The organism is Flammeovirgaceae bacterium SG7u.111, from assembly GCA_034044135.1.
Taxonomy (GTDB): domain Bacteria; phylum Bacteroidota; class Bacteroidia; order Cytophagales; family Flammeovirgaceae.
The window spans coordinates 2,631,684-2,747,026 of sequence record CP139021.1; the positions used below are offsets into that span (position 1 = coordinate 2,631,684).

At 41.7% G+C, this 115,343-nt stretch carries 82 protein-coding genes and 1 tRNA gene (2 of these 83 cut by a window edge); 47 read left to right on the forward strand and 36 right to left on the reverse strand.

The window, feature by feature from the left end; genetic code table 11:
* Nucleotides 1-2,096 carry the 5' portion of a glycoside hydrolase family 3 C-terminal domain-containing protein gene (locus R9C00_10210; protein WPO37825.1) on the reverse strand. It extends 478 nt beyond the left edge of the window, so only the first 2,096 of its 2,574 coding nucleotides appear in the window; it begins with the start codon at nt 2,094-2,096; its stop codon lies beyond the left edge, outside the window.
* A gap of 468 nt (nt 2,097-2,564) precedes the next feature.
* Here R9C00_10210 and R9C00_10215 point away from each other — a divergent pair, with 468 nt between their 5' ends.
* Nucleotides 2,565-3,737, forward strand: coding sequence for a helix-turn-helix domain-containing protein (locus R9C00_10215; GenBank protein WPO37826.1), 1,173 nt, complete (start codon nt 2,565-2,567; stop codon nt 3,735-3,737).
* A gap of 141 nt (nt 3,738-3,878) precedes the next feature.
* Here the strand turns inward: R9C00_10215 and R9C00_10220 are convergent, their stop codons facing one another.
* From R9C00_10220 to R9C00_10230, 3 genes are all read right to left on the reverse strand, one after another.
* Nucleotides 3,879-5,837 carry a hypothetical protein gene (locus tag R9C00_10220; protein ID WPO37827.1) on the reverse strand — a complete coding sequence of 653 codons (1,959 nt, stop codon included), beginning with the start codon at nt 5,835-5,837 and terminating at the stop codon, nt 3,879-3,881.
* A gap of 121 nt (nt 5,838-5,958) precedes the next feature.
* Nucleotides 5,959-6,660 carry a LytTR family DNA-binding domain-containing protein gene (locus R9C00_10225; GenBank protein WPO37828.1) on the reverse strand — a complete coding sequence of 234 codons (702 nt, stop codon included), beginning with the start codon at nt 6,658-6,660 and terminating at the stop codon, nt 5,959-5,961.
* Nucleotides 6,657-7,832, reverse strand: coding sequence for a sensor histidine kinase (locus tag R9C00_10230; GenBank protein WPO37829.1), 1,176 nt, complete (start codon nt 7,830-7,832; stop codon nt 6,657-6,659). Before R9C00_10230 ends, R9C00_10225 begins: the two co-directional genes overlap by 4 nt.
* A 151-nt stretch (nt 7,833-7,983) precedes the next feature.
* Between R9C00_10230 and R9C00_10235 the strand changes: the two genes are divergently transcribed.
* On the forward strand, nt 7,984-8,883 hold the full coding sequence (locus R9C00_10235; GenBank protein WPO37830.1) for an ABC transporter ATP-binding protein: 900 nt from the start codon (nt 7,984-7,986) through the stop codon (nt 8,881-8,883).
* Entirely contained in the window at nt 8,876-12,430 is a 3,555-nt protein-coding gene (locus tag R9C00_10240; protein ID WPO37831.1) for a M1 family aminopeptidase, read from the forward strand. The genes R9C00_10235 and R9C00_10240 overlap by 8 nt, the downstream gene beginning before the upstream one ends.
* A gap of 85 nt (nt 12,431-12,515) precedes the next feature.
* Here R9C00_10240 and R9C00_10245 read toward each other — a convergent pair whose 3' ends face one another.
* Nucleotides 12,516-12,995, reverse strand: coding sequence for a hypothetical protein (locus R9C00_10245; protein ID WPO37832.1), 480 nt, complete (start codon nt 12,993-12,995; stop codon nt 12,516-12,518).
* A gap of 219 nt (nt 12,996-13,214) precedes the next feature.
* Here R9C00_10245 and R9C00_10250 point away from each other — a divergent pair, with 219 nt between their 5' ends.
* The 9 genes from R9C00_10250 (at nt 13,215) to R9C00_10290 (ending at nt 26,151) form a co-directional block, all read left to right on the forward strand.
* A complete protein-coding gene (locus R9C00_10250) occupies nt 13,215-13,877 on the forward strand; it encodes a hypothetical protein (protein ID WPO37833.1) in 663 nt (220 codons plus the stop codon).
* 240 nt (nt 13,878-14,117) lie between these two features.
* A complete protein-coding gene (locus R9C00_10255; GenBank protein ID WPO37834.1) occupies nt 14,118-15,179 on the forward strand; it encodes a hypothetical protein in 1,062 nt (353 codons plus the stop codon).
* Between the two features lie 156 nt (nt 15,180-15,335).
* On the forward strand, nt 15,336-17,102 hold the full coding sequence (locus R9C00_10260) for a helix-turn-helix domain-containing protein (GenBank protein WPO37835.1): 1,767 nt from the start codon (nt 15,336-15,338) through the stop codon (nt 17,100-17,102).
* A 167-nt stretch (nt 17,103-17,269) separates the two neighbouring features.
* A complete protein-coding gene (locus R9C00_10265; GenBank protein ID WPO37836.1) occupies nt 17,270-17,830 on the forward strand; it encodes a hypothetical protein in 561 nt (186 codons plus the stop codon).
* A gap of 29 nt (nt 17,831-17,859) precedes the next feature.
* Nucleotides 17,860-18,732 carry an SDR family oxidoreductase gene (locus R9C00_10270; protein ID WPO37837.1) on the forward strand — a complete coding sequence of 291 codons (873 nt, stop codon included), beginning with the start codon at nt 17,860-17,862 and terminating at the stop codon, nt 18,730-18,732.
* Nucleotides 18,733-19,338: 606 nt separating this feature from the next.
* Nucleotides 19,339-22,209 carry a glycosyl hydrolase 115 family protein gene (locus R9C00_10275; protein ID WPO37838.1) on the forward strand — a complete coding sequence of 957 codons (2,871 nt, stop codon included), beginning with the start codon at nt 19,339-19,341 and terminating at the stop codon, nt 22,207-22,209.
* Nucleotides 22,210-22,394: 185 nt separating this feature from the next.
* Nucleotides 22,395-23,879 carry a carboxypeptidase gene (locus tag R9C00_10280; protein ID WPO37839.1) on the forward strand — a complete coding sequence of 495 codons (1,485 nt, stop codon included), beginning with the start codon at nt 22,395-22,397 and terminating at the stop codon, nt 23,877-23,879.
* A 390-nt stretch (nt 23,880-24,269) separates the two neighbouring features.
* Nucleotides 24,270-25,181 carry a response regulator transcription factor gene (locus R9C00_10285; GenBank protein WPO37840.1) on the forward strand — a complete coding sequence of 304 codons (912 nt, stop codon included), beginning with the start codon at nt 24,270-24,272 and terminating at the stop codon, nt 25,179-25,181.
* A 136-nt stretch (nt 25,182-25,317) separates the two neighbouring features.
* Nucleotides 25,318-26,151 (forward strand): TonB family protein, encoded by an 834-nt coding sequence (locus R9C00_10290; protein WPO37841.1) that lies wholly within the window; start codon nt 25,318-25,320, stop codon nt 26,149-26,151.
* Between the two features lie 25 nt (nt 26,152-26,176).
* Here R9C00_10290 and R9C00_10295 read toward each other — a convergent pair whose 3' ends face one another.
* The 5 genes from R9C00_10295 to rapA all read right to left on the reverse strand — a co-directional run bounded on the left by R9C00_10295 (nt 26,177) and on the right by rapA (nt 33,636).
* Entirely contained in the window at nt 26,177-26,857 is a 681-nt protein-coding gene (locus R9C00_10295) for a LytTR family DNA-binding domain-containing protein (protein ID WPO37842.1), read from the reverse strand.
* Between the two features lie 44 nt (nt 26,858-26,901).
* Nucleotides 26,902-28,395, reverse strand: a complete 1,494-nt coding sequence (locus R9C00_10300) for a histidine kinase (GenBank protein WPO37843.1) — start codon at nt 28,393-28,395, stop codon at nt 26,902-26,904.
* Between the two features lie 10 nt (nt 28,396-28,405).
* A complete protein-coding gene (locus tag R9C00_10305) occupies nt 28,406-29,071 on the reverse strand; it encodes a hypothetical protein (protein WPO37844.1) in 666 nt (221 codons plus the stop codon).
* 71 nt (nt 29,072-29,142) lie between these two features.
* Nucleotides 29,143-30,588 (reverse strand): TlpA disulfide reductase family protein, encoded by a 1,446-nt coding sequence (locus tag R9C00_10310; GenBank protein WPO37845.1) that lies wholly within the window; start codon nt 30,586-30,588, stop codon nt 29,143-29,145.
* A 219-nt stretch (nt 30,589-30,807) separates the two neighbouring features.
* Nucleotides 30,808-33,636 carry an RNA polymerase-associated protein RapA gene (gene rapA / locus R9C00_10315; protein ID WPO37846.1) on the reverse strand — a complete coding sequence of 943 codons (2,829 nt, stop codon included), beginning with the start codon at nt 33,634-33,636 and terminating at the stop codon, nt 30,808-30,810.
* A 534-nt stretch (nt 33,637-34,170) separates the two neighbouring features.
* Between rapA and R9C00_10320 the strand changes: the two genes are divergently transcribed.
* Nucleotides 34,171-35,460 carry a hypothetical protein gene (locus R9C00_10320; protein ID WPO37847.1) on the forward strand — a complete coding sequence of 430 codons (1,290 nt, stop codon included), beginning with the start codon at nt 34,171-34,173 and terminating at the stop codon, nt 35,458-35,460.
* A 246-nt stretch (nt 35,461-35,706) separates the two neighbouring features.
* Here R9C00_10320 and R9C00_10325 read toward each other — a convergent pair whose 3' ends face one another.
* On the reverse strand, nt 35,707-35,871 hold the full coding sequence (locus R9C00_10325) for a hypothetical protein (protein ID WPO37848.1): 165 nt from the start codon (nt 35,869-35,871) through the stop codon (nt 35,707-35,709).
* Between the two features lie 302 nt (nt 35,872-36,173).
* Here R9C00_10325 and R9C00_10330 point away from each other — a divergent pair, with 302 nt between their 5' ends.
* The gene (locus tag R9C00_10330) at nt 36,174-36,596 is read left to right on the forward strand and encodes an NUDIX domain-containing protein (protein WPO37849.1); all 423 of its coding nucleotides are present in this window, start codon (nt 36,174-36,176) and stop codon (nt 36,594-36,596) included.
* Nucleotides 36,597-37,530: 934 nt separating this feature from the next.
* Complete coding sequence (locus tag R9C00_10335; protein WPO37850.1) at nt 37,531-38,388, forward strand: mechanosensitive ion channel; 858 nt, start codon at nt 37,531-37,533, stop codon at nt 38,386-38,388.
* A 504-nt stretch (nt 38,389-38,892) separates the two neighbouring features.
* Here R9C00_10335 and R9C00_10340 read toward each other — a convergent pair.
* The gene (locus tag R9C00_10340; GenBank protein WPO37851.1) at nt 38,893-39,063 is read right to left on the reverse strand and encodes a hypothetical protein; all 171 of its coding nucleotides are present in this window, start codon (nt 39,061-39,063) and stop codon (nt 38,893-38,895) included.
* Nucleotides 39,064-39,273: 210 nt separating this feature from the next.
* Between R9C00_10340 and R9C00_10345 the strand changes: the two genes are divergently transcribed.
* The 11 genes from R9C00_10345 to R9C00_10395 all read left to right on the forward strand — a co-directional run bounded on the left by R9C00_10345 (nt 39,274) and on the right by R9C00_10395 (nt 52,429).
* Nucleotides 39,274-41,142, forward strand: a complete 1,869-nt coding sequence (locus R9C00_10345; GenBank protein WPO37852.1) for a 2-oxoacid:acceptor oxidoreductase subunit alpha — start codon at nt 39,274-39,276, stop codon at nt 41,140-41,142.
* A 154-nt stretch (nt 41,143-41,296) separates the two neighbouring features.
* A complete protein-coding gene (locus R9C00_10350; GenBank protein WPO37853.1) occupies nt 41,297-42,325 on the forward strand; it encodes a 2-oxoacid:ferredoxin oxidoreductase subunit beta in 1,029 nt (342 codons plus the stop codon).
* A gap of 475 nt (nt 42,326-42,800) precedes the next feature.
* The gene (locus R9C00_10355) at nt 42,801-43,169 is read left to right on the forward strand and encodes an SMEK domain-containing protein (protein ID WPO37854.1); all 369 of its coding nucleotides are present in this window, start codon (nt 42,801-42,803) and stop codon (nt 43,167-43,169) included.
* A gap of 29 nt (nt 43,170-43,198) precedes the next feature.
* A complete protein-coding gene (locus R9C00_10360; protein ID WPO37855.1) occupies nt 43,199-43,981 on the forward strand; it encodes an IS5 family transposase in 783 nt (260 codons plus the stop codon).
* Nucleotides 43,982-44,159: 178 nt separating this feature from the next.
* Nucleotides 44,160-45,062 (forward strand): hypothetical protein, encoded by a 903-nt coding sequence (locus tag R9C00_10365; protein ID WPO37856.1) that lies wholly within the window; start codon nt 44,160-44,162, stop codon nt 45,060-45,062.
* Entirely contained in the window at nt 45,052-46,446 is a 1,395-nt protein-coding gene (locus R9C00_10370; GenBank protein WPO37857.1) for a hypothetical protein, read from the forward strand. The genes R9C00_10365 and R9C00_10370 overlap by 11 nt, the downstream gene beginning before the upstream one ends.
* 303 nt (nt 46,447-46,749) lie before the next feature.
* Nucleotides 46,750-47,466, forward strand: coding sequence for a tRNA pseudouridine(38-40) synthase TruA (locus R9C00_10375; GenBank protein WPO37858.1), 717 nt, complete (start codon nt 46,750-46,752; stop codon nt 47,464-47,466).
* The gene (locus R9C00_10380; GenBank protein ID WPO37859.1) at nt 47,444-48,523 is read left to right on the forward strand and encodes a transposase; all 1,080 of its coding nucleotides are present in this window, start codon (nt 47,444-47,446) and stop codon (nt 48,521-48,523) included. Before R9C00_10375 ends, R9C00_10380 begins: the two co-directional genes overlap by 23 nt.
* A gap of 429 nt (nt 48,524-48,952) precedes the next feature.
* Nucleotides 48,953-50,092, forward strand: coding sequence for an extracellular solute-binding protein (locus R9C00_10385; protein WPO37860.1), 1,140 nt, complete (start codon nt 48,953-48,955; stop codon nt 50,090-50,092).
* 30 nt (nt 50,093-50,122) lie between these two features.
* Nucleotides 50,123-51,265, forward strand: coding sequence for a CaiB/BaiF CoA-transferase family protein (locus R9C00_10390; GenBank protein WPO37861.1), 1,143 nt, complete (start codon nt 50,123-50,125; stop codon nt 51,263-51,265).
* Between the two features lie 18 nt (nt 51,266-51,283).
* The gene (locus tag R9C00_10395; GenBank protein ID WPO37862.1) at nt 51,284-52,429 is read left to right on the forward strand and encodes a CaiB/BaiF CoA-transferase family protein; all 1,146 of its coding nucleotides are present in this window, start codon (nt 51,284-51,286) and stop codon (nt 52,427-52,429) included.
* A gap of 165 nt (nt 52,430-52,594) precedes the next feature.
* Here the strand turns inward: R9C00_10395 and R9C00_10400 are convergent, their stop codons facing one another.
* The 3 genes from R9C00_10400 to R9C00_10410 form a co-directional block, all read right to left on the reverse strand.
* The gene (locus tag R9C00_10400; protein ID WPO37863.1) at nt 52,595-53,512 is read right to left on the reverse strand and encodes a VWA domain-containing protein; all 918 of its coding nucleotides are present in this window, start codon (nt 53,510-53,512) and stop codon (nt 52,595-52,597) included.
* Complete coding sequence (locus R9C00_10405) at nt 53,506-53,937, reverse strand: VWA domain-containing protein (protein WPO37864.1); 432 nt, start codon at nt 53,935-53,937, stop codon at nt 53,506-53,508. The genes R9C00_10400 and R9C00_10405 overlap by 7 nt, the downstream gene beginning before the upstream one ends.
* Before the next feature lie 219 nt (nt 53,938-54,156).
* A complete protein-coding gene (locus R9C00_10410; protein WPO37865.1) occupies nt 54,157-54,939 on the reverse strand; it encodes an IclR family transcriptional regulator in 783 nt (260 codons plus the stop codon).
* Between the two features lie 249 nt (nt 54,940-55,188).
* Between R9C00_10410 and R9C00_10415 the strand changes: the two genes are divergently transcribed.
* From R9C00_10415 to R9C00_10435, 5 genes are all read left to right on the forward strand, one after another.
* Nucleotides 55,189-57,705: a hypothetical protein gene (locus tag R9C00_10415; GenBank protein ID WPO37866.1), complete on the forward strand. Its 2,517-nt coding sequence runs from the start codon at nt 55,189-55,191 to the stop codon at nt 57,703-57,705.
* 57 nt (nt 57,706-57,762) lie between these two features.
* Entirely contained in the window at nt 57,763-58,542 is a 780-nt protein-coding gene (locus R9C00_10420; protein WPO37867.1) for an enoyl-CoA hydratase-related protein, read from the forward strand.
* Between the two features lie 29 nt (nt 58,543-58,571).
* Nucleotides 58,572-60,020, forward strand: a complete 1,449-nt coding sequence (gene aldA, locus R9C00_10425; protein ID WPO37868.1) for an aldehyde dehydrogenase — start codon at nt 58,572-58,574, stop codon at nt 60,018-60,020.
* Between the two features lie 248 nt (nt 60,021-60,268).
* Nucleotides 60,269-61,300 (forward strand): L-rhamnose/proton symporter RhaT, encoded by a 1,032-nt coding sequence (locus R9C00_10430; GenBank protein ID WPO37869.1) that lies wholly within the window; start codon nt 60,269-60,271, stop codon nt 61,298-61,300.
* Between the two features lie 425 nt (nt 61,301-61,725).
* Complete coding sequence (locus R9C00_10435; GenBank protein WPO37870.1) at nt 61,726-63,870, forward strand: mechanosensitive ion channel family protein; 2,145 nt, start codon at nt 61,726-61,728, stop codon at nt 63,868-63,870.
* On the opposite strand, the gene R9C00_10440 is transcribed toward R9C00_10435, so the two are convergent.
* Together R9C00_10440 and R9C00_10445 are read right to left on the reverse strand one after the other, a co-directional pair.
* A complete protein-coding gene (locus R9C00_10440; protein WPO37871.1) occupies nt 63,867-66,746 on the reverse strand; it encodes a PD-(D/E)XK nuclease family protein in 2,880 nt (959 codons plus the stop codon). The two genes, R9C00_10435 and R9C00_10440, sit on opposite strands and share 4 nt — an antisense overlap.
* A 174-nt stretch (nt 66,747-66,920) precedes the next feature.
* The gene (locus R9C00_10445; GenBank protein WPO37872.1) at nt 66,921-67,706 is read right to left on the reverse strand and encodes a hypothetical protein; all 786 of its coding nucleotides are present in this window, start codon (nt 67,704-67,706) and stop codon (nt 66,921-66,923) included.
* 1,311 nt (nt 67,707-69,017) lie between these two features.
* Between R9C00_10445 and R9C00_10450 the strand changes: the two genes are divergently transcribed.
* Nucleotides 69,018-69,593 carry a hypothetical protein gene (locus R9C00_10450; GenBank protein WPO37873.1) on the forward strand — a complete coding sequence of 192 codons (576 nt, stop codon included), beginning with the start codon at nt 69,018-69,020 and terminating at the stop codon, nt 69,591-69,593.
* 487 nt (nt 69,594-70,080) lie between these two features.
* On the opposite strand, the gene R9C00_10455 is transcribed toward R9C00_10450, so the two are convergent.
* Nucleotides 70,081-71,073: a M48 family metallopeptidase gene (locus R9C00_10455; protein ID WPO37874.1), complete on the reverse strand. Its 993-nt coding sequence runs from the start codon at nt 71,071-71,073 to the stop codon at nt 70,081-70,083.
* 421 nt (nt 71,074-71,494) lie between these two features.
* Between R9C00_10455 and R9C00_10460 the strand changes: the two genes are divergently transcribed.
* On the forward strand, nt 71,495-73,015 hold the full coding sequence (locus tag R9C00_10460) for a bifunctional GNAT family N-acetyltransferase/carbon-nitrogen hydrolase family protein (protein ID WPO37875.1): 1,521 nt from the start codon (nt 71,495-71,497) through the stop codon (nt 73,013-73,015).
* Between the two features lie 583 nt (nt 73,016-73,598).
* Nucleotides 73,599-75,578, forward strand: a complete 1,980-nt coding sequence (locus R9C00_10465) for a family 16 glycosylhydrolase (protein WPO37876.1) — start codon at nt 73,599-73,601, stop codon at nt 75,576-75,578.
* Nucleotides 75,579-75,824: 246 nt separating this feature from the next.
* Here the strand turns inward: R9C00_10465 and R9C00_10470 are convergent, their stop codons facing one another.
* Both R9C00_10470 and R9C00_10475 read right to left on the reverse strand, forming a co-directional pair.
* Nucleotides 75,825-76,298 (reverse strand): hypothetical protein, encoded by a 474-nt coding sequence (locus R9C00_10470; protein WPO37877.1) that lies wholly within the window; start codon nt 76,296-76,298, stop codon nt 75,825-75,827.
* Nucleotides 76,299-76,596: 298 nt separating this feature from the next.
* A complete protein-coding gene (locus R9C00_10475; GenBank protein ID WPO37878.1) occupies nt 76,597-78,342 on the reverse strand; it encodes an amidohydrolase in 1,746 nt (581 codons plus the stop codon).
* A 369-nt stretch (nt 78,343-78,711) separates the two neighbouring features.
* On the opposite strand from R9C00_10475, the gene recN reads away from it, so the two are divergent.
* On the forward strand, nt 78,712-80,361 hold the full coding sequence (gene recN, locus R9C00_10480; protein ID WPO37879.1) for a DNA repair protein RecN: 1,650 nt from the start codon (nt 78,712-78,714) through the stop codon (nt 80,359-80,361).
* 732 nt (nt 80,362-81,093) lie between these two features.
* Nucleotides 81,094-82,416: an SPFH domain-containing protein gene (locus R9C00_10485; GenBank protein ID WPO37880.1), complete on the forward strand. Its 1,323-nt coding sequence runs from the start codon at nt 81,094-81,096 to the stop codon at nt 82,414-82,416.
* Between the two features lie 98 nt (nt 82,417-82,514).
* On the opposite strand, the gene rimO is transcribed toward R9C00_10485, so the two are convergent.
* Nucleotides 82,515-83,828: a 30S ribosomal protein S12 methylthiotransferase RimO gene (gene rimO / locus R9C00_10490; GenBank protein ID WPO37881.1), complete on the reverse strand. Its 1,314-nt coding sequence runs from the start codon at nt 83,826-83,828 to the stop codon at nt 82,515-82,517.
* A gap of 138 nt (nt 83,829-83,966) precedes the next feature.
* On the opposite strand from rimO, the gene R9C00_10495 reads away from it, so the two are divergent.
* The gene (locus R9C00_10495) at nt 83,967-84,581 is read left to right on the forward strand and encodes a hypothetical protein (protein WPO37882.1); all 615 of its coding nucleotides are present in this window, start codon (nt 83,967-83,969) and stop codon (nt 84,579-84,581) included.
* Nucleotides 84,582-84,704: 123 nt separating this feature from the next.
* Here the strand turns inward: R9C00_10495 and R9C00_10500 are convergent, their stop codons facing one another.
* Entirely contained in the window at nt 84,705-84,908 is a 204-nt protein-coding gene (locus R9C00_10500) for a hypothetical protein (GenBank protein ID WPO37883.1), read from the reverse strand.
* Between the two features lie 26 nt (nt 84,909-84,934).
* Nucleotides 84,935-85,330 (reverse strand): hypothetical protein, encoded by a 396-nt coding sequence (locus R9C00_10505; GenBank protein WPO37884.1) that lies wholly within the window; start codon nt 85,328-85,330, stop codon nt 84,935-84,937.
* Between the two features lie 449 nt (nt 85,331-85,779).
* On the opposite strand from R9C00_10505, the gene R9C00_10510 reads away from it, so the two are divergent.
* Nucleotides 85,780-86,793, forward strand: coding sequence for a zinc-binding alcohol dehydrogenase family protein (locus R9C00_10510; GenBank protein WPO37885.1), 1,014 nt, complete (start codon nt 85,780-85,782; stop codon nt 86,791-86,793).
* A 52-nt stretch (nt 86,794-86,845) separates the two neighbouring features.
* Entirely contained in the window at nt 86,846-87,142 is a 297-nt protein-coding gene (locus R9C00_10515) for a putative quinol monooxygenase (protein ID WPO37886.1), read from the forward strand.
* Nucleotides 87,143-87,218: 76 nt separating this feature from the next.
* Here R9C00_10515 and R9C00_10520 read toward each other — a convergent pair whose 3' ends face one another.
* Complete coding sequence (locus R9C00_10520) at nt 87,219-89,729, reverse strand: POTRA domain-containing protein (GenBank protein ID WPO37887.1); 2,511 nt, start codon at nt 89,727-89,729, stop codon at nt 87,219-87,221.
* Between the two features lie 335 nt (nt 89,730-90,064).
* Between R9C00_10520 and R9C00_10525 the strand changes: the two genes are divergently transcribed.
* The 3 genes from R9C00_10525 (at nt 90,065) to R9C00_10535 (ending at nt 92,220) form a co-directional block, all read left to right on the forward strand.
* Entirely contained in the window at nt 90,065-90,817 is a 753-nt protein-coding gene (locus R9C00_10525; GenBank protein ID WPO37888.1) for an RNA methyltransferase, read from the forward strand.
* 200 nt (nt 90,818-91,017) lie between these two features.
* Nucleotides 91,018-91,641, forward strand: a complete 624-nt coding sequence (locus R9C00_10530; protein ID WPO37889.1) for a transcription elongation protein SprT — start codon at nt 91,018-91,020, stop codon at nt 91,639-91,641.
* A gap of 39 nt (nt 91,642-91,680) precedes the next feature.
* The gene (locus R9C00_10535) at nt 91,681-92,220 is read left to right on the forward strand and encodes an NAD(P)H-dependent oxidoreductase (GenBank protein ID WPO37890.1); all 540 of its coding nucleotides are present in this window, start codon (nt 91,681-91,683) and stop codon (nt 92,218-92,220) included.
* 62 nt (nt 92,221-92,282) lie between these two features.
* Here the strand turns inward: R9C00_10535 and R9C00_10540 are convergent, their stop codons facing one another.
* On the reverse strand, nt 92,283-93,620 hold the full coding sequence (locus R9C00_10540; protein WPO37891.1) for an AarF/ABC1/UbiB kinase family protein: 1,338 nt from the start codon (nt 93,618-93,620) through the stop codon (nt 92,283-92,285).
* A 142-nt stretch (nt 93,621-93,762) separates the two neighbouring features.
* Nucleotides 93,763-94,401, reverse strand: a complete 639-nt coding sequence (locus R9C00_10545; protein ID WPO37892.1) for a TetR family transcriptional regulator C-terminal domain-containing protein — start codon at nt 94,399-94,401, stop codon at nt 93,763-93,765.
* 343 nt (nt 94,402-94,744) lie between these two features.
* On the opposite strand from R9C00_10545, the gene hemL reads away from it, so the two are divergent.
* From hemL to R9C00_10570, 5 genes are all read left to right on the forward strand, one after another.
* Complete coding sequence (hemL, locus tag R9C00_10550) at nt 94,745-96,040, forward strand: glutamate-1-semialdehyde 2,1-aminomutase (protein WPO37893.1); 1,296 nt, start codon at nt 94,745-94,747, stop codon at nt 96,038-96,040.
* Nucleotides 96,041-96,240: 200 nt separating this feature from the next.
* Nucleotides 96,241-96,480, forward strand: coding sequence for a GlsB/YeaQ/YmgE family stress response membrane protein (locus R9C00_10555; GenBank protein WPO37894.1), 240 nt, complete (start codon nt 96,241-96,243; stop codon nt 96,478-96,480).
* Between the two features lie 607 nt (nt 96,481-97,087).
* Nucleotides 97,088-97,161, forward strand: a tRNA-Met gene (locus R9C00_10560).
* A gap of 207 nt (nt 97,162-97,368) precedes the next feature.
* The gene (locus tag R9C00_10565) at nt 97,369-98,529 is read left to right on the forward strand and encodes a THUMP domain-containing protein (GenBank protein ID WPO37895.1); all 1,161 of its coding nucleotides are present in this window, start codon (nt 97,369-97,371) and stop codon (nt 98,527-98,529) included.
* Between the two features lie 203 nt (nt 98,530-98,732).
* The gene (locus tag R9C00_10570) at nt 98,733-100,118 is read left to right on the forward strand and encodes a sulfatase-like hydrolase/transferase (protein WPO37896.1); all 1,386 of its coding nucleotides are present in this window, start codon (nt 98,733-98,735) and stop codon (nt 100,116-100,118) included.
* 78 nt (nt 100,119-100,196) lie between these two features.
* Here R9C00_10570 and R9C00_10575 read toward each other — a convergent pair whose 3' ends face one another.
* The 10 genes from R9C00_10575 to R9C00_10620 form a co-directional block, all read right to left on the reverse strand.
* On the reverse strand, nt 100,197-101,327 hold the full coding sequence (locus R9C00_10575; protein ID WPO37897.1) for a DUF2911 domain-containing protein: 1,131 nt from the start codon (nt 101,325-101,327) through the stop codon (nt 100,197-100,199).
* 195 nt (nt 101,328-101,522) lie between these two features.
* Nucleotides 101,523-102,074 (reverse strand): peptide-methionine (S)-S-oxide reductase MsrA, encoded by a 552-nt coding sequence (gene msrA / locus R9C00_10580; GenBank protein ID WPO37898.1) that lies wholly within the window; start codon nt 102,072-102,074, stop codon nt 101,523-101,525.
* 322 nt (nt 102,075-102,396) lie between these two features.
* Nucleotides 102,397-104,850, reverse strand: coding sequence for a glycoside hydrolase family 2 TIM barrel-domain containing protein (locus R9C00_10585; GenBank protein ID WPO37899.1), 2,454 nt, complete (start codon nt 104,848-104,850; stop codon nt 102,397-102,399).
* A 21-nt stretch (nt 104,851-104,871) separates the two neighbouring features.
* Nucleotides 104,872-107,013 carry a hypothetical protein gene (locus R9C00_10590; protein WPO37900.1) on the reverse strand — a complete coding sequence of 714 codons (2,142 nt, stop codon included), beginning with the start codon at nt 107,011-107,013 and terminating at the stop codon, nt 104,872-104,874.
* 47 nt (nt 107,014-107,060) lie between these two features.
* Entirely contained in the window at nt 107,061-108,230 is a 1,170-nt protein-coding gene (locus R9C00_10595; GenBank protein WPO37901.1) for a glycoside hydrolase family 88 protein, read from the reverse strand.
* Nucleotides 108,231-108,394: 164 nt separating this feature from the next.
* Nucleotides 108,395-109,870, reverse strand: coding sequence for a glycoside hydrolase family 28 protein (locus R9C00_10600; GenBank protein ID WPO37902.1), 1,476 nt, complete (start codon nt 109,868-109,870; stop codon nt 108,395-108,397).
* Between the two features lie 34 nt (nt 109,871-109,904).
* The gene (locus tag R9C00_10605) at nt 109,905-111,212 is read right to left on the reverse strand and encodes a rhamnogalacturonan acetylesterase (protein ID WPO37903.1); all 1,308 of its coding nucleotides are present in this window, start codon (nt 111,210-111,212) and stop codon (nt 109,905-109,907) included.
* A gap of 100 nt (nt 111,213-111,312) precedes the next feature.
* The gene (locus tag R9C00_10610; GenBank protein WPO38769.1) at nt 111,313-112,692 is read right to left on the reverse strand and encodes a glycoside hydrolase family 88 protein; all 1,380 of its coding nucleotides are present in this window, start codon (nt 112,690-112,692) and stop codon (nt 111,313-111,315) included.
* Between the two features lie 323 nt (nt 112,693-113,015).
* On the reverse strand, nt 113,016-114,593 hold the full coding sequence (locus R9C00_10615; GenBank protein ID WPO37904.1) for a sialate O-acetylesterase: 1,578 nt from the start codon (nt 114,591-114,593) through the stop codon (nt 113,016-113,018).
* Between the two features lie 76 nt (nt 114,594-114,669).
* On the reverse strand, nt 114,670-115,343 hold the 3' end of the coding sequence (locus tag R9C00_10620) for a DUF4450 domain-containing protein (protein WPO37905.1). 3,043 nt of this gene lie beyond the right edge of the window; the window shows 674 of its 3,717 coding nt (coding positions 3,044-3,717); its start codon lies beyond the right edge, outside the window; it ends in the stop codon at nt 114,670-114,672.

The window sequence follows — 115,343 nt, forward strand, 5'->3', positions numbered from 1 at the left end:
CTTGTTGTTGCAGCGATATTTTCACTTGAGTTGCCTACCAAAATCTCAAACTTGCCTTCTTCCACCTTAAATCCATTGGTGGTGGTGTCGTAATAGGCAAAGGCTTCGTAAGGTAGGGAAATTTCAACAGTCTCAGTTTCTCCTGCCGATACGCTCACTCGTTTAAATCCTTTCAATGCCTTGGCTGCTGTTTTTTGGGAGGCTTCCACATCACGGATATAAACCTGAACAACCTCGTCACCATCTGTTTTCCCTATATTTTTTATCGTTGCCGATACCACGATATTTCCTTGCGGATCCAACTTCTCACTACTCACTTTCACATCATCAATTTCAAAGTTGGTGTAGCTCAAGCCATACCCAAAAGGGTACAAAGGCTTTCCTTTAAAATACATATAGGTGCGGCCTGTTTGAATATTGTAGTCATGGAAATCAGGCAAGTCATTGTCCGACTTAAACCATGTAGAGTTCAGTTTACCACCAGGGTTCACCTCACCAAAGAGTACCTTTGCCAATGCCGTTCCTTGCTCTTGCCCATTGGGCCATGCACAAACAATCCCTGGAATGTTTTCTTGTTCCCACGTCACGGCAGTTGGTCCGCTTGGCACTAACACCAGCACGATATTTTTGTTGACCGCTTGCACCGCTTTGATTAATTTATGCTGATTGCCGGGCAGCTTTAGCGACTTGCGGTCCACATTTTCGGTAGAAGTGGTTTCATCGTTTCCTACAACCAAAACCACATATTCCGATTTTTTTGCTACCTCTACTGCTTCGGCTATTTTTTGCTCGTCAAGTGAGTCTGCGTTAACAGCACAGCCTTCGGCGAAGCTGATCTTTGCATCTGTATATTTTTTGATTCCATCTAGCGGACTAATCTTGCTTTTTGGGAAACCTGAGTAGATGCCCATCCAGCACCTGTTGGCAAATGGTCCGATAACAGCAAGGCTTTCTATGTCTTTTTTCAAAGGCAATGCATCGTCGTTCTTTAAAAGTACAATGGCTTGTTCGGCTGCTTTTAGCGCTAAGTCTTTGTGCGCGTCGCACTCCATTACAGTTGCAGGGATTTTTGAATACGGATTAAGGGAAGGATCATCAAAGTCGCCCGTCATAAAGCGAAGGCGAAGCAGCCTGCGTACGGAAACATCTAATTCTGCTTCTGTAATCAGTCCTTTTTCGATGGCAGGTTTCAATGCATTGACCATAGGAGCTTGTCTTGTTTTATTGCGGAAACACTCTTGGTCTACGCCTGCCTTAATAGCCATTGCGGCAGCTTCAGGTTGGGATGTTGCATATTTCATGTTTTTTTCAATTCCCTGTACCGCTGCCCAATCGGCAATTACATACCCTTCAAATCCCCATTCTTTGCGCAATACATCGTTTACTGCCCATTCGTGGGCTGAACATGGTATGCCGTTTAGGCCATTCAAAGCAGTCATAATTCCAGTTGCTTCTTCATCTACAATACAGGTTTTATAAGCAGGGAAATAGTATTCATACAAATCCTTTTTATTGATATTTGAATGGATATACTCCCTTCCTTTGTCTACATTGTTGGCTACATAATGCTTTACTGTAGTTACCGTTTTGGTGTACTTTGAGTCATTTCCTTGCATTCCTCTCACATACATCCGCGCCATTTCCGACATCAAAAATGGGTCTTCGCTATAGCACTCCCCATTTCTCCCCCATCGCGGGTCACGCGCCATGTTTACGGTAGGGGAAAACATCATGACTTCTTTTGAGCCCGTATTCTTCAATGCTCTGGCCTCGTTCGAAATAGCGGTGGCTACATCAAACATCAACCCTGGATTCCATGTACTCCCCATGGCTATATTTTGAGGGAACTGGGTGCAGTTCCAGCCTATTATGCCATGCAGGGCTTCACCGTACCATTCAAAGTATGGGATATCTAGTCGGTCAATGGCGGGTATTCTTGACCCACAATAGCTGATTTTTTCCTCAAGCGTCATTTGAGACAGTAAATCCTCTACACGCTTATCAATTGGTGTATTTGGATCCTTCCAAACTTGGGCATTAACTCCAAGGGTGTGGATTAGAAATAACAATAAAGTGTAAATGCTTTTTTTTATCATTTTTATACCTGTTTTAAAATATTTATTATCTCTCAAGCCAGTTCGTAGTTCTTATGATTGGCTCTTTATGAATTTCTTGATACCCCAGAAATCATAGTTTATAAGTGATGATTTAGGGTTTAAGAGAAGACCAGAGGCTGGTGGCTAGAACAATTTTCTTTTGCTGTTTTATTTTCCTCTAACCGCTAATTGAACTGGCAGGCTAACTTCAGGTCAATTCAAGTACTGCTCTTTCCGCTTAAAACATTAGTATTCATTCATTTTGTTAAATCTTTTAGCAATTCACAATGGTAAGGCTATACAGGTATTAAATACTAAAAAATACCCTAGTTTTGTGTTGTAAAACGGTTGTGGCAACAGTGATTTAACGGTTAAAGTCATTGGTGTAAAAGGTTGGATATCAATCATAAAAAATAGGTTTGTTATGAATAGGTGTTTGATTGGGAATCCAGGTAATTATTGCGAAATATGATGAATGAGAATGAAAAAAAAGTGGTAAAAGAAGCATTAGATCGTATATGCTCGCACAGGCTATTTGCTAATTCGCCCACCCATACCGACTTGTTGAAATATCTTGTTGAAAAGGAATTTAACAAGGAAGAAGTGAATGAGGTAATTGTTGGTATTGACCTTTATGGCATTGATTATTCTGAAAATAGAAGCAATAGTACGGTTCGCTCTTATATGTATAAGTTACGCCAAAAATTAGCGAAGTACTACGATGAAGAGGGGAGGAATGAGCCAATAGTTTTTACAATAGACAAAGGACAATATCACTTAAGCTTTTTGTCTGCTGATGAATATCTTAAGCCTAACTCTAAGAAGGAATCGGTAACTATTCCGGTTAGGTACCTTAAGCTAGCAGGGGGAGTGGTATGCCTTGCCATTCTCATTATTTATGCGGGCAGAACAACTGGTATGAAACCAAGCTTTATTTGGGAGGACTACTTTGAAACTCAAGCTCAAAATTTACTGATTATTTCAGATCAGTTTATGGTGTATGGGAAATTGGGGGATGGCAAACGATATGGAATTTCCTATCCAGAAATCAATAGTCAAGGTGAATACATAAAATACACTCAGGATCATCCAGACGACGTATTAAGCCCCACAGATTATACGCTTATGTCCAAGATGGCACCATATACTGTGAAATCGCTTAGCCAATGGTTTCAATCCAATAACAACGATTTCGATCTTGAATTGGAAAGTAAACTCAAGTATGATGACATTCAGAACCATAATATTATGTTTGTCGGACAGTACAAAACCATGAGTCTGTCAAAATCTTTGTTTTTGCAAGACAGCAAAGTGTTTACCACTTTTGGGGATGGGTTCAAGTATAAAAAAGAAGGGACTGAGAAAGTATATGATACAAAGCATGGTGACCCTAAAAAGGTCGAATATGCGATGGTTTCTTATACCTCGCTAACTGCTAGCAAAAGTGCTTTATATTTTGTTTCGAATAACGACATTGGTGTAATGGCAACGGTAAGAAGGTTTACGGATGAAACATGGCTTGCTGACTTTCAAAGTCAATTGAAGGGTCAATCAAAGCACTTCAATGCATTATTTGAGGTAAGCGGAATGCAACGAACCGATGTTAGCTGTAAGTTAGTGGAGCTGGAGATATTAAAATGAAGTTTGTAGCTGGAATATAGCCTTTCAAAGATGCTCCATTTCTTTTTTAGGTTATGTGAAAGGGTGCACCAAACTTGGACGAAATAACATTTGACGAGCGGTGTGTTTATTTGAAATATTTATGCTTAAAATAACGAATACCTACTTAGCCTCATACCGATGCTCGGAAACAATATTTCTAGTAGTAGTTTTGTCATTCAACACAAATACAGAGTAACTTCCAGAAGGATAGACCCGAACGACGATGTGTCCAGAAAGGGATTGGTAGGCTTTATCTACATTTCCCCCAATTACCAAATGGTTGGCTTTGAGCATAGCGGTGGCAAATACATCACGCTTGCCGGGGTAGAGTTGGGTGGAAGTGATTCGGCGGAGTACGTCATCTCCCGGATGGTCAGAAGACCAGCTTTGCTGTATCCATACTCGTGGCTTTAGGGTGCTTACATAGCTTTTGCATTGGGAATCTCGGTTGCCGTGGTGGTTCAAGGTTGCCACATCTACTTCTCCAATGATCGGTGCATAGACAAACTCGGTACTCTGCTCGTTTTCCTCTCCATTCTGATCGACTCCCCTGATATCCCCACCAGTAAAATACTCAAAGTTGCCGTAGCTAATCTTGATTCCCGTACTCAGCGGATTTTCCCCCGGATATTCCCCTTCTTCAAAAAGAGAGAGCAACTTGCCTTGTTTGTCCATGATCTGACCGTTGGAAAAGAGGCTGAGCACTTTGAAGTTGGTAAAGTTTTCGGGCTTATTCTGTAGTGCAATTTGAGTTTCCGATCCAACTTTAAGAGGTTCATGTACCAAACCATTTTGTTGGCTTTGATAGGCTATAAACTTCCAATATTCTTCTAGCGTACCCATCATGGAATAGGCATCTTTATCCAAACCAAATTTCTTCACCGTTTCGGCATCCTTTAGGTCAATGGGGTAGGAGAAGCCTCTGTCTATCATTGTGGAAATAGGGATAATCGAGCCTAAATCAGTGATGCCTGTAAGCAAATAGTTTCCTGCTTTGTGTTTCCTACGGTTCATATCTATTTCCCCAAAGTGGTCGTCGTGGTAGTGGGTGAGGAGGGTGTAATCAAGTGTCGCATCTTTCTTTTTAGGATGAAACTGTTGGATGTAATCTGCCACCCACTGCCCAGCAGTTTTGGAATGGTTGGGGCGGGCAGGGCTATTTCTGTGCGAAAGGATACGAGGATGCATTTCCGACATATCGCCCATGTCCACTAGTAGGGTAGTGCCATCGGGGAAGATGGTAAAAGCTGCATCGCCTCTGCCTGTGCTTATATGGTGGATATCCAAATACCCCTCTTGCCACTCGGGCAAGGGTTTTTCTGTATCCAAGGTATCCAAAAACTGAGCTAGCTCAAAAGGATGATCCGTGTTGAGATAATCAACTTGGAGGCTCATCAGCGTTTTATGGACTTGCTTCAGGTCTGGTGTATTCCAAAAGCGGACTAGGCTGTTGAGTTTGTGGCATTTTGTAACAAACTCGACCAAGCTTAGCGAATCCTTTTCAGGTAGTGTTCCTTCTCCTCTCCACTTGGTAAAGTCGGAGAAGTTTCGGCTGATCAAGGGTACTTTTTCTCCACCAATACCTTCTTTGTCTGAAGGTGTTCTTCCATCAAATAAGATGTAAGTAGGATAGTCGGCATACCTTTCTGGCGCTGGTCGGTTTCCCGATACTATCAGCGATATTCCATGTGGTTGGTCATTAAAAAGAGTAGGGTACTTCGCCGTGATGTCGACCAATGCTTCGATGGTTGGTTCGGCTGCTGTTTTGAAATCTACCAAAAGGGAAATGTGCTGGACGTATTCTCCTTGGGCAAGGAGCTGGAGCAAAGGCTTCATGTACAAGCTTTCAAAAGTACGCTCACTTCGTATATCTTCTTTGTCATGGGCTACGAATAGCTGCCCATCTCGCTCAAACACATCTACTTCAATGGACGAAGCTCCTGCCTGATATGCAGTGAAAAAAGGAGCTTGCTGATGGTAATCGTTATGCGAATGGATTTTTATTGAATGCTGCGGAGCTTGGGCAAATGTAGTATGTATAAAGAAAAAGCTAAGTAAAAAAAGTACTGATCGGATCATTGCTTTATGTTCGGTTGAAATAAAGCAGCCAAATTAATGGCTTTTAAAATGCTACAGAAGGACTTCGCAAATCCTTAATGGTTTTGTAATCCTTTGGTTTCATTCAGAATTTTCAAAAAAACTAATTCTGATAAAGCTTGTTCACCATGCTTTTGTAGGTCTGCCCAATGGGGATTTCTTTGTCCTTGATGAGGATACGGTTTCCCTCAATTAGCTTGATTTTATCTAAGGCGACTATGAAAGATTTGTGCACCCTTAAAAAGTCCGATGCGGGGAGAAGGGATTCGTAATAGGAGATACTTTCGTGGCTGACTATCAGTTCGTCGCTCAGAAAAAGTTTTGTGTAATTTCCAAACGCTTCTATGTGCAAAATATCTTCGGATGCCACCTGGTGGTACTTTTTATCTCCTTTCACAAAGAATCGAGTTTTTTCTTTTGTAGAAGAAGCAGGGTTGTTTGACTGCTGTTTATCAGGTTCGCCAATCGCTTTGTTGATGGCTTTTACCATACGCTCAAAGCTGAATGGCTTCAATAAATAATCGGCAACATTCAATTCATAACCTTCTAGGGCAAATTCTTTATAGGCTGTGGTTACAATTACCTTTGGAGGATTGGTCAGCGTCCTCAAAAAGTCAAAGCCTTTTAGCTTGGGCATGTTCAAGTCGAGGAACATAATATCGACCGTGGTCTTGTTCAAAAACTGCATGGCTTCCAAGGCATTATAGCAGTGCTGTTCCAGCTTCAAATGTGGAAGCATGCTGCAAAATTCTTCTATGAGTTCATGGGCCAAAGGCTCATCGTCAACTATTATATAACTAATCATATCGTGTCTATTTTCAATGCTACTTTATACCTGTTATCACTTTGGCTGATGGATAATGTATGTGTTTTGGGATACACAAGTTTCAACCGCTTTTTCAAGTTTTCCAACCCTATTCCAGCTTCTTCACCAACCTCTTTCTCATCAAAATTATTTTCAATGCTAAAATAAATACCGTCTTCTAGGCTGGAAAGCTGCATGTGGATATACGCATTATCCGATAGGGATTCCACCCCATGTTTGAACGCATTTTCAAGCAAGATGATGAACAATAAAGGCGTGACAGAAGCATCGTTTGCTATCTCATGCTCAAACCGAATATCTACGCTTTTGTGGTACCTGATTTTGTGCAATTCAATGTAATTGTTCAAATACGCAACCTCTTCTTTAAGAGGGACGAATTCCTTTTGCCCCTCATAAATGGTGTAGCGCATCATCTCGGAAAGTTTCAAGATTACCTCTGGAGCTTTTTCAGACTGCTTTACCGTGAGGGAATATAAGTTGTTTAACGTATTGAAGAAAAAATGAGGGTTGATTTGTGTTTTTAACAAGGCTAATTCCGCATTGGCTTTATCGGTTTTCAGTGTTTTCAACCATTTCCATTGCTCGTATATCCATAGTAGTATAAATATAGGGACGGGCAGTACGAGGAAAGACATTGCCATCCTTTTTTCATTTTCATAATAAAAATCTAGGTCGCCAGAAAAGAGCCTGACATAGGTGAAATAAAGCATTGAAAACCCATAGACGAGTAAGATCGGGTGCTTATATTTTTTAACAAAAGAGGGGGAGATTATATAGAAAAGTCCAAGCCAAAAGAAGAATAGCAATAAAATAGTGAGGGGATTGTCCGGCATGCTCCAATTCGAATCCATCACTAGGGTACAAATGAAAAGAGCTGCTAAGGCTAGCAGTTGATAAACCTTTTTGCGGTTTTGCTTGAGATAAGAGAATTTGTAAATGGGCAGTGAAATGGCAAGCCACCAAAAAGTAAAAACAAGAGTAATTTCCAAAGGAGAATCGTAGGGGATTTTGATGATATCATTCAGTTGCAAAAGCAACAAAATGATAAGTAGAATTACAAATCCAATGCCGAAGGAATAGTACTTTTTTACATAATGAATCATGTGCCAAAAGTACCTGTGCGAGGCTACAGAAGCAAAAGAGTTTGACAAACATGGCAATTATCGACTCCAACATACACTTTTTTTGTACCAACAATATTTGGTGATTTTTGCCTAGTGTCTATAGCCGAAGCTACCCCGTTCATCATTCTTATTAGTAGGTTGTTTAGTCCTCAACTAGCTTAGCCGAAAACCTAGAAACATGAATAGACTGACTATTAAAAACCTTTCGAAAACGTATCCTAACGGGGTAAAAGCCTTGGATAATATCAATTTAGAAATTTCCAACGGGATGTTTGGGCTGCTTGGCGCAAATGGTGCGGGCAAATCCTCGCTAATGCGCACTATTGCCACGTTGCAAGAACCCAGTGAGGGGAGCATCTCATTTAATGGAACAGACATTCTTTCCAATCCGCAAGAAGTGCGGGCGCAATTGGGCTATTTGCCTCAGGAGTTTGGGGTGTACCCAAAGGTTTCTGCTGAAAAGCTGCTCGACCACATGGCTGTGCTGAAGGGCATTGTGGATAAGAAAGAGCGCAAAACACAAGTAGATGCCTTGCTGCACCAAACCAATTTGACTTCCCATCGGAAAAAGGCGGTCTTCACTTTTTCGGGGGGAATGCGCCAGCGTTTCGGCATAGCTCAGGCACTTTTAGCGAACCCCCAATTGATCATAGTGGATGAGCCTACGGCTGGCTTAGACCCTGAGGAACGTAACCGGTTTTTGAATCTTTTGAGCGAAATAGGGGAAAATGTGATTGTGATCCTCTCCACACATATAGTGGAAGATATCCGCGACTTATGCAAGAATATGGCCATTCTGGCCAATGGGAAAATTGTCACTCAAGGAAACCCGTCCGACTTGGTGAAGACACTTGAAGGGAAAGTGTGGAGTAAGCTTATAAGAAAGGAAAACTTAGAAGCGCATAAGCATACTTTTGATGTGATTTCCACTAAGCTGATTGCTGGGGAAACGCAGATCAGGGTGGTATCGGATGATTTGCCCGAGCAAGGTTTTGAGGAGGTAACCCCAACTCTCGAAGATTTGTATTTCGTCACATTATTCAATCAACAAACACAAAATACGCCTACTTATGTTTAGCCAATTAGTACGTTTTGAGGCGTCTTACCAGCTTAGGCAAAAAGCATTGCCCATTTTTGCACTGATCTTTTTCCTGTATGGCGCACTAGCGGGTAGCCAAGGGGCTGCTCCAGCAAAAGTCAATTTTAATTCAAACTATCAGATCAATTTTTATACGGGTTTATTCTCGTTAGGTGTGGTTTTTATTGTCATTTTCTTTTCCATAAGTGGCATTTTGCGTGACAAACGCTACCGAATGGATAGCTTAATCTATAGCACTGCGGTCAAGAAATACCAGTTCTTTTGGAGTAGGTTTCTGGGGGTGTATGTATTCAGCTTGCTGGCTTTTACGCCCATGATGCTTGGGCTACTTGCAGGTTTTTTGTTGGGCAATTTAGACCCAGAGCGTGTGAGTTCTTTCCAAGTGTTATCGTACCTGAAGCCATGGCTATTCACCATCGTACCAAATGTTTTTATCTGTACCACACTCATATTTGCTGTAAGCGCGCTTACCAAAAGTAACTTGGCCACGTATATGAGTTCCATTTTTATTTACATGCTGTACATGATCAGCAGCATTTTCCTAAACTCGCCTCTTATGGCGCAGTCTGTTCCTGCTTCGCCTGAGGCAATGCAACTCGCAGCCTTGGCAGATCCTTTCGGCATTTCAGCTTTCTATGAACAAACCCAGTTTTGGACGCCTTTTCAGAAGAACACCCAAATGCTTTCTTTTTCGGGGCTTTATCGGTGGAATAGGATTTTGTGGATGGGGGTTTCTCTAGTGATTTTATTGGTAACGTATCGCCTGTTTTCTTTCAGAAAAGTGAGCCAGAAAGTCAAAAAAACAATTAAACTCAAAGAGGAAACTACCCAAGTTGCTGCCTACGAGCCCGTCCAACCCAGCCAGAAGGCTCAGTCGCAACTTGCTGCGCTTTTCTCTTTACTCAAGGTAGAATTGAACGGTATTTTCAAAAGCCTACCCTTCGTCGGGATTATGGTTGTTTGGCTGTTTATAGTATTTATGGAAATAAATGCGCGGGTAAATGGGGGAGGAGCTTACGGCGATAGTTGGTATCCATTTACCAATTTGTTGATCGAGCTTTTGGTCGATCCTCTGACAATATTGACCACTCTTCCCATCCTTTTCTACAGCGGGGAAATAGTCTGGAGGGAATGCAGCCTGAATTTCAGCGGAATTATAGATGCTACCCCTGTTGCCAACTGGGCATTCTTTCTTTCAAAACTCTTTGCACTGCTTATCATTCCAGTGTTGTTTATCACTTCGGGGATTCTAATAGCCATGCTTTTTCAGGTTGCCTGCGGATATTTCAATTTTGAAATTGGGCAATACTTAAGCATTTTCTATCACTACGGCATCCAGCTTTTCTTCTTTTGCATCATCGCTATGTTTGTTCAAAGTACGGTTCGCAACAAATACTTAGGGATGGGCATTGCTGGTATGCTCATATTGGTCTGCTTTTTTACTCCTTACATAGGCATTGAGCATCCAATGTTGCGCCTTGGCTATTTTCCAAGGCCTACTTACACCAACATGACTGGGTTTTCAGGCGGTACACCGATATTCGACCATTTGGTGATTTACTGGATGGGCTTGGGCGGAATCTTGTCTCTCTTCTCCTTCAAGCTTTGGCAGCGAGGAATAAACCAAAGCTTAAGTTCTCACTTAGTGACCTTGTTTTCAAATTGGAAAAAGTGGGAATCTGGCGTTTTGGTGATATTTGTAATGCTGTTTGTCGGGGCGGGAGCTACCATTTTTTATTCGTCCAATGTGGTGAATGAATACAGCACTGCTGCGGAAGACCTTGCTTATAGGGAAGCGTATGAGCGTAAATTCAAACAATATGAAAACTTGGATAAGCTATTTGCAACGACCATGAAAACAGAAGTGGATTTGTTTCCAGATGAACAGTCATATCACATAAAGGCAGCGTATACCTTGATGAACAAAGGGGAAAAGCCTATTTCCACTGTTTTTATCACAGAAAAAATCCCACTGAGTTCTATCAAACTGGAAGGAGCTAAGCTGCTTGAGTATAACAGCGAATTTGGTACATATTTGTATGAGTTTGAGCAACCCATCCAGCCCCAGCAAGAAGTCTGGTTCAGCTATGAATTGACCAAAACGCTCACGGGATATGAGACTAGCCGAACAATTGTGCCCAACGGAAGCTATCTGACAGACCGAGAGTTTGCCCCTATCCTTTCCTACAGAGAAAGCGTTGAGATAGCGGATAATAGGGAGCGAGAGAAAAGGGGCTTGCCAAGGAAAGAAAAAGAAACGCTGGCAGACAAGCATTTTGAAACAGGAAATTCCCCTGGAAGAATATCCTATGAAACCATTATTTCTACACAAGCCGATGAAATAGCCATAGGGTCGGGGAGTTTGGTTAGGCAATGGACTGAAAACGGTAGGAATTATTTCCACTTTAAGCCCACACATAAAATCATACCTACCATGGGATATTTTTCTTCTGCATATGCTGTGCAAAAAGAGGAACACAACGGTGTCAGTATTGAGCAGTATTTCCATCCTGAGCATGCTTTTAATACCGCAATAATTGCTACAAGTGCCAAAGCATCTCTAGATTATTGCATTGAAAACTTTGGTCCTTACAGAAATGACCATATCCGAATTGCCGAAGTACCAAGCCATTGGCCAATGGGTGGGTTTGCGCATCCGGGTGTAATCAGTATGGTAGAAGACAATCTTTATTTGATTGATACCCGAAATGAGGAAAAATTCAATTTGGTTGCCAAGAGAACCATTCATGAAGTATCCCACCAGTGGTGGGGGCATTTGTTGACTCCCAAGCTGACAGATGGTGGTTCTGTTTTGGTAGAAGGGTTTGCCAAGTACACGGAAGCGGTGGTGATGGAAAAAATGTATGGAAAGCGGGCTTTGTGGCAGCTAAGCCTTACGGCTAACCAGAGGTATTTCCAAGGTCGAGCTTTTGCTTCTGAAAAAGAGCCTCCTTTGTATTTGGTGTATGGGCAAGGGTATTTGTCGTATGGAAAAAGCTATACCGTGATGCTTGCGCTTAGGGAATTGCTGGGTGAAGAACAGCTGAATAAAGTACTACGAACCTTGGCGGACAGGTACCGCGATCAAACCGAATTTGGTGTAGATTCATCGGAGCTTTTGGACGAACTTTACAAAGTAGCTTCTCCAGCGCAGCATGTGTTGATAGACGATTGGTTTAAGCGAGTGATCACGTACGATTTATCAGCGGAAAAACCCTCGGTTAAAGAGCTTGGTGATGGAAGATACGAGGTGACGGTAAAGTTAAATGCAAAGCGGTTTGAGACGAATGAAGAAGGCGAAGAAGTACAAATTGCTATCAACGAGCCAATTTCCATAGGTCTGTTTGTAAAACACCCAAGCCAAGTAAGCGAGCCAAGTGATATTATATATTTGCAGCCTCATCAGATAACCAAAGAGTATTCAGAAATTAAAATAATTGTAGATGATTCCCCCAAATTTGTGGCAATTGATCCTTTCGGCACTCGTTCGGATCCAGATTTGAATAATAATGTGAAGTCATTATAAGAAGAAGTTGGGTAGGCTGGATAAAAAACAGTCGCCAAGTGTAACTTGGCGACTGTTTTTAAGAGTCGAATCTGAATGTATTTGACTAATATGCTACAAAATCAACCCAATCAGAATCAGGGTCGTTACCTCTAGCATCTAATCCAGCAAATATTTCCCATTCGTGTGCTGCATTGAAACCTCTGTACGATGGCAGTGCTCCTTGAGGCAGGGTGATTTCCGCTTCCCAAACATACTCTTGGTTAGCTTCTAGTTCTTGTGGTCCATTAATGTTTTGCTCAAACTCGTTTGTAACTGCAGATCTGTGTAGGTCAGTTCCTACTATCTCAAAGTCACCATCAAAATCTACATCGGCTGGTACTCTAACGTTGGGAACTGTTACTTTTTCCATGCCTCTTACTTTTAGGTACACGCCGTTGATGCTTAGGTCTTGGTCTTTCACATTAGCTTTTACCACTACTTTGAAAGGCTCTCCAAGTTTAGCTTCTTGTACTTCTACATACACAGTAGCCGCACCACCCGTAACCATGTTTTTAACCGCTTTTACTTTATCCCAAAATCCCATAAAATTGTTGTTTAAAAAGTTTTTAAAGTGTTAAGATATTTTCAGTGAAAACGATGTTGTTACCTGTTAGTGTATTATCACATTAAATTTTTTATGGAAGCCATATTTACTCTTATAATTGTATGTTTGTACATTAATCATGGGTATTTCCTCATATGTTTATATGAGCTTTTAAAAAAAATGTTTTATGTGAGCTGGGTTTGGTGAAAACATAAAAATATGATAGGAAATAGAATAGTGATTGGAAGTGTTGTAGTGTATTTGATTTTGGTTGTTTACATGTACATCTCTTATTCAAATACAAAATTCACAGGTAGTGATGCGGCTGGAAATGGCATGGCCAAAGGGCTGACATTTTTTTATGGGCTAGGATTACTTTTTATCATTGCTGTTGTGATCACTATTATAAATGGTTTCTTTTTCAATCAACTCACAAATGGCTGGTTAAAAGCTTTAGTCGCAGTTCCAATACTTACACCTCTTGCTATTTTCGCATTTGTAGCCTTAGAAATAGGTCGTCCGAGACCAGTAAGCATAGAGAAGCAGGCGCACAGATTAAGTATAGAAATCAGGAGTAAAACGAATATTGACGGGGCGAGGTCGAGTTTCAGGACTTCAGGAGGCGGTTCTGGAAGCAAGCTAACTATCCAAGGAAAAGAGGACGATTATTTTATGTACACAAGCAGTAAAGCTATTTTTCATGAAACTGGCAGAAAGTTGTCGATAAAGTCCGATTCTTTTTCCACTCCCGAATATTTGTTTGATATTCCCTTCGTGCCTCAAATCGCACCCTTTACCAATTGGGAACCTATTTTGGCAGAATCAAATGAATCAGCCGACACATTTCAGCTGGAGATTAGGTATAAGGTTACCAAAAAGTAAGTCACTTTGGGTAGTAATAATAAAAACTCCAAAAACCACCCCCTTCTGCACAAAAATTGCCCAGAGGTTACTTGAGCATTAGCAAAAAAAACCTTCCTTTCCAGTAGCACAAAATATTCAGTGTTAATTCACTTTATATGAGCGAGCCAAAAAACTTTTATCTAATCAAATAACAAACATACAATGACAACAGGTTTAAGATTTTTATGCGTAATATCTTTTTTCATTTTTACTATAACGATGTCTTCATGCCTAGAAGGAGATGTTGAAAAGGAGGAAGGGTTTGAAAACTTATTAGAAAATCCTGAAGACGGCCCTGCGGCTGGTTATGCCGAGGGGAATTTCCCAGTTCCTGCCGATGCTCGCCCAGAAGATGTTTCCATTCCCGATCAGGTTGTAGGAGACGGCACGCCGGAAAGTTGCACCGCCGAGGCATTTATCGCTGCGGTAGCCAAAGGAGGGATAATCACGTTTAACAGTGGGGGAAAGCCTGTGACCATTACCCTGAGTGAACCTGCAAAAGTATTCAACGATGCTAATGACGAAGTGGTAATAGATGGAGGAGGACTTATAACGCTAAGTGGTGGTGGAAAAACGAGGATTCTGTATATGAATACCTGTGACCAGGCTCAGAATTGGACAACCTCCCATTGTCAAGATCAAGACCATCCGAAGCTGACGGTGCAGAACATTACTTTCATCAATGGAAATTCGACTGGAGAAACAGAATACACTGGAGGAGGAGCAATTTGGGCAAGAGGAGGGAAGCTGAAAGTGGTCAACTGTCGCTTTTTCAATAACAAATGCGCAACCACAGGGCCTGATGTTGGCGGTGGAGCTATCCGTGTATTCGATCAATTCCAAGACCAACCTGTCTATATTGTAAACAGCACCTTTGGTGGGGCAGAAGGCTACGGCAACTCTGGGTCAAATGGAGGCGCGCTGAGCAGTATTGGTGTTTCTTGGTCAATTTACAACTCTCTCTTCACACATAACACTGCCGTTGGCAATGGAGGCAACCCCGCCGAGAGCGGAACGCCAGGCGGAGGTAGTGGCGGAGCAATCTACAACGATGGCAATGAGATGACCCTTCGGGTATATGGTTCGAAAATAGAAGACAACGAAGTGAATGCTTATGGCGCAGCTATCTTTTTTGTATCTAATAATCATACGGGCAACATCGTGATAGACCAGTCGGTGATCCAGAATAACCCGGGAGGTTCTTGGTATCCAAAATTCCCCGGTATTTCCATGCATTCCGATACGAAGATTGAAGTCACTAATTCGACTGTGAAGGAGTAGGGGAGTGAAGACTCATATTAAGAATTATATAGCCCGCCATTTGGTGGGCTTTTTTCATGTTGTACAAGTTGCGTAACTTATTTCTGTTGAATATTATTTATAAATTCGAATCTTAGAACTGGAATCTGAAAACTTGAAACAACTAATACCTAATTTGTGAATCAAAAATCTATAGCAGTCCTTCCTTTTAAAAATATAAGTTCAGATGTTGAAAATGAATACTTTGCCGATGGAATGACTGAAGAGTTGATCAATGCGATTAGTAAAATAGACGGCCTAAAAGTAACGGCAAGAACATCTTCTTTTGCCTACAAAAACAAACAAGTAGATGTGAGGCATGTCGGAAATGATTTAGGTGTTTCTATGGTGCTTGAGGGAAGTGTGCGAAAAGCCAAAGACTCGGTACGTATTGGTGCTCAGCTTATTCGGACAGACAATGGTTTTCATATTTGGTCTGAAAGTTTTGACCGTAAGCTTGAAAATATATTTGAACTTCAAGATGAAATAAGCTTACTCATAGCCGATAAAATTCGAGAAAACTTTGGGCATATTGAGATTGAGGAGCATTTGGTTCAATCCCAAACTAAAAACATCGAGGCCTACCAGCTATACCTAAAAGGAAGGTTTTATCAGCTCAATTGGAAACTGGAAGATTTTCCCAGAGCCATAGAGCTTTATAAGCAAAGCATTCAGCTAGACTCCAGTTACTACCAGCCATATTTTGGGATAGTCCAATGCCTTGGAATTCTTGCTTCATGGACTTTTATAGACAAAAAACAAGCAGCTGTAGATGCTGAGAAATATCTTGCCCAAGGAATGGCGATTAAAGCTAATAGCCCCGAAGGTGCACTTGCACTAGCAACCCATAGTTTTTGGGTAAATTGGGATGTGCAAGCGGGGTTGTCCCATCTGAAAAAAGCATTAGGGTTCTCGCCCAACGATACCGAAGCCCTTGAAGCAACTGCCGAATGTTATACCGCAATTGGAGAATTTGAGAAAGCACTTTTGCATATAAACAAAGGGCTTGAGTACAATCCATTGTCGGCTAACCATTGCTATACTAAGGGGAATGTATATTACTTGGACGGGCAACTGGATAAGGCTATTTTCTGGATGGATAAATCCCTTGATATTGACCCCCAGTGGGATTTGGCACTTCAAATAAAAGCTTGTTGTTTTGTCCTTACCAAAGACAAAACTTCCCTTGTAGAATTAACCGACCACTATCCCACGCTTCCAAACAAAAAAGATTTCATCTTGCTGTATGAGGTGATTAACGAGTATAAAGAAGTCAAGGAAGACGATTTTTCCAAAGACCATACAGGTTATTTACCTTGGGAAATTTATGTCCCTCTGTACTTAGGCGATACGCAAAAAGCCATAGAAGCACTTAAATTTGGTATTGCCAATCGTTTGGGTCAATACATCAACTTTTTGAACGATCCGTTTCTGATTCCTCTGAGGGAGATTCCTGCTTACCAGCACTTGGCAAGCAAAACTTTTATTGGTAAAGAAACCCATCTGCCTCTTACTAAGAAGTTAGCCAAAGAACCGCCTGTTTTATCAGCTTCAGAATTAGAAGTATTTAAAGTCGCCTTATTGGAGGTAATGGAGGAAAAACAGCCCTATTTGAGCCCTGAGCTTAGCTTAAGGTCACTTGCCGAAACAATCCAACTCCACCCTAATAAGCTTTCAAGGTTGTTGAATGAAGAAATTGGCAAGAACTTTAACGATTTTATCAACGATTATCGTTTGAAAGCTTTTCAAGCAAAAGCGATAAACCCCACTAATAACCACCTCACCTTATTAGGGCTTGCGTTCGAAAGCGGCTTTAACTCAAAATCAGTTTTCAATGATTTTTTTAAGAAAACAACTGGGCTGACCCCAAAAGCTTGGGTAAAAGAAAACAGGAAAAAATATTGATCCTCCCTAATGCCATGCTTCTAAAAGTCCTGAATTATCAGGACTTTTTTTGTGCCCCCATTTAAAAAGTACGAAAATCCACCAAAACGTCCCAATGAATAATTCAAGACGATTGGGAGAGCCTAACCTGCCAATTTTGAACTATCAATCATTTAAAACTTTAAAACATGAAACAATTCGTAATTTCAATTGCATTGCTTTTACTTTCTTTGAACACCATAGCCCAAAGTGAGTCCCCAATCAGAAAAGGGTTTACCATTGGCGCATCGGTAGGAGCAGGCGCGCTTCATTTCACCAAGGGAATAGAAACATCGGAAACACAAGGCGGCATTTCCTTGCCTAACCTGAAGATAGGGTGGTTTGTAAACGACAAGCTAGCCATTTACTTAAATACCCCTGGCCAGATTTATGAGCTAAACAACAAAGACCGAAGCTTTGAAGGATATATACCTTCCGTTCAATACTGGGCTGCGGATAGGTGGTGGGTTACGGGAGGAGTTGGCGCTGCGCTAGACACACCGGCACTCTACGAAAAAAAGAGTGACTCGGATGAGAAAAACAACTGGGGGAAAGGGGTGTTGCTGGGCACAGGCTACGAACTCAGGCAGCATAAAAAATGGGCGGTAGATTTACAAGCCCGGTTATATATGGCTAGTGTAAAATTAGAAAATGGGCAAAGAAGAGAAGGCAGTTCTTTTACGCTAGGCCTCGGATTTACTTTCTTTTAAAATTCTTTGGGTATCTTAAACCAACACCTATGAAAAATATACTCGTAGCCGGGTCCACTGGGTACCTAGGCAGTAACATTGTTAAAGAGCTATTAGCTAAGAATATCGGATTCAAAGCGATTGCTCGAAACCAAAAGAAACTAGAACAGCTTGGTGTGCAAAAAGAGCAGATGATAATAGCAGAAGTTATCAAGCCGAGTTCTTTGGAAGGTTCGTGCAAAGGGATAGACGTAGTAATATCGACAGTTGGGATTACCAGGCAAAAAGACGGGCTCACTTATATGGACGTCGATTACCAAGCCAATATGAACTTGCTCAATGAAGCAAAAAAAGCCGGGGTCAAACTGTTTGTGTATGTGTCGGCAATCAACGGTGACAAAATGAGGCATCTTAAAATTATGGAAGCTAAGGAAAAGTTTGTGGATAAGCTAAAGGAGTCTGGGATGGATTATAGCATTATCCGACCCAATGGGTTCTTCTCCGACATGAAAGACTTTTTGGAGATGGCTAAAAAAGGAAAGGTCTATTTGTTTGGGCATGGAGAATTCAAGCTAAATCCTATTCACGGAATAGACTTGGCAGATTTTATCTTAGATACGATCGATGCAGGAGCTATTAATAGTGAACAACCTGTGGGTGGTCCTGATATTTTGACGCAAAATGAAATAGGCGAACTTTCTTTGCAAGCATGGAAAAGACCTGTAAAAATCATCCATTTACCAGATTGGGTTCGTAGGTTTCTTATCAAAGCAATGAGAAGTTTCACTTCATCTAAAACGTATGGTCCCATTGAGTTTTTTCTTACCATGATGGCCACGGATAATATTGCTCCAAGGCATGGGACACGTAGGCTGAATTCCTATTTTAGTTGGGAAGTAGATAAGATAAATCGTGAAGCTTAAAGGGGCAGCTGGAAAACCAATTAAACCACTCTGTTCTCAAAGTACAGAGTGGTTTAGTTTAAAAAATGCATCTTCGGAAATCATACATCTTCATTCGTTAATCGAAAGTAAATTTTTTTTGTGGAAATTTTACGGATCACTATTAAAGGTAGTATTGGAAGAGGTGGTTTTTCAAAAGTTGAAAATATGCACCAAACAACTTGAACATATTGTTTGGTGCATATTTTGATTATTCCCAATATGATTAATAGGAGAGTTCAAATTTGTTCAATTGGACTTATCTGGGTATTAAGTCAAGTGGATACTTGTTGACAGTTGTATATTCTTTTCATAAGAATAGGGTCTGTTTAGGAATTATTTTTTAAAATTACTCATCGCTTATTTCGACTTCCTAAGAATGTATTTATCAAAAAGCTTCTCACTTCTCTAAATATTTTAGTGAAGTAGAATCTGAATATTTAAACATTCCATTCTTGATTATACTAACCAAGCCCCAAATAGGTCATGTTTTTTGGTTTAGTTTCCCACAAATCAACGTTTTTTTTACGCTCTGGCTTATGGTGGGCTGATGTTATTCAATTTGATTATTAGACTTTTTTTATGATTATGAAAAAAATTATACTTGGAGCCTTACTGCTTCCACAAGTTTTACTTGCACAAATTAAATTAACGGATCACGTACAAAGAAACGATACTAGCTTTCCAATAGCTGATTCTAAAACTGCTTCAACAATTTATTACGATCCAACAGATTTTAAACTTATTGATAAAGTATCGCACTTGTTTGCTTCAGATATTGAATTGGTTTCAAGAAAGCAACCACTTATTATTTCTACCGATAACAAATTAAAGGGCAACTTGATAATTGTGGGGACAATCGGAAAAAACCGATTGATCGATAAATTGATTGCCGAAAAAAAATTAAGTGTAGATAGTGTAAAAAATGAATGGGAACGCTTCACTATCCAAACCATAGACAAGCCGTTTAAGGGGGTACAAAAGGCATTGATAATAGCTGGTAGTGATAAACGAGGTGTTGCTTATGGAGTATTCACTCTTTCAGAATTGATGGGGGTCTCGCCGTGGAGTTATTGGGCGGATGTGCCAGTCAAAAAAAGCGAAGAGTTGTATATCGAAGACATTAGTTTTACCTCAAAAGCCCCTTCGGTAAAATACCGGGGAATTTTCCTTAATGACGAAGACTGGGGACTTCATCCGTGGGCAGCAAAAAATATTGATCCTGAAGTAGATGACATTGGTCCCAAGACTTATGAAAAGGTATTTGAGTTATTGCTACGCCTGAAAGGAAATATGGTAGCTCCGGCTATGCATGAATGCACAAAAGCTTTTTATACAGTACCCGGCAATATGGAAATGGCCGATGACTATGGGGTAATGGTTACAACTGCTCATTGCGAGCCACTTTTATATAATAATGCGAGTGAGTGGGATAGAAAAAAACAAGGAGAGTGGGATTATGTAAATAATAAAAAAGAGATTATAAAAGTACTTGATAACCGTGTAAAGCAAGCCTATAAGAATGATAATATTTACACAATTGCCCTGCGTGGGATGCACGATGAGGGAATGAAAGGAGGTTCAGATGAACAGAAATTTAAAACTCTGGACGAAGCAATTAAAGACCAAAGAGGTATTTTATCAAAATACATTGATAAACCGCTCAATGAAGTCCCCCAAATTTTTGTGCCTTACAAAGAAGTATTAGACATATATGAAAAAGGCCTAGAAGTACCAGAAGATATCACCCTTGTGTGGCCTGACGATAACTATGGTTACATCAAAAAACTGAGCAATAAAACTGAGCAGAATAGGAATGGCGGTGCAGGTGTATATTATCATATCTCCTATTTAGGTTGGCCCAATGACTATTTATGGCTAAATACAACGCCACCGGCATTAATGTATGCCGAAATGCATAAAGCTTATTCATTAGGAGCCGATAGGTATTGGTTGTTAAATGTGGGAGATATCAAGCCTGGTGAAATGGGCATGCAACTTTTTCTTGATATGGCATGGGATTTCGATAAATTCAGCTTCGAAAACGTGAACCAATATCATGTTAAGCAACTATCATCAATTTTTGGGGAAGAATATGAAAAAGATATTTCATATATTCTGGATCGGTTCTATTATCATGGTTTTACACGCAAACCAGAATATATGACTTGGGACTGGCGATGGAATAGCCTCTTTCATGTTGAGGATGTGAAAGATACAGAATTTTCATTCATCCATTACAATGAAGCAGAAAACAGGTTGAGCGAATACGTAGAAATAGCTAAAAAAGCCGAATCCATTCTAAATGAGCTGCCAGAAGAGTTCAAAGCGTCGTTTTTCGAATTGGTTTATTATCCTGTGAAAGGAGCTTCACTGTACAATCACGAAATGTTGATTGGGCAAAAGAATAGGTGGTATGCCCGACAAAACAGGGCAATGACAAACTCATTGGCAGAAATGGTTCAGGCATATCACGACAGCCTTTCGGTCATTACCTCTCAATACAACAGCTTGCAAGATGGGAAATGGGCTGGTATGATGACTGCCCCTGGTTTTCTGCCCCAGGTTCAATTATCGCCTACTCAATTACTGGATTTGCCTGAAGTTTCGGAAATGGCAGTTTTTGTGGAAGGGCAAGAGTCTGACACGGTACAGGGCGATTTGAAATTACCCGAATTTAATAGCTTTTTTAATGAAAGCCACTTTTTTGAGATTTACAATAAAGGAAAGGTCTCATTCAAATGGAATGCATCTGCAACAGAACCGTGGATTAAATTGGATTCAAGCGAAGGTGAGGTTAAAATGCAAAGCCGGATCTATGTGACAATTGATTGGGGGCTAGTGCCTGCAGGCTCTCCCGCAAAAGGAGAAGTTATCGTTTCAGATGGAAGTAACGAAAAGCACATTCAGGTTATAGCTACTCGCACTACTGTTGAAGAAAACAATCTTTATATTGAAAATAAGGGAGTGATATCTATTAACCCGTCAGCGTTTCACAGAAAAACAGAAAAAGGAGATGTTCAATTTCAGGTAATCGATGGATTAGGATATGCCAATTCCTCATTACAACTTGGAAATGCAAAATACGACTCTGGAGAAGGTTCTTTTGTTGAATATGATTTCTATGTATCAAAAGCATGTAAGGCAACTATATATACCTATATGTTGCCCCTGTTTGCAAAAGACAAGGAACATGGCACTTCTTATGGGGTACAAGTTGACAATTTGGAATACAAAATTCAATCTAACGATGTAAAGGAGTACTCGAATGAATGGGGAGCAAATGTGCTTCGAAATGCTGCTATAAATAAAACCGAAGTAGCTATTGATGAGCCAGGGAAACATACGTTGAAGTTGTTTTCAGTAGATCCGGGTATGGTTGTTCAGAAAGTAGTGATCGATTTGGGCGGATTGAAAGACTCTTACTCAGGGCCTGGCTATCAGCAGTTAGACAAATAGATTAAAAGACATGTAGTGGATAATACAAAGCTCGCCAAATAGGTGGGCTTTTTTCATATTGAGCCAGTTTGTAAACCAGCTTTTCTCCATTAACTTTAAGCAAATATAATGATGGGAACAAAGCTCCTATTGCTAGCTTTCCATCATGAAAAGACAACCACAACTCTATTGAACTAAAATCACTTATGAAAAAAACAATCCTTTTGCTCTTTGTGCTAAGTATTTCCTTTATGGCAAATGCGCAAAGTAGAACCATTCCCGTAGACACCACAGTGGTGACCAGCCATACCACCACCATCAACGGTGCAAAACTTTCTTACACTGCAACCACGGGCATGCAGCCTGTGTGGGACGAACTGGGGAAACCCGTTGCCACCCTTTTTTATACCTATTACAAGAAAACTGGTGCTGAAAATGCAAACCGTCCTTTGGTCATTTCCTTTAACGGCGGGCCGGGCTCGGCTTCTGCTTGGATGCATATTGCCTACACGGGCCCACAAGTCCTGAACATCGACGAGGAAGGCTATCCCGTGCAGCCCTATGGCATGCAGGAGAACCCATATTCTATTTTGGATGTGGCGGATATTGTGTTTGTAAACCCCGTAAACACTGCCTATTCTAGGACGATCCCTACCACAGGAAAAGAAGTGGACAGAAAGAAGTTTTTTGGGGTAAATGCCGATATAAAATACTTGGCAGAATGGCTCAATACCTTTGTGACCCGACATGAACGATGGACTTCGCCCAAGTACCTGATAGGGGAGAGCTACGGCGGCACGCGGGTTTCGGGGTTGGCACTTGCCTTGCAAGAAAGCCAGTGGATGTACCTCAACGGGGTCATCTTGGTTTCCCCTGCCGATTACAAAGCCTTCGATTCCGATACGCCCATTTCTTCTTCTTTGAACTTTCCTTACTTTACCGCAGCGGCTTGGTACCACAAAATGCTGCCCGACGAGCTACAGCAAAAGGATTTGCTAGAAATCTTGCCAGAGTCTGAAGAGTTTGCGCTGAATACGCTCATGCCTGCGCTGGCAAGAGGAGGCTCTTTAACTACTGAAGAGAAACAAGAAATAGCCAAGAAAATGGCGCATTATTCAGGGCTTTCTGAAAAGTCTATTTTGCAGAACAACTTAGATGTTTCCACTAGGTTTTTCTGGAAAGACCTCTTGAGGGACAAAACAGGATATACCATTGGAAGGCTAGATTCACGGTATTTGGGCATAGACAAAATGGAAGCTGGAACCAGACCCGATTACAGTGCCGAACTTACCTCTTGGCTGCACTCGTTCACCCCCGCTATCAACTATTACATCCGTGAGCACTTGAGGTTTAAGACCGACATCAAATACAACCTTTTTGGTCCAGTACATCCTTGGGACGACTCGAACAACAACACCCGCGACCAGCTCAGAAAAGCCATGGCGGAAAATCCTTACCTAAAAGTAATGTTCCAAGTGGGCTATTACGATGGCGCTTGTACCTATTTCAATTCCAAATACACCATGTGGCAAATTGATCCGAGCGGGAAAATGAAAGATCGCTTCAGCTTCAAAGGTTACCGGAGCGGGCACATGATGTACCTCCGCAGCGAAGACCTCAAAACTGCCAACAACGATATTCGGGAGTTTATTAAAGCAAGCCTTGCCGGCGGGAAGCCTGCGAAGTATTAGGGTTTGATAGCTGGAAGTAACGCCATTACTTTTTTAGTAATGGCGTTACTATTTCCTACCTTTTATGTCATGCTCTTCTGAGAGTTAGCAAAGCGTTCTCTCAGAAGTTTTTTTAGGGCAAATCTCCCGATTTGCGAAACCCCGTTGGCAAGATGTAGCCTTTTCTGCCGCTCGGCTGTAGCCGAGTGGTAACTATTTCTGTAGCCTCTGGCTATCTTGGGTGAGGACGCCCGCGCATAGCACATATTCCTCACTCGGCTACAACCGAGCGAGATTCCCATCTCAACAGTCCCCCTCAACCTATAATCTAAGAAGCGTAAACCAGTGTAAAATAATGTAAATCGAGTCCAGAACTGTGGAAAAGGCTGCGCAATCAGGTAGATTTGGAGAATGGTCTCTAAGTATTATACAATCGGTTTAGGTGTTTTTGTTAGCTTTCTGCTTTTAGCCAGCTCAAGTGCCGCCCAAAACTACCCATACAAAGGGCACATTGAGGTAGCCATGCGGATGATAGGGCACGAGGTTCTCCTCCATTCGGGGGATAGTACTTCTCGGGTCTTGCCTATTGAGCAAGAAGCGGGCAAATACAAGATCCAGTTCGAAAAGGAATTTGCCTTCAACCCCGAAGAGCTTGTAGCCATCATCGACCAAGTGGTTGTTCAAACAAAAATAGCAGATCATTACCTAGTAGAAGTAAAAGAATGTGGAACTGGTCAGGTTGTTTATAGCTACGAAATTGGAAATTCGAACCTTGCCAACCTAGTCCCTTGCCTAGGAAGGATTCAGTCCGTAGCTCATTATTCTATTTTAATCACAATTTTAACACCCAGCAAGTCAAGTGCAGCGCTGCAAACAGCTAGTCAATCTCTTCCCAATAACCTTGCTTCTAAGGAAGGCTCAATAACTCCTTTTAGTCTCGGTTTACTTGGTATCCCACTTATGTTCCTGATTGGGCTAGTTATTTATTTGCGAAAAAAGAGGAGGAATACCGAGAGTGACCCTCATTTGATTTCGATTGGTACATACCAGTTCGATAGTAGGAATATGGAGCTTGTAGTTGACGAGCAAAAAATAGAGTTGACGGGGAAAGAAACAGCATTGCTTCAGCTATTGTACGGCAATGTAAATGCGACGATCCAACGAGAGGTGCTCTTGAAAGAGGTATGGGGAGATGAAGGTGACTATGTGGGAAGAACCTTGGATGTGTATATATCGAAACTTCGGAAGAAGCTAGAGACCGATTCGAGAATCAAAATCGTGAATATCAGAGGTATAGGCTATAAGCTTGTGATGGATGTATAATGCTGATAATTAGTATGATATATTGTATATGATGTTGTTTTACATTGCGTTTACATCATTTTACAGTCCATTGTCTTGCTTCATATAGTTGGATGTTAGGTTTGCCTAAACCTATTTTCTACACAAAAAACTCATTATGAAAAAGACTTTATTGATTGTAAGCGTATGCATAATATCTTTTGCCTTTATGGCATTTGGATTTACCAATAGGAGTGAAGTTGGGGATGTAAGCAATAAGGATGTACTTCTATATCTTTCTAAAGAAATAGGGGACAAGCTCACTTTTGATCCCAGCGCAAAGTCGGTTACCATGCCCAATGAGCCAGGTGAAAAGGTATTCTCCTACCAAGTACAAGGGAGATATGCACGGGCAATTACAAAAGCTGTGTTGAAAGATGCCAAATCGCTCAAGGATATCATTCCCTATTATCCATCAAGTTGGATTTCCAATTATCAATCTGTGGTTATTTCTACCTCCCGAGGCGGAAAAGACATAGCGGCTACCAGCCTCAATGAAGTGTTAAGTGTAGAGCAAATAGCATTGCTTCAATCACTAGGCTTGGAAGATGACTTGCAGATTAAGGTGAATTATAAAAATAAGAATGAAATAACGGGTGAGTTGCGTGATCAACTCATGGAAGTTGCCATGACAGTGGTTCCTGAGAAAGAAGCTGAGTTTGCCAGCGGGTACGACCAGATGATTAATTACCTGAAAGAAAATAGCAAGGATAAGATTTCTGTGAAGATGCTCGAAAATCTTCAAACTACCTTTGTGCTTTTTACGGTCAACGAGCAGGGAAATACAGAGGGTGTGCATTTGTCCGAATCAACTGGAGATGCTGAAATTGATAAAGCTTTGGTTGAATTGGTTGAGCAAATGCCAAAATGGAAACCTGCCGAAAACTCAAAAGGAGTAAAAGTTAAGCAGAAGTTCCAGTTTACTTTCCGAGCCCCCAGTGATAATTGCTAGGTCGGTAGGAAGACAACAAACAGGTTTACTTTAAGTCAAGGCGCTTAAAAAGCATGTCTCTGTAGCTATTACTAATTGGCAGTTTTTGAGCGCCTATATACACTTGATTATTTTCAATTTTTTGTATACGGCCAATATTTATGATAAAAGATTGATGAATTCTTATAAACTCGTTTGAGGGTAGTTTTTCTGTTAATTCTGAAAAAGTCATTCGTGGGCAAAAGTTTTTACTTGTAGTATAAATATCCAAATAGTTGCCAGACCCTTTTATATAAATTATATCTTCAAATCCTATCTTGATGCTTTTCACGCCATCTTTTATAAAAAAGAAATTGTTGTCTTTTTTGGAGGCATCGAGTTTCTTCTCGACCTTATCCATTGCAATCTGAAATCGTTCAAAATCAAAGGGTTTGAGCAGGTAATCGACCGCGTTGTAGTTATAGCTGTCAACGGCATAATCGGCATAGGCAGTAGTGAAAATCACCTGTGGTTTTCGTTGCATCTTATTCAAAAGTTCAATGCCTGACATATTTGGCATGTTGATATCCAAAAAAATCAAGTCAACTGGATTTTGCTTTAAAAATGCAAGGGCATCTTTTGCATTGTAAAAGTGGGCTAGGAGTGTGGTTCCGACAATTTTTGAAATGTGGTGCTGTATTACTTCTATGGCTTTGGGTTCATCATCAATGGCTATGGCTGCTATCATTCATTCAATGTTTTTGTCATACAAATACCTTCCCTTCGGAGCTATCAATTCTTCGGAAGGTCAGGAATTGTTATTTTTACTGAAAACTGATTGTCTTTTTTATTTATTTCAAAAGTATGTTTTTTAGGGTAAACTAGTTCCAAACGTTGTTTGGCATTTTTAATCCCAATCCCTAGTCCTTGTTCTTTGTGAAAGGGTTTAAACCCATCGTCATAGTTATTTATACATGAAAAATGGATATGCCCGTTCCGGCAAATAACTGACAGGGTAAGTGTTGAGACCTTAGAAGGGTCTATTCCATATTTAAAAGCATTTTCCACAAAAGGAATCAAAAGCCCAGGGCTAATTATTTGGTCATCAATATTGACGAATTCAGCATTTATCTGCGGCTCTACTGCACAACGCAACTTTTGGATAGCGATGTAATCTTGTACATACTTCACCTCGTTAGCAAGTGGTATGAATTCGATATTTATGTCTTTTTGCATATACCTAAGCAGGTTAGCTAGTTTGGCAATGCTTTCTCCTGTTTTTTCAGCCTTTTCCGTCAGTGCAGTGGCATATAAAGTGTTCAGGGCATTAAATAGGAAATGGGGGTTTACCTGTGATTTCAAAAGCTTGAGTTCGGATTCTTTTTTCCCTAATTTAATAGTTAAAAATGCCTCTTTTGCCCTCGACTTTATGCGGGCATTGCTATAAATAAACGATAGAGAAAATGTGATGAGCAAGGCGATAATGCTCGGGATGTCAAAAACAGTCTCTTTTAAAGCTGTAAAATGATCGTATCGATCTCCAGTTTCTGGATTAAAAATTGGCAACCCTATGTTTATCAACAAGCCTGCCTGCAAAATGAAATAGCCTATCACAAAAACCGATAACCATAGTAAGTAATCCTTTTTCTTTTTATCTCTTAATAAGATTGGGGCTGTTGCAAAGGTGTTTGTGTAGAACAAAAGTATTGATGGAAAAACTAAGCTCGAAGCTCGTTTCTCTATTTCTGGTACATTTATAATCAATACAAAAAGCATTGTTAGCCCCACTAGGTGGACAAACGCTTCCAAAAAGGGAGAAATCACTTTGAAACCATAAACAATCAAACTATAAACTAGAGACAAAGCGGCAATTATCAAAAGAAGAACTGATAAAGGAGCAACCATCCTCATCAGTGTAAATGCAGTGAACATTTGACCTGGGCTAATGCCAACTATATTTTCGTAGTAGGAATCGTCCCACCTTTTTATCACATTAAAAAAGAAGTGTATTTCAACCCATACAAAAGCTAACAAACAAATTAGGCCTAATAATAGGTATTTCTTGTTATTCTTCCCTTCTAATTTGGTTGGAATCAATACCAACGTATGGATATAGAAAAAAGCGATACCAGCCAAATACATGAAAGTAGTATTCCTCACCGTAAGTTCATGATAGGAATGAAAATTTGGTGTGACTAAAAGCAACACCCACCCAAACACTATAAAAAAAAGTAGGCTAGTAATGCTTTTTTTACTTGACCAACTAACAGTCGATAATTGAGTCATTTCTATAAACTTAGTTTGCCAAAAGTATATTTATCGCTGGATACAGTAAAGAAGTATCTTGTGGCCAAGGAGCTTGGTAATTTACAATTTGACCTTCTTTATCTACAAGTAAATGAAAGGGTAAAGGACCTTCTATTGTACTATCTCTCCTTATGCTTTTATTGAGTTCAGGGTTTGTCACTAAATGGTACCCTTGAATCTCATATTTTTTAATCGCAATTTTCCACTTTCTGAAATCATCTTCCCTGTTTGGAAAATCATTGTCCGGCATGGTAATGTAAACTATGGCAGCAGGTTGATTTTTATATTTTTGATAAACAGAGTCAAATGCCGCCAGCTGTTTTTCAAGAGGAACGGTTCTCACTACACGCCCTTGTGCTCTCAACAAAATGGACTCATCCGGATCTAATTCATATTTGCTATGGAAAGCTGCTAGTTCTTTAGAATTATATGGTTTAATCTCGTTATCAAAAGGTTCCCAAATCCGTATATACAGTACTTTTCCATCAAATTCTTTTCTGTTTACCAACTCTTCCATTGAGGCACATTCATACGAATCTTCCAATAAGATAATCGTTTCATTCCCTTGGTAAGACAGCTCGTATGGATAAGTGAGGAAATAGCCGATAAGGAAAAAGAATAAGGCAATGCCCAATATTTGAAAAATGCTTTTCATTATGTTCCTTTTTTGTAAGGTTTGGAAACTGTATGGTAGGATGTCCCTACCATACAGCCAAAGGGGGGATTTTACATCTCTGCTAATTTCAACAATTCCGTTTTTAAAGACTCGATATACGGTCCTTTTGCTTTTTGATCAACTATCTTCCCTTTTTTATCGATCATTACATATCTGGGGATGCCATATACATTTAATTTTTCAGACAGGATAATAGACTGGTCTCTTGTCAAGAGATAATTTCTGCCTTGCATGTTATATTTATCGACAATTTTTTGCCAATCTCCTTTTTCAGAACTTATACACAAATAGATAAACTCAATTTTATCTTTATCCAACTCCTCGTATAATTTGTTTGAATAAGGAAAGGCTCTTATGCAACTGCCACAGGTTGGTCCCCAAATATCTATGTAAAGTACCTTATCTGGAAAATCATTTTGGATTTCCTGAAAAATTTCACCTATAAACTCTAGGCTACTCAAGTCATCCAAATCATTCACTAAAGGGACATACGTTTTTTTGCTTTCAATCCTTTGAAGAATGAAGTTTTGGCAAGTAACATCACTTACAAAGGTTGAGTAAGTGCTAAAAGCGGAGTCAACGATAGTATAGTTAGACTCAATATATGCATTACAAAACTGCGTAATGGCAAAGTTTTTAACTTTGTTGTCTTTTATATGCTCATCAACAAATCTAAACGTTGATGTTAGCCCTTCGTAAGATTGTTCCCTGTACTTGGAAATAACTTCCGTGAATCCTTCAAATTGACTCAATTTGTATCCTAAATGATACTTTCCGATAAAGTCATCATAATATTGAGAACATTGCCAATCAAATTTACCTGTTTGCAGAAAGTCACTTTCAAAACTATAGTAATCTGCGGTCAAACTGTCTTTATGGTGCAAGCCATACTCTATGAGGTCTTCAGCTAGTCTGTATTTTACATAGTTCCTCATCCATGCAGTTACATTCTCTTTGGGGTTGGTAATTGTGATAATCGAATCGATTTTGGTTTCCATGATCCCAAAAAAATCTGAGGCAAATGACTTGAACTCGTTCGGAGGCAAATCACGTTTCTTGACAAAAAACTCTTTCGACTCAAGCAGTTCGCCAAATTCCTCAGAAAACAATTTCAAGCTTTGGTTGAAGTTTGCATTAGCTCCTGAAAAGGTAATAGTTTTTTCAAAATCAGAATCATCAGCAGTTACCATGAGTGTATCACCCGGCGCGGTAAATAGTGTTGCTATCTTACCATTATAGATTAGGTAGTTGTCGTGGGGACTCAAAATATTAAACTTAAATTCAAAATTCCCTAAACTATCTAATTTTGCTGCGTGCTGAACTCTTCCAGTGAGCTCAAGATTGGTTAATAGAATTGTTTTAATTTGAGCATTAGAAATTTGCCCTTTTACCACAACTAGCCCTTCGTCAAAAAGGTAGTTGCTTTGGCAGTGAGATTCATTTGCCCAACCAAAAAAAGTGAGTAGGCCTAGGGCAAAGGTGTTAAGTAGTTTCATGACTTTCATGTTTTGTTTGAGTTACATAAACAGCATAATGTGTTTTGTCATTTACTTTCAAACAAACCTACTTTTGGTCCAACTAATAAAAAAAACAATGTTACCGTTTTGGCTTTTAGTGTTACAGATATTCAGTTTTTTGAGATAATTGGAAATAGTACACAGAACGACGTGGGCGGTCTGAAACGACCACGACGTAAATCATCCATCATCAAAAAATCACCCCTCCTTCACCAGCAGCAGCGCATCCATCCTGATTTTAGCATGTTGGATGAGGGAGGAAAGTGTTGCCTTCTCTTCTACGGCAAGTTGGATTTCCTCTGCTCGGATATTTTTGTTTTTATCGTGGAGGGCAATCAGCCTACCAATTTCATGGTCTAGGCTAAGGTTCACTTGTTCCTGCCCTTTGGCTATTTCTTTTTCCCTCAGTTCTTCTGCCAATTGGCTTGCCGCTCTGAGCATATTCGGAAAGATGGTATCTACCAAGGTCTCATTTTCCAGCAAGTCGTCTATCTGTCCGGGTCTCAGTTGTTGTTCCAATAGTTCCACCGGATACTCTTCTGTAACATCCTCTCCGCTATGGTCTATCACTACCCTTAGTGGAGTAGCCGGAAGGAAACGATCCACATCTATATTTTGCCCGCCCGATGTTTCTAACACAAAAAGCGCCTCCAAAAGAATAGAAGAATTTCCCGTTCCTCGAAGCACGGCATAACTAGCCGCTCCAGTTCCCGTGCTCAGTACCATATCCAGCGCCCCGGTTACCATTGGGTGGTCCCAACTAATGAAACTCACATCTTCCCTCGCCAAGGCACGTTTTCGCTCAAAAGTAACCGAAATGCCTTTGTCTGGGATAGAAGGGAACGTGTCCCTATTTGTCCGTGCAGGATGCAGCAGAAATGTTCTGGCAGCGAGGTCTTCCATGTCAATACCAAACTGCTCAAAAACCTTTGTCATGTATTTTTCCAAGCCCATATCAAGGTCTGCTTCGCCAATCTGCTCCACCAATTTTGCCGCTACTTTTGGTCGGAAAGAATTCATTTCGAGTAAGCGATCTCTGCCGCTGGCAAGCATTTCCTTTAGCTTTTGTTGGAAAGCAGCGGTATCGGCAATCAATGCGTCAAGCTTGTTCTCGGCATCGGGCAAATCGTTGGACGATGTAATCTGGGTAAGCCGTTTGCGAAACAGTTGCGCTACTTGGTTTCCGCCCTCCAAGTTTTCCTCAAAGGCATTTAGCCCTTCGTGAAACCATCGCACCAGCACTTCCTGCGGGCTTCCTGCAAGGTAAGGAACATGAATCTGGATATCTTCCGATTGCCCAATCCTGTCCAATCGACCGATTCGCTGCTCTAAAAGCTCTGGGTTCACGGGCAAATCGAACAGCACGAGGTGATGGGCAAATTGGAAGTTCCGCCCTTCACTCCCTATTTCGGAACAAAGGAGAATTTGAGCACCCTCGGGCTCGGCAAACCATGCAGCGTTTCTATCGCGCTGCACAATGGTAAGATCTTCGTGGAAAACACCCACTTTCATGCTGCTTAGCTTCTTTAATGCCTGTTCCAATGCCAGCACTTTCTCTTTGCTTCTGCAAATAAGTACCGCTTTGGCAGGTTTCAGCTTCTTCATCAGCTTTGCCAGCCAGTTCACCCTAGGGTCTTCTTCAAACCAAAGCCGTTGCTTGGCTGAAGTAACTTCAGAAGCTCCACTGTCTTTAGCAAATTCCTTCGATAAACGCTGTACCCAAATCTCCTGCTCTTTGGTAGCTTTTATAGGGATCAGGTGTGCCTTTCGCTTTGGAAATCCGCTCATAGCCGATCGGGTATTTCTGAATACCACCCGCCCTGGACCGTGTTGGTCGAGCAAATCTTCTATGAGGTTATTGGTCAGCTCTTCTCCTCCTTTTGCAAGCGAGGCTATCCGTTCCTTGCCAAATATCGAGGTCAAGAGGTTGGTGTCGGAAGCCAGCAAAGCCTTTCCCGAAGAAAGTTTATCTACAATAGTGGCAATGGCAGTGTAGTCCTGCGATTCATTTTTGAATGCCTCGTAGTCTGCGTAGCGGTCGGGATCCAATAAGCGAAGTCGGGCAAAGTGGCTTTCCACGCCCAGTTGCTCTGGCGTTGCCGTTAGCAACAACAAGCCTTTTGATGCTTTGCTCAACAACTCGACAATGGCATATTCGGGGCTTACCTTGTCCACTGACCATTCCAAATGGTGCGCTTCGTCCACAACCAACATATCCCAACTAGCCGAAAGTGCTTGGCGGGCTCTTTTCTGCGAACTAGCCAAAAACGAAGTGCTGCACAAAATCAGCTGATCGTCCAAGAACGGGTTTCCCTCTGGCGCACTGCCATCGAGCGATGCACAGCGAGCCTCATCGTAAATATGGAACCAGAGGTTGAACCGGCGGAGCATTTCCACAAACCACTGGTGCACCAGCGAGTCGGGCACAAGGATCAAGACCCTTGAAATACGTCCGCTTAGCAGCAAGCGGTGCAAAATCAGGCAAGCTTCTATCGTTTTCCCCAAACCTACTTGGTCGGAAAGCAGCACACGGGGCGCATAACGCGAACTCACCTCATGGGCAATGTATAATTGATGCGGAATCAGGTCGATCCGCCCACCTACAAAACCATTGATGGGAGAGATTCTACGCTGATGGTCGTATTGAAGTGTTTTCCTGCGGAGGGCAAACAATTCGGGCGAATCCACATCCCCGTTGAGCAACCGTTCGTCCACCCCGTGTGTCACCTGCACATCGCCCAGTTCCGCTTCCGAAATGCTTCTCCCCTGCCCAAAATAACGGTGCAACTCCCCGCTCTCGTCCACCTGTTCCACCAGCATCGGGCGGTTTTCCGAATCCACAATGCTGTCCCCAGCCTTGAACACCACCCTACGAAGGGGAGCATTTTCCGCCATGTATTGTCGCATGTCACCTGAGTCGGCAAAAAACACCTTCACACGTCCATCGCCCGTTTCCAATACGATCCCTATGCCTAGCTCAGGCTCGCCCTCACTCGTCCACCGTTGCCCCGGAAAAAAAATATCCATTTATTCTTTCTTGTTTATTGAGGCTTCAAAGTTGGGGAGAAATTCTGGATGGAGGGAAGAAGTCGCAAGTTTTGTTTAGGATGTGCTAATTGTTTGATGTGCTGATTAGGAGATGATAAAATGATTTGGTTATGTGCGATATGCTCTCCGTAGAGTTTTTTCTCTACAGATTGAAAAAATAGTCAATCTCCTGATTGACACCATGAAAGTCAGTAGGGCTACATTTTAACGGAATTTCGCAAATCAGGAGATTTGCCATAAAAAACAACTTCTGAGAGGACGCTTTGCCAACTCTCAGAAGAACAGAGAGCTTCGTGATTACAAATCACGAAGAGCGGAATTTTGTCGGATGATGAGCTGTCTGAAAAAAGGAAAGGCTACAGTTTACTTTTTAGTTAACAAACAGATCGTATAATTCACTCTGAAAACATAAAAAACTCAGGAACTTTGATAGTTCCTAACAAAACTCTTATTATTTTTTTGTTTTTTGCAGATTGTTATATATTTTTGATGAACACCTCAATATATTTAGAAATGCAAAAACAAGTAGATGCAAAAAAAATAAATAATGATTTTAACAAAGAGGATGTCATAAAAAAAAAGAAGTTAAAGAAAAAAAATAGCATAATAAGAAATGGCCTATTTTTAATAATTTGGACTTATATAGCTTTAAGGGTTTTTATTGGAGATTTAGAGATGTTTTATATTCTAAACTATTCGAGAGAAAGTTTTATTCAGCATGCTATTTTGCGAAACTTATTTTTTACTACCATAGTATTTGTTTATTGGAACATTGTTGGCAATAAAAAATTCTGGAAGAATATTGGTCTCTTTTTCCTTTTTCCATTTTACCCTTTCTTATTAAACTCTTTAGTTTTTCTTTATTATGCTACTATTTATTATCCAATAGAAATACTTTTTAGATTAGGTTTTAATTCATTTATATATAGTTATTTAGACTTAATTATAGGTTCAATTATAAATTTCAAAAATAAAGTCATATCAGCAGTTATGTTTACTGCATCAGTTTATTTCATTTATATTGGTAATGAGTACATGTTAATAATTGCCATTGTTTTTCTTTTTTTATTATTGTTTGGTCATCTTAATAACAGGTTTAAAGAGGTATTTACACCCTTTAATATCCTTAGACTACCAATAGATTTAATGCCAAGTTCTGAAGATGAACTAGATGATATTGTCAATAATACCTTTGAAGAAAAAGCAAATAGAAAAGACAAAAAGCGACATACAGATGGTTTGAAGTTCAAACTTGAAGACCATATATTGATGCATGAATTTATCAATATTGTTAATGCAAAAATCAAAAGCATCTTACAACAAAGGACTTATGCTAAATCATTTCTTTGGAAAGCTCTTTTTAGTTTTTTCTATTCTATATTGATTGTTGCAATCATAAACTTTGCACTTTATAAATTTAGTACAGACAATTTTAAACTAGAAACTAATCCTACATTTTTTAATTTTTTTTATTATTCCGTATATAGTGTATTTCCAAATGGTACTGACATCATCGCCCAATCAATTTATGCCAAATCTCTTCAAATCATTGGAGTATTTGTCGGTGTTGTAATACAAATAATAATACTTGCCATATCTTTCACTATTAGTACTGAGAAATACAAAGAAAGCTACTCATTAATAAGTGCTTATTCTGAAAAGTATTCAAATAAGCATAAAGAAAAAATACTCAAAAAATACGGTTTAGATTCAATTTCCTCTGCGATTTTATCTTTAGAAACGGAAGGAAAAGATGTAAAAAATCAACTGAGGATCTTTAAAAAGTTATTTGGCATTAAATGATCCGTCTGGTCTGAGCTTGCGCGCGGATCTTAGCGGCATTGGTTTAAGTTAGCTTAATATGCCTACTACTTTTTCTCCAAAGTAATTCTATTCAAATGCTGTTTGTCTGCCATTTTTCTACTATTTGGTCTCTATCAAATATAACTAAAATCAGAAACACTCTTCAAAAGTTTAGGTGTAGTGTTGGGAAAACAGTATCTGATTGCCTGCATCCGTAGCAATGGCGAAATAGGAAATAGCCCTCCCTCACACCGAAGCTGCCTGCTCCCTAGTCAGCTTTTTCATTACCTGCTGGTTGACTAGTAGGGAAATAATCCCCCCCGAGTGCATAGGTATTGCCAAGGCAAGAAATTCGATCCGGCTGCCTATGCCAAAAGCGGCAACGGCAAAGTCCCCATAGCTGGCAAGCAACCCGGTGATGACCCTCTATCATAGGATTTTTAATCCGACTAATTGTTACCTCTACTATGTTCAAATTAAAAATTTTACGATCCGCTCTTCGCAATTTGTAATTGCGAAGAGCGGATCGTTACTTTTCACTGATATCATATGAACGCAGAAACCGAGTATCGGTGTTAATTTTCAGGATTCATCTCTCCCTATTTTTTTTAACCCTATACCCTCGTTATATTCGGTTGCAAATGCTACGATAGGGTTTTGAGATCGCTAACCCCGAAAAATAGCGTGACAGTCAAAAAGAAGACATATAAGGTATGCACCAAGGAGTTGGGTTACTAATCGGAAATAAAGAACGGGAACTGTTTTTTATACAAAAAAAGGATGCAGGATATCAGTTACCTAAATGGGTAGGTGCGTATGCATTTTGGGGTGGTAAAATCGAAGAGAATGATCCTTCCCCTTTTGATGCCTTATTGAGGGAATTGAGCGAGGAAATTGTTGTTGACTTGGACAAAAATAAAATACAGTTTGTCAACCAGTTTTTAGTGCAAAGTGACAAGGAATATTCCTTTCATTTATATGAATTATTGCTTACCGATGAAGAACTAACATCCCTAAGCACGGCTACCATTCTTGAAGGAGAGTGCGAGTTGGTCTCCAAAAAGAACTTACTTCAAAAACCTTGGATATGGGGACTCGAAAAGGTGATAGATGCATACTTCAGCACACATGTTTGACATGTTGCTCACCTGCAAGTATTATCACCACTATATTTAATTTCCTTTTCTCCTCATTTTTGCAAACCCATGGCAGTATTAATGTAAAACCTGTCAACTTTTCTTAGGACGCATCAACATTGCTAAAAATCAGTGGTGGATCAAGGCTTTTTGCCCTTACATCAAGACATATTGCTGGTACAATATGAAATATTTATCTTACAGAAAACTTATTGGCGGTACAATAGGACTTATCAATGGTGTTTTACAGGGGTTAAAACAGCTATGGTGTACCATCCCATTAAAAACAGGACTATAACTGGTGGTTTTTTCTATAATACTTCTCCTTACATCAAAATAGAATCCTGATCTGATTGGAAGGTATTTTATTGGATTCGTTAATGAAACAATAACATCCTTGCCATTGGTCATTAGTCTAATTTTTGAGAAATGCTGAATTTCAGCTATTTAATCTATTGACTTCAAAGCTAATTGCAAGATAGAATCCTTTCCGAGTTGTATAATTTCTTCTACTTCCTTATTCATTTTAATATCTTGAGAATAGCAAGTGGTGCAGCTTAATAGTAAATAAAACGGGACGAACTTATGGGTTGAGTTCTTCTTTTTGTGTTATGAAGAAAAAAGCACGGAATAAATGTATGGATAATTTTGTTTGGAGGAGTGAATTTGCCTTTATGCTTTAGTTTCCATCCGCTGAGGAGTGGCATATATTTCTATAACAACTCTGGGTGCAGGACTAAAAATACTTAGGGATTAGAGAACGGCAAATGAAACAATTGCATGGCTTGCCTTGTTGATCAAACAACACGAACCTCGATCTTCTGATGTACCTGTCAGATGGAGGATCCTACCACCACCTTCCTTATAGTGACCATCGCACCTTTTTTATATTTTGGGCATACGTGCTGCCTTGCGTTACATTTACAACTGAGCTATGACCGAACTTATAGAATCCTTTTTTACAGATGCGTTCTATTCCGTCTTTGGACAGATCATTTTGCTGATAGTACTGGTCTTGTTAATCAATAAAATCATCAAGTTTTTCTTGAATAGGTTTATTGATAAGATGGCGAATACCAGTAGCAAGACTAAGATGAAGTTTGTAGGGAATACGGTAGATTTCCTTACATTTTCTGTCTTGATCATTGGGGTGATTTATTCTATTCCCAGCTTGCGATCCTTGGCAGTAGGCTTATTTGCTGGAGCCAGTATCTTTGCTGCCTTTTTGGGCTTTGCTTCCCAAAAAGCTTTCTCCGATGTAATCAGCGGCGTGTTTATCATTATTTTTAAACCCTTTAGGGTAGATGACATCGTGAAGATTAACGGTGAGATAGGGGCAGTGGAAGACATCACCCTGCGCCATACGGTAATAAAAGGACTGGAAAACAAACGGCATATTTACCCGAACTCATGGATCACCTCCGAGCCCATTATCAACTGGACTATTGTAGACCCTCGGGTAAACAAGTTTATGTTTATTAGCATCAGTTACGATTCGGACATTGCCACGGCTGAGCGGATAATCATAGAAGAAGTAATGAAGCATCCGAGTTTGCTGGACTTCAGGAACAAGCAAGAGAAAGCCGAGGGAGTTCCTTTGGTGAAGGTGGAAGTCTTGAGCTTCGATAATTTTGTGATCAACTTTCGTGTACCCCTGTGGGCGAAAGATTTGCCAGATGGGATGGGGATGATGTTTGATGTGCAGCGCGCCATCCAAGAGCGGTTCAAAGAGGAAAGCAGCGTGGAACTCGCCAAGCCTTCACAAAAAGTCTACCTTACGGAAGATAAGTAAGTGGTTGATTGATACAGTTGGCTGAACAGACCCTTCACCCCAGAAACATCACTAAAAATCAGTGGTGAATCAAGGCTTTTTGCCAGTTACCAACGACATATTTCTCGGGATATAGGATTTATCGATGGGGAAATATGAAAAATCAGTGGTTCCCAAAGACTTATTTCCCGGGAGATATGACTTATCAATGGGGAAATAAGACTTATCAAAGGTAAACAAACACTTGTTTTCAATAATTAGCCTCTTTTTTAAGGTGATTTTCTTTATTTCTGAAGCGTATAGCCAATAATTTGCCAAGTTGGGTGTCTCTTTCTACCTTTTAGTAGATTTGCTTTCTCACAAATAATCTTTATACTTGTCACATCAAACAGAAATGCTTGAACAAAAACAAATACAACCTATTAGTTTATAAATCACTGGTAATCACACAGGTTTTGTTTTTTAGATAGCACTAGTGCTTAACAGATACTAAAAATGAATCAATTTTCCTTTATGTGCTGCCCATCATCTGCTGCTTGCAACATTACTTGTTGTATGCGCTGCTGTTGTGGTAGGTAAAAGGAAATTTAAGATAATAACTCGGCGCAATGCTGAAATCAAAGCCTTTTCTACCTCAGAAAAGGCTTTTTTGTTTTCTTTCTGTTCCACTCCAAACCCCTTTTTTCCATGTTCCATTATTGTTGTTGTAAGTAAACCTTTGCTCTAGAAGCAAACCTGTGAAGAACTAGGAGTTCTTCCAAAGCTAGAAGCTATGAATGTTGTTTGGTTTTTCGTAAATTGAAAAGCAACAACACATGCTTCTGAACCAATTCATTTCACAGCAACTCCTGCGAGAAATCTGCCAGGGGATGTTGGACGTATTCACCTAAAAATCTAAAACCTAATATGACCAATTCAACCGAGACCAAGAAAGAAGTTGTGATCTTGTTTGCCGGAGATTCTGGCGATGGGATTCAGCTCACCGGAGGGCAATTCAGCGAAACCACTGGGCTATATGGCAACGACATTAGCACCTTCCCAAGTTTCCCCGCCGAAATCCGAGCACCTCGGGGCACGCTAGCGGGCGTATCTGGCTTTCAGCTAAAGTTTGGAAGTGTGGAGATTTTCACCCCAGGCGATAAATATGACGTGTTGGTAGCGATGAACGCCGCTGCTCTCAAAGTCAATTTGGAAAACCTGAAAACAGGCGGGCTTATCATAGCCAACACCGACGGCTTCGACAAAAAGAACCTCACCTTGGCAAAGTATGTGGATGGGGAAAATCCCTTGGAAAACCATTCGCTCGATCAATACACGGTGCATAAAATAGACGTGACCAAGCTGACCCGCAATGCACTGAAAGGTTCGGGCTTGGGCATAAAAGAGACCGACCGAAGTAAAAATATGTTTGTGTTGGGCTACATCTATTGGATGTATAACAGAGCATTGGACAATACCATCGCTTTCATTAACGAGAAGTTCAAAAAGAATGAACAGCTGCGAGATGCGAATATAAAAGTACTGAAAACGGGCTATCATTTTGGAGATACGAGCGAGGCGTTTACCTCCCGCTTCCAAGTAGAGCCGGCTCCTATGCCCAAAGGGGTTTATCGGAACATAAAAGGAAATGAGGCGACTGCTATCGGGTTGATAGCTGGGGCAAAGAAAGCAGGGCTAAACCTGTTTTATGGAAGTTATCCCATCACCCCGGCTTCCGATGTGCTACATTTTCTTTCCAAGTACAAAAACTTCCATGTGAAGACCTTTCAAGCCGAAGACGAAATAGCAGCTATCTGCTCAGCCATTGGTGCATCGTACGGAGGCGCATTGGGCGTAACGGCTTCTTCTGGACCGGGAATAGCTCTCAAAGGGGAAGCCATTGGTCTGGCGACTATCTTGGAACTGCCTTTGGTGATCTGCAATGTGCAGCGAGGCGGCCCTTCTACGGGCTTGCCTACCAAAACTGAGCAGGCAGATTTGTTCCAAGCCGTTTACGGAAGAAATGGGGAAGCGCCTATTCCTGTATTGGCAGCCTCGTCTCCTTCCGATTGCTTCGAGGTAGCTTTTGAGGCTTGCCGAATTGCGGTAGAGCACATGACCCCCGTTTTCATCCTTACCGATGGGTACATTGCCAACGGGGCTGAGCCTTGGAGGTTCCCAACTTCTAAGGACTTGAAAGCCATTGATCCAAAAATGGTAACAGATAAGAGCAAAGATGCTGAGGGAAAATACTTGCCTTATAAGCGGGACGAAAAACTGGTGAGAGAATGGGCTATTCCGGGCATGAAAGGCTTTGAACACAGGATTGGGGGCTTGGAAAAAGAGCACGAAACGGGAAATGTTTCCTACGATCCTGCCAATCACGAGTTCATGATCAAACTTCGGGCAGAGAAGGTGAAAAAGATGGCGGAATATTTCCCCGAACAGCAAATAGCCATTGGCGAAAGCCAAGGAGATGTATTGGTGCTGGGCTGGGGTTCTACCTTCGGGGCTATCCAAACGGCAGTGCGGGAGTTGCGGATGGAAGGCTATTCCGTTTCCCATGCCCACTTGCGGCACGTGTTCCCTTTCCCCAAAAACTTAGGCAACATCTTGTCCCGCTTCAAAAAAGTGATTATCCCAGAAATGAACTTGGGGCAGCTCCGCCAGATGATCCGTGGGGAGTATTTAGTAGATGCGAAAGGGGTGCAAAAAGTAAAGGGCTTGCCTTTCACCGTAGATGAGATCAAAGATGCCGTGAAGGCGGAAAGCTCGCTGGAAGCAGAGGTGCATTAAAGCACGAGTCATTCCGTGCTTGACACAGAATCTCCCACCGAAAAGCAAGTAAAGCTACCTTTCTAGTTTTAGGCAGGAGGTCCCACATCTTCGCTACGCTTCGTGCGGGGTGACACTGGTATTTAACAAAATTTACTACAAAACATCAAAAAAAATGACACAAAATATAGATCATAAATTAACACCGAAAGACTTTGCCACCGACCAAGACATCCGTTGGTGCCCCGGTTGCGGCGATTATTCTATCTTGAAGCAAGTGCAGACCATTATGCCCGAAATTGGTGTGCCCAAAGAAGACATCGTGTTTATCTCGGGGATTGGCTGTTCTTCCCGCTTTCCCTATTACATGAACACCTACGGGGTGCATAGCATCCACGGGCGTGCGCCTGCCATTGCCAGTGGGCTAAAAGCCGTGAACCCTGACCTGAGCGTCTGGGTGATTACTGGCGACGGGGACTCGCTTTCCATTGGGGGAAACCACCTTATCCATATGCTGAGGAGGAACTTTGATATGAATGTCCTGCTCTTCAACAACGAGATTTATGGGCTTACCAAAGGGCAATACTCTCCAACGTCGCCCGAAGGGAGCATTTCAAAATCTACGCCAATGGGCTCGGTAGACCATCCGTTCAATCCTTTGGCACTTTGCATGGGAGCGGAGGGGACATTTTTGGCAAGAACGCTAGACAGAGACCCGAAACATATGCGGGCAGTGCTTTCCGAAGCCCATCTGCACAAGGGGACTTCTATGGTGGAGATTTACCAGAACTGTAATGTCTTCAACGATGGAGCATTTTTCCCTTTTACAGAGAAAGACTCGAAGCCAGATAATGTGATTTTCTTGGAACAAGGAGAGCCGCTGGTGTTTGGCAGTGAGCGTAACAGGGGGATCAAGCTCGATGGCTTCAAGCCCGTAGTGGTCAATTTGGACGAAGGAGTTTCCAAGGACGAACTTTGGGTGCATGACAAAACGGACAAGGTCAAAGCATCTATGCTCACCCAATTGCTAGACGACCCAAGAGAGGAGGGGGCATTGCCCAGGGCTTTTGGGGTGATCTATGCCGAAGAGCGCTTCAATTATGAAGATGTGTTCAATCACCAAATAGACAAGGCAGTGGAAACCAACGGTGAAGGCGACCTCGATGCCCTGCTGGCAGGGCCAAGCATTTGGGAGATTGCTTGATCTTAAATGGTAACCCGTTTGGATACCACAAACTTGAAAAGCCTGAAGGGCTGACATATTTATAGAAAAAAGTTAGTTGAGAAGCACAAACCCCGAAGGGGCGGTATTGTGATTATTAGCCTTAGAAGGTGTTTTTTACTTTTATATCACCCCTTCGGGGCTACGGCTAAAGGGATACATACATTTCTATAAATATCACATCCCTTCGGGATTAGTAAAAAAACTTGGTGGTAAGCCTGCGGGCGTCATTATAAATCATAGCCTCAAGAAGGTTTCAATAAGAGTGCTTTTTCGGAGGTGCTCTTTTTTTGGTTTCTACTGTAGCAAAGTACTATTGTGCATCTAAGAAATGTTTGTATATTTAGATATATCTCATTATTTGAGTTTCAAAGGGATTGTTGGGGGCGGCTATGATGAGAATCACGGGAATGGTATTGATATAAACGAGTTAGGGCTAATTTGAACAAAAAACTCTGTGAACAAAAAAAAGACAATAGATAGAATTGCTGAATTAATTGCAAGATTTAGGGCTGAAGTAGAAACTTTAAATAGCCAAAACTTATACGACATAAATATTCACGCAGAAAATGTAATTATTCCGATTTTAAATTACGTTTATGGGTTAAGCTTGAAAAACGCCAATCTTGAAGAAAAAAATTATTCAGCAATAGATTTAATTGATTACGAGAATCGGGTTGCTATACAAGTAACTTCGACAGTAGGTTCAGAAAAAATAAAGCACACTCTTGAACAATATAAGAAGCATAAAGAGCGAGATGAGTTTGATTCTTTACTAGTTTACATAAGAGCATGTTTAAATTTTGAAAAGAGCCGGGCAGGCTAAAACTTTGTAGTGACGAAACAACAAAGTTTATGGAAACAGGATATACCCGCTTGACCTCCCGGCAATGGCAATATATAAAAGAATATCTTCCCGTGGAAAGGAAACGCAAATATGACCTCAGGGACGTGGTGGACTCGATCTTGTACTGCATGCGCAGCGGACAGCAGTGGCGCAGCCTCTCGGGCGAGGGACGCCCTCCTTGGAATGTGGTATACTATTATTTCCGCAAGTGGCAGGGGGACAACACGCTTTTTCGGCTGAACGCGGCACTCAACCAACTAGAGCGCAAGAGGAAGGGCAAGAAGGCGACCCCGAGCATGCTTTCCATTGATAGCCAGTCGGTAAAGTGCGCGCCTTTTATCGGGCAGGACACGGGGCTGGACGGCAACAAGAAGGTGAACGGGAGAAAAAGGCACGTCATCACCGATACGCTCGGGCTGGTATGGGGAGTGGTCGCCACTGGCGCCAACGAGCATGACGGCACGATAGGGCAACGGGTGGTGGAGCCCCTCTTGGGCTACCTGCACAGGATGGAAAAGATCCTGGCAGACCAGGCCTATAAAAAGAAGTTCACCGGATGGGTAGAGGACAACATAAGGGGCGTAGAGGTCGAGATATCCTCTTGTCCCCCAACCCCCAGGGGCTTTGTGCCCATCAAGTGGAGATGGGTCACCGAGAGGACATTCGGCACGTTCAATTTCTTCCGGAGGCTGTCCAAAGACTATGAAAAAACTACCAAAAGCCAAGAAGCTTGGGTTTTATGGCAAAACTGCCAAATAATACTTAATAGGATCAAAAAAATGCCTATTTAAAATTTTTAAACATGATCTAATAACCAAAAAGCAAAAAACTTATAGCGATAAAAAATTTGACGAAATAATAAATGATGAATTTGAGTTTGATTCGTCAAAAAATATTTTAGATTTTGAAGACCTATTTACCGAAATAAATTCTTGGATTTCATTACCAAAAATTCAAGAAGTACTTGAGTTGTTCGAGCAAGAATTTACTGAACAAAAAATCGATTACAGAAAAAATATTCTTGAAAACAAGGATAAATTAACCACCGAAACCCTGTACCCCAATTTATTAGAAATTGAATTGCCAGAAAAAATTTATGTTGGTACAATAGGAGTTAATAGAGACGAAATAATTACAAAATCTTGGGAAACACAATACAAATTAAGAAAAAGTGCATCTGAAAGAAGTGTCTTAAATAGAGCTTTTGAACATTATGGAATTCCGTACTCAAGAGATTGGCATGTTTTTGAAAAAAAAATCATCTCATTTAAACCATTAGATAATAGTTCTGAACCACTAAGTAATTTGGTTGAGATTGGAAGCGTTGAAGAATTTGCAGTTGAAGAATTTGCTACAATCGGATATAAATATGAGCTAGCATTATCGAGATTAATTGATAATACAATTCAAGAGTTGACATCTAAAAAAGATATTCAATGGTTGCGAAAAGAGAGAATGTTTAGGTTTCGACCACCAAAATTAATTAGGTCTAGAAAAATTACTTGGAAAAATAAAAAAACAGCAACTAGGACAGTAGTTAAAGAAGTTTGGAATAAGGATAGAACACAAATTACTCACTTTCAACAATTATCATTTAGGATTCAATCATTTCTATCGGAATCTAGGTGGTTTTTAGCAATAACACCAACTTGGAGTTATACTTATAATGGTTATCAAACTCATAAGTTTGAAAGTGATTTGGTTACTCAAAAAAAGAAACTTGAATCGAATAATGCAGTTTATCAACACTTAATGTTTATTTCCTATTGTTTGAGCAATAAACTAAATGAGGAAGAAGAAAACTATAACCTTATAAATTTTAAAGAACCTTTTAGGCTTGCCTTGACATACAGAAGTGATTATGGAAATTAGTTTACTTGAAGAACCAATATTACAATTTCAAAATGGCGAGCACATTTGTCCTAGGACAGGTATATATAAATATGGCGTTGCAGATTTTGAGAATGTACGACCCGATAAGATAGTACTTGGCTTTGTTGGAAATAGTGACAGTATTGGAGGTTTAATTAGTTGGATAAAATCCTGCAAGAGTTATATCGAACCTAAAAAAAGTAAACAACCGAACTTGTTTATGAATTTTCCAGGATTTAATGACAAAGTTGCTTTTAAAAGCGAAATCTCATATGATGAAACTTATGTTAGAAAAATAAATAACTCAGTTTTTGAAAAAGTCAAAAAATCATCTGAGGACATAAATGATTTGATAATTAAAGGTGTTGAGTTATTTCTGACAGAAATAAAATTTCTAGCCAAGAATAAAAACCCTGATGTTATCCTTTGTGTTTTAGACGAGAAGTTTACCAATATGGTTTACGGAACAAAAAATGTGAAGGTTGACGAAGATAACCTTTCATTAGAATTGAATTTTAGACGTTTATTAAAAGCAAGAGCAATGGAATACAATATTCCAATTCAAATTGTTCGAGATAGAATAGTTAAACCATCTAAAGAAATGCAAGATGAGGCAACAATAGTTTGGAATTTCTTTACTGCATTATACTACAAAGCCTCAGGTACACCTTGGGCATTAAAAAAAAATGCAACTAATAATACCTGCTTTGCAGGTATTAGTTTTTACAAGAGCAGAGACAAATCGACTACACAAACGAGTGTAACCCAAATATTCAATGAGCAAGGAAATGGAGTAATTCTAAGAGGAACACCAGTAAAAGAAAGTAAAAAAGATAAACAACCGCATTTGTCGGAAAAACAGGCTTTCGATTTGCTATATAATTCCCTTAAAGAATATTATGAAGCTGTTAAAATCTATCCTCAAAGATTAGTTATACACAAAAGTTCAAATTATTCAGAAGAAGAAATTGAAGGCTTTGAGAAAGTAGCTGAAAAAATGAATATCAATTCATTGGATTTAGTAACGATTATGCCTACTAATTTTAGACTTTACAGGGAAGGTAATTATCCCCCACTAAGAGGAACTATGCTAAGCCTTGATAAACAAAGACATTTTCTTTACACGAGAGGTTTTGTCGATTATTATGGCACTTATCCAGGAAGGTATATTCCAAGCCCAATTGAAATACGACTTTTTTCATATGACGAATCACCTGAACAAATCTGTAATGAAATTCTAGCTTTGACAAAAATGAATTGGAATAATACGCAATTCGACAGAAAGTTTCCAATTACGATTGATTGTAGTAGAAACGTTGGAGAGATTCTTAAGTATTTGGCAGAAGACCAGAAGCCACAAATAAAGTACAGCTTTTATATGTGAAAGATATACATATAACAATATATATGAAAAATAGTGGTTTGAGTCTTTAAGCAGTAGATAAATAACAAAATAAAAGTCAGTTATAAACGGAAAAGTTAGTACGTAAAAACCTGCCCTACTGTCCATACACTAACCACTACCCCTCATTAGAAAATAATCCATGGAAGAAAGGCTAATGCATTAATTGTATGCGGCAAATATTGTCCCCAAGTTAGCGGATTAGTTCACATAACTTCTTTACAAGAGCTAGAGCTACTCTTTTTATATATTTGCAGATGCGATATTTCATACACTTAGGATTTGATGGCAGTAGCTACAGGGGTTAAAACAGATACGCCAAACACGGTTCAAGAAGTTGTAGAACAAACCCTTTCTCGGGTCTTCAAAAAAAGAGTGAGTGCTTACGGTTGCGGACGCACCGATGCTGGTGTTCACGCTAGCCAATATGTCATCCAAATCAATCTTGATGAAGCTCCAGCCTTCGATTTGAAATTTCGACTGAACAAAAATTTGCCCGATGGCATTGCTGTTTTTGAGATATTCGAAGTCGACGAAGATCACCATTGTCGGCACGATGCCGTGGCTCGCACCTACGACTACTTCATTCACTGGAACAAAGATCCCGCACTCATTCGCTACAGCTCCTTCTACGAAGATTTGACATTAGACTTCGACTTGATGAAAAAGGCTGCAGCTCTTATTCTCAAAACAAAGGACTTTAAACCGCTGTGCAAGCAACCAGATTCGTACAATAATACGCTGTGCAATGTGAGCAAATGTAAGTTGTTAGTCAATGAGGAACAGGGGCGATTGCGGTTCACCATCACCGGCAATCGATTTCTCCGAGGAATGGTCAGGGTTTGCGTGTTCTTTTTGTTGAAAGTAGGGAGTGGGGAAATATCTTTGAAGGAGTTTGGAGAAATTTTGAATCAGGAAAAAGAACTGAAAGGGCTCTTTATGAATTTACTTGAACGCTTATCTTTGTATTCAAAAAACGATGAATTTTCTATCTCAATTTAGTGACTTACTTCCTGTTCTACCACCTTTTGAGTTAGTTCTAGCAGAACGTGACGAGCCTAGCAACACCGTACATCTATATTTAGAGGTTCCACCTGAAGCTACCCCAAAAAAATGCTCTATTCATAGCTATTACGACCGTACCTGGGAACACTTAAAGCTTTTTCAATATCGCTGTTTTATCCATTGTAAGCTTCCTATATACAAAGATAGGGATACCGGTAAACTATCTAAGGCAGAGGTTTCCTTTTCTAGAGATTATTCGCGGTTCACACTTATGTTTGGGCAAGAAGTCATGCGTTTGATGCATATCCACCATTGTTTTACGGCAGTAGCCAGGACACTTGGCATTCGAGTCCAACGGGTTGAGCATATTTATCATCATTATACCCAACATCTTGAAGATGACTACTATAGTCAGCATACAGCCTCTAGGATTGCTTATGATGAAACCTCTACCCGTAAGGGACATGAATACATCACCAGCTTTTTTGATCTAGATACTTGGCAACTACCCGGTAGTTACGAAGGTAGATCTTCTGAATGTGTTGCCCGATTTAAGCAAGATCATCCCTATCCAGAAGCAGTAGAAGAAATTTCCATTGATATGTCCCCTGCCTTCATCAAGGGGGCCAAACAGTGTTTTCCACAGGCTAAGGTTACTTTTGACAAATGGCATGTGATCAAACTTCTCTACAAACATCTAGATCGACTTGGGGAAAAGGCTTATTGCTTTCAAGCTCAAATTGAACTATCAATGGAAAGGATAGGTGCTTTTTATCGGCAAGATCAATTTCAAGAGCTAAAAGCCCAACTGTGCTTCATTATGGACCTCGCCCAGGAAACCATGGAAACCAATCCGATCACTAAATCGATTAAAAGCCATTTTGATGGAATTGTTCAATACGCTCAATCTAAGATTAATAACGGTATCTTAGAGGGGCTCAATTCTAAAATTCAAATCATTAAACGGGTTGCTAGAGGGTTTCGGTCTAAAGACAACTTCATCAAGATGATTTACTTTGTATTTGCAAAATACCAGTTTCAAGTAAATTCATAAAGAACCACTGAAAGAGAAGATGCCTGCATTGCCAAATGGCCTTTTCCTGAGCAGGGTAGAGTATCCATTTGTGGAATTGAACGATTCGCATAATTTGATCAAGATGCTGAAAGTGTTCCTAACCGCTTAAAAAGTTGGGCTGGAGTAGTTGTAGCCTGCTACAAATTAACATATTGCCTAAAATTAAAAAATACCGCACCTACAGGGAGGTTTCATTCGTTTTTCCATCACAAAAAATACCACCTTTTTCATAAAAAAACACCCAAGGTTTCCTAGCGAAACCTTGGGTGTTTTTTTATATACAGCTTGTTTCTTCCTCACTATCATACCGTTCACTTTTATTTCGTACTTAAAAGTTGTTATTCAAGTATAAATCAATTTTCTTTGTATTCAAATATGAAAGATTGATTTATATATAAATATTTCACCATGATACAACTAAAAGGAATAACTTGGAATCACAGTAGGGGTTTTACGTCTATTGTAGCTTTGGCACAACGTTTTCATGAGCTTAATCCAGATGTGGAGATAGTGTGGGAAAAAAGGTCGCTTCAGGCATTTGCCGACGAACCTATCAATGAGTTGGCTAAGCGATACGATTTGTTGATTATCGACCATCCTTGGGCTGGTTTTGCTGCAAGAACTGGCGTAATTGTTCCTCTTGATAAACATTTACCAGCAGCCTATTTGGAAGACCTAGCAGAAAACAGTGTGGGAAAATCGTACGAGAGCTACGGATTTGAAGATCACCAATGGGCTTTGGCAATAGATGCGGCTACTCCCGTAGCAGCTAGTCGCCCCGATTTGTTAGAGAAGTTAGGGTTGAAATTGCCCCAAACTTGGGACGACCTTTTAGAGCTTGCAAAGAAAGGGTATGTAGCTATTCCGGGTATTCCTCAAGATACGCTCATGAGCTTTTACATGGTTTGCTCAACTTTGGGCGAAGATGTATGTACTACAAAAGACTATGTGGTTTCGGAAGAGATTGGTTTAAAAGCACTTGATATGCTTCAGGAGCTGGGGAAATATATAGCAGAGGAATCGTACCACTGGAACCCTATCAAGGTATATGAGGCAATGACCTTGTCAGACAAGTACTTGTATTCTCCATTTGCCTATGGATATACTAACTATTCCCGTGCAGGTTATGCGGATAAGTTCTTGAAATTCCACGATATGGTAAGCATAGACGGGCAAGGATTAATAAGTACGTTGGGCGGAACTGGGCTTGCTATTTCAGCCAACTGCCAGCATATGGATGTTGCAGCTAAATATGTAGAGTATGCGGGGCATCCTGATACTCAACGCACAATATTTTTTGATAATGGTGGTCAGCCGGGGCACAAAAAAGCTTGGTTAGATTCTCATACTAATTCCTTGACAAGTAACTTTTTTAAAGATACCTTGCCGGCCTTGGAGCGTTCGTTTTTGCGTCCAAGGTACCACGGCCATATGTTTTTCCAAGACAATGCCGGAGAGCCTATCCGACAGCTAATGATGAAAGGGGGCGATGCAAAGGCGGTTTTGGCTAAGCTTAATGATCTTTACCAGAAATCTTTGGAGAAATAATTTCCCCTTCAACCAAAATACATGTAAAATATGAAACCACTAGCAGGAATAACTGTCTTGGAATTCGCCCAGTTTATGGCAGGTCCTTCTGCTGGCTTAAAGCTAGCAGATTTGGGAGCAAGGGTGATAAAAATAGAGCGGCCGAATTCGGGGGAAGCAGGAAGACAAATTGCCATCAAAAACCTTTTTATAGGCAAGGATAGCTTGGTGTTCCACACCATCAACCGAAACAAAGAAAGCTATGCAGCCAACCTAAAAGATCCGGAAGACTTGGCAAAAGTAAAGCAGCTCATAGCCAAAGCGGATGTGATGACGCATAACTTTAGGCCCGGGGTGATGGAAAAAATTGGTTTGGATTACGATACGGTCCAAGCTCTCAACCCAAAAATAGTGTACGGCACGGTTACGGGCTACGGTACGAAAGGACCTTGGGCAAAAAAGCCTGGGCAAGACCTTTTGGTGCAGTCGCTTTCGGGGCTTAATTATTTGAGTGGAAATGCTGATAATGATCCTGTTCCCGCCGGACTTGCTACTTCCGATATGTTTACGGGAGCGCATTTGGTGCAGGGGATTTTGGCAGCGCTGATAGAGCGAGGCAGAACTGGAAAAGGATCGTTGGTGGAAGTAAGTTTGCTGGAGTCGACGCTCGATATCCAGTTTGAGCTACTTACAAGCTTTCTAAACAATGGGAACAAGCTTCCTAAAAGGGCGAAAAAAGGCAATGCCCATGTAGAGTTAGGCGCTCCTTATGGGGTTTACAAAACCAAAAACAGTCATATTTCCATTGCGATGGTTCCTTTGGAAAAACTAGCAGGGCTTATAGGTTTGGCGTTGCCAGAGGAGTTTAAAAATGAAGTGTCTCACTTTGAGAAACGTGATGAAATCATGGAGCTTTTGTCTTCTGTGTTTGTTCAAAAAGAAACAGAGGAATGGTTGGCTATTTTAGAACCGGCCGACATCTGGTGTGCTGCTATTTACGAGTACAAAGATATTTTGAACCACGAGGGCTTTAAGGTGCTAGAGATGGTGCAAGAAGTAGAAACGAGCGATGGCGAAGTGTTGAAAACGACTAGGTGTCCCATTAGGATTGATGGCGAGCGTTTGTATTCAAGAAAATCTGCCCCGAAAGTTGGGGAAGATACCGAAGCCATCAATAAAGAGTTTTTGTCGTAGAAATAAGGGGAAAAAATCATGTCAAAACCATTAGATAACATACTGATAGTTGACCTTAGCCAATTTCTTTCTGGTCCATCGGCTAGCCTTAGGCTTGCGGACTTGGGCGCAAGGGTCATCAAAATTGAAAAACCTGAGGTAGGGGATATTTGCAGGAGCTTATATGTTTCCAACCTCACTATCGATAGCGAATCGTCTATTTTCCATGCCATTAACCGGAACAAGGAAAGCTATGCCGCTGACCTCAAACAAGAGGAGGATAGGAAAAAAGTACTCAAGATCATAGAGAAAGCCGACGTGGTGATGCACAACTTTCGCCCTGGGGTTATTGAGAAGCTGGGCATGGATTACGATTCGGTGAAAGCTGTGAACCCAAGTGTGGTTTATGCTGATATAACGGGCTATGGCAAAGAAGGGCCTTGGAAAAACAAACCGGGCCAAGATTTGCTGGTGCAGTCGCTTTCAGGCCTTACGGGGCTGAGTGGGAATGCCGATGACGGACCTGTGCCTGTTGGCTTGGCCATTGTCGATTTGTTGGCCGGCGCTCATTTGGCGCAAGGAATTTTGGCTTGCCTAGTGCGCAAAGGAATAAACGGAGAAGGCGGTAGAGTAGAAGTGAGCATGTTGGAATCTATCATGGAATTCCAGTTTGAATCTGTCACTACTTTTTATAAGGACGGTGGCGAACCTACCCTTCGTACCAAAAGCAATAATGCACATGCCTATTTGGGTGCTCCTTATGGCGTGTACAAAACCCAAGATTCCTTCATGGCTTTGGCTATGGGGCAAATTCCGGTGTTGGGCAAGCTGCTTGGTTGCGATGCTTTGCTCCAGTACGAAGCTTTTGAAAGCTGGTTTACCCAACGAGATGAGATCAAAAATACCATTGCCGCTCATTTGCTCACGGGAACTACAGAAAAGTGGTTGAGCATTTTGGAGCCGGCTGATATTTGGTGCGCTAAAGTACTGAACTGGAAAGAGCTGATGGACGAAGAAGCATTTAAAGTGCTGGAAATGGTACAGGATATTAATTTAAAAAGCGGGACTACGTTCAAAACTACCCGTTGCCCTATTCGCATCAACGATGGGCTTTTCTTCTCTTCCAAAGGGTCTCCAAAGTTAGGTGAAGACAATGATGCTTTGGCTGCTGAATTTGGCTTGTAATCAGTAATCAATAGGCATAAAAAAAACGGGGTCGTTCCATCTTGGTGCGATCCCGTTTTATATTTTGAGAGAAGTTAGAGTCTGGAGGTTAGAAGTTAGAAAAAATCACCTTTTGAAGTTTTAATTCTTTCTAACCTCTATTTTCTAGTCTCTAACCTCAATTTATTAATACCTTTTCTTTTTCTTCAATTCGTAATTTGAGCTTTTGGATGCTTTTTGTATCTGTTTTTTCTGCTCGGCAGTATATCTCTTAATCTCATCCAGTTCGTCCAGGTATTTATTGCTCATGTTCATTTGGTCCTCCACTTCTTTATTGACCTTGATGCCTTTGGTAGATTCTTCAAAAAACAGCTTATTGCCTTCGAGTAGTTTTTTTGCCTTCTCATAATCGTTTCTGTCCACGGCTTTTACAGCTGCTTCAAATACATCATTAGAAAGGAAAAGAATCTTGTTGTTCGCTACTTTGGAGTTTAAAGATTCGTTATAAACCGTTGTGTTGTCAGTTGTGCCAAGTGTCAATTTTTTCTCTATCGTCTTTCGGTTATAACTGTTCAGTACATCGTCAAAAGTCAGTTTGGCTACTATTTCTAATTCATCTCCTTTCTCAATAGCCTTGTCTAAGCTCAGTTCCACTAATACCGCTTTCTTTTCCTCAGAAAACACATCGTTGAAATCTACTCTATAGGTAGCTCCGTCCTCTTTATAGTCAAAGCCCAAAAGCTTACTCATTTTTACAGGTGCACCTTCAAATGATAGCTCAAGAACTGAGTTTTGAGCTATTACCGATAACAGGCCATTTAATTCGGAATTGAATATTTCTGGGATTTTGTCCGGTTCTTCTATAAAATAGTAGTTCCCCTTGCCGTACTCTGCGAGGTTGGTCATTAAATCTTCGTTGTAGTCTAGGCCTACGCCAAAAGTAGAGAGAGCGATATGGTCGTTTTGGTATTTGTTGGCAACAATTTTTTGTAATTCTTCCATAAGGATGATACCGTGGTTGGCTAATCCATCGGAAAGTAGCAAAACTCTATTGACGCTGTGCTCGTCATAGTGTGTTTTTGCCTGTGCAAACCCTTCTAGCATTCGCTGAGGTTGGTAGAAGAGCCTGGCGTTAGCTTTTTCACTTTAGATTTCAGGATTTCCTTGTTCTCAATTTTGCCAGCTTTTTTGAGCACATCTACATCGGTGTCGTAGGTGACTATCGATAGGATATCATTTTCCTCCAAGTTGTCAATGATGATCTGACACGCTTGCTTTACATATTCCAACTTGTTTTCTGAACCCATAGAGCCACTTTTGTCTATTACGACGGCGAGGTTTAGCGGAGGTCTTTCTTTTTGGAGGTTGTCTTTAGCTCCTTCTAGCTCAATGTAGGCATACACTTTTTGGTTAGGAATTCCTTCAAGTAGGTGAGCGTATTCGGTATTGGCGGTTAATTTAACAGACTCTTGTGCCGAAGTGGTAATTGCGGCAAGGAACAAAAATAGAAGTGACAACAGATTTTTCATGGTCAGATAGGGTTTGTTGGAAATAGAATGAGTGGTCGGGTAGATGCAGGCGTGGAATTATTTTAAACGCAAACACCGTTCTTTTGTCGCTTTTTCAACAAAAAATAAGACTTTGGTTAGGTGCTGCTAATTCTCAAGCGTTCGGTTGTTAGTACCTAAGTTGTGGTTTAGGTAAACAAACTCTTTTAGTTACCTGTTCCGGTCCGGATAACTATCCTCTTACAAGCTGTCCTTAATAGTAGGCTTCATCACCCCAATAGCTTCGTTGATTTTATGAGCTGCATTTTTTACTTCTTTTACCAAAAAGTCGAGGGATTTTTCCTTGTCGGTGATATTTGAAAGTGAAGAAATAGCCAAAGCGGCATAAATCCCATGGTTGGCAGATCCGACCGGAGTGGCTATGTCGATCACTCCATGCGTTATTTCACTGTCCCTCATGTCGTAGCCTTTGGCTTTTACCTCCTCTAGTTGGTTCAAAAATGCTTTGCGCTGTTTTTGCGAAAGCGATACGAAGTCTTTAGTTCCTTCTAGCAGGTTTCCCCGTTGGGGGTCGGGCATAAATGCCAAAAGCACCCTGCCCGAAGTTGTTTTGTGCAAGGGGAATAAACTTCCTTCTTCTATGGAAAGCGAAACAGGTCCTGGGCTACGCGTCTGGGAAATGACCATCAATTTTTTATCGTACAAAATACCAATATGGCAAGACTGCTTGGTGGTGTTGGACAGCAATTCCATGATAGGTTTAGAGGCTTTTAAAAATTCATCTACTGGTGAATGTCTGTGGGAAAGTTGGTAGAGTTTTAAGGATAAAGAGAATTTCCCCGTAGCAGAATCCTTGTTCAAATACCCGCGCTCTTCTAGGCAAACTAGCATGCGGTAAATCTCATTGGGAGTTTTGTTGATCCCCTGCGATATTTCTATTTGAGACTGGGGCACAGCTATTTCCGATAAATATTCGAGAATATCTAGTCCTTTATCGAGTGCTGGGGTCATGTATTTTGCCATGTTCTTTCTTATTGGTTGTTATAAGTTATTTATCCTAAGGTTACCTCTTATGTGGGATTAAAATTGCTATGAGCGAATAAAAGTAAGGATTTATACGCAAACAAAAGTATTCAAAATTAAAAGAGCGTTGCATAGATGCTTTGCAGATAAAATTTGATATTCAAATATAAAAAATCAATTTATGGCTTTATATTTTAAATATGAAATAATATATTTACATATGAATAATAAAAAACGAAAATTGTAAATATGAAACATCATAGAATCTTTATTTTTTGTGGGCGATTTTGCCTGCTATTTTTATTGCTAAGCTCGGCAGTTTTGCCAACCCATGGGCAGGGCAAAGTTGTATTTGACCTTGGTGGAAACAACTGGCAAATGGAGGGTATCCGCCCTGGGGAAGGAGTGAAGCTCGGCTTCCACGATTTGCCTTACGATATTACAGGCGATGCGTTTAACTGGATTTATGCCAAAGTTCCGGGTGATGTATATACGGACCTTTGGAGGTCGGGCAGGATAGATGATCCGCATTTTGGGCGCAATAGCCTAAAAGCCAAATGGGTAACGGAGTTGGAGTGGTGGTATAAGCGCCAGTTCGATGTGCCCAAAGAAATGGAGGGCAAGAAAATTCAGTTGGTGCTGGAAGGTGTCGATTATGCTTGCGACGTGTTTTTTAATGGAGAGTTGCTTGGAACGCAAGAGGGAATGTTTTCTGTCAATAAGTACGACATTACCGACTTGGTGAGGTTTACCAGCCTGCGTTTTGGAACGAATGTATTGATGATCCGCCTGCACCCTGCGCCTCGTCGTTATAGCCAAGTTGCGGGAAGGAAGCCGGCATGGCACGGTGACTACTGGGTAAGTTTGCCGCCTACCGGAATCTGGAAGCCAGTGTACATTGAAGCAATGGGCGAAGTGACCATAGAAGATACCTATGTAAAGTCGGATATTAAGAAAGGTTCGGCAACGCTCGATGTTCAGGTAGAATTGAAAAATAGCGAAGCTAAAGCGCGCAATGTAGAGGTGAAGTTGGCGGTGAAGGGCAAAAACTTTGCATCGAAAACTTATACAGCTTCTGTGAAAAAAGAAATTGGAGGAGGAGAAACTACGGTCAATATTCCTGTTGAAATAAAGGATGCAAAGCTCTGGTGGCCTTGGGATTTGGGAGAGCAAAACCTTTACACCGTTACGGCTGAGGTTGTGGATACAAAAGATGGTTTCCAAGACAGCACCCAAACTACTTTTGGCATTAGAGAAGTAAAAATGGCGATGAACCCGGGCTTTACCAAAGACCAAGTTGAAAATCCTTGGACGGTGATGATCAACGGAAAAAGGCACTTTATGCGCTCGGCAACTTGGGGTGGCCCTCCAGATATTTTTATGGGCAGGGCACACAAATCGAAATACAAAGAATTGATCCGTTTGGCAAAAGAAGCTAATATAAACAACCTTCGTATTTTTGGATGGCACCCAGAAGAAATTCCTTATTTCTATGAGCTGTGCAACGAAGCGGGGATCACCGTGTGGCAAGATGTGTTGCCGTTGGCTAGTTTGTCATTGCCTGAGGATGAAGCCTTCAAAAAAGCAGTTTTCAAAGAAGCGATTAGCTCGGTAAAACAGCAGCGTAACAACCCTTCTATTGTTTTGTTGGAAGGTTCGGAAGAGTTGTTTATGACCGCGGCGAACCGCCCTTATAACCTGAAATTCGTACAGGAACTTGGCGAGGCTATTCGTCCTTATCACGAACTTCATTATTTGCCATCTTCTCCGCTTAGCGATGAAGTAGGGCAGAGCTTGGGCTTCAAACCAAATGAAAGTTACCACGCCAACGATTTGTTTTACGGCGAGGGCCAGATGGTGATGGAAGATTATTTCCCAAGCCTCGACTATGCCGTTATTCCCGAACTAGCTATTTCTTCTTGCCCTAATATAGAAAGCATCAAAAAGTTCATTCCCGAAGATGAGCTATGGCCTCCTGGTCCAAGTTGGGGACATCACTGGACAGATTTTGATGTGTTCCGCACGCTGAACTACGAAGTGCTTGGCACGCAGGCAACGGGATCGATAGAAGAATTTGTAGATGCTACCCAAGTGGCGCAAGGTACTATTTTCCAATATGCCCTTGAGCATTTCAGGCAGCGCAAACCCAAAACCAGTGCGATCACTATTTGCCATTACATGACCTTCGCACCTGATATGAAATGGGGAATAGTTGATTATTATCAGGAAACTAAAAAGTCTTTCTACTACGTGCAGCGTGCTTTCCAGCCATTGTTGGTGAGCTTGGCGTACAACAAACGTCGCTGGATGCCAGGTGAAGAATTTGAGGCAAAACTATGGGTGGTCAACGATTATTTTGAAGACTACAAAAACTGCAAAGTAGAGATCAAATTCTTCGATAAAGACAAGAAAGAGATCAAAACAGAAACGGTTGATATCAAGCAGATAAAAGGCGATAGCTCAGAAGAGTTCGGTACGGTTTCTTGCAAAACTCCCGGTGCTCTTGGCGATAAGTTCTATGTGGAATTGGCTTTGGTAGATGGAAGCGGAAAAGAACTTTCGGCAAACGAATATATGCTGATGGTGGCTGATCAGGAAAAAGAACTGGCTGAAATAAAGGCGATAGGAGAAGAAGCGATGAAAGCGAAGCAAAAGTATGGTTGGGCAAATTATTATCGCTATTTTAAAGGATTGGGCGGTGAAGACGGTGTAGAAGAAGCGGATGAGAAAATGCCAATAGCCAACGGTTTTGAAGAAAAAGAATAAACATCTTTCCCAAGCTCGGGCAAAAACCCGAGCTTGGGAAACTCAATAAATAAACCAATGAACAACGAACAAGTAATAACGCTTTCTAAGGAGAATAGGGTAGGTTATGTAACCATCAACCGACCCAAAGCCAATTGCTACGAAATCAACTTCATGAAGCAGCTTATCGACTGCGTGGCTCAGGCAAATGCCGATGCCGAAGTGAAGGTGATTGTGGTGGACAGTGCCCTTGACCGATTCTTTTCAGCAGGTGCAGACATCAAGGTGTTCGAAGCAAATACTGAAGAGGAGAACAAGGAAATGGTAGAGCATGCCCGCCTAGCGGCAAACAGCTTGGCGGAAAGTAAAAAGCTAACTATTGCAGCTATAAATGGTCATGCGCTGGGCGGAGGCTTAGAGCTGGCTATGGCTTGCGACATTCGCCTAGCGGCGGAAGGAAGCTATTTCTTAGGCTTACCAGAGATTAAGCTTGGACTTATTCCGGGCAATGGCGGCACGCAGCGATTGATTCGCCTTATTGATAAGAGCAAGGCTTTGGAGTTGCTGGTAACAGGCGATAATATCTCTCCAGGCCAGGCTTACGACTACGGCTTGATCAACCATCTTTACGGAAAAGAAGAGTTTAAGGAAAAGGTAAAAGCCTATGCCGAAAAACTTGCAGAAGGACCTGTGGAAGCTATGGCTGCCATAAAAGTGTGTGTGAACAGAGGGTTGGAAAAAAACTTGGAAGATGGGCTAAAACTGGAAGAGGAAATGGTTGCTCCGCTATACAGTACCGACGACGCTTTGGAAGGGAACAAGGCTTTTGTGGAAAAAAGGAAGCCAGTTTTTAAATAAGAAAACATCACAAAAAAACATCCTTATCTATGGACTCAATAAAACATTATAATTGCTACATAAACGGTGAGTGGATTGAGAAAAGCTCAGGGACACTCATAGAGGTGGAAAACCCTGCAAACGGGGAAGTCATTGCGACTTTGTACGAAAGTACTCCTGAAGAAGTCCAACTCGCTTTGGAGACTTCCGAAAAAGCCCAATTGAAATGGCAAGAGACTACTGCCCAGGAACGGGCGAATTACCTCCTTGCCATCTGCGATAAACTGAAAGAAGAGCGCGAGCATTTTGCCAAACTCCTAGTAATGGAACAGGGGAAAACCCTCGCCGAAGCTTTTGGAGAAGTAGATGATACTGTTAGGTATTTGAGTTACTCGGCTGAGGCAGCTCGCCGCATTAGTGGAAATATTTTCTATTCGGATAAGCCTGATGAGCAGCTCAGTATTCACAAAGTTCCTTATGGCGTAACGGTTGGTCTCATGGCTTTCAATTATCCTTTGGCGCTCATTGGACGTAAAGTTGGTCCGGCGTTGGTTACTGGAAATACGATGGTGATCAAGCCTTCGGAGCTTACGCCTTTCACCGCCTCGGAGTTTTGTAGGTTGGTAGATGAAGTAGGCTTGCCCAAAGGGGTAATCAACATGGTAGTAGGTTACGGTGCCTCCGTAGGTGCTCAGTTGGTCGAAAGTCCTATCACAAAGTTGGTTTCGATGACGGGTAGCACTAGGGCAGGGCAGGCTATTTACAAAACTGCGTCTCAAAATGTTGCGGGCTTGGTGTTGGAACTTGGCGGAAAAGCGCCTTTCATTGTGATGGAAGATGCGGAAATTGACGTGGCGGTAGAGGCGGCGGCTATCTCTCGCTATGCCAACTGCGGGCAAGTGTGTATTTGCAACGAAATGGTATTTGTGCACGAGAAAGTAGCTGATGAGTTCACTGAGAAGCTGATTGAGCGTGTGAAAAAAATTAAAGTAGGCGACCCAATGACCAACGTGGATATGGGCCCTAACGTGAGCAAGGTCGGGCTTGAGCGGATAGACCAGATTGTGAAGAAGAACGTGACCCAAGGAGCGGAGCTGATCATGGGTGGTGGAAGACCAGAAGGGAAGATGTTTGAAAAAGGAAACTGGTATGCGCCTACTGTTTTGACTGGAGTGAAAAATGACCATGAAACCGTTCAGAACGAAATATTCGGACCTATTCTGCCTATCCTCAAAGTATCGGATTACGAAGAAGCATTGGGAATGCTGAACAGTAGGGAAGAAGGACTTTCTGCCTATTTGTACACGCAAAACCACAAGCGCATCATGCGTTCTATCCAAGAAATGCAGGTGGGGACGATCTTCATCAACAAGCAAATAGTTGGGTACATCCAAGGCTACCACTCTGGGCACAAAACCAGTGGGCTAGGAGGGGAAGATGGTATTTACGGCATCGAGAACTACTTGCAGAAGAGAACTATTTACATGAACTACAAATAGTAGTAGTTGCTCAACAATCTTCATTATCTAAGAATATACGGTTCTTTTTGAGGTCTTGAATACATGCGATTAGAGGCTAGAGGTTGGAAGTTAGAAAAGGAAAAACTTCTGACTTCCGACCTTGCCAGACTTCATTGCGTTTGCTTTTCTAGCCTCTAGCATCCAACCTCTAACCTCTTTAAAAAAGAGGACTTTATTAGGCAAGTACTTCAAGTGTTTCATTAGAGAACCAGTAAAATATAAATTATATGGGAATAGGTATCTTTTGGGTTTTATTCGCCGCGGTATTACTGGGTTTTTATGCATTGCCTAGTAAGTACACGAAGAATTATGAGATAGAAAATGTATGGGGGACTTTCTGGTTTTTAGCCATGTTTGTTGTTCCCATAGCATCAACTGCTCTGTTGGTAAACGGTGCGGCTGATACATTCAAACAAGTGCCAGTGGATATACTTTTGCTGGTGATAGGGCTGGGGGGGGTATGGGGAGTTGGTAATCTTTTGTGGGGAATCAGCATTGCTAAAATTGGGATGGCTTTGGGCTTTTCTTTGCTCATTGGAGTGGCCACGCTTTCTGGAACTTTGTTACCATTTTTTATGGGTGGAGGAGTTGAAAAGCTTTCTACACCGGGCGGAATGGTAATTCTTGCGGGAGTGTTTGTGATCATGCTCGGGATTATGGCCAATGGAAAAGCAGGCCTACTTCGAGAAAAGGCTGAAAATGAAGGAAAACAAGATGCATCATCGAGCGCAAATATGCGCATTGGAATCATTCTGTGTGTGATCGGTGGTATTAGTGCAGCAGGGTTTAATCTAGCCTATTTCATTGCAGATTCCATGGGGAACATTGGGGCGATATCTCAAGAGCAATTTGGAAATCCGCCTTGGGTTGCCCGCCTTGCGGTGATGCTTCCGGCATTTGTGGGAAGTGGAATTACTACGGTTGGCTATTTTGCCACTGACCTTTCCAAGAAAAAAAGCTGGGGGAATTTTACCCAAAAAGAAAGTGGGAGAAATATTTTCCTTTTGCTCATCATGTCAATTGTCTACTGTGGCTCTCTGATTATTTATGGGCTGGGGGCATACGAGTTGGGCGAGTTAGGCACTTCTGTTGGCTTTGCCATTTTCCAAACGGGCTGCATCATTGTAGCGAATTTGCTGGGCGTGTTCACGGGTGAGTGGAAACAAGCTGGAAAGACAAGTCAGGCATGGTTGGTCGGTGGGCTGGCCGTCATGGTCATAGGAATCATCATTGTAGCCTATGGCAATTCTATAAGTTAATTGATAATGTTTTCTGGAAGGTAGGTCAGGGAATTATTTATCGTGTTAAAAGAAGCTTATTCCAAAGTCTTTCAAATAATAAAAAAGATAGTTGTCGGTTTTTGTTGAACTATGTTTATTTTTGCCTATCAAGTAGAAACAAAATATAGAAAACATATAATCTAAAATCATGGAACTAGCCGCACAAGTATTTTTTGTTGTTCTTTTGGTAGCAGCATTCATTATTGGAGGTAAACTAGCAGGAGAAGAGAAAAAACGCATCGACTCGAAGTAGTTTTGTCTTCCAAGCAAGGGGATTTAACAGCCATAGCCTTTAAAAGCTATGGCTGTTTTTTTATTTAATTTCTGAATAGCTTAATTTACATAATAATAAGCTATACTTTGCTACACCAAGGAATAGAAGATACTTACTCGAACTTACAAGCATGTCGAAATATCTAACTCAACTGCTGAAATACCAGTTTGTACTGGTTTTTATATACCTGTTCATTATAGGTGCTGCAACTACAGCAGGTGCCCAATTTATTATCGAAGTAGATGATATAAGCTATTCGGTAAGCACACCTCGGAAGGCAGTTATTTCTCACCTTGGGTATTTGGAAAAGTCCAATTTCTATCCCCCTATTGCATCTCAAACCCTTTATGCTCCAGAAATGTCGTTGGGCAAGAAAATAAACCTCATCATAAAACTAAAGCAGATTTTCCAAGAAATAGGGTATTTGCAGGTGTATGATATTCCTGATAGAAGGAATTACAACGATGCGGATAGGAAACGTAAATATGTATTGTTTGAAGCCTATCCCTCTATTTATTTGGAAAAAGTAGACGGGGATTGGCTCTATTCCCAAGAAACGGTACTGGCAATCCAGCAAATCCATGATAAGTTATTTGCAACATCACCGCCAAAGGTTGTGAAAAAGGCTTCGGAGGCTTCGGCTGAAGTTACTCAAAAAGGGAAGTCGGAAAAAAACACAGTGGTGGTTGATGAGGGAGATCCCCTAGATTTGGAATCGGAAGAGGTGGTGAAAGAGCTTAAAAAGCTGGAAAAAAAGTACGAAGATGAGCTGAGCGAGGCTGATGTATCGTTGGATTACAAATTTAGCACGGCTACTCCTTTCAATACCATCATGTCCTTGGACTATTTCTTATCGGAAACGAGTTTTAGGCCTACTTTAGCAGGAAAAACGCTTGCCGGTAATCTTCCAGAAGAGCAAAAAATTATTTTGAGTATAAAACTCAAGCAAATTTTGGAAGGCAGGGGGGTGGTACTGAGGTACGATAAAATTCCCAAAGATGCTAATTTTCAAGACACACTTTCTAGTAATGCATCTGGGCAAAAAAAGTATGTGATATCCAATATTTTACCTGAAGTTTACCTTGAAAAAGTTGGGGATGAATGGTTGTTCTCCAACCACACCGTAAAGTTGATTCCTAGAATGCACAGTTCGGTGTATTTGCTTGGTACCGACTTGCTAGAAACATTTGTTTCATTCATCCAAAAATATTTAGGAACCAATATTTATACTTCATTCAGCAAAACATTTTGGAAAGATGTTGGCTTCGGGCTGTTTATCTTTAGTGGGTTGCTCGTTTTTTGGGTGTTAAAATTGATTTTCTTCCTTCTTAACAAAGTAGTGTTTAAGGATAAAGATAAACGAGCCCAGTTTTCTAAGTTTACACTTTCACTTTGCTATACGCTGAGCATCATGCTCTTTGTGTACTTAATTCCTTCCATTGGCTTGCATGCGGAAACACTGGTAACCTCAGTGCTAATTGCAAAATTGATGTCCCTGCTTTTTTCTACAAACACCCTATTTAGGTTGGTGGATTTTGTAGTGTTTTTTATTCTTCAAAAAGCACATGATTCGCCCAGTAAATTGGCAGCGGACTCCAAAGGACTTACGCCTTTCATAGGTATTTTTCTCAAAATTATAATTTTCTTTGGAGCGGTTATTTTACTGTTCAGGATCTTGAATGTGGATACCACGAAAATGCTTACTGGACTTTCCATAGGTGGTTTGGCAGTAGCTTTAGCAGCGCAAGAATCCATCAAGAACTTTATCGGCTCTATCATGATCTTTTTAGATCGTCCTTTCAAAGTGGGGGATTTTGTCCGCTTTGGCACCAACTTAGGAACTATTGAAAACATTGGGCTGCGTTCCACCCGCATCCGTACTCCAGAGCACTCGCTTATTTCCGTTCCCAATGGAAACCTGATCAATATGGACCTGAACAACTTGGGAATGAGGCAATACCGTAGGTACAAGACCCTGATCAGGTTGGGCTATGACACGCCGCTCAAAAAGGTGAACAAGTATGTAGAGTCGCTCAGGAAAATGGTGGAAGAGCATCCGAAAACGCGAAAAGATGTGTACCACATTTATATGCATGAACTAGGAAAGTACTCGCTCGATGTGCTTTTTTATATCTATTTTGAAGTGCCAGAATATGGCGACGAGCTTGCGTGTAGGCAGGAAATGATCCAAAAAATCATCCGCCTTGCCGAGAAACAAGATATCAAGTTTGCCATCCCCCAAGTGGCATCGAGCCTGGATGATGGGCAAGCTTAGATTTCCAGCAGCAGCCCAAAGTCGGACGGTTCGTTGGTAAAGGGTTTTTTGGGATTCAGTACATCCCTCACAAACAAGCCAAGAAACTTCTCCACATAGGCACAAAAATCATCTATTTCCGTAGGCTCATCCGCTAGTTTGTAAACTTGAAAACCTGAGGAAAGCTTGCGGAAAAAGTAGAACCCGGAAAGGACTTCCATACCGCTGCCCACTGGGGGTAGGTGAGGGGTTTCCCCTTTTTGCTGCGCCTTTATCAGCAAGTATTTGTAGAGCAACAGCTGCACTATTTTCTCCTTGCTATGGTCGAGCAGAAGGTCTTCCATACACGAAGCCTTAAGCTGAGCGGGTTGGAAAGTACCTGTTTTGTAATCTACTATGCGTATGGCATCTCCGCAGATATCAATGCGGTCAGCCTTGCCTGTAATCCTGAATGGAACTTCTCTGCCATCGTGCAGCTTCACCATAATGGTATGGTCATAGAAAGTCTCTTGGGCAATGAGGAAAAATGGCTTCTCATCTTCCTTTTGTTGCTCAAAGAATTTGTCTATCAGTCGCTCGGCAACTTTGTAGAGCATAAAGTTCCTACCGCTGTCTACCACTATTTGCCCCATTTCTTGCCTTATCACCTCCATCATGGTTTGGTGTAGCAATTCCCTGTTTTCGGACAAGCTTTCAATTACTTTTGCATCCACATTTTTGCCAATGGAAGGCATCAGCAGTCTGTCCAGCGTTTCGTGGATGAGCGTGCCGAAGCTTCGGGCATCTAGGTTTTCTTCTATCTCCTCCGTTTCTTGCAATTTCATGATGCTCCGCAGCAAAAACTCCAAGGGATTGCGGATGTAGCTGTTGATAGCCGAAGGGCTTCGTCCTTTCACAAAAGCAGCTTCTACCATTTTGATGATGGCTTCGTCTTTTTCCATACTGCGGATATTATCCACCGGAACGGGCAATTGGGGAGGCAAGCTGATCTTGTCGACCACCAAGCGTTCGTCTTTTTCTATTTGGGTGAGAAAACGGCTTTTTTCCCCCGAAGTGCTCATGTCGCTAGCTTCCGAATAGATCAGCGTGATGGTTTTTGCCTTGTGGAAAAGGCGGTAAAAAGTGTAGGCAAACGAAGAATCATTTTCCTTGTAGGTCGGGAGGTTGAAGAGCTTTCTTATGTCGAAAGGGATAAGCGAATCTAGGATTTTCCCTTGGGGGAAAGCTCCTTCGTTGCACGAGAGGATGATCACATTTTCGAAGTCCAGCGAGCGACTTTCCAGTGTACCCATCACTTGCACCGGACCAAGTGGTTCGCCCGTAAACGGCACACTCATGCTCTTGAACTGCTCGGTGAGGAACTGCCTAAACGTCTTCACCGAAATCTTTTCCTCTTCGGCTAAAAGGATGTTTTTAAGTTTATTCAGCGTGGTGTAAAATTGGAGCAAAAACTCCAACTCCAAGGCATTTTTATCTTTATCAAATTCTTGGTAAAGCAGCTCTATCAATTGCTCGAAGTAAGCGATAGCCTTCTCCGTTTTCCCGCCCCAGCTTATAAATAACTGCTCAAACACGTCATCGTTTTCAGTGTTTTCAGCCAGCCATTTTTCGCTGATATACACCCGTTTGTCTTTCTGAATCTTCTGTTGGGTTTCGAGGTTGAGGGTTTCCTTTCCTTCCATAAACTGCACGTACGGATGGCGGATGAGCCTGAGCACATCTTTGTGGTAAAACACCGCGCCATTTTTATGGTCTTTGAGGTTTTGCTGCAACAAAAACACGCTCTCAATCAGCGAGTGGAGCGGGGAATATTGCATGGAAAAACCCATGGTCACGTTCACAAAATCAGCAGCGGTGATGTATTTGCCAAGCGTTGAATCTTGCCATTCGGGAAGGGAATGGAGTAGGGGAAAGAGCATGGTTTCATCGGGGAGGAGGATCGCCGTGTCGTTGATCTTATCTTTGAAGGCATCGAAAGTGCCCTCTGCCACATAGCCTTTGAGCTGATTTTCCAGCAGCTTGCCCGCAACCTTGGCTTGGTTGAGCCTGTCTCCCGCATTCAATATTTGGATCTTTGGCTGATTGCCCAAAATTTCATTTCTTCTAAAGCTATAATCTTCTGGCAGCCAACGCTTCACGAAGTTTCGGATGTAATCGCCCGCCTCGTGGTTGGGGTTGTCCATGTAATACCGGTCCGAGTCCCAGTAGGAAACCGCCTTTCCATCTTGCACCAGTTTTTGTATCAGGTGCTCTTCCACCACCGTGAGCTGGAAAAATCCGGCAAAGATGATCTTTTTGTAATCAAAGTTTTTGAGCCTTTCGTCAATGTTTTCGTACACCAGTCGGTACGCCAATCCGCTATACGCTTTATTCTCCGAAAGGAGTTTTTGGCGGTAATCGAAATACGTCTTGGTCAGGAACTTCCAAAAGTTGAAGAAGTCTTTGAGGGAAGAACTTTCTTTTAGTTCGAAAGGCTTGCCCAGTTCCTCCGCCCAGCGCTCCACCGCCTTGGTTTCCTCCAGCGTTTCAAACAGCTTTTTGGCTTGTGGGAAGCTAAGGTTCTTGTCAATAAGGCTAAAGTCTTTCAGGATCTGCCCGCCGAGGGGAATGAACTGCTCCAAGGTATGGTCTTCGGCTTGGTCAAATTTTCTGTACGACTGGTACAGTTCAAACAGCAAACTGAGGTAATCCGTCACCTGCAAATCGCTGAGGCGGTGCACAAAATCATCCATCGACTGCACCGTAGGCGCAATCATGTCCTTCTGGGCAATCTCCGCCAAGTAATTTTTGAAATACAAGCTCGCCCTTCGGGAAGGAAGAACCACGCAGAGCTTGTAGGTATCTTCTCCGTGTTCTTCATACAACGCTTGGGCAAGTTCTTTCAAAAATGTGGACATCGGCAACAGTTAATGGTTCGCCCAAATATCGGTGGAAAGGTTGGGAAATGGAAGTGTAAAATAAGTTTAAGCGGCGAAGTGGTTTTAAAAGAGAATTTGCTTCTGCAATCGTGCTTTGTCAAGCAATGTTTGGGGTTTGGAGTTCCACGAAGTTATATACATAACTTGCTATCCTTAAGTGTCATGTGGTTTGGTGGATGCGTTACTTTTTGATAATATGAAATCACGTACTCTTATTGGTAAATCATTTAGTAATAATACATCATTATTATTTGCTTGATTTATCAATACTGGATAAGTATAATATTGTATATAATGGTGATAAGTAGTTTTGAATTTAGTAATTTTTTTTGTTTCTGTATTCACAGAATATTCAAACGTAAGCATACATAGTGATTCAGAATGATTTATCCTCACAAATGGAATTCTCATTTCATCAACTAGTTGTGAGTTTACAATATCAAAACCTGATTGAAGGTATTTAATAAGCTTAACCCGCTTAAAAACACCAATTGAAATAACCAAAAAACCAAGCAAGAATACGCTGACTAAAAAGTATAATACTCCAATTGAAGATGAACCATTTGTAGTATTTACTATCCTCGAAACTTCTGGTTCGTTAGTAATGTATTCTATTGCTGTTACCTCTCCAATTTCTAAGTTTATATCTTGGCTAAATGAATAACCGCTCAAAGTGGCATTAGCTGCAACATACTCAAATTCATATTTATATATAGTATTGTCATTAACTGTAGTATTTGTCCTTGTTATCCCAACTATTGTTCCAGTGCCATTGGAGGTGCTACTTTCTACATATTTATGTGCCTCATAGTCAGTGTCCGTTATGATAACAGAAAGGAAAAGCCCAATAACCACAATAATGAAGAGTCCGAAATAAACTAAATTGTTAGAAAAAAGTAGCCTTAGCCTTATTTCTATTGGGATGTTAGTGCAAATCATTGTTTAATAGTTGAAATTGCTGGTTTATCCTCCTAAATATAGCACAGAAGAACTGGATTTCTCAGAAAAGAAAAGGCTTTTGCTCAAAAAAATACTTTTTTTATGCTGAGGCGCATTATTGGAGCTAAGTAGGATTTGCCTTCCTTCCCAATTTCCTTCAATATCTACAAGACATGGCTGGTGCGGTGCATAGGCAGGAGGTTTCCACTTTCAAAAACGTCCCGGTCGCTTCAAGCGCCCGGGCGATATACAAGAACACGAAGCCCAGTTGTTGCATAGGTTACTAAGCGTCGAGGGCTTTTGTAAAGACCCCGACGTTGTTTTTTTTGACGCAACACCGTCGTGGTCGTTTATTTCACGCCCACGACGCTTGGAGGTAAAACGAATCAGGGTTGGGCAGTTAGGCAACCGAGCGACAGGGGGCTTTTGGAAAGACCTCGACGTTGTTTTATTGGCGTAACCCCGTCGAGGTCGTTCTTTTACGCCCACGACGCTTGGATGGTAAAACGAAGCAGGGTTGGAAAATAGGTTGCCAAACGACAGGGGGCTTTTGAAAAGACCCCGTCGATGTTTTTTTTTGCGTAACCCCGTTGTGGTCGTTTATTTCACGCCCACGACGCTTGGAGGTAAAACGAAGCAGGGTTGGGAAGTAGGCAACCGAGCGACAAGGGGCTTTTGTAAAGACCCCGTCGTTTTTTTTTGACATAACACCGTCGTAGTCGTTCTTTTACGCCCACGACGCTGGGATGATAAAACGAAGCAGGGTTGGAAAATAGGCAACCGAGCGACAGGGGGCTTTTGGAAAGACCCCGTCGATGTTTTTTTTTGCGTAACCCCGTTGTGGTCGTTTATTTCACGCCCACGACGCTTGGAGGTAAAACGAAGCAGGGTTGGGAAGTAGGCAACCGAGCGACAGGGGGCTTTTGTAAAGACCCCGTCGTTTTTTTATTGGCGTAACCCCGTCGATGTTTTTTTTGCGTAACCCTGTCGAGGTCGTTCTTTTACGCCCACGACGCTGGGATGATAAAACGAAGCAGGGTTGGAAAATAGGCAACCGAGCGACAGGGGGCTTTTGGAAAGACCCCGACGTTGTTTTATTGGCGTAACCCTGTCGAGGTCGTTCTTTTACGCCCACGACGCTGGGATGATAAAACGAAGCAAGGTTGGGAAGTTAGGCAACCGAGCGACAGGGGGCTTTTGTAAAGACCCCGTCGCTGATAAAACAAGATGCCTCTAAAACGACTGCAATGATTCTTGCGTTAACTTTAGAAAAAGAGATGGACATAAAGAAAAGCACACTTAGAACCAGGTATGTATTTCCACATCTACAATCGAGGAGTGAATGGTCAGGATTTGTTTTTTGAAGAAAGAAATTATGCTTATTTCCTATCAAAGTATGCTCGGTTTGTCCACGGGTATGTAAAGACTTTCGCTTACTGCTTGCTCAAGAATCATTTTCACCTACTTATACAGGTAAGGGATGAAGATGAAATTCTTAAGCTTATCACAAAGAACAAAGATAAACCACTATACTGGCATGTGAGTAATGCTTTTTCTAGCTTTATCAAGAGTTATTCGATCACAATCAACGATACATACGGAAGGACTGGTCAGCTATTTGAAGAACCGTTCAAGCGAAAAGAGGTAAATGGGGAAACCTATTTCTCCAGCTTGGTTGCCTATATCCATACTAACCCGCAAAAGCATGGCTTGGTCAAAGACTTTAGGGACTATCCTTATTCTTCTTACCATGCCCATTTGTCGGATAAACCGACTAAGCTTTCTCGCAATAAGGTGTTAGAGTGGTTTGGTGGGAAGAGGGGATATATAGATTTCCACGAGGCAAATAGTTTTGGTTCGGACTCAGAAGATTGGATGTTGGAGTAGGTTTTCTTTAGGAAGCAACGTCCCAGACGCTCTGAGTGACCGGGGCGGGTACTTTATAAAATGAATGTCTTCAAGAAGGGTAATCACTTCGCCTGAGTCTTTGAAAAGTTGTGAATCTGTCCCTTGGCTGCATCCTATTAAGAGTAGGAGAAAACAGGTTCTATTATAGTTCATAGTGTAGGGATATAGTTTTTTATATCGCCTGCTTGCCAGCTGAAATTAGGTTGCCAATGTAAGAAATAGATATGCTAATTGTCGCTTAAGTAACTGGGCATAAGTAAACGTGTATTTGGGCGAGGTTATTTTTTCGTTAGGCTAGGCAAAAAATCCTTGCATAGCAGAGCTACGGAATGATTTTTTAACGACGCATAGTGGAAAAAGAAACAGTCCAAATTCACGATTTTTTGTGTTCAGGTACTTAATTAAACTAGAACAGGCTTCGTGCAATACGAAGCCTTTGGTTATTATTTGGAGTATTTACTGGTTTCTAATTCTCCCGATCTTTGTTGAACAAGCCATCAAAAATATCTTTGGCTTTGTCGGAAGCATCTTTGAACAGGGGATCGAAGGTGCTTTTGAAGTCCTCTTTGTAGCTTGCAGAAGCATCGGAGAAATCCTTTTTGAAATCGTTAGAAGCATCTTTGTTGTAAACGCCATTGAGTATGCCTTCGTAATCGCCGTTTCTTACCCAGTTCATCACTTCCAGTACCCTGATCACTGGCATGGGGTGGGAAAGCCCAACGGTGTTTAGGAATTTGTAAACGTTGTCTAGCAGTGTGTTGGAGTTGTTGTACTCTTCTGCTTGGGCGATAAATTCTCCCAAATCCATTTGGTCGAGTTGCCTGCCTCCAGCCATTTTCATTAGCATCTGAACGGATACTTCTGGGTTTTGGACGGTGAGCAAAGCAGCCCTATCGGCAGAAAGCTCGCTTTTCCTGTCCCATTCCTTGAGCGCAGCAATTATCCCGGCAATTGCAAGCCCACTCAGAGGTATCTGCAAGGTGAAGGCCGAGATCATCACCATAAAGTTCAATAACGTTTTGTACAGCACATGTCCACTTTTGATATGCCCAAGCTCATGGCCTAATACGCCCATTATTTCCATATCGTCCATCACATCTACCAAGCCAGAGTTGACCACAATGAATGGGTTGTCCATCCCTATAGCACCAGCATTGAAGAAGGGATTTTGGGAAATATAAAGTTCAGGTCTTTTTTCAAAGTCCAAGGTTTTACAGGCTTCCTTGTAGATTTCGTGTATTTGGGGAAATTGCTTTTTAGACACCCTCACAGCAGAGCCAAGGGTAATAAGGCGTAGGGATTTTTCGGTTGTTGCCCCAAAGAAGGTTTTGATGGCGATGTCTAGCCCAGGTACTTTTTGCAGAGCGTTGAGCGCGGCACGATCAGCTGGATGCTCCCATGCTGAAGGGTGGATACCTTTAAAATGGACTCTTTCTCTTTTATATTTTTTCGGTTTCATGATGTCTCTTTATTGGTTTAGGAACTCTGGATCTTTTCTATAATAAACATAACGATAACGTGTATTAAGTGCAATAAAAGGATAGTGCACTGGTTTATTTTGGTTATAACTGGCAGTTATTTTGGGAATTTGTTTACATGGTTCTTTTTGTGTTTTGTTCTGAAAGCGCAGTGGTTTTCTTTGTTGTTTGGGCTACAGTTTGTTTTCATAGTTTTCCCGTCATTGGTTTTGGGGAAATAGATTTGGGCTTTTGTTCAGGAAGGTTTACCAAGGTATTTATTTTTTGCAAATAGTTTGCTAGTATAGTAAACCGAGTTTTTTTAATGCATATTTGCGCGCTATTTTATAGTATGGGTTGAATGTGTTTGTAAATGATTCTTTATGAGAGGGTTGGCTAGGTTTTTTTTAATTAAATAGAGCTATGCAAAATATAGAAAATGTTGAATTGCAGTACTTGACCCTGAACGATTATCAGGAGTTGAAAGCCGCCATGATAGAGGCGTATAAAAGTATGCCCAATTCTTACTGGAAAGAGGAGCATATTAAATCGCTTATTGAGAAGTTTCCCGACGGGCAGGTAGTGATAAAGGTGAACAACGAGCTGGCTGGCTGTGCCCTTTCTATCATTGTGGATTATAAAAAGTTTGAGGGCAACCATACTTACCGAGATATCACGGGGGATTATTCTTTTGACACGCACAACAGCGAGGGCGATGTGTTGTATGGCATTGATGTGTTCATCAAACCCGAGTTCAGGGGCTTAAGGCTAGGGCGCAGGCTCTACGATTACCGCAAGGAGCTTTGTGAAAAGTTGAACTTGCGGAGCATTGCGTTTGGTGGACGTATCCCGAACTACCACAAATATGCAAACGAGATTACCCCGAAAGAATACATTGAAAAGGTGAAGCGGAAAGAGATTCACGATCCTGTGTTCAACTTTCAGATATCCAATGATTTCCATCCTTCTAAAATCCTGAAAGGGTACTTGGAAGGTGATAAGGCATCGAACGAGTTTGCCGTGTTGCTGGAATGGGATAATATCTACTACGAGAAGCAAACAGAGGACGCTGCTATTACCAAAAAAATCATTCGCCTTGGGCTTATCCAATGGCAGATGCGCCCCTACAAGAACTTGGAGGAGTTGATGCAGCAAGCTGAGTATTTCATAGATGCGGTGTCGGGCTATCGTTCAGATTTCGCCCTATTTCCTGAGTTTTTCAATGCCCCATTGATGGCAGAAAATAACCACCTTTCCGAGCCAGATGCGATTCGGGAATTGGCGAAACATACCGAAAGTATTGTCCAACGATTTTCAGAGTTGGCCATCTCCTACAATATCAATGTGATCACAGGGAGTATGCCCGAGATAAAAGATGACCTTTTGTACAACGTAGGTTATTTGTGCAAGAGAGATGGTACTATGGAGCGCTATGAAAAGCTGCATGTTACGCCAGATGAAGAGAAAGTATGGGGTATGCAGGGCGGTTCAGAGCTGAAGACTTTTGATACAGATTGTGGGAAAATCGGCATCCTTATCTGCTACGATTCAGAGTTCCCTGAGCTAAGTAGGTTGCTAGCTGACGAAGGTATGGATATATTGTTTATCCCGTTCCTGACCGATACGCAAAATGGTTATTCGAGGGTGAGGCATTGTGCCCAAGCCAGGGCGATTGAAAATGAATGCTACGTGGCTATTGCAGGAAGCGTGGGCAACTTGCCCAAGGTGCATAACATGGATATCCAGTTTGCCCAGTCCATGGTGTTTACCCCTTGCGATTTTCCTTTCCCGGTAAATGGAATCAAAGCTGAGGCAACGACCAACACGGAAATGATCTTGATAGCCGATGTAGATATTGATCTGCTGCGCGAGCTGAACCAGTTTGGTAGTGTGCGCAACCTTAGGGATAGGAGAAAAGATATTTTTGAGCTGAAGAAACGATAACCTGTCGAGAATGCCCTGTTTGTAGCAAATACTTATTTAGGGATTTGTTTGAGGAGCTGTTTGGATGAAAACTAAAATGTTCAAACAGCTCCTCCTGAATTTTTAATATGCTCTCCCTCTATTCGGCGGTACGACCTTATTGTCAATAGAATTTTTTGCATTGTTGTTTTGTAACAGGTAGAGACCCTTCCAATAATTGATCTTCTTCAAAATATGCTGTAAAAGTTTAGAACTGAAGTATATGTTTATCTCATAACAAAATTCTTTCTTTTAAGGCATAGTCTATTTATCATAGAATTTAGTCCTAATTATATAGCACTAGGCTTGAGACTGAGCATGCCATAAAAGCTCGCAAAAGTCACTAGTGTTGATTTAAAAACTTTTGAATCATCCTTGTAAAGTTGTACTTCAATTCAGATATATCATATTTTCAATAAAAGAAAATATTTGCATTCAAATATCTGATATTTAGTCTTTTACTGTTGTGGTATACATCTTAGTTAACTTAAGTCACTTCGCAAGATTATTGTTAAAAGTCATCGAAATCATCCAAATATCACTTTATACCAAAACTTATTTTATTATGATTATGAAAAGCTTATTCTTTTATGTGTGTTTAATATTTTCACTAAACACTTATGGACAATTCAACCTAATTCAAGACCCAGGATTTGAATCTGGTAGTTCATCCAACCTGTGGGGAGGTTCTTCTGTGGTAAATTCAAACCAATATGCAGGGTCTTATGCAGCACAACTGGGAGATGATACCGAATGGGGAGGAGGCTATGAAGTTATCATAACTGGTTTAACAGCGAATACTACCTACAAATTCTCTGGGTTCGTAAAAACATCTGGAGGAGAAGGACGTATAGGGGTAAAGAATTATGGAGGGAGTGAAAATTTTACCAGTTTTTCTAATACTTCCTATGGGGAGCAAAGCATAGTATTTACAACTGGTTTTGTATCGACGAAAGCTACACTTTTTGTATACAACCCAGCTGGAGACGCAGAGTATGTATTTGCAGATGATTTGTTCCTTCAAGGAATTGATTATGAGTATAACTTGATTTGGAATGATGAATTTAACTTAGATGGTTCGGTAGATACTGCTAAGTGGTCTGCAGAAAGGGGGTTTAAGCGAAATAATGAGGCACAGTATTATCTGCCTGATAATTTAACTCAAGAGAATGGTAACTTGGTAATTTCTGCTGTGCGTGACACGGTTCTTAACGAGAACTATGATCCTAATTCTTCTGATTGGAAACAAAACAGAGAAGTTGGGTATTGGACATCGGGTAGCATAGCTACATTCAATAAGTTTAAGTTTCTGTACGGAAGGGTTGAGTGTAGGGCTAAAGTGACAAATCTTTTAGGTACTTGGCCAGCTATTTGGACGGTAGGTGAACCCGATCAAGTAGGCTGTGGGGACTGGCCTGCAGGAGGCGAGATTGATATTATGGAAAATTATCAAAATAAAATATTAGGTAATTTTGCAGTAGCGGGTTCTGGTAGATGGAATGCTACATGGAATTCCAATGCCATTAGTGTAGATGAACTAGGCATTGCAAATTTTGCCGACGATTATCATATTTGGACACTTGACTGGAATGAGAATGGGATGTCAATCTATGTGGATGATGTATTGATTAATACATTTGACCCAAATACAAAAAACAACAGTGCTGCCTATGCTTGCCCAGGGTCTGCGCCTTTTAAAGAAGTTCCACAAATACTGTGGCTAAACCTTGCGCTTGGAGGAAATTCTGGTGGTAGTACTTCCGCACTACCAGATAGTACTGTTTATTTGGTGGATTATATTAGGATGTATCAAAAAGATTCATTAGCTCCAGTAACACCAATCAACCTGATTGATGACTCAGGTTTTGAGTCTGGCTCTTCATCGTATTTATGGGGCGGATCAACTGTGGTAAACTCGGATCAATATGCTGGAACTTATGCAGCCCTTCTTGAAGATAATTCACAGTGGGGAGGTGGTTATGAAGCAACTATTTCAGGGTTATCGCCCAATACTACGTATGATTTTTCTGGATTTGTAAAAACATCTGGAGGAGAAGGGCTACTAGGAGTGAAAAACTACGGAGGAAGTGAGATACAAGTTGGCTTTACCAATACAGAATATATAAAACAAAACCTCCAATTTACCACAGGTCAGAGTAGCACATCGGCAACTCTTTATGTTTATAACCCTGTAGGAGGTGCCAATCTCCTTTATGCAGATAACTTAGAATTAATTGCGTCAACTACTTCTAATGCGAGGGCAGGACAAAGTTTATTGAGAGGAGAAAGGAAGCCCCAGTCTTTATTGATATACCCTAATCCTGCTACAGATATTCTGGTATTTAGTTTGAGTTCTGAAATTGATGGAAGTGCTACCATTTCCCTGATAGATTTGGAAGGTTCAGTTATAAAGGAAAAAAGAATTGAGTTATCCAAAAGGGGGAATCAACTAGAAATTGATGTTTCTGACTTGAAAAAAGGCTTTTACATGGCAGAACTTGAGTTAAACGGCTCTATAACGACTAAAAGAGTTGTCATAGAATAGTTTGTGTGCTGGATAGAAAATAGTAGCCACCAATATGGAAATGGTTTTGATTGTCGATGTGGGCATTGACCTGCTGTGCGAGCTCAACCAGTTTTTTGGTAGTGTACGTAACCTTAGGGACAGAATGGAGGGTATATTTGAATTGAGGAAACGGTATTTTCATTATATGAACTCCCCACTTATTTGTTTTAAATAAACATAGTGGGGAGCTGTATTTTTATTACAGTTTCTGCTTAACCTAGAAGTTTACTCGCCCAGATCTACCGAAACTATATAAAAAGCACTGGTGACTGGATCTAGCGTATACATTGCATCATTTATGTTGATTTCATTATACCGAGTAAAGTTGCAGCAGTCTTCGCTTACCCTTTCCGCATCAACCGTCAAGTTGAATAAATATGTGTCTCCAACTGATACTGAAGTGGTTGAAATTCCTGATTCCCAACCTACTGATGTGATTTCTAATTGATTGAGTCCGTTTTCTTCAATAAAATTGTATGTAACATTTTCGCTTTTTCCATCAAGCGTAGCTGTTATTACAAGTTGGTTGGGATCGAAAGTGCCATTTGTGAATAAGTTTTCCCCTGTATTTATATCTACAATTTCAAAAGTAAAAAAGCTAGGAGGAGTAAAACATGCCCCACAATCGCTATCTGTTTTACATCCTTGAAAGGATGCTAAAAGCAAGCTACAAATTATGCATAGATAAATTTCCCTCATAAGTTTAGATAGTTTTGTGTGTACTATAATATAAGACAGTCAATGAATTGGAATGGTTGGTGCTAAAGCATAATTCATTCTTTTTTTCTATTAAGTACCTACCCAAAAGGAACCTACTATCCCTAGGGCTGGTTTGTGTGCCACAAACCACGGGCTTTCATTATACGATTACATTTATCCACTTACTTAAAAAAATTGCAACGTCATAAATAACAACTCCCATTTTACTTATGCATTTGCATAAGTAAAATGGGAGTTGTTATTATATCCTCTAGCGTCCAGCTTTTAACGCCTAGGTTTACTTTCTTTCAAAAACAACTTTACCACCTACTATGGTGTAATCAATTTTGGTAGCAAGTAGCGAATCGTCAGGTACGGTCATGATGTCTTGGTCAAATACGGTGAAGTCCGCCAATTTTCCTACCTCAATCGAGCCTTTGATGTCTTCTTCAAAAGCACCATAAGCGGCATCGAGCGTGTAGGATTTCAGGGCTTGCTCACGACTCATTTTCTGGTCGGCTTCGTAGCCTCCATCTGGCTCGCCTTTAAGCGTTCTTCTGGTCACTGAAGCATAAAAGCAAGCAATCGGGTCGATTGGCTCAACGGGTGCATCTGTTCCATTGATCACCTTTGCTCCGCTGTCCAACAGTTTTTGCCACACATATGCCCCGTCTTGAATCCTAGCCAAGCCCAAACGGTAAATAGCCCATGGCCTGTCGGAGCTCATGTGGATGGCTTGCATGGCAGCAATTACGCCCAATTTTCCGAATCTTGGAATGTCTTCTCCATTGATATGCTGGGCATGTTCTATCCTAAACCGGTGGTCGGTAGCTTTATCAGGATTATCTAAGAAAGCAGCTTCGTATTCATCCAATACTTCTCGGTTTGCCCTATCGCCTATGGCATGCGAGCAAACTTGAAAACCGTGTTCTAGCCCATCTCTAGTGACCATGCGCACGAAAGGAATCGGCGTAGTTTCATGGCCAGTGTGGCCAGGGCGGTCTTCGTAATCTTTTAAGAGCCAAGCGCCCCTAGAACCTAAGGCGCCGTCTACATACAATTTAATGGAGCGAACAGTTAAGAAGTTGTTGCCCAAGCCTATTTGCGGCCCTTTGGCGTACCATTCGTTCAGTAGGGAAGTATCACCGCTGCTGAGCATCACGTATAGCCTTACTTTTAGCGAATCTTTTTCCAAAAACTCGTACATAGTTTCCAGTCCTTCTTTGCCTTCTCCAGCATCGTGAAAACTGGTGATCCCGTGGGAAAGGCATTCGTCAAAAGCTAATTTCATTGCTTTAGCCCTCATCTCTGGCGTATTGTCGGGGATGTGCTTGGTGATGAGCCCCATCGCTCGTTCATTGAACACGCCCGTTGCATTGCCCAGTTCGTCTCTGATAAATTCACCACCTTCCACTTCATGGCTATCCATTCCTTCAGGAGAAATGGTTGAAACACCAGCCATTTCCATCGCTTTGGCATTGGCAAAGCCTGCATGGCCGCTTGCATGCCGCAAATACACGGGGTTGTTAGGAGAAACTGCGCTCAGTTCATCGTGGGTTTGGAAGCCGTTGACCATTTTTTCGGGTAAGCTGTCCCACTTACTTTGGTGCCATCCTCTGCCTTGAATCCATTCTCCGGGCTTGGCTTTTTTTGCAGCTTCGGCTACCATAGAGACTATTTCCTCGTAACTTTTGGTGTTGCTCAGGTCGAGGTTGAGCTTTTTGTAGCCCACGCCCAAAAAGTGCGCATGCGATTCGATTAGCCCAGGAGTCAAGGTTTTGCCCTTTAGGTCGAGCCTTTCGGTCTTGTCGTCGACCATTTTTTCCGCATCAGCCAAGTTTCCGGCAAAAACGATTTTGTCACCTTGGATCACAACTGCTTCAACAGAAGGGTTGCTTTCCGAAACGGTGTAAATAGTTCCTCCATAAATGAGCAAGTCTGCCGTCTGAGGGGTTTCGCAAGTCCAAAGGCTTACGCAAAAAAATAGCAAAAACAGCAAGCTGGGCTTTCCACTTGCTTTGTTCTTAATAGTAAAATGGTTCATAATTGTGGTTGTTTTAATTTTTTCACCTATTTCCTTATACCGATAAATATAAGGATACATATAAGTTATATAACTTATTAGAGGTTTTTTCTTTAAGGTTGAGACTGGATTTGCCCCCTTTTCAAAACTTCTGATTTTATATTCGCAACATTTCCCCTTAGCTTTCCTTCCTTCTCATGAAATGGATTAATTTTGAGCAAAATGAATGATTACGTCTTGCGAGAAATGTTTTCTTTGAATTTTTTCGCGGTGAAGGGTTTTAAATAGTAGCTAGCATTGACCTGTGAGAATAGTGGTGTGGAAATCTATAGTAGGTACTGTTTATCAACCCTCAAACTATCTTTTTCTAATATAAAAGAAGTAGCATTTATGCTTAAAAATCTGATAATTAAAAACTACGCACTTATACGAGAATTAGAGATTTCTCCTTCCAAAAATTTGAATATAATTACTGGAGAAACAGGTGCAGGTAAGTCGATCATGTTGGGGGCTATCGGGCTGCTGTTGGGCAACCGTGCAGATTCCAAAATGCTTTTTGATGAGGAAAAAAAGTGTGTGATAGAAGGAGCTTTTAAAGTGAAGGGGTACAAACTAAAAGGCGTTTTCAAGCAATTGGATCTCGATTATGAAGAGCTTTCGGTTATCCGAAGGGAAATTTCCCCTAGCGGAAAATCAAGGGCCTTCATCAACGATACGCCTGTAAACCTCGAAACGCTTAGGGCGATTTCGGGAAGGCTGTTGGATGTACATTCCCAGCACGACAACCTACTAATAGGCTCGGAAGATTACCAGCTCCAGATCATAGACGTGTACGCTGAAACTGCCACGCTTTTGGCGGATTATCAGGAAAGTTACCGAACTTTAAAAGCTGCTGAAAAAGCTTACCAACAGTTGATGTCGGAGAACGAGGAAATCAAAAAAGAATTTGATTATAACAGCCATTTGCTCAATGAACTTACGGAAGCAGGGCTAGACGATTTGGATATTCCAGCAATGGAATCGGAGTTGGAGTTATTGGAAAATGCGGAAAGCATAAAGTCCAACCTCAACGGGGTGTTGGAGTTTTTGAGCAATGCGGAGTTTTCAGTAGAAGCTGGCTTGAAATCTGCGATGGCTGCGCTTTCGCAGATAAGTGGATTTGGAAAGCAGTTTGAAGAATTGCAGGAGCGTGCGCAAAGTGTTCAGATCGAACTGCAAGATATTACCCTGGAGCTGGAGAAAGAAGAGTCAAAACTGTTTCCAGACCAAGAGCGGATGATGCAACTGAAAGAACAAGTAGATCAGGTGTATTCTTTGCAACACAAGCATCATGTACACGATATTGATGAGCTGATCGCACTTCGCGATTCTATCCAAGAAAAAGTGGATAAGGTCTTGAACTTCGATGATAAATTGGCGGAGTATAAAGCGGAAAAAGAACAGGCGTATGTTGTAGCATTGGAAAAAGCAGAATTGCTTTCGCAAAAGAGGTTGGAGTTTTTCAACCCGTTGGTAAACGAGCTGAATCTGTTGCTTCAACATTTGGGTATGCCCAATGGAAAAACGGCAATCGATCACCGAGTAGGGGAGTTGACCAAAACGGGGAAAGATGAGGTGAATATCCTGTTTAGTGCCAATAAGGGCGTGAACCCTGAGCCGATCAAAGTTGTGGCATCTGGCGGTGAATTTTCTCGCTTGATGCTGGCAATAAAGTATATCCTAGCCAGAAAAACCTTGCTGCCTACCGTTATTTTCGATGAAATAGACACAGGTATTTCGGGTGAAATTGCCATAAAAGTAGGGAACATGATGAAGGAAATGGCGGGTAGGCACCAGATTATTGCCATTAGCCACCTTCCGCAAATAGCTGCTAAGGGAGACCATCATTACTTCGTGTTCAAAGACAACAGCGCAGCTCGTACCGTAAGTAGGATCAAGCTCCTAGCCCAAGAAGAGCGCCTCAACGAAATAGCCCAAATGATAGGAGGAGCCAACCCAAGCGAAACTGCCTACAAAAATGCACAGGAGTTGATGGGATGATTTTCTGAGAAGCTGGGGGTTAGACGATAGAAGTTAGAAAAGAAAAAGATGCCATTCCGATCGCAATCGGAATGGCATCTTTTTTACATCAAGAAATAATCACATTCCAACTATTTCTAAAAATATTTTTTCAGTTGAATTTATTGCCCATTTTTCAGTAAACCACACTTATTATATATAGGCAATTTTAGATGTGTGTAATTTATTTTGTTATATGTAAAAATATTGTGTATTACCCAATATAAACGGCAACTTTTCCAATATATCTCCCGTAAATATGAAGGTAGCCTACAAAGAATTAAATTTTCTAATGCAGTTTGCATTTTTGACCTTCTAACTATCTACTTAAATGAATACATCAGCTAATAGTGCTAAATATCGGTACTTCCTCTTACAAGGTTCTGGGCTACAGCTTATCTGTAAAGCAGCTTTGCTATCTTAAGATTTTCCACCCTGAAATACACTTCGGCTTCCTTGTAATATCACAACGGTTTTTCAACCTATTTCACAATAAAGGCTGGGTTTTAATTGCCTTCTTTTGAGCTACCTTAGTCACTGGGGGTACGGCAAAGCCATTGGTCTATTTTGGAAACTAAAAACCTCTTTGTACCAAATGAGGAGGGTAGGTTGAGTTCTTTTAATCTCTCAATTTAACAAACAGTACTATGTGACCATTTTAGAATGCCTCGCAGAATTTTGACATTTTTTTCACATAATTATATCTAAAAAATCATGATAACTTTATTTGGTGTTTTAGCCTTATTGGCTGGATTTGCTATTCTTATAATTGCCTTTTTGGACAAAAGTGAAAGTGCTGGTCCATGGATGAAAAACTTTTCCTTGGCACAAGGAGCAATTGCCGTATTGATTGGAGGGGTGCTTTTGTCAGTGAACTCCATGTTCTTTTTCGCAGATAGAGGTTTTAACTATCTTTTGGTTTCGCCTACAGGTAAAATGAGTGCCGTTATGGAGCAGGGTATTAAGTTTCAAGTCCCTGGCACTAAGATTGATAAATGGCAAAAGTTCATAGACGTGAAGGTAACGGGCGAGGGTATTGAGGTAGATGCCGAAGAGGTAGAAGGGCTGATGAAGCCTGTCCCCTTGAGGTTTATCGATCAGGTAACAGCCAACGGATTTGTTTCCACTCGTTTTGAGCTTCCCCGCGATGAGGAGAGTTTTATTAGCCTTGCGGTGAAATTTAGAACCATGAGTAACTTAGTGAACAACACGATAGTGCCAACGGTGAAAGAGCAATTGGTGAATACTGCCTACATGTTTGCCGCTCAGGATTATATCTCTGGTGAAGCGCAAAGCTTTAGGCAAGCATTTGAAGAGCAACTGAAAGGCGGAGCGTATGCTGTGGAGAAAATTGTGTCGAGAGATACGGTTTATGGAGACATCCAAGAGGAGGAAGTAAGTAGGGTCATAAAAGAAGTGCAGACTTCTTATGAGGTGAAGAAGGTGTTGGAAAACGGAATTCCTAAAAGGATTAAGCACGAGTTGAGCGAGAACAAAATTATTGTTTCGCAGGTCATAGTCGATAACATAGAACTGGAAGCGACCTTTAAGCAACGCTTGGAAGCCCAAAGGGACGAATCGGCGAAGAGACAACTGGAGCAGCAGAAGGTGGAAACTGCCAAAGATGCACAGTTGAGAATTATTGCCGAGGGTGAGCGTGACAAAGCTGCTGAGCGTGTTGCCCAAGAGAAGGAGCAGGTGAAAGCCCTGATTGCCATAGAAACGAAATTGAAGCAAGAAGAAACGAATAAGAAACTTGCGGCAATTGAGTTGGAAACGGAGCGGTTGAACGCTCAGACGAAAAAGGTGCAAGCCGATGCTGAAGCTTATGAAATCTCTAGAAAAGTAAGTGCGGGTATCACCCCAGAGGTGAAGCTGCAAATGGAGCTTGACAGGGACGTGCAAGTAGCGGAGCAAATCTCCAAAATCCAATTCCCTCAGACTATGATTATTGGTGGAGATCAGAAGGGAGGAACACCTCTCGAAAGCTTGATAGGTGCGGCTATGGCCAAGCAGTTGCAAACGGTAAAACAGTAATATTCTTTAATGCCTGTTTTATAACCCAAAGCCACAAGGATGAGAATTCTTGTGGCTTTTTTGTATGGTTTTATGGCGAATGGAACCCGAAAGAATGCTTACTCCACAGGCGTGCCGTAAAGATCAAACTGCGAAGCCTCGTCAATTTTGATATTGGTGAAGTCACCTAAGCGTACGTAATGCTTTTGTGCACTTACCATCACCTCGTTATCCACCTCAGGCGAGTCAAATTCTGTCCTGCCAATGAAGTAGTTGTTTTCTTTCCTATCGAACAAAACCTTGAAGGTTTTTCCCACTTTCATTTCATTGTGCATGAGGGAAATATCCTCTTGGTGTTGCATCAGTTCCGTCGCTCTTTGTTCTTTCACTTCCTCAGGCACATCATCTTTCATAGAGAAAGAATGCGTATTTTCCTCGTGAGAGTATGTAAACACACCTAAGCGTTCAAAGCACATGCGTTGGATAAAATCAATGTTTTCCTCGTGCTCTTTTTGAGTTTCCCCAGGGTGACCCGCTATTAGTGTAGTACGGATAGCTACATTTGGGACTTTGTTCCTAATCTTCTTAATCAAGGTCTCCGTTCCTTCCCTTGTAATGCCCCTGCGCATCAGTTTGAGCATGTTAGAAGAGCCGTGTTGCAAAGGCATATCGAGGTAGTTGCAAATATTGCTGCGCTCAGCCATTACGTCCAGCACATCTTCGGGAAAGCCAGCGGGGAAAGCATAGTGCAACCTGATCCAGTCGATTCCTTCCACATCGGAAAGGTTTCTGAGTAGATCAGCCAAGTTTCTTTTCTTGTACAAATCCAAGCCGTAGAACGTAGAATCTTGGGCAATGAGCAAAAGTTCTTTTGTACCGTTCTTCGCCAAGTTCTTTGCTTCTTTCACCAGCTCCTCAATGGGGCGAGACTGGTGGCCGCCACGCATAAGCGGGATGGCGCAAAACGAACAAGGTCGGTCGCAACCTTCCGATATCTTTAGGTAAGAATAATGATTTTTGGTAGTAGTCAATCGCTCGCCAATCAGCTCTTGCTTGTAGTCCGCTTTGAAGCGCTTGAGCAAAGCGGGCAGCTCGTTGGTGCCAAACCACGCATCTACGCCCTCAATCTCCGACTGGAGCTCGTCGCGGTAGCGCTGGGATAGGCAACCCGTTACATACACCTTTTCCACCAAGCCCTCGTCCTTGGCATCCACATACCGCAAAATAGTGTCAATTGACTCCTGCTTGGCATTGTCGATGAACCCACACGTATTGATTACGATGATGTTCGAATCGTCCTTTTTAGACTCGTGGGAAGCCTCAATTTGGTTGCCCTTTAGCTGCGTAAGCAAGACCTCAGAGTCCACCAAGTTTTTGGAACAGCCCATCGTCACTATATTGACCTTATCTCTTTTGAGTTTTTTCGTCTTCAATGTTCGTAGTATTAGAATGAAAATTTCGAACCGCAAAGGTACGGTTATACTACAAGAAAAGGAATGGAGTGGGGGAGAATGTGGGTTTGCTTGTTATCTTTGGTGGAAGAACAGGGGTGGTTAAAGCCGACGGAAATTATGAAACCAACTTACATATCATTCTTACTATTTTTAACAAGTGCTCAATTTGTACTTGCCCAAAGTGCCGTTCTTACTGTTGAATTAGGGATAGAAAAAGCCGATTCTTCATTGGTCCAACTTGTATTTGTACATCCAACTCATTCTTCATCCGAAGACAATCCCCCTTTTTTTGAAAGAGTAAATTCAACAACCTTTAAGAAGCAATTGAAGGTTGATGAAGATTATAAGTTGACAATTGTTTGTATTAACTATGAGAAGGTTGATACTATGATAACTATTGAAAGCGAGGACAAGAATTTGCTGTTTCAGCTTTCAAAAAAGCCGAATCCGTTCAATTTTGAGCGTGACTTGGTAATGGGAAAATTGGAAGTGACTGTACATGTTGGTGGTTCTCAAGCTATAGTAATGGATAAAAGGATATGCAAGAAGTTTTTGAAGAAATATAAGGTGAGTTTAGCTTATGGAGGAGGAGGGTGCATTTACGATAATACAAACTATGGAAGTGTGTACAACAATCAAGTAATTAGTTATTTGGATGAAAAATATAGAGATAAATGGCGTGTGTTCTTAACTAAAATTGGGGTTGATCAATATGAAGGTTATTCATACTGATAGCGGATTTGAAATAATCAGCCTGTGACACACAGAGTGAAGCAGATAACTCCAAAATAGACGATTTACACTATTACCTGTGAGCCATAGGCATTGCTCGTAGGCTTGGCTTTGTCCTCTCTGTCACTCTTCCATAGACTTTCTCAGCGCCTGTGCAATACTGCTTTTTTGTCCAGTGGTGATTTCTTTTTCCAAATTAGCTGCGAGTATTTGCCTAATCTCACTTGCCATTTCGCCAAGTGCTTCCTCATGGATGGAGTACTGGCTGCTGGGACCGTATGAGTTATCGCTCATCAATAGGAATCCATAAGTCGAGAGAAGTTTCATGGTCTGGTCGGCATCGAGGCTTTGTGCTAAGTTATGTAGCGAAATATTGATCTTTTTCTTTTTTGTGCCTTGTTGTACATAACTTTGAAGTACTCTGTGTAAGCTTCTTGTTCAAGGAATTTTTCAATGAATACTGCTTGTTGTTTGCTATCAGACAGTTGAAGCCCAACCACGGCGCAGTAGTACTGTGGTGCTACTTCTTGTTTGGTATTTAATACATTGACTAAGCTGATCACTTCTTCGGCACTTCTGGTCTTGAGTGAGTCTAGCCTGTATGCTCTTGTTTGGGGGGTAGGGTATTGGATGAAACCAATTTCCTCTAAAAATGAAATGCCCTCTTCTGAATTGAGAAAAAGTTGTGAGTCAGTGCTTTGGGTGCATCCAATTAAGAGCAGGAAAATAAATGTTTTGATGTTGTTCATAGTGCGGACGGTATAGGTTCTTAAACCTGATACCGATTGCTTTCCAACTGATATCAGGTTGCCAATTTAATAATAGATACGCTAATGCCCGCTATAAACAAACAAAGGCTTCGTGCAATATGTGAGTGGTATAGGAGTACCCGTTTCTAGCCCTTGCCTATACCTTCCGTTTCAGCACGATTTTCCACAACATAAACTTCCCGTTCGGTTATGGAACGCAGCAATGGAATGAGCGTTTTCCATTAAATTTATACCTAATTGTCCCTTTTTGTGAAAAAATCAAACTATCCTTTTTGACCGTTATTGCCTCGTATACAAACCGTACTTAGTTTTGTAACTATAAAAATTATAGTATGATTTTGATTTAGTTAATCTGAATTAATTTATACATGCAAAAAGCATTTTTCATGTAATTAAAGGACTTTTTAAGAACATATAACAAATTCGAAATGAAAGCAATAGGATTTAAGAAATCGTTACCTATCACAGAAAAAGACAGTTTTATTGAGTTTGAAACTGAGAAGCCGTCGCCAACTGGCTTCGACCTTTTGGTGAAAATATCGGCTATTTCGGTGAACCCTGTGGATTTTAAGATCAGGCAAAATGCGGCAAAAGACACGGTACTCGATACGCCCAAGGTTATAGGGTGGGATGCGGTAGGTACTGTGGAGGCAGTAGGTGATAAGGCTTCACGGTTCAAAGTAGGAGATGAGGTGTTTTATGCCGGCGACCTCACCCGAAGCGGGAGCAATGCGGAGTTCCAATTGGTGGACGAACGCATAGTAGGTGCCAAACCCAAAAAATTAAGTATTGCAGAAGCTGCCGCTATTCCTTTAACGGGTTTAACCGCTTGGGAGTCGCTTTTTGACCGTATCAAAATCAACCCTGAAAAAGATAAAGGAAAAACGGTGTTGATCTTGGCTGGTGCCGGTGGTGTAGGCTCTATCGCCATACAAATTGCCAAAAAAGTAGCAGGGCTTACCGTAATTGCTACGGCATCCAGGCCAGATTCTGTACAGTGGTGCAAAGATTTGGGTGCTGATTTTGTAGTGAACCACTACCACCTAAAAGAGGAGCTAGGGAAAATTGGTCATAGTCAAGTAGATTATATCCTAGATTTTGTAGACCTTGGAGGGTATTGGGATACTGCTGCTGAAATCATAAAACCTCAAGGTCATATAGTTTCTATTACAGGTAGTAGCAAGCCATTGAACCTAGATATCCTCAAGGTCAAAAGTGTTTCTTTCTCTTGGGAGTTGATGTACACTCGCTCTATGTTTACCACGGACGATATAGAAAGGCAACACGAAATATTGAATGAAATAGCTAGCTTGTTGGATAACGGAACGCTAAAAACCACGCTGACAACAACCTTGGAAGGCTTCACGGTGGAAAACTTAAAAAAAGCGCATGAAATGCAGGAGTCTGGAAAGACAATAGGTAAAACAGTGATTCTATTTTAAGGTATAAACCTTTATTTTTACCCTAAATAATCACTATTAAAAAGTCAGAAAAATGGCAGAACAGAAATTAACGATTGTGGCGAGGATATTGGCAAAGGCTGAAAAAAGGGCCTTGGTGAAAAGCGAATTGCTAAAGCTAATTGAGGTTACTAGGGCAGAAGAAGGGTGTATCAATTATGATTTACACCAAGACAACGAGAACGAAAACCTATTCCTGTTTTTTGAGAATTGGGAAAGTAAGGAACTGTGGCAAAAGCATATGGAAAACACTCACTTGGCTGAATATGTGAAAGCAACTGATGGTGCTGTAGAAGAGTTTGTGTTAAACGAAATGACGCATATAGGTTAGGGTAAAGTATTTGGCGTAAACCAAGTTGAAAATAGATGTAGAAAGCACAGACTATAGAAAGTCTGTGCTTTTTTTGTTAAAAAGGATAACCAATGCCTATGTTATAAATCACATCACCTTGGGTGGAGAAGATGTTTTTGAAACTAAATTCATCGCCAACCCAGCGTTCGCCCAAGGATTCTGACGGATCCATAAGTTTTACACCAGCATCGAGCCTTACTAGCAGGAAGTCAAAATTCAGTCGGATGCCCAATCCTCCCCCGAGGGCAATTTCCCTCCAAAAGCTTTTGCTAAAGCCTGAGCCAGGGCGGGCAGGATCATCCTTCAAGGTCCAAATGTTGGTGGCATCTAGGAAAAGCGCTCCCTCAAAAAAGCTAAATAAGTCTCTTCTAAGCTCTAGGTTGGCTTCTAAGATAATCTCACCCGGCTGCTCAAAGCGAAAGCGTTGGTTGCCGTTGTCAAGTGTGTCGGTAGAGGAAAAGGAACCAGGTCCAAGCCTTCGGGCAGGCCAAGCGCGGTTGCTGTTACTTCCTCCAGTAAAGAAATACTTTTCATAAGGCATACCCGGCGTGGTGCCATACGGTCGGGCTACTCCCACATGGAAGCGAGTTGCCAATTGGCCACTTTTGCCAACAGGTACACCAAAACGGTTGTCAAAATCACCTTTTATGTAGCGGAAATAGCGTAAGTCGAGGATAGAACCTTGTTCATCTATCAGCCCCGTTTGGTTGTAAAGCCCGAAAAACGTTCCACCAGATTCTACGTACACCTTGTAGAACTTAGATTTCCGCTGCTGGAAACCAAAAATGTTATCGGTGTAGAGGTAATAAGCATTCAGGTTAGATACCAAAGAGCTGTCAAAACTGTTTTTGAGCGTCGAGCCTTGTTGTTCCAGCTCATCCAACCTTTCCCTAAACTCATCTGAAATCTCCTTCGTATTTACTACCCCAAGGTCGAAGGGACTGAAATTAAAAAGCCCATTTCTATTGGTACGCCACTGATAGCTCACCGCACTTTTCAGGTTCACACGTGTGTACTCGGGCCTATCTATGTACGCCCAGCCTCCCGAAAGCTTGGTGATAGGGATTTTTCTAAACAGTTTTCGTTTGGTATGGCTGCGCATAGGAAAAATAATCCGAGGAAAAGAGAGCGATAGGTTTGCCCCGTATTCTTGACTATCGAGGCTTTGTCCTTCTTGCGTACCTCGCTGTACATCCACGGCTGCCCGCACGCTCAGCTCTAATATTTCACAACCTTTAAACACATTTCTGTCAATAAGTGAAAGGCTTACAAAAGGACCTGGCAACGATTGGAATACATTGAGTCCTCCTTCCAAAGAATATTGGTATTTGGGGTAAGGACTGGTGAAAATACTTGCTTTTATGTGTCCACCCGTAGTATCAAAATTAATGTTCACAAACTTGAAGATATCGAGACGGGCCAACGATACTTGCGTGTTTTCCACATTGGTAAGGCTGTAGGGTTCTCCCGGGCGGATAAAAATCTTTCTATCCAACACCTTTTTCGAATAGCTGCTTTCCCCTTCTATATACTCGATATCTTTGTAGTAAGAAATATTTTCCCCTCGGCTTGTATTTACATCAACGTCCGTTTCAAACACTACTTCATCAATCATAAATTTTTTATGCCCACCCTTGTTTGCATCGTTTTTTATGGTAACGTCTATGTCCACAAAGTTTTGCGACAAGGTATCGTTTACCTCAAAAAAGACATACGATTGCCTAAATTCATAATAGCCATTGTCCTGTAGCACTCGTGTGATTCTTATCCGCTCTTTTTCAATATTTTTCTCATTGTAAATATCTCCTTCCTCTAGGGCAGCTTTTTTGAAATTATTGCCAAGAACCTCCAAAATAGCCGTGTCGGGTATATGGTAAAAAAGGTTGCGGATTCTGTAAGGTTTGCCTTCCTCCACAATATATTCTACGTTGATGAGTTTCTCTTCCAATGTATCGAGGGTAATGCTCACTTTCCCATCAAAATACCCCCTCGACTGAAGGTATTTTTCCATTTGTTCTTGGGTATATTCGGAAATATCGTGGTTGTAAATAGAAGGAGGTTCGCCTATGGAACTCATCATCCAGTTCCCATTTTTCAGCTTGTTTTCCAGCTTCAATACTTTTTCCTCCTTTTTTCTGAGCAAAGCACGAATATCTTTCAGGATTTTGGTAGAGTCTTTGGTAAGCTCCTCTTCCTTTTTATCAATCCCGTTAACCTCCACAGAGTCCAATTGAAATTGAAGCTCCCTTATCTTCGTATCGTATTTTACAATGGTTTCCTCTAGCCGAAGACTATCCTTCGATTTGGTTTTGTCGAAGCGCTTCTTTCCTATATTGTAGGCATACAAGTAGGGCATCATAGGTAGGTAAATGATTTTGCGGTTGGGCTTTTGGCGGTAAAATACTTCCAACTCTTCCCCTTCAATGTACTTATTCTTTTTGATGGATTGGTTGAAAATTAAATACTCGCCCTCCTTTAGGTTTTTAACTGGTACACACGAAGTTCCCAGAAACAAGAGTATCGCTAAGCCAAGCAATAGCTTTGGCCAGCTTCGTCTGTTTGCCATCAAATACCCTGATTCTGAGAATATAGTTGAGTTGCCCAAGTTCATATTATCCACCCACTTATTAAGGTGCGCTGGTCATTTTTGCGTTGTTTCCCTTCCTGATTATACAACAAACTACTCGCACATTATTCTAAAAGACCCCACGCCTTTCAATAAAGGTGCAAAATGGGGCAGATAGATATACGGGTATGCTTGTTTAAAATAAAGATTCCGTAAAAATACAGGTGTTTATGAAGAAGTAGTGTTAAAAAACTTAAAAATAAGCTGCTAAAGATGGTTTGCCGCTTTCCCAAAAAAGCTATTTTTGCTCGATCGGGTATCAAAATTATCAAAATTTGAACAAAAATCAGCTTAAACTTATCAAGTCGCTCCATCTCAAAAAGAACCGCACGAAAGAAGGGTTGTTTTTTGTAGAAGGGAGAAAAAACGTATTGGAACTAGTAACGGGCAGCTTTGAAATGGTGGAAATTTTTGCTACTAGGGAGTTTATGGACTTGTACGGGCGTGAACTAAGAAGGTTTGCTTGTCCCGTAACAGAAAGTAGCCAGAAAGCATTGGAGAGCGCGGGAACATTTCAGAGCAATGACCAGGCCCTCGCCTTGGTAAAGCTTCCCCCAGATACATTTACAGCTCCGAAGTATGAAGGAGGGTTAGTACTTGCGCTCGACGATGTGCGGGATCCGGGAAACTTAGGGACGATCTTGAGGATTGCCGATTGGTATGGGATCAAGCAAGTAATTTGTTCGGAAAATACGACCGACCTTTTTAATCCGAAGGTGATCAACTCCTCTATGGGTTCTTTCTTGAGGGTTCAGACGGTCTATATTGATTTGGTTTCTTACCTAGAAAACTTGCCGTCACATGTGCGTTCGTTTGGGGCGTTTATGGAAGGAGATAATTTGCATAAAGAAAAAGAGCTTCCAGCAGATGCTGTTTTGGTGTTGGGAAATGAATCGAATGGGATCAGCCCGGCTCTCGAAAAAGTGATAGGGAAGAAGATTACCATCCCGAGCTTTGGTGGTGCCGAATCGCTCAACGTGGCGACAGCTTGTGCAGTCATATGTGATAATTTTAGGCAGAAGGGGTGATGTGAGGATGAGATGATTTGCTAATGTGCTGATGAAATAGTTTTCTATAGCTTACACTGGCGGGAGCATCTCGCTCGTGCCTAAACATTGATCTCAAGCGTCCGCTTGATTTGACACCAAGTTATGTATCAATTTAGTAAGATATTAGATAAATATAAAGAGCTAACCAATCTAGTTTTTGGATTGACTTAAAAAGAAGAATGGAGAAAGAAAAACTGGAAACCATTTTGGAGAAACATGTACCCGAGGGGGCTGCACCTTTTTTGGTAGAATGGATACTTCGCTACCAAATAGGGGTGAAGATCACCAAAGAAAGGGCAAGCAAGTTTGGGGACTACCGCCCACCGTTTGGGAACAATGGGCATAGGATCAGCATCAACCACAACCTTTCCCCCTACCAGTTCCTCATTACGTTTGTACATGAAACTGCTCACCTTGTCACGTGGGAGCAGCATAAAAACAAGGTCCAGCCTCATGGAAAAGAATGGAAAAATAATTTCAAAATGCTCATGCAGCCTTTCCTCAACGAAACATTTTTCCCCAGTCAAATCCTCCCTTCTCTGAGGAAATATATGAAAGACCCCGGCGCATCTAGTGCAGGAGATGCTCGGCTCTACAAAGCCCTCGATGAACTAAAAAATGAAGACAATGGAAGCGTTTACCTCGAAAAACTACCCTTCAATGCCGTGTTCTTCCTAGAAGATGGACGGAAATTCCAAAAGCACGAAAAGCTCCGTAAAAACTACATGTGTATGGAAATTCGAACCAAAAGACTTTTCAAAATCAGCCCCATCGCAAGGGTTTTTCCTGAGAAGAAGAGGTGAAATATATTTTTACCAAGAAAAACATATTCAACACCCAACATGAAAAAAATATTAGCCATTAACGGAAGTGCAAGCGAAAACTCATCGAACCTTTCAATTTTGAAATGTTTTTCCCAGCTATTGGGAGATAGTTTTGAAGTAAAGATCATAGATGATTTAAGTGATCTTCCTCCTTTTAGAACTGCCCTTACGGCAAGGAACACTCCTGAAAAAGTGGTGCAGTTTCGGGAAGCCATAGCCGCAGCCGATGGAGTGATAATATGTACGCCTGAATATGTGTTCAGTATCCCGAGTGGGCTTAAAAATGTCTTGGAATGGTGCGTGTCTACTACTGTTTTTTCAAAGAAACCACTTGGGCTGATTACCGCAGCGGCAAACGGGGCAAAAGCCTATCAAGAGCTGCAACTAATCATGAGAACAATAGAAGGTCTTTTTACTGAGGAAACTATGCTGCTTGTGCAAGGGGCAAAAGGGAAAATAAATGCCGAGGGGGAAATAGTAAACGATGACCTGAAAATCAAGCTTGGTCAGCTGGCAAACGCATTTGTGGAGTTGGTGGAGCAGAATAGAGGGAAATAAAAAAGCTACAAAGAAACCACTTTTGGTTGTGGCTTTGTAGCTTTTTTATTTTCAATCGGCTTTTATACCAGCTCGGTGAAGTTTTCCAACTTCCAAGTAGAGCGAGTGCTTATGTTTGCCTTCAGCTCGTTAAGGATAGAGTACAAGCCGAAGTAGGTTCTATTGATGTACAAACCGTCTTTTGCTCCCCTTGGCTTCTTCGAATTCTTGAGCACTTTTACATTAGAGGTCTGCTCGCCAAAGTCATAGATTTCTTGGAAATAATCATCATTCCCAAAATCGAAAGTGGGGGAATAAAACGGTCTGCCCAACAAACTGATCATCGTTTTGAAAATACCGAACAGTTCCCTTTGTTCCTCAGCTGTATCGCTTTCATAAATAAATGTGAGCGACTTGAGGTTTTTCATCAACCGCTCATCTTCCTCCATAAGGTTCTTGTCTAGCAAGATGAAGTATTTCTCGTAATACTCTTTGGGAATTACTTTCACACAGCCAAAATCTATAATGCCCAATGTTCCATCATCCCTTATCAGGAAATTGCCAGGATGCGGGTCGGCATGCACTTCTAACATGCTATGGATTTGGAAATCGTAAAAATCCCAAAGAGCTTGCCCAATCTTATTTCTCACTTCTTGGCTAGGATTGGTCTGCAAAAACTCTCCTAGGTGCATTCCTTCCAGCCAGTCCATTGTGAGGACATGCTTGCAAGATAGATCTGGATAATAGCTTGGGAAATAGAGATTTGGGATGTGCATGGTAGCTTCCGAAATAGCCTGAGAACGTTTTAGCTCTAAGTCGTAATCCGTTTCCGAAAGCATCATGGTTTCCACTTCGCTCATGTAATGGTCTACATCTTTCTCATTGAGGTTGAGCAGGTTTACCGCAAAAGGCTTTACTATTTTTAGGTCAGAGCTTATGCTTTCTGCCACGCCCGGATATTGGATCTTTACCGCAAACTTTTTTCCATCCAATTCCGCTTGGTGCACCTGCCCAATGGAAGCGGCATTTACCGCATCGTGGGTAAAGCTGTCAAACATATCGGAAGGACTTTTGCCAAAATACTTTTTGAACGTCCTCACCACAAGCGGAAAAGATAGGGGAGGGGCAGAGTACTGAGCCATCTGGAACTTTTGAGAATATTGCGATGGGAGCAGGTTCCTGTCCATGCTCATCATCTGGGCTATTTTCAGGGCACTGCCTTTCAATTCGCTAAAAGAATCGTAGATATCCTTCGCATTGTCCTCGTGCAGCTCATCTTTCGATAAAGAAGGGTCAACCACTTTCTTGGCATAATGCTTTACATAATTCCCACCTACTTTTACGCCGGTTTTCATAAACCTTGCGGCTCTTTGAACTTTGCTTGCAGGGATGCTGTCTTGAGTTTTAGTTTTTTTCGCCATGTTAGAATTTTGATGTCGCTTTTCTTTAACCGCCTGTTCGCCGAAAGGGTTTGCCAAATAGAAGAAGCTTTCAAAAGTTTAAAAACATCTATTAAGATTTACATGCATTTTGAAACCATAAACATGAAACAAGCAACCTTTCTTATTTATTTTGGAAAAGGAATTTTGCCAGATCAAAAGCTTGGTCCAATACGGTTAGCCCCATAAGGTCCATGGTAAGATTGATCGATTTTTCGATGGCTGCATCTGTCTTTTCAAAGTTTTCGGATTCATCCTTTGCCCAAAATTTCAATACCAATACTAGTTGCCCCCATATCAGGTTAGGGTATTTTTCACTGATCACCGGTCGGCTGTGCAGTTCTTGGGTATCGAACCCTTCGGCTATCAGTTCGTTGGCAAAACCAAAAAACTCTTCTCTAAAACCCTTGGCAAATGTAGGGGTGCAAAGCGAAAGGCTTTTCTTGGCATCGTCTATGGTATATACCACAAAACTTCTTTGCTCTTTCAGTATTTCTATCAATGTGAAAAAGAAGGACAAGAGCTTTTCCCTTACGGAATATTCTTGGTAAACCTCTTCTGCTTTCACTTGCTCTAGTGTTCGTGTGATGAAATCAGTCCAGATTTCTTTTTTGATTGCCTCGAAAGAAGAATAGTGCTCATAAAAGGACTTTTCCCCTTCACCTATCGAATCCATGAAGTGGTTTACGGATGAAGGCTCCTTTTTATTTTGCAAAATGAAGTCGATGTAAGTTTTTTTAATCTTTTCTTTAAATTTTTTCATAGGATTATAAACTAATGTGAAAAAAATTTAGTTCTTTAGACATGAAGTTTGTTTGTTAGTTTAGTTTATTAAAGTGGAAAGGAACCTTCTATATTAGGGGGTTTCTTTTTTTTTGTCCTCTGCCCTCTCAGGGCTGTTTCTGTAAAATAAGCCTGCCGATTAATAAAATACGATATTACCTGTAAGTAGTTTTCCTTTTTTATTCCCTCCTCTTCAAATTGTCTATATTTGAACTTTGATGTATCATTAACCTACAGATGACATGTAGTGTTTGACAAGTTTTTAAAGACTGTGAAAAATATTACATGTAAGTTTTTAATATAAATTTAACTTTTTGAACGACATGCCGACAAATAAAGCAAGCGCAACACACTTTGAAAATGCTAAAAAAGTAATTCCCGGAGGAGTTAATTCTCCTGTAAGGGCATTTAAGGCCGTGGGCGGTACCCCCTTGTTTATAAGGGAGGCCAAAGGTGCTTATCTTATAGATGAGGACAACAACAAGTACCTAGAATTGATCAATTCGTGGGGGCCGATGATATTAGGCCATGCCCATCCAATTATTACAGAGGCGGTACAAAAAGCAGCGGAGACATCCCTTTCTTTTGGTGCGCCAACTTCAAGAGAGGTGGCCATAGCGGAGCTTATTGTGTCTATGGTTCCTTCCATAGAAAAAGTAAGGATGGTGAATTCGGGCACGGAAGCTACTATGTCCGCCATACGCTTAGCTAGGGGCTTTACAGGGAAAGATAAATTTATCAAATTTGAGGGCTGCTATCATGGCCATGGCGATAGCTTTTTGATAGCGGCCGGAAGTGGGGCGATTACTATGGGCGATCCGGACAGCCCAGGAGTAACCAAGGGCACGGCGAAAGACACCCTTTTAGCTCCTTACAACAATCTTGAGGCAGTTCAACAAGTGGTAGATGCAAACAAGGGAGAAGTAGCGGCGATAATTTTAGAGCCAGTGGCAGGGAATATGGGCTGCGTGTTGCCCAAGCCTGGTTTTTTAGAAGGCTTAAGGGTGCTTTGCGATAAAGAAGGAATTGTCCTTATTTTTGATGAGGTGATGACCGGGTTCAGGCTTGCCCCAGGTGGTGCGCAAGAGCTTTTTGGTGTGACTCCAGACCTTACTTGCTTAGGTAAGATTATTGGTGGAGGAATGCCAGTTGGCGCTTATGGTGGCAAGGCTGAGATCATGGATTTTGTTTCGCCAGTAGGTCCTGTGTATCAGGCAGGAACGCTTTCGGGCAACCCTATTGCTATGGCGGCCGGGTTTACTATGCTTAGTTACCTCAACGAGCATCCAGAAGTATACACACGCTTGGAGCAGATTACCAAAACGCTAGTGGATGGAATTGCGGTCAATGTAAAAGAACTTGGGTTGGGCTATACCCAGAACCAACTTGGCTCAATGACCACGCTCTTTTTCAATAATAGTAAAGTACATGATTTTGAAGATGCAAAAGCATCAGATATGGAGGTGTTCAAAAAGTACTTTAATGCCATGCTCAATCGTGGTGTTTACTTAGCGCCTTCGCAATATGAAAGCCTTTTCTTGTCCAACGCTCTCACCGACGAGAATGTGGAAACAATCATCGCAGCCAACAAAGAGGCTTTGATAGAGATTCATTCATAGATTTTGGCCTAAGGCTACCCAGCCTTAGGCTATTTTTATCTTTTAGAAGTGCCTTCTGTCGAAAAGGTGTAAAATTTTAAAGGGAAACCTCATGTGGTTTTGATCGAAATCTGTAATTTGAAGAACATTTCAAGCTAATCCGCAAGCATCCTTTTTTTACTCACCAAAAAATATTTTTCAAACGTCTAAATTTTTATCTCATGGAGTTTTTGTATTTTATTTTGATAGGTCTAGTAGCAGGTTGGTTAGCAGGGAAGATAATGAAAGGAGGGGGTTTCGGTTTAATTGGGAATATCGTTATCGGAATCATCGGGGCGATCTTAGGAGGATGGGTACTAGGTTTGGTTGGTATTTCTTTCGGAGGGTTGATAGGCTCTATAGCAACTGCGGTAATTGGGGCAATTTTACTTTTGTTTGTGGTAGGATTGGTCAAAAAGTAGTTATTTCGAAGTAAAATGGTTATTTTTGCCCTACTAAGCCAGTGTGACAAGACATTCGTTATGCTGGCTTATTTGGTTAGAAGAGCTTAAAGCCTTGAACGAGTGTGATGTGTACTTAGTGGGAGTATTTTTGGGGATTTTGATGAGCGGTAATAATGTGCTCTAGTAAGAGGGTTAGTTTTGTTTAAAAAGAAAAAAAAGCCCATTGTTTCTACAATGAGCTTTCCAAAATGCCTTGCTAATAAATGAATATTAGCATTGCCTGCATACTATCTGGCTTACCTTAACCAAATAAGCTGCCAAACTTTTGCAAACTGGACAATATTTTTTAATTTCATTCGTTTGTGCGCATTGAAAGTACCTCAAAAAACAGTTAAATAACATATATAAAAGAACAAACCAGTTTATTCTGGGCAACGCTATTAAAGATCATCTTCATGTTGTAAAACATATTCAGGTAAAGCCTCGCCACTATGTAGCGAGGTTTCCTTTTTTTGGGGAATTGGAAGTAGGTTTGAAAAAAAATATTGAAGTTGATCGTTAATTTTTGATGAAAAAATTTGCTTATAAAAAGTAGTTTAAGATATTTGCAATCCCAAAACGGAATGGCGAGGTAGCTCAGTTGGTTAGAGCGCAGGATTCATAACCCTGAGGTCACGGGTTCAACTCCCGTCTTCGCTACAATAAACCCTTCAGACAATCAGTTTGAGGGGTTTTTGCGTTTTAGGCAACTCTTATAGAGGCTCTTTTCCTTGTTTTCCAAAAAAAATAAATAAGCTTAAAAACTCTTCCCCAAAAAACTCATACTCCAACTCTTGCAACTTATTCCCTATCTTTGTTGCGAGATTCGCCCCTGAGGGCAAAAATTAATACCGAACTTATTTTATTGTGGAAAAATTTGAGATGATCGCCAAGACCCTTTTTGGGTTTGAGGAATTGCTGGCTGCCGAATTGGAAGAGATTGGGGCTACGGATATTGAATTGTTGAAACGTGCGGTAAAGTACCGTGGCGATCAAGAGGTGCTGTACAAAAGTAATTATTTGCTTCGTACGGCTATAAAGGTATTGAAGCCTATTACTACTTTTCAGGTGCGCAATGAGTACCAATTGTACGATCAGATAAAAAAGATAGATTGGGAAGATTACATGACCGTGAACCAGACCTTGGCGATAGAGGGGACGACCAGTGGTGAGATTTTTACCCATTCCAAATATGTTGCCCTCAAGTCGAAAGATGCGGTAGTGGACCAATTCAGGGACAAATATGACAAACGCCCCTCGGTAGATACAGAAGATCCCGATTTGCGGATCAATGTCCACATAGCGGAGGATCAATGTACGGTTTCCCTTGATAGCTCTGGGGTGACGCTCAATAAGCGTGGTTATCGCTTGAGACAGGTATTCGCTCCTATGAGTGAAGTGTTGGCCTCGGGTATTCTGATGCTCACGGGCTGGGACAAGAAGCGGAATCTCATAAACCCAATGTGCGGTTCTGGTACGGTTGCCATTGAGGCGACACTGATGGCCAGAAATGTACCTGCGGGCTATTTTAGGGATTTTGCCTTCCAGTACTGGAAGGATTTTGACCAAGCACTCTGGAAGAAAATAAAAGACGAGGCAATAGAGAAGATTACCGATATGGAAGGAAAGATTTACGCTTCTGATATAGAACTTAATGCGATCAAAGTTTCCATAGACAATGCCGAGCGAGCTGGGGTAGATGAATTTATAGAATTTGAAAAAGAAGATTTTCTCGAATCGAAAGCTAAGCTGGAAGATGCTCTCGTGATAATTAACCCGCCTTATGGGGAAAGACTGGAAGAAGCTGAGGACATGGTGGAGTTTTATAAGGAGATAGGAACGCAGCTAAAGCACGGCTACAATGGTTGCGATGCGTGGATTTTGAGTGGAAACCTCGATGCTATCAAATTTGTCGGTTTGCGCCCTTCCCGGAAAATCAAGCTTTTCAATGGACCGATTGATTGCAAGCTCCATAAATTTGAGCTTTACCGAGGTAGTAAAAAAGCATCGAAGCAGGGGAAGGTTTAGTTTTAGCTAGCCGAAATCAGTTCTAAGATCTAAATAAAATACAAGCTTAATCTTGCTTCAAAATTCGTTTACCAACCAATAAGTTCAATGCATAAAGACATGTTCAAGCTTCCCATTTCCTAAGTTTGAACATGCTCTTATATCAAAGTGCTTCACTAGCTCGACTCAACTAGTAATTTATTTAACCGAACTTATACATTATCATGTTTAAAAAACTACTTTTCCCATTTCTACTTTTAGTATTCAATACTTCCCTTTCTTTCTCCCAACAAACTTCTAAGCCCAATATTATCATTATCTTGACCGATGATGCCGGCTATGAAGATTTTGGCTGCTATGGTTCCACGGAGTTTAAAACTCCTAACATTGATAAACTTGCAAAAAATGGAGTGCGCTGCACGCAAGCGTATGTAAGCGGAACTTGTTGCAGTCCGTCGCGAGCAGGGCTTATGACAGGGCGCTACCAAAACCGATTTGGGCACGAGTTCAATTTGCCAAGGCGAGCAAATAAGGGAGACGACCCAGAACTTTTGGGCATGGATGTGAACGAATTGACCATTGCCGATCTGCTAAAAAAAGAGGGATATTATACAGGGATAGTTGGGAAATGGCATTTGGGGATGAAGAAAAAGTTCCACCCCATGAACAGGGGTTTCGATGAGTTTTTTGGCTTTTTACATGGCTCAAGGTCTTATTTTCCTACTGAAAAGGCGGAATTTATGGAGCCAATTTACCGAGGTTTTGAAAAAGCTGGAGAGCAACCTTACCTTACCGAAGTATTCACTACCGAAGCCATCGACTTTGTGAAACGGAATAAAGAAAAACCATTTTTCCTATACCTCTCGTACAATGCAGTGCATGCCCCCATGGATGCGCTTCCTGAAGACGAAAAGCTGTATGATAGCATAGAATGGACGAAAAGGAGAAAGTTGGCTGCGATGACCCACTCTCTCGATAGAGAAGTAGGAAGGTTTATGAATACCCTCGATTCTTTACAGCTTACAGAAAATACCTTAATCTTTTTCCTCAACGATAACGGAGGAGCGACAATTAGCAATGGGGCTAGCAATGGCAAGCTCAACGGTCAGAAAGGTACTGTGATGGAAGGGGGAGTTCGGGTTCCGTTTATCGTTCATTGGCCGTCAAAACTCAAAGCAAAAGAATATCAGCATCCTATAACTGCACTCGATATTTTACCTACTTCTTTGGCTGTAGCGAAAGGGAAATTACCCAAAGACCGAGTCTATGACGGGGTGAATATCCTTTCTTATCTCAGAGGTGGGAACCTTTCTCGTCCGCATCAAACCTTCTACTGGAGGTATAACAATTGCGCTGCGGTGCGTGAAGGTGACTGGAAGCTGATCAGGATGCCCGACCGCCCGGCTATGTTGTTCAATTTGGCTCGGGATGAACAAGAGCTGATAGATATGGCTATCGATAAACCCGAGTTAGTTGCTCGTTTGTACAAAAAGCTTTTTGAGTGGGAAAAAAGCTTGCCCTATCCCCGTTGGAGATCAGAAGTAAAATGGTTTGAAGAGGATGTAAAGCGCTACGATAAGGCTTATATCAATGGAAAAGCTAGGTGGTAATAAGCTTTATTAGCCTTTTTCAATATAAAAAGCCCCTACGTGTGTAGGGGCTTTCCATTTCTAATCCAATCGGTGAACCTAGTTCATGTCTTCACCTTTCTTCAATTTTTCAATGCCTGCTTCCAGGGCTTTTTTGTTAAGCTCATCGGGTGCTTTTTCGTAAGCGAGCTTCGCATATTTCAATGCTTTTTTGTAGTTGCCTTCAGCAGAGTAGCCTCTCGCCAAGCCAACATTGGTAGGCCATTGTCCTTCAAACTTTTTGGCATTTAGTTGGAACATTGCCATTGCCTCCGCTTTTTTGCCAGCCGCCATCAGTTGCCTACCCAGCCCATGGATTTGAGTTGGGTCGGTTGCAAGGTTTGCTGCCTCTAGCAAAACTGTTTTAGCTTCTTCCGCTTTGCCAAGTTTCGCCAATATCCTCGACTTCATTTGCAAGGTCTGGAAGTTTTTATTACCTACGAAAGGGGCACCGATTGCGGCATCTGCCCAAGTAAGCGCCTCCTCTAAGTTGATATTATTTTGAAGGCAAAAACCAGCTGCTTGCATCCAGTTTATCCATGTGAAGCCTGTTCCCGAGCGCAGTTCTTTGCGGATTTCGGTAAGGTACAGTTCATTGATGTTAGGTACTTCGATCTTAAAAGGGATCATCAGCTCTTCCCATTTGAGGGCGCAAACGGAATTGTCTGGATTACGTTCAATAAATTCATAAGTCAACCATTCGGTATACTCAGATTTAGCAGGTTTCACAGTCACTCTCAGGGCATCTTCCTCCTCTTTGTAGAAGTAACTTCCCCAAGAGCTGGAATTGTTGGAAAAAACAACAGTGCACTCATCTTCGCCTACAGCTATGTGCAGACCGTATGTTCCTGCTGGAAGCTTTTTGCCTTCTATCAATACATCGTGGCTTACAGTGAAGATCGTGTTCATGTTTGCACCTGCCCTCCAAGGCGAAGGATTGCCATAGCCAAAGCCCAAGTCAGTAAAGCCGTAAGGGACTAGTTTTCCCCAAATCTCTCCTTTTCTAGATTTTCCGCTAGGTGTGGAAACATCTGGGCTGCTGTAGTCTATAGTCGCTTTTACCAGCCCGATCCACTGGCTCACGCTCGCCTTTTGGTTGTCGCCGCTGGGCGGTAGGGTCAACGCTTGCGAATGGGCAAGCTGTACGCTAAATAGCAATAGTGCAATTGAAATTAGTCTAATCTTTCTCATGTAGTTCTGTTCAGTTAAATATTGGAATCTATTTCGGACGCAAACTAAGGTTTTTGTAGAAGAAAAAAAGGGGGACTTGGGTCTAGGCATATTTTCGGTTTGAACGGTTGGAAACTATTTGCAGGAGGCGTAATTGAAAAAGGCTTGGCATTTTGCGCCAAGCCTTTTCTATAGGTTTGATAGCTAAATTACCTGTTAAAATTCCGCTTTCACTTTTTCTTTAAAAAGCTTTTCGAATTTCTCTACTTTAGGCTTCACTACATAAATGCAATACGGCTGGTTTGGGTTGTTTTGGTAATACTCTTGGTGGTAGTCCTCCGCCTTGTAAAATACATCTAATGCGGTGACCTGGGTAACTATTGGGTCACTCCAAAGTCCTGATTCCCCAACCTCTTTTACAGCTTTTTCCGCAGCAACTTTCTGCCCTTGGTTATGGTAGAAAATTGCTGAACGGTATTGCGTACCTACGTCGTTACCTTGTTTGTTGAGCGTAGTTGGATCATGGATTTTCCAGAATATATCCAACACCTCCTCGTAGGAGATTACTTTGGGGTCAAATGCGACTTGCACCACTTCGGCATGCCCAGTTTTACCCGTACATATTTCATTGTAGGTAGGGTTTTTGAGTTTTCCACCGGTGTACCCCGATATCACAGATACTACTCCGTCGGTTTTTTCATATACCGCTTCTAAGCACCAAAAGCAACCGCCGCCAAGGGTTGCGTATTCCAACTTATCTTGTATCATAATTTTGTGAGGTTATGTATTGATTATCATTCGAATGAAAAGAGGCTAATGCCAAAAATCCCGCAAGTAAAGCGGCAAAAGTCAATGGCAAAAGGAACTTGTTTCTCATTTGAGAATGGTTTGTTACACAATAGAAATCGAAAAGAATAACTACCCGATTTACAAAAGGGACTAAGAAAACAGCCAAAAGAGGAAAATTGTTCGTTTGAGTCAATTAATACCCTGCTCTTCAATACTACTAACGGCGATACTCTTCTGAAAACGATGATTGTTTAAGGCTTGGGAAATAAGCTTCATACTAACGTTCGATTCGATAAGGCTTTTACTCACCTATCTCTTCAGAAGTAATTTTCAACATAGCGCTTTTCAATCCTTTGGTTGTGGCTGTGATAGTTATGGTTCCCGCTGTACGTTGAGAACGGACTACGAGTAAGGCTTTTCCTTGGAATACCTTTCTTTCATCGCTCACAAAGGGTTCGCTGCTGGCGATATCAGCATTGCCGACCCCTGCATTTGTCCCCTTACCAGTCACTTTGAAACTGATGTTGTTGGAAGCGTTGGGGATGATCAGGCCATTTTTATCCACCACTTTCACAGTGATGTATGACAGATCCAAACCGTTTGCCTTGATCTTTTCTCGGTCAGCTTCCAAGAGAATATGGTGTGGTTTGCCAGCGGTTTTTAGCTCGTGGGAGCCCACTACTTTGCCGCCTACTTTTGCTTCAGCTTTGATCGTGCCTGCGGTGTAGGGAATTGTCCATTCTAACTTGTCATGCATCTTTGGTCCCAACAGCGGAGGGTTTTCCGGATCATATTCTTCCGCCGAATGTGCGGTGATATCCTTAGTGTAATACTGCTTGGGAATTTGCTTAACTCCAACTGATTTTCCATTTACAAAAAGCTCCACTTCTTCGCAGTTGCTGAAAGTCAGGAGTTTTACAGAGTCTTTGCCCTGCCAGTTCCAGTGGGAATACATGGGCTGGTAGCGCAGCTTTACTTCGTTCCAGAGCTTTGAAGTGGCACTGCCTTCGTCGTAAGCAGTGATGTGCACCATGGGTTCTTCGCTGAACAGGCTTTGGATGTAATAGCTAAATGATTTCCAGTGGTCGTTCCAGTCGATGATGCCATTTGCCCAGCCTTTTGCCGGCCAGCCGAAGGACTCCCCAATGTAGTCCGTTCCGCCCCAGTAAAATATCCCTACGGAAGTATGGTGGTTGATGTTGAACCACTCGCCACCCAAGTTGCCAGCCTGCGCCTCGCTGAGGATGAAGGTCAGTTGAGGGTAATTAGCTTTGTCCACTGGCCAGAATTCTTCCCGGTAGTTGGTGCTTACCACATCCATGTAAAACTCCATTTCGGGTGGACCTTCTCGGTAATAGTTTTCCGTTCTGTATGCCCCGCTTTTTCTAGAAGGATGTAAGGCGCAAGTTACTTTTCTGTAAGGGTCTAGGTTATGTACGAAGCTGACCATTTCCTTGAGCATCGGCACGCCAAAACCTGCCTTTGGGCTTCGCTGCTGCCTTGTTTCATTCGCCACGCTCCAAATGAAGACCGAAGGATGGTTTCTATCTCGTTTGATGAATGCTTCCAAGCTACTTGCCCAGTGGTCATCAAAGCTGTTTCCTTGGCCAAAAAATTGATCGCCCCATTTGTCAAAGGCTTCGTCGAAGACTAGCATTCCGTTTCGGTCGCACCAATCGAGGATAAACGTATCGTGGGGGTTATGGCTCAAACGAATGCCGTTACAGCCTAGTTTTTTTAAACCTTCCAAGCGTCGTTCGAAACCGCGCTCAAAAGCGGCAGCGCCCAAGGGTCCCAAATCATGGTGGATGTTTACCCCTTTTACAAAGACCTTTTCACCGTTGAGCAAGAAACCTTTGTTTCGGTCAAACTCAACCGTTCTAATCCCGAAAGTAGTTTCGTAGGTGTCTACTTCCTTGCCATCTATCGCTACCGTGGTCATTACTTTATATAGTGCTGGGTTTTCCAAGTCCCACAGCTCAGGGTTTGAAATTTCCAGAGTTTGCTTGGCTGTATAAACCTCTCCAACGGCTACTGGAATGATATCAAAAACTTTCCCTTTTGATTTTCCTTTTGGGTCGAGTACTTCTGAAGTCAAGGTTACTTCAACTCCCTCTGCTTCTCCATTGATAAATTCCGTTTGGATGAGTGCCGAAGCCATTTCCTTTTTCACCACAGGGGTGGAAACAAACGTTCCATGGTAGCCAACACGAACGGGCGAGGTGATCAGGAGATTTACATCTCGGTAAATTCCTTCGCCGTTGTACCAGCGAGAGCTTTCCATATCGGTGTTGTCGTAGCTCACAGCGATCAAGTTCTCTCCTTCCTTTGCTGCTTTGGTGATGTCTACCAAAAAAGCTTCAAAGCCATTGAGCTGATGGGCAAGTTCTTTTCCGTTTACAAATATCTTAGCATCTCGGTAAATCCCTTCAAATTCGAGGAATACCTTCTTTCCCTTGATCTCATTACCTAGCGCAAGCGATTTTCGGTACCAACCTTTTTGACGAGGTAAAAAGCCATTTTTTCTATCCGAATTGAGGCTGTCTTCCATGAAAGGACCAGCAATGCTGGCGTCGTGTGGAAGGTGAACCGTTTGCCAACTGGTATCATCGAAGTCTGATGTTTCTGCTGCTGAAAATTCGCCTCTCGCATATTTCCAGTCAAAGTTGATGAGCTTGGTTTGCCTTTGTGCAGTTGCCCCAAAGGAGGAGAAAAGTAGGGTAAGTAATAATGTATAATTAAGTATTGGTTTCATATTTTTTAGTATTAAAGTTAGTTAGGGCATTTGTGAAATATTTTCAACTTTTACTTTCCAATCTTTTGGGAAGCCCAAATTCGGTTGGGGATTGTCCTGCGTGCCTGCTGCCATCATTGCCAAAGCGATGAGCACACCACCGTTGCCAGGCAAGTACAAGCGCAGCCTGTCGGTTTGGTAATTGTGCCCATTCTTCAAATAGGTATTTGTGGTGATGGGCATGAGGAGTGCTTCCACAGCCTTTTCAGGTTTGCCCAAGCGGGTAGCAGTCATGGCGGTCATGGGGAAATCCCAGCCCCAAGTGTCTTCCCATTGCCAATCTTTCCAAATTTTGTCAAAGGTATTTTCCATCACCTTTTTGTCGAGCCCTTTGGTGGCTGGCAACATGCCAAACGTACCCAACACGCTCGGGTGGTCTGTCATGTATCGTTGGGTGGTGTAGGAATCTGGTGAACTTTCGGTGGCGAGGTACAAGCCGTCTTTCATGGGCAAAGGGGAAAGGTTATCCAATACTTTATCCCAAGTTTTGTTCCTTTCCAAGCCTTTCCGTTCCCTCCACATTTGGGCAGTTTCCAATCCCCAGCGCCAGTAAGCTAATTCATACGTAGGATTGAAGGTGGTTTGGGCATCAAATCGCTCTTGTGCGGGAATGACGCCAGGGCCCAAAATGTACCGCTTTTTATCAGGGTCCTTGTAGGCAAAGTCCGCCATGAACTCGGCTGTCTCTTCTATGAGTTCTGTGTATTTGTCCAATACTTTCGAATCCTTTTTTACGCTGTACAGCAGCTCTGCAAAATAGATGATATGCGGCTGTTGCCACAGGAGGTACGAACCTACGGAAGAAACGGTTTCTCCACCTTCGTTGTCCGTCATTTTTTGCCATCTTACCCCTTTAAATCCTTGCCTTTTGGAAATTTTCCTCGCTACATCCACACTTCTGAAATACCAAGAAAGCTGCTTCTCCAAAATCTCTGGTCGGTTCCACAATGCGAAATGCGTTCCGTGCCACCAGATCATTTCCATGTGTGGTTTTCCATACCAAGAATTATAGGTCAAGCCAGTTTCCTGAGGCGGCGAACTTCCTCCGCAGTTCACCTTGGTGAGGTACAAAGAAAGAACCATCATCCGCTCTAGTTCCGCAGCCCTTTTGTCTTCGGTTTCCCCTAGGTCAATCATCCCGCCACTTTGCCAAAACTGCTGATAGGCTGCATGGATTTCCTTCTGCAACTTTTCAAAATCACTGCTGAATTGCGGCCTGGTGTTTGGGACAAATTCACAGGTAAATTCCCATTCGCTCTGTTTCGTTTTTGGTAAAACTATAAACCCTTTTTCTGTGGCTTTAGCCGAAGCAAGCTGCAAGGAAGAAGCCACATGCGTGACGTAGGTTGTCGTATCTAGGTCTCTTTGGATACTTAATGTTTTCTTATTGTTATGTAGTAGTTTCAACCGCTTAGGTTCTTCGGAGTCAAAGTTTACTGCTTCGTCTGCAAAGGCATCGGTTGGGTAGGGAAAGTTGATGCTGATGCCCAAGCGACCTTTCGCCAAAAGTGGACTTTTTACTTTCACTCCCAACATGTCATGCGTTTGTCCCACCAAGGTGATCACCTCCACTGGCTCGCCTTCTACTTCAAAAGTACTGGTCAATTCTCCTTTCCAAAGGTCAAGCTTTTGCTCAATCTTTTTCACATCGGAAATGGTAATTTTACTTCCATCTTTTTTTAGTATGTACCAACCAACAGTTGCCAAATGGATACGGTGCGGGTTCTGGCGGAGGTAATTGCCCGCTTCCCATTGCCGCTTGTCTTTTTCCTTCCATTGCCTAGCATAGGGCACTTCCCTTCCATGTGACTTTAGTGGAACTAAGGTTTCTTCTATTTTGTAAGTCTCTTCCGTAGGGAAGCTGTGCCAGCCCCATTCGGAAAGCGTACCCAAAGACATGCCTTTGGAATACTCTATGGGGAAAGTTTGTAAGCCAGTGGCGTCCATCGTCATGGCGAAGCTGCCATTCCCAAGCGTAAGCGAGTTGAGGGTGTCCACCTCGTTGAGCACCACGTTATGACGGCTCACCACTGCTTTTCTATCAATGGGGGTTTGGGCTTTTATGCCATTGGTTATAAACATGCCTATAATTAGGAACTTGAATGCATTTTTTAAATAATTCATGATAGTGATTTGGTTAAATGTGTGAATTAGCACTGGCTAATCATGAATTATTCCACAGGCTCTGTATCGTTTCCAATGAGCTTGTACATTTCACTGCCTGCCAAAAGGAAACAGCCCAAGCCATAGTCTTCAAAATCGGGCATACTGTCGTAGGTTACAGGTTGTCCATCTTTAGGCTCTTTTCCTGTTCCCTGTACATATCCCAAGAATCCATTTGGGTGAATGGCTTCACTTGTAATAGCATTCCACGCTTTGGTAATCACAGGTCTGAATTCTGCTTCGCCAATCAAGCCGTTGTTGATACCCCAAGCCATGCCATAAATGAACAAGGCCGTTCCCGTTGTTTCCTTTCCACCAAACTCTTCCGAATCATGCAAACTCACGTTCCAAAATCCGTCCTCTCTTTGAAGGGGGACTAATGCTGCTAACATTGCTTTCAAGTCAGCTTCGTATTCAGCTTTATGTGGGTCATTGGAAGGGATTTGTTCCAACACTCTAACCAGGGCGGCTACTACCCAACCATTTCCTCTCGACCAGTAACAGTCTTTTCCATTGGCAGTAGTGTAAGGAGGGTCAAAGTCGGCATCTCGCCACCAAAGCCCGTGTTCGGGGTTGTACAAACCATTTTCCCCGATGTTGTTTTTGGTGAAGGCATACATCTCGTACATGCGCTCGAAGTAAGCGGTATCTTCATAGAGAACTCCGAGGCGGGCAAATACAGGCATTGCCATTTGGATGGCATCTATCCAGTCCCAATCGTCTATCTTGTCGGTGACCATCATGCTATCAATCGAAGCTGTTATTTTTTCAATACGTATCGAATCTTTTTCCAATAAGAACAAGTCGATGTATGTCTGCCCAGCGCACTGGTTGTCCGCATTTCTGGTGTAGGTTTCTCCGTCCCTCAAGTCCCATTGGTGGAACTCTCCCCAGTCTACGGCATACTTGTAAAAGGTTGGATCTTCTTTGATTTTGTGCAATTCCATGAGCCCTTCATAGTAGACAGCCCTTGTCCAAATATTGCTAGCTCTTGATCTATTGGTGACAATACGTTTACCCACATCTTGCCATTTTTTCATGAAATACTTATTGGTAAGCACCATGTTTTCAAGGATAGTAGCTTGGGAAATAACTTCTTCTTTTGGGGTGGAACATGCTCCTGAAAGAAGGATGCCTATAAAGGCGCTAAATAGGGTGATCTTTTTTGAGTAATTCATTTTCTCTATTAATTGGGTGAATGATTATAATTATCTATCATGTTGTGCCTCAAGCTGGCACTAGTTAGTTGCGTTATTAATTTTTGTCGGTATTCAATTTGATGAAAGGGCTTTCAGCCAATCTTTACTGAAAAGGGAAAGACCTCCTGTTGTTGGTCATCACTTTATAAGCTCATTTCAAAAGAATTGGTCACTTTTAAGGTACTGCTGTCTTTTGCCATCAACTTCACGTTTTCGAATGTCCAGTTTTTTGCAAAGTCAACTTTTCCAGCTTTTTGTGCCTCAATGGCTATGTTTTTAAATTGAAATCCATCGATGGTAGAATTTTCCAAGCCAGAGGCAGACAAGGCAGTTTCCGCATTGGTCACATTTATGTTTTCCATGTAAATATTCTGGAATTTGGGAATCCCTTTGCCAGCTGGCTCTACTTTTTCGAGCATTACTTTCCAGTGTACTGGGATGCTGTCGTAGTTGAAGCCTTCGGGTAGTGTCGAATAACTGTAGGCTGGATTCCAGTTCATAGAAACATGGATTGGCGTTCCCACCCCGTTCATTTCAATGTCTTTCATGTAAATATTTTCCACTGTTCCCCCACGGGTTGTGGCTGACTTAAACCGAATCCCAATTCCAGTTCCATTGGCTTTCAAGTTTTGGGCTAGTACGTGGCGGATGCTTCCTGAGGTTTCACTTCCAAAAGTGATAAGCCCACCGCCTTTTCTAGAAATACAATTGCGGATTACGATGTATTCAGCAGGTCGGTTCACCCGTAAGCCATCCGCATCCCGACCAGCTTTTAGGCAAAAATTATCATCGTTGCAGTCGATATCACAGTTTTCGATGAGCACAAAAGAAGAGGAGTCGATGTCGATCCCATCAGTGCTTGGCCCATGGCCGTCTACATTATTTCGGATAATTAGCCTATCAACCGTTACATATTCCGAATACAGCACATGCACCGTCCAAAAGCCTGCTTGCATGAGCGTAATCCCTGAAATGGTTACATCTGAAGAACCTGAAACCAAAACTGTTCGGGGTCTTTTGGCATCGTAATCTACTATCCAGCGAAGTCCTTGAGGTTCGTATTCCTCCTTCCGCATTTTCCAATACAAGTCCCAAAAAGGTTTCCCTTGCGCATGAACTGTTCCCTGTCCCGTCACCGCCACTTTTTTTTGATCGATCACATTGATAAGCGCTGCCGGCCATTTCATTTCGATGCCTGCTACTCTCGTGTCGATTTCTGGATAATCGACTATGTTTTGGCTTCCCCGGATTTCCACCCCTTTCCCAATCTGCAAATTCACGCCTTTTTTCACGAAAAGCGAACCTGTCAAATACACACCATCTTCAAAACTCACCACTCCTCCTCCTTGGGCGGAACAAGCATCAATAGCCGCTTGGATCGCTTTGGTATTGAGTGTTTTTCCATCGTTCACCGCACCAAAACCATTGACCATAATTGGGTTGCCTGTTGCAGGTTTTTCCCTAGTTCCCACTTTGCTCACCCAATCGAGCGTTACGCTCTTGGTTTCAACTTCATGTTTGGCTTTTTCGGGGGAACATTCCATTCCGCAAAGCAAAATTACTGTTAGCATTAAGCTCAGAAAATAGGTTTTTCTTATCATTTTGTAAAGTTTCATCATTAACATGGGTTCGTTTAGTCTTATGCCTAGTTACTTAATTTCCATCTGGCTTTTCAATTTCAAAAGTTGGGCTCAAAGGCCAATTGAAGCTTTCAAAAGAATCGGGTTCAGCGGGGTTATAAGTTGGGATTCCTTCTTTCAAATGCATAGCTAGTTCGGGTACATTCGCTTTAATGCCTTCAACTATGCACTTCGCAAGTTGATGCGCTCCATAGGTGTTGAAATGAGTATTGTCTGCCAAATCTTTAGCCTGTCCTTCAAATGTTCCGGCGGGGTAATGGACAAAAGCTTTTTTTGAGTCTTCAGGTCCCATGGCTTCGTAAAAAAGCTTGCTCATTTCGTTCAAATCGATCAAAGCAATGTGTTCTTCAGCAGCTGTTTGGCGCATAGTCTCGGGAAAATCTTCGAGTGTGTTTTTAATTTTTCCATGCTCATCAAAATTCCTCCTGTGCATAGATGTAACCAACACGGGAGTAGCTCCCTTTTCCCTTGCTTCTTGAATAAACATCTTAAGCGATTCTTTATACCTTGCGATCACTTCTTCGTGTGGTCCTTTCGCTTTTTGATCGTTGTGGGCAAATTCGATAAATAAGTAATCGCCTTCCTTCATTTTACTCATCACTTTTTGTAAGCGTTTTTCTCCTACAAAAGACCTGAGTGATTCCCCCGATTCGGCAAAATTGGCTACTACAATATCATTTTTGAAAAAGGTTGGAACCATTTGCCCCCAAGAAGCCCAAGGTTCATTTTCTTGGTCTACCATGGTAGAATTGCCCGCCAAAAATATGGTAGGAATGTCAATGACTTCGGTGATTTCTATGGCGCAGATACTGGGATTTTCATCTCCAAATTCTAGGGTCAGCTTATTATCCCAATTCAAGTATGGATACTCCCTAGGCTTCAAGCGGATGCTGTCAGTTTTATTGATTTTTGGAGAGCGGCGGTTTACAACAATCGTTTCTGTGAGGAATTCACCAGGTAGCAAACTCAGTTCATGCAACATTAACCGTCTCGATTCTGCTTTCACCGTGGCAGTAGTGCTCTCTTGCTCATTGCCAAAAGTGATGCTGACTTTGTAATTACCTTCAGGCAAATCCAAAGCAAAATAGAAGGGCGATTCGCTGGTAAGGAAATCGCTTTTAACGCCTTTGCTTTGAGCGTTCGACCCTGCTTGCACTGCGTCTTTCGAAACCAGCCCAAATCCAACTTCAGGGTTGTAAAAACTGGATGTGCTTACCTCTTGGAAGCCTTCTGTCGCTCCTCTATTACCAAAGTCAAATTTGTATGAGATTAAATCTGAGCCAGAAACTGAAGCGGGGTTAGTTTTTTCAACTTTCCCCATTTTCTGGCTACAGGAAATTAAAAATGATGCGAATAAAAAGGTTAAAAAAAAGTTCGTAAAGTTCATCTGAATAACTGGGTTAAATCAATAGTCTGTAAAATTATTTTTCGCTAAAAATTAGTGCACTGTCGTTTTGATTTACCTCGGCATCTTTCAAAAGGTTAATCACTTCAGCTCCTGCTAAAAGTACTGGTCCATACCCCTGTGCCGCATATGTATTGATAGGTCTGTGGTAATAAAAAGCTGGGTCGAAGCCCATTCCAGTGCCTACACAAGTTCCTTCTACTTGCCCTTTTTCATTCACTTTCGTGGCTACTGCATTCCAAGCCAGCAATACCATTGGCCCATACGCTTTTTTATCTATCCAACCATTGTTGATCGCCTTGGCGATGGCGTAGGTATAAATCGCTGTTGCTGAAGTTTCTAAATATGAATCGTTTCGATCTAAAAGCTGGTGCCAAAAGCCAGTGCCGTCTTGGTAAGAAGCCAAACCATAAATATGCTTTTTGAGTTGTTTTAGCACTTTTTCTCTTTCTGGATGGTTTTCTGGCAACACATCAAGCAACTCTACTTTGGTCATTGCTGCCCAGCCGTTTGCCCTCGCCCAATGGAACTGGGGATGAACCTCCATTTCTTGCACCCAACCGTGCATGTACAGGTTCCTGTCTTCATTGAACATGCGTTCTGAAAATTGCAAAACTTGCTTCACCGCATCGTCAAAGTATTTATTGTCTCCAGTGAGCTTTCCCATTTGAGCCAGTGCTGGTACGCTCATGAACAAATCGTCCAGCCAGAGGGTGTTGGGTAGTGGTCGGTTCCTTGCCAATGTTCCATCTTCTAAGCGGAACTGCTTGTTGCTGATGTAGTCTATGTAATTATCGATCACGGGTTGTAACTCCACTTCCAAGCCAGTCCTTTTTACCTTGATGAAGGCGGCACAGATTGCCCCAGCATCGTCAAGGGCATGAGGCTCTAGTACTGAGCGAAGTGGCGTTTTTGCTTCTGGGAACTTCTCTTTCAGTTTTCTGTACTTATCTGCCGCATAGGCAATGAAAGAAATTCTGCTATTTACATAATCTGTGTATGCATTTTTTCCTGTTGCTTTTCCGGCAGCTAGCATTCCTGCATAAGTCACGCCCCATTCGTAACTCAGGAGTCTATAATCGCCTTTTTCCAAGATGGCATTGTCATTCGGTTGGGAAAAATCAGTAATCTCTTTTCCTGTTTTTTCATTGATCACTCGGGTAGGGGTGGTTGCTTCCAAGTAGCGATAGACTCGATTGATCACCGTTTCCACTTCCTCTGTACTGGGCACTACATACGGAGTAGGGTACTTAGGTTGCAGCATGTGCAGCGGCGTGTTGGAATCGGTAATGGGCTCTTTCTTCTGCCCAAAAAGCAATGCACTGTGGAGGGCAAAAAGCAATAATATAAAACTGATTTTTTTTGTTGGGTAGTTGAATTTGACCATTTTGTACATTTTCATATTTTTTTCATTTAGTAACTTGTAAACTAAAATTTCGTGTTTTTTTAATAAAGCCTATTGCTGATTTGCTGCCGTAATTGATTGTTGCTGACGGTCCGCCGCTGCGGTTTCTTGTTACTAGTTGTTAGTTTTTTCTTAAAAAAAATCTTTCGCTTTTTAAGAAAAAAAACAGTTAATCAACTCATTACTTAGTCGAAACTAGTAACCCGCAACTAGCATCTAGTAACCGTCAGCAGGGTCTAAAAATTAAAATAATAAGCATCATTAAAACACTCGGTTATTTAGTTTATAGTGTATTTAGTAGCAATAAAAAGTCTTTACCGTTTTCCTGCAGTTGGTCCATAAAAAGCATCCGTCCTGAACGGTGAAGCAGGTAAGCCACTTTCATTTGTCAGGTTTGGATTCTTAGGGTTGCTGTTGAAGGCATAGCGCACAGCAATAGGTTTTGGAACTTGCTCCGACCAAACCTCAACCTTGTCTTTGCTAATGATTTTTGCCTTTGCCCAGTACCAGTTTTTATCTGCACCTGCGATGGCAAACTCTGCCAGTTCTTCACCATCTTTGGTTTTTAATCTTTCTCCCACTCCGTCAAACTGGAGAATGATTTTATCTCCCATCACTTTTTGCTCCTTGAACATCGGACCACTGGGCAGCAGCTCTTTACCATAGACTTTTGCTAAAGCCCATGTGGCCATTCTTTTGCCCACGTCCAATTTATTATGAGGGTGAATATCATGGGCTTCACCGATGTCAATAGTGACGATTAGTCCCATGTTTTTACCATTTACAACTGTAAGGCGATGGGCTTCGCGAAGGTGTGCCCAAGCATTATCTGTGGGTTCTTCTTCAATATCTCGGTAGTTTGGAAGCTGGACGATGCCAAAAGGGAAATCTCCCTGCTCCCATTTCTCCCTCCAAGATTGGACGAACACTGGCATCAGTAATCCGTATTGTTCAGCCCGTTCTTCGTTCGACTCGCCTTGGTACCAATACGCTCCACGGATGGAATATGGAATAAGTGGCTCAATCATGTTGTTGTAGATCGAAGAGGCAATTCTATAGTCTCGCAAAGCATCGGGAACTCTAGGTTGGCGAGGTGCTTTTGTGCCATTTGCTTTAGCTTCTTCAGCTGCTTTTTTCCACTCAGCTATATCCTTGTCGTATTGGGCTTGCACCACAGGTCTTGCTGCAGCCCATAATTCCGTGCGCTCCACACATGGGCGGAAATCGTCGGAAGCCAGTAAATACTCTTCGGGCATCCAAGCCTCCACTTGCGAACCTCCGTAGGAAGCATTGATCAGTCCGATGGGGATATCCAAGGCTTCCTGTAGTTCTACACCAAAATAATAGCCCACCGCACTGAACTCTCTTATTGATTCAGGATTGCATGTCTCCCAAGTAGCCAACTGTCCTCTTTTATGATGGAAAGCAACTTTTCTGTTTACATTGAAAAGGCGAATATTAGGCTTGTCAGCCGAGGCAATAACCGCTTCGCCATCATTGGTTTTTTCCAAAATCAATTGCATGTTTGATTGGCCTGTAAGCAACCAAACTTCCCCGATCACAATCCCTTCAAGCTCAATCGTATTATCACCTTTAATCACCATTGTTTGGGGGCTTGCATTTACTGGCATCGGCTTGAGGCGAACTATCCATTTTCTGTCTTCACTTGCTGTGGCTTGCAGTGTTTGCCCAGCAAAATTCACGGTAATTTTTTCTCCAGGGTTAGCCGTCCCCCAAATAGGAACGGGTTGGTCTCTTTGCAAAACCATATTGTTACAAATGATATCGGGTAGGATAACTGCTGCCTCCAGCGAGGTGGCGGCACATATTGCAACTATCCAAATCAGATATTTCCACGCATAGGCTTTCCTTGTTGTTCTATTCATTTCCATTCTCTTGATTCCTAGTTATTATCTATCAAATTTGTTCTTGTTTGCTGTTGAGAAGACAAAAGTGCCTACTCGTTTTTCATCTTTTTCTTACCAATGTTGCACTCATTAATCCTATGATCACGTCGTTAGCCACTGTTTTTATTTCCAACTTTTTTAAAGTTTTCGAAGGGTTAAGTGGCAAATCGAGAATAGTTGCCGCACCTCCTTCAATTCCAAAATCACTGAAACCTTTGAGCTTTGTGTATGTATTGAAATTCCTTTTTGTTTCTCCGGTTTTCAAGAGAACCCGGTAAGGCTTCGGGTGACCGATGTCAAACGCATATCGATCTTGGTAATAATCTTGTTCTATCGGGTACCAAGTTTCGGGGTTGCTCAAGGCTAGGCGTTCTTCCGAGCCATCGGAATAGTGCACCACCACTTCTCCGTTGGTGAATCTGCTTTGCATAGGATTGGTGGTGCCTGCCATCATCACATAAAGATGCGAAGCGTTCCCAATGAGCGGGATACTTGCCGAATTAGGATAATTATCCCACAGGGAAGTGAAAATGATATTGGCTGAATGTGGTTCTGAGGGTGTGGAGAGTGATGTGCCAAATGGCAATTGGAACATGCCGGTTTTTTCCACCTTTTTTCTTAATCCTGTATCGTCTATTTGCGGTTGAACCAAAGTGTAGCACCAGTTCCCTACACCTTGCCATGGGAGCTGCAAAGTGGTGCTGGTGGGTCGGGGGGAAAGGTATTTGTTCTCAA

Bases quoted from the DNA above. Each gene is read 5' to 3' on its own strand.
- R9C00_10350 (WPO37853.1), top strand. From the start codon at position 41,297: ATGACACAAAATATAGATCATAAATTAACACCGAAAGACTTTGCCACC.
- hemL (WPO37893.1), top strand. From the start codon at position 94,745: ATGCCGACAAATAAAGCAAGCGCAACACACTTTGAAAATGCTAAAAAA.
- R9C00_10610 (WPO38769.1), bottom strand. From the start codon at position 112,692: ATGTACAAAATGGTCAAATTCAACTACCCAACAAAAAAAATCAGTTTT.
- R9C00_10220 (WPO37827.1), bottom strand. From the start codon at position 5,837: ATGATCCGATCAGTACTTTTTTTACTTAGCTTTTTCTTTATACATACT.
- R9C00_10470 (WPO37877.1), bottom strand. From the start codon at position 76,298: ATGAGGGAAATTTATCTATGCATAATTTGTAGCTTGCTTTTAGCATCC.
- R9C00_10545 (WPO37892.1), bottom strand. From the start codon at position 94,401: ATGAAAAAATTTAAAGAAAAGATTAAAAAAACTTACATCGACTTCATT.
- R9C00_10455 (WPO37874.1), bottom strand. From the start codon at position 71,073: ATGAAACCGAAAAAATATAAAAGAGAAAGAGTCCATTTTAAAGGTATC.
- R9C00_10440 (WPO37871.1), bottom strand. From the start codon at position 66,746: ATGTCCACATTTTTGAAAGAACTTGCCCAAGCGTTGTATGAAGAACAC.
- R9C00_10245 (WPO37832.1), bottom strand. From the start codon at position 12,995: ATGGGATTTTGGGATAAAGTAAAAGCGGTTAAAAACATGGTTACGGGT.
- R9C00_10280 (WPO37839.1), top strand. From the start codon at position 22,395: ATGAAAAAAACAATCCTTTTGCTCTTTGTGCTAAGTATTTCCTTTATG.
- R9C00_10505 (WPO37884.1), bottom strand. From the start codon at position 85,330: ATGAACAACATCAAAACATTTATTTTCCTGCTCTTAATTGGATGCACC.
- R9C00_10400 (WPO37863.1), bottom strand. From the start codon at position 53,512: ATGCTAGAAGGGTTTGCACAGGCAAAAACACACTATGACGAGCACAGC.
- R9C00_10340 (WPO37851.1), bottom strand. From the start codon at position 39,063: ATGGAACATGGAAAAAAGGGGTTTGGAGTGGAACAGAAAGAAAACAAA.
- R9C00_10380 (WPO37859.1), top strand. From the start codon at position 47,444: ATGAATTTTCTATCTCAATTTAGTGACTTACTTCCTGTTCTACCACCT.
- R9C00_10370 (WPO37857.1), top strand. From the start codon at position 45,052: ATGGAAATTAGTTTACTTGAAGAACCAATATTACAATTTCAAAATGGC.
- R9C00_10540 (WPO37891.1), bottom strand. From the start codon at position 93,620: ATGGCGAAAAAAACTAAAACTCAAGACAGCATCCCTGCAAGCAAAGTT.
- R9C00_10375 (WPO37858.1), top strand. From the start codon at position 46,750: ATGGCAGTAGCTACAGGGGTTAAAACAGATACGCCAAACACGGTTCAA.
- R9C00_10270 (WPO37837.1), top strand. From the start codon at position 17,860: ATGAAAAATATACTCGTAGCCGGGTCCACTGGGTACCTAGGCAGTAAC.
- R9C00_10465 (WPO37876.1), top strand. From the start codon at position 73,599: ATGATTATGAAAAGCTTATTCTTTTATGTGTGTTTAATATTTTCACTA.
- R9C00_10520 (WPO37887.1), bottom strand. From the start codon at position 89,729: ATGGCAAACAGACGAAGCTGGCCAAAGCTATTGCTTGGCTTAGCGATA.
- R9C00_10385 (WPO37860.1), top strand. From the start codon at position 48,953: ATGATACAACTAAAAGGAATAACTTGGAATCACAGTAGGGGTTTTACG.
- R9C00_10515 (WPO37886.1), top strand. From the start codon at position 86,846: ATGGCAGAACAGAAATTAACGATTGTGGCGAGGATATTGGCAAAGGCT.
- R9C00_10390 (WPO37861.1), top strand. From the start codon at position 50,123: ATGAAACCACTAGCAGGAATAACTGTCTTGGAATTCGCCCAGTTTATG.
- rapA (WPO37846.1), bottom strand. From the start codon at position 33,636: ATGGATATTTTTTTTCCGGGGCAACGGTGGACGAGTGAGGGCGAGCCT.
- R9C00_10285 (WPO37840.1), top strand. From the start codon at position 24,270: ATGGTCTCTAAGTATTATACAATCGGTTTAGGTGTTTTTGTTAGCTTT.
- R9C00_10495 (WPO37882.1), top strand. From the start codon at position 83,967: ATGAAACCAACTTACATATCATTCTTACTATTTTTAACAAGTGCTCAA.
- R9C00_10435 (WPO37870.1), top strand. From the start codon at position 61,726: ATGTCGAAATATCTAACTCAACTGCTGAAATACCAGTTTGTACTGGTT.
- R9C00_10240 (WPO37831.1), top strand. From the start codon at position 8,876: ATGTTTAGCCAATTAGTACGTTTTGAGGCGTCTTACCAGCTTAGGCAA.
- R9C00_10445 (WPO37872.1), bottom strand. From the start codon at position 67,706: ATGATTTGCACTAACATCCCAATAGAAATAAGGCTAAGGCTACTTTTT.
- R9C00_10585 (WPO37899.1), bottom strand. From the start codon at position 104,850: ATGAAACCAATACTTAATTATACATTATTACTTACCCTACTTTTCTCC.
- R9C00_10320 (WPO37847.1), top strand. From the start codon at position 34,171: ATGCAAAAACAAGTAGATGCAAAAAAAATAAATAATGATTTTAACAAA.
- R9C00_10255 (WPO37834.1), top strand. From the start codon at position 14,118: ATGTCTTCATGCCTAGAAGGAGATGTTGAAAAGGAGGAAGGGTTTGAA.
- R9C00_10595 (WPO37901.1), bottom strand. From the start codon at position 108,230: ATGAATTACTCAAAAAAGATCACCCTATTTAGCGCCTTTATAGGCATC.
- R9C00_10410 (WPO37865.1), bottom strand. From the start codon at position 54,939: ATGGCAAAATACATGACCCCAGCACTCGATAAAGGACTAGATATTCTC.
- R9C00_10250 (WPO37833.1), top strand. From the start codon at position 13,215: ATGATAGGAAATAGAATAGTGATTGGAAGTGTTGTAGTGTATTTGATT.
- R9C00_10570 (WPO37896.1), top strand. From the start codon at position 98,733: ATGTTTAAAAAACTACTTTTCCCATTTCTACTTTTAGTATTCAATACT.
- R9C00_10535 (WPO37890.1), top strand. From the start codon at position 91,681: ATGAAAAAAATATTAGCCATTAACGGAAGTGCAAGCGAAAACTCATCG.
- R9C00_10305 (WPO37844.1), bottom strand. From the start codon at position 29,071: ATGAAAAGCATTTTTCAAATATTGGGCATTGCCTTATTCTTTTTCCTT.
- R9C00_10310 (WPO37845.1), bottom strand. From the start codon at position 30,588: ATGAAACTACTTAACACCTTTGCCCTAGGCCTACTCACTTTTTTTGGT.
- aldA (WPO37868.1), top strand. From the start codon at position 58,572: ATGGACTCAATAAAACATTATAATTGCTACATAAACGGTGAGTGGATT.
- R9C00_10600 (WPO37902.1), bottom strand. From the start codon at position 109,870: ATGATGAAACTTTACAAAATGATAAGAAAAACCTATTTTCTGAGCTTA.
- R9C00_10345 (WPO37852.1), top strand. From the start codon at position 39,274: ATGACCAATTCAACCGAGACCAAGAAAGAAGTTGTGATCTTGTTTGCC.
- R9C00_10215 (WPO37826.1), top strand. From the start codon at position 2,565: ATGATGAATGAGAATGAAAAAAAAGTGGTAAAAGAAGCATTAGATCGT.
- R9C00_10290 (WPO37841.1), top strand. From the start codon at position 25,318: ATGAAAAAGACTTTATTGATTGTAAGCGTATGCATAATATCTTTTGCC.
- R9C00_10555 (WPO37894.1), top strand. From the start codon at position 96,241: ATGGAGTTTTTGTATTTTATTTTGATAGGTCTAGTAGCAGGTTGGTTA.
- R9C00_10485 (WPO37880.1), top strand. From the start codon at position 81,094: ATGATAACTTTATTTGGTGTTTTAGCCTTATTGGCTGGATTTGCTATT.
- R9C00_10225 (WPO37828.1), bottom strand. From the start codon at position 6,660: ATGATTAGTTATATAATAGTTGACGATGAGCCTTTGGCCCATGAACTC.
- R9C00_10500 (WPO37883.1), bottom strand. From the start codon at position 84,908: ATGAAACTTCTCTCGACTTATGGATTCCTATTGATGAGCGATAACTCA.
- R9C00_10300 (WPO37843.1), bottom strand. From the start codon at position 28,395: ATGACTCAATTATCGACTGTTAGTTGGTCAAGTAAAAAAAGCATTACT.
- R9C00_10450 (WPO37873.1), top strand. From the start codon at position 69,018: ATGTATTTCCACATCTACAATCGAGGAGTGAATGGTCAGGATTTGTTT.
- msrA (WPO37898.1), bottom strand. From the start codon at position 102,074: ATGATACAAGATAAGTTGGAATACGCAACCCTTGGCGGCGGTTGCTTT.
- R9C00_10590 (WPO37900.1), bottom strand. From the start codon at position 107,013: ATGAATTATTTAAAAAATGCATTCAAGTTCCTAATTATAGGCATGTTT.
- R9C00_10420 (WPO37867.1), top strand. From the start codon at position 57,763: ATGAACAACGAACAAGTAATAACGCTTTCTAAGGAGAATAGGGTAGGT.
- R9C00_10430 (WPO37869.1), top strand. From the start codon at position 60,269: ATGGGAATAGGTATCTTTTGGGTTTTATTCGCCGCGGTATTACTGGGT.
- R9C00_10330 (WPO37849.1), top strand. From the start codon at position 36,174: ATGCACCAAGGAGTTGGGTTACTAATCGGAAATAAAGAACGGGAACTG.
- R9C00_10265 (WPO37836.1), top strand. From the start codon at position 17,270: ATGAAACAATTCGTAATTTCAATTGCATTGCTTTTACTTTCTTTGAAC.
- R9C00_10405 (WPO37864.1), bottom strand. From the start codon at position 53,937: ATGAAAAATCTGTTGTCACTTCTATTTTTGTTCCTTGCCGCAATTACC.
- R9C00_10615 (WPO37904.1), bottom strand. From the start codon at position 114,593: ATGGAAATGAATAGAACAACAAGGAAAGCCTATGCGTGGAAATATCTG.
- R9C00_10475 (WPO37878.1), bottom strand. From the start codon at position 78,342: ATGAACCATTTTACTATTAAGAACAAAGCAAGTGGAAAGCCCAGCTTG.
- R9C00_10335 (WPO37850.1), top strand. From the start codon at position 37,531: ATGACCGAACTTATAGAATCCTTTTTTACAGATGCGTTCTATTCCGTC.
- R9C00_10295 (WPO37842.1), bottom strand. From the start codon at position 26,857: ATGATAGCAGCCATAGCCATTGATGATGAACCCAAAGCCATAGAAGTA.
- R9C00_10275 (WPO37838.1), top strand. From the start codon at position 19,339: ATGAAAAAAATTATACTTGGAGCCTTACTGCTTCCACAAGTTTTACTT.
- R9C00_10415 (WPO37866.1), top strand. From the start codon at position 55,189: ATGAAACATCATAGAATCTTTATTTTTTGTGGGCGATTTTGCCTGCTA.
- R9C00_10605 (WPO37903.1), bottom strand. From the start codon at position 111,212: ATGGGGAAAGTTGAAAAAACTAACCCCGCTTCAGTTTCTGGCTCAGAT.
- R9C00_10360 (WPO37855.1), top strand. From the start codon at position 43,199: ATGGAAACAGGATATACCCGCTTGACCTCCCGGCAATGGCAATATATA.
- R9C00_10530 (WPO37889.1), top strand. From the start codon at position 91,018: ATGGAGAAAGAAAAACTGGAAACCATTTTGGAGAAACATGTACCCGAG.
- R9C00_10460 (WPO37875.1), top strand. From the start codon at position 71,495: ATGCAAAATATAGAAAATGTTGAATTGCAGTACTTGACCCTGAACGAT.
- R9C00_10510 (WPO37885.1), top strand. From the start codon at position 85,780: ATGAAAGCAATAGGATTTAAGAAATCGTTACCTATCACAGAAAAAGAC.
- R9C00_10575 (WPO37897.1), bottom strand. From the start codon at position 101,327: ATGAGAAAGATTAGACTAATTTCAATTGCACTATTGCTATTTAGCGTA.
- R9C00_10235 (WPO37830.1), top strand. From the start codon at position 7,984: ATGAATAGACTGACTATTAAAAACCTTTCGAAAACGTATCCTAACGGG.
- R9C00_10395 (WPO37862.1), top strand. From the start codon at position 51,284: ATGTCAAAACCATTAGATAACATACTGATAGTTGACCTTAGCCAATTT.
- recN (WPO37879.1), top strand. From the start codon at position 78,712: ATGCTTAAAAATCTGATAATTAAAAACTACGCACTTATACGAGAATTA.